Origin of the sequence: Flavobacterium cupreum (genome assembly GCF_003996965.1) — a bacterium.
Classification (GTDB): domain Bacteria; phylum Bacteroidota; class Bacteroidia; order Flavobacteriales; family Flavobacteriaceae; genus Flavobacterium; species Flavobacterium cupreum.
Genome location: NZ_QWDM01000001.1, coordinates 288,358 through 403,700 on the forward strand (window position 1 = coordinate 288,358; position 115,343 = coordinate 403,700).

Sequence of the window (115,343 nt, forward strand, 5' to 3'; positions counted from 1 at the left end):
CCTTTATCGAACGTAACGAAGGAACAATCATCAATATCGGTTCGGTATTGGGGGCTTTTACTTTACCGATAAGCAGCGTATACAGCGGAACAAAAGGTTTTGTGGTACAATACACCAGAGGACTACAGGAAGAGGTAAAAGGAACCAATATCAAAGTGCAACTGGTAAATCCTTCTATTACAGCAACTGAAATCTGGGAAGTGGGCGGAGTGCCATTATCTGCATTGGATCAGGCTGCGATTATGACCACAGAAGATTGTGTGGATGCCGCACTTGCCGGATTAGAGGCCGGTGAATTAGCGACTTTCCCATCCGTTCACAATCAGGAATTAATTGAGGCGTACGAAGAGGCCCGCATCAAATTATTCACAGGTTCACAAACCGGAAAACCTGCTGAACGTTATTTACAAAACTAATTCATTCGTTTATCTATCAAATCTAAACCGGAAGTGGGTCGCTTCCGGTTTTTTGTTTTAGTTATTTTTGAGACCCGGGCGACAATAAACGCAATGCACGCTAGGTTTTTTAATATTGGAACTTTTTAAAAACGCAATGTTCGCAAAGCTGTAATTTATTTAACCGCAACGCACGCAAGGTTTTTTTATCTTAGCAACCTTGTAAAACGCAACGATCGCAAAGCTTTATCTATAATAACTTTGCGGCACGCAAGGTTTTTTTATCTTAGCAACCTTGTAAAACGCAACGATCGCAAAGCTTTATCTATAATAACTTTGCGGCACGATATTGATCGCGATGCATGATTAAAAATCTGTGCAAATCAGTGTAATCTGTGGCATAAAACTTTGCTAACATAGCGTAGATCTTTTTTTAGCCACAGATTAAAGGATTAAAATGATTAAAAATCTGTGGTATAAAAACTTTGCGAACATAGCGTAGACCTTTTGCGTGCGTTGCGGTTAGACTCCTTCAACGTTTTCACATCAAACAAATATTTCACCGATTTAATTTCGACAATCAATTAATTTGTAATTTCGTTTATCCAATTCAAAACAAATGCAAGCCAAAGCCCTTTTAAAAGAACACGTCTTAAAAATTGCGTCACTCACAGACGACGAATTTGATTATTTCTTTTCCCATTTTAAACCGGAAACTTTTAAAAAAGGGCAAAGCATTATTAGTGAAGGAGACGCAGTTGACAAAGAATATTTTGTGATTGACGGCTGCCTGAAGGCTTTCTTTGTCAATGACGAGGTCAAAATGTACATCCTGCAGTTTGCCATGCCCACCTGGTGGGCTTCTGATTATGCGGCACTTTACAATAAAACGAAAGCGACCATAAACGTAGATTGTGTTTCGGATGCTGAAATACTTTCGCTCTCTAACAGTGACCGTGAGAAAATCTGCAGCGAATTGCATCAGGTGGAACATTTTTTCAGATGGAGAACCAACAGAGGGTATGTCGCTGCCCAGAAAAGGTTGCTCTCTTTTATGAATAACGATACCAAAACCCGATACGAAGAACTTCTGGCGCTCTACCCTGCGCTCTACAACACCGTTCCCAAACATTTAATTGCCGCTTATCTGGGTGTTTCCCGCGAAACGTTAAGCCGATTGTATAATGCTTCCAAATAGCCTTTTCACGAATGTGATCTACATCACGTAACCAATTTTGAGAATCGCCATTCCTTTGTACTATAAATTAATAACAATTTAAAAATACAATATTATGGAAACTCAAAATTTTAAAATTGCAACTACACAAAGCAATGTAAACTGGACCGGTAAAAAAGTAACCGGTGCACACAATGGAACAATCGATATTCAGGAAGGAAACTTCACCTTCACCAACGAAGATCTTACCGGAGGAACTGTAGTAATAGACACTACTTCTATCGTAATTCTTGACATAACGGATCCCGCAACTAACCAACAATTTGCCGGACACCTTGCTTCTGATGATTTTTTCTCCACAGACAAATTCCACACCGCTTCTTTAGAAATTACCTCAGCAGCCAGACAATCTGCTACGAACTATTTTGTAGAAGGTAAACTGACCATCAAAGCGATCACACATCCAATCGGATTCAATTTGGAAGTAAAAACCAGCGGTGACGAACTGAAAGCGGCCGGTAAAATTATCGTTGACCGTACCAAATACGATATGAAATTCCGCTCCGGAAATTTCTTCACTAATCTTGGAGACACACTTATCTACAATGAGTTTGAACTGGACGTAGACGTTACAGCAACACTTGCTTAATTTTCAGAAATCATGCCGTACGTAAAAATAGAAGTGACACGCGAAGGTGTTACAAGAGCACAAAAACAACAGCTGATAGCCGGTATTACGACGCTTATTACTGATGTTTTAGATAAAGATCCGAGTCTGACACATGTTGTCATTCAGGAAATAGAATTAGACGACTGGGGTTTTGCAGGGGAACAGGTTTCTGTGCTTCGTGAAAAAGGAATTACCGCACAGAAAAAATAAGCAATTAAAGAACATAACAATGAAAACAATCATAATCACCGGTGCTTCTACCGGAATCGGAAAATCAATCGCTCAGTTATTTCTGGAAAAAGGACATAATCTCGTGATCAACTCAGCGAATTCAGCTAACCTTGAAGCTACTTATCAGGAATTAGGAAATCCGGAGAAAGTAGCCATGGTGGCTGGAGATATTAGTCTTACTGCAACCGGAAAAAAACTGGTTGACACTGCCATAGCCCGTTTTGGCGGTGTAGATGTGCTGATCAATAATGCCGGGATTTTCGAACCAAAATCTTTTCTGGAGGTTGAGGAGAAAGACCTGGATCGTTTTTTAGGTATCAATCTTAAAGGAACTTTTTTTACCAGTCAGTCGGCTGTAAAACAAATGCTGCTGCAAGGTCAGGGTTCGATTATCAATATCGGAACGGTATTAGTAGATCACGCCATTGACGGTTTCCCGGCTACGGCTCCAATTTCGAGCAAAGGCGGAATCCACGCACTGACCCGACAACTTGCCGCTGAATTCGGTAAAAACAATATCCGTGTCAACGCCATAGCGCCCGGCATCATCAGAAGTCCGCTGCAGGCCAAAACCGGAGTAGAAAATGCCGATACCTTGGCCGGTTTGCACCTGCTGAACCGTATCGGAGAAACCAGCGATGTAGCCGAGTTGGCACTCTATCTGGCTGAAAGTAATTTTGTTACCGGAGAAATTATTAATTTAGATGGCGGACACGTTGCCGGTCACAGTATTCTTTAATTTTTTAATCCTTTAAACCTGTTGGGTGTAATTCGAAAACAGAAGTTGTAATGAATTACACCCAGCCGGTTTATTTAAATCCAAAAATTATGGACAATTTTAGCACCAGTGCAGCTTTGATTACTGCGCTAATCATGAATTATTTTAATGGTATTTACAAGGGTGATGCTGCTTTACTGGAAAAGACTTTTCACCCAAAAGCACTAATCGTTGGAGACATTAAGGGAGTGCCTTATTTTAAAACACTGGATCAGTATCTGGAAGGCGTAAAAAGCCGTAAAAGTCCTCAGGAACTCGGAGAAAAATTCAATATGGAAATCATATCTTTAGAAGTCATCAATAATACGGCTGTGGCTAAAGTGAAAGTTCCGATCTTTGACTATAACTATTATGATCAGCTTAGTCTTGCTGTTGTTGATGGCAAATGGGTGATTGTAAACAAATTACTAACTCACGTAAATTAAGCTGTGATGTGGAATTCAACTAAAATAACACAACTACTAGGCATACAGTATCCTATTCTGCAGGGTCCGATGGGAGCTGGTTTTTCAACGCCCGCTTTACTGGCTGCTGTCAGCAATGCCGGAGGACTGGGAAGCTATGGTGCCTATACGCTGACTCCTGAAGAAATTCTGGAAGCCGGTAAAGCCATAAAAGAACGGACCGATAAACCTTTTAACATCAATTTATGGGTCAATGATGTGGATCAAACACTCGTTAATTATCCGCCTGAAAAATTAGAGCACATTAAACTGATGTTCCAACCTTATTTTGATGAATTAGGAATTCCGTTACCGGATCTTTCTGCCGATATTCCGTCGAAATTTGAAAAACAGGTCGAGACTTTATTCGAAATTAAACCTGCTGTTTTCAGTTTTATTTTTGGAATTCCTTCTAAAGAAATCCTGAGCGAAAGCCGAAGATTGGGCATTAAAACGATTGGGGCGGCCACCACTTTGGAAGAAGCCCTTGCTCTGGAAGAAGCTCACGTAGATGCTATTGTGGCCTCAGGATTTGAAGCCGGCGGACACAGGCCTTCGTTTTTGAGACCTGCCCAGGATTCTTTTACGGGACTGTTCACCCTTTTGCAACAGCTAAAAGCGAAAACAAAAACGCCCATTATCGCAGCCGGAGGTATTATTGATGCAAAAGGTATTGCAGCCGCGATGACTCTGGGCGCCGATGCCGTACAATTGGGTACTGCCTTTATGGTCACAGAGGAATCGGGAGCAACACCACTTCATAAACAAGTGTTATTATCCGGTACAGCCAATCCTACTACGGTTTCAAAATCGCTTACGGGAAGAATGGGTCGCATGTTAAGCAACCGGATATCAGATGCTGTTCCGTTTGAAACGGAAGTTTTGCCTTTTCCATTACAGACGCGGTTAATTGCTCCTTTGAAAGCAGCAGCTCTCGCACAGGGAAAAACAGAAATGATCAGTTTCTGGTCGGGGCAAAATACAAGTGGCCTAAAACACCATAGTGCCGAAGAGCTTATGCAGGCTTTGATTATCGAAACCGGGGCATTGATATAATTTTTTTTAACCACAATATTATTTTTACCGCAATGTTCGCAAAGGTTTTTTTTGATATACCTTCAGTATAGTTTAAGTTCGCAAGGCTTATGTACTGCTGAAAAAGTTAGCCTTTCAACTTTGCGAACATACAACACAAGTAGCAGTAAAACTTTGCTCCCGATAGCTATCGGGATTGCGTAAATCTTTTTTTTTTAGCCACAGATTAAAGGATTAAAATGATTAAAAAATCTGTGTAAATCAGCGTAATCCGTGGCAAGAAATCTTTGCAAACTTAAAACGCCCCCTAACTTTAAAACCCCTTTGCTCCGATAGCTATCGGGATGCGTAAATCTTTGCTCCCGATAGCTATCGGGATTGCGGTTAGAAAAAAACTCCACTATAACCATTGTCTGCTTCGAAGTTCATTTTGTCCGGTTGGGCATTATATTACTATTTTATTTAGCACGACAGCCACAATTTGTCCTGTTAAATAACTTAAAATATAAAAATCATGAACTCAAAAACAACAAAAATTATTTACTGGACAGGAATTGTATTAACCTCTTTATGGTTTGGCGCCAGTGGTTTTTTCGAACTGACTACAAACCCAATCGTCTGGGGAATTACACAACAGTTAGGGTATCCCGCACATTTTATTTATTTGCTGGGGGTATTCAAAATAGCCGGAGTGATCACCTTATTGATTCCAAACAAATTGCTTCGATTAAAAGAATGGGTATTTGCCGGTGTCTTTTTCGATATCCTATTTGCCTTTGTCTCCAAAATCTGTGTGTTGGGTTTTCCGGCCACTATTGATGCTATTATTGCTTTTGTAATGGTAAGCGTAACATACTTTATGTTTAGAAAACTATATACCGCTACTTACAGCCCTGCCGCAATTCAGGCAGACTAACTTCAAAGTAGTGCCAAAAAAATTGCCCGGGATTGAGTCGCGGGCAATTTATTTTATTAAAATTTAAATCCTCACAATGAAAAAAATCATCTTAATCGTAAGTTTTATTTTATCAGCTCTTTTCTTTTTGAGCTGTTTTATGTTTCCGGAATTATAAATTCTTTACTCCTGTAATAACCTGTTACTTATTCCTTTCCCGGAAAAATTAACAGGTTATCGGTTTTCGAGCCAGCTTAAAAAAGCGGTTGCTTTTTCTTTTCCGATCAGTAATTTTTCTTCTGTCGGAATTGTCAATTTGATAATCAGTTTGCGTGAAAAATAATGCTCTGCATCCCTGATGGCTGAAAAATTCACCAGATATTGCCTGTTGATTCTGAAGAATTGGGTGGGCGACAATAATTTATGAACCTCGTCTAACGATTGTGTAATCTGATATTCGTTTTTATCCAGCGTCATGATCGTTGGCGTTTCATATTTGATATAAAAAAACGCAATATTTTCAGTTTGTACTGTCTGGTATTTATTATTTTTAAAAACAAGAAAACTGCTCTTCCCTGTATTTTCGCCTGTCCGCGTCAGTAAATAATCGAAATCGGGCATCGCCTTTTTGTTGCGCTGAAAAAAGTTTTTCAATTCTCCAGCTTTTTTAATGGCCTGGGCAATACCTTCTCTCGAAAAAGGTTTCAGTACATAATCAATTCCGTTTGATTTGAATGCCTCAATCGCATAGTCATCAAAAGCGGTGCAAAAGATGACCGGTGACAATACTTCCACATTTTTGAAAATTTCAAAACACTGACCGTCTGCCAGCTGAATATCCATAAAAATAAGATCGGGCTGATCGTTTTCCTGCAGGTAACTGACCGCACCGTCAATACTTTGTATGTACGACAAAATCTGCGCATCAGGCCTGATACTCAGAATAAGCTGACCAAGGGCCCTGGCCGTTTTTACCTCGTCTTCAATTATTATGATAGTCATAGATCATTGGAATTTTTATTTTAAAAGTAGTTTCATTTTTATCAATTTCAATCTCTTTATGGATCAAATGCAGGAAACGCTGATTGATGTTATCCAGACCGACTCCGGTCGATAAAGCCCCTCTTTTCAGCTGAATCTGATTTTCGACAACCAGGAAATCCCCTTCGCTGTACAATTTAATAACCAGTGGTTTATCCAGCGATACAATATTGTGTTTGATACAATTTTCGATCAGCAGCTGCAATGTAAAAGGCGGAACAGCCGAATCGTATTGTTTCGGATCGACTTCATTTACCAAAACAAATCCATCCTCAAATCGGGCCTTCAGCAAATACACATAAGAATCCAAAATCTGAAGTTCTTCGCGAAGCGGAATCAGATCCATTTTTCTGCTTTCGAGTGTAAAGCGGTAAAAATCAGAAAGTTTTAAGATAAAATCAGAGCTCATCGGATCGTTGATATCGACCATTGATTTTAAAGTATTCAGGCTGTTAAACAAAAAATGCGGATTGACCTGTTGTTTCAGTAATTCGTATTGCGCGCCCAGGTTTACCGCTTTGGTAAGCTCCAGTTCCACGCCCAGCTGCTGGGTCTGATAGTTCTGGAAAAGCAGGTGCAGGAACATATACACAATCAGGTTGATCAGAAGCCCTCTCAATTCGAACATGATCGGTGCATCCATTTTCGAAACCTCAAAAAGTTCCTGATGGGCGATTACCAATATCACCATCATGACAATACCCAAAAGAACGCTCAGCAAAAGTTTTCCGTTGAACAGGTTTTTAGAGGTGCGTTGCGATGAAAATTTCGGCAGGCTGTAAATGTTGTAATACCATATAAAAACCGAAAACAACAGTGTGATAGAGGAATTAATGACAATATCTCCGGGTGTCGAAAAGGAATCAAATAATTTAGGTACCGAAGCCAGAACGGCCAGCGATATGGAACTTCCCCATATGACCTTTGCGGATACCTCAAAGCGTTTTTTCTGTTTTTCCATTGTCGTATAAATCATTAAAGCCTACCCAAAGGTAAGCTTATTTTGAAAATTTTATAGTGCTAAATTGTTTTCTCACTTAGTTGTTTTCGGCTCTTGCAGCGCCTAAAATCGCTCCGGAATTCGTATCCTGAACAAAACCAATTACTTCAAAATCCGTGGCGGTAAACTCTTTGGGTTCAGTAATAGCCACAGTTCCGCTTTCGTTGTTTTTTAAAGCAATACTTTGCAGCTGTTTTACAATCTGGTAATGCGACAAAATCCGATGGGCGTTTTCTCCTCTTTTCACATTGCTTTTGGCTGATTTCTGTACCACAGCCAGCAGCAGTCGGCTGTTTTTTGAAATCCCGTTTACGGTATAATGTACATTCAGTTTATTATTGACCGCAGTTGTCTTCAAAGCTACTTCGGCAGCTGCAGGTTTGGAAAGGGCGCTGCTGATTGCATTTCGAATGGTAAATTCATCAGAACCGATATAATCCTTTTTACCGTTTACAATAACCTGAGGCGTATAAACAGGTTCTTTTCCGAGCCATTTGGCATAATCGTATTGTCTCCTGGTATACTCCGGATTACCGAAAATATCTTTCCAGCCCTGTCTGTCCCAATAATCGACATGATACGACAGCACATAGACCTGGCCGTCTTTATTTTCATTTTGAATTTTCCCTAACAGCTCATCTGCGGGCGGACAACTGGAGCAGCCTTCGGAAGTAAATAACTCTAAAACGACAATTCCTTTTGTGGTCTTTTGGTTCGGATTATTTTGTGCACAACTGCTCATTCCGAATAACAATAACAAGGTTACAAAAATGGGTACAAGTTTTATTTTTTTCATGATTTCCAAATTAGGATCATAAAAAGAAACCCCTTCGATGGAAGAGGTTTTCTTTTTACCGAATTAAAGAATAGTAATCTCCACATTAATATTTCCTCTTGTCGCTTTAGAATACGGACAAGTCTTGTGTGCTTCGGCCGCAATTGCTTTTGCCACTTCAGGTTCCAAGCCCGGAAGGCTGATGTTTAAACGCGCCTGTAAGGAATATTCTCCGGCCGTTACCGCCAAATCTACTTCGGTATCTACGGCCGTTTCTGCCGGCAGTTTGATATTCATTTTTCCGGCTGCAATGCCCATGGCGCCAATAAAGCAGGCCGACCATCCGGCAGCAAATAACTGTTCCGGATTGGTTCCCGTTCCTGAAGAACCCGGAGAAGTCAGCTTCACATTCAGTTTATCATCTGAACTTCTGGAAGCCCCTTCGCGCCCTCCTGTTGTATGTGTTTTCCCTGTATAAAGAATTTTTTCCGGTTGTGGGATGTTTGAATTTTCCATGATCGTAATTTTTAAATTGTTTATTGTTTATTGTTTGTTGTTTATTGTTTATCGTCTATTCTATATTCTATATTCTATATTCTTTACTCCTAACTCATAACTCCTAACTCCCAACTCTCCTCATTTCCCAAATCCATCTGCATCAATAATCGCCTGTGCAAAAGCTTTCGGATCTTCCTGAGGCACATTATGTCCGATTCCTTTTAGGATACGGTGTTCGTATTTCCCTTTGAATTTGTTTGCATACGCTTTCCCATCGGCAAAAGCTCCGTCAAAATCACTACCGATAGTTATCGCCGGAACCGTAATATCAGGTCTTGATGCCAGTCGTTTTTCGAGGCTGTCATATTTAGGTTCTCCCGCTTCAAGAGACTGACGCCATCTGTAATTATGGATTACAATAGCCACATGATCCGGATTATCAAAAGATTGTGCCGTCTGATCATAGGTCGCTTTATCGAAATTCCAAAGTGGAGAAGCCAGTTTCCAGATCAGTTTATTGAATTCATAAGTATTTTGGGTGTATCCGGTTTTTCCTCTTTCCGTAGCAAAATAGTACTGATACCACCAGCCGTATTCTGCTGTTGGAGGCAACGGTTTTAAGTTCGCTTCCAGATTAACCACAAGATATCCGCTTACCGAAACCAGTCCGTTTACGCGTTCCGGCCAGAGTGCAGCTGCCGCAACGGCTGTTCTCGCTCCCCAGTCAAAGCCGCCAATTGTTGCTTTTTTAATTTTAAGCGCATCCATCAATGCGATAACATCAGTGGCCAAAGCAGCCTGCTGTCCGTTTCTGAAAGTAGCATCACTTAAAAAACGAGTCGTACCAAAACCTCTTAAATAAGGCGTAATTACCCGGTAGCCTTTCGCCACTAAAATCGGCACCACTTCCTGGTAACTGTGAATGTCATACGGCCAGCCGTGAAGCAAAATGACCGGACTTCCCGTTGCAGGTCCGGCTTCGGTATATCCCACATTCAATAGTCCTGCATTGATTTGTTTTAAGGTCCCCAGCGAACCGCTTACTTCGATTGTATTGATTTGTTTTTCCGATTGTGCATGGGTAAAATTTACACTTAGCAAAAGGACTGCAATAAAGGCGATTTTGTTTCGTATAGTTTTCATATTCTTTTGATTTTTAAAGTATTGATTCGTTAATTTCTTTGTCAAAGATATCGTGACCCTCATCGTTTTACAATCAGAAAAAAGCTGAAACGGACAAAGATCAGGCTGAAATGGACAGTTGGTAATTTAACCGCAATGCACGCAAAGTTTTTTTTTTTTAATAGGAACTGTATAAAACGCAACGATCGCAAAGCTGTACGTAAATAACTTTGCTCCCGATAGCTATCGGAATGAAGGTTTTTTTGATAATAGGAACCGTATAAAACGCAACGATCGCAAAGCTATATCTAAATAACTTTGCTCCCGATAGCTATCAGGAGGAAGGTTTTTATAATAGGAACTATATAAACGCAACGATCGCAAAGCTATACTTAAATAACTTTGCGAACATAGCGTAAACCCTTGCGTGCCTTGCGGTTAAACCTCCATAACCTGAAACCTGAAACAAAAATTTAAGCCAGCACCATTCCGCCATCCATGATAAAATCGGCACCGGTGATGAATGTTGCTGCCTCACTGCTTAGATACGAAACCATTTTGGCTACATCTTCTGAAGTTCCCATTTGTTTTAGCGGAATATGATCGACAATTGTATCCATCAACGTTTTAACTTCCGCTTCATTCAAACCAACCTTTTTCATTATTTCCGTTTCCGTTGGACCCGGGCTAACCGAATTCACCCTGATTTTTCTTGGCGCTAACTCCAAAGCAGCAATTTTCATCACTGCATTAAGGGCCGTTTTACCAGACGAATAAATCGATGTGCCGGCATAACTCATACTTGCCGTATTCGAAGAAAGGAACACCACTGATGCGCCGTCTTTTAAAAGAGGTATAAATTTGCTTAACGTAAAATACGCGCCTTTAAAAATAACATTCATTATACCATCAAATAAAACTTCTGTGGCTTGCTCAATGGTACCTGTACCCGTAATCCCGGCATTGATAAAGAGAATATCCACCGTACCAAAATCTGCTTTTACTTTCGCAACCAGATTTTCAATATCCGCTATATTAGACTGGTCGGCCACAATTGCGGTCACACCCAATTCCAGAGCCGCTGCTTCAATGGCTTCTTTTCTTCTTCCGGTGATGATAACCGTTGCGCCCTGCTCTTTGAATTGTTTTGCTGTTGCGTAACCGATCCCGCTGTTTCCGCCTGTAATGACGGCTACTTTATTTTTTAAATTGTCCATTTTTTTATGTTTTTAAATTAACGGGACAAAGTTAAATCGGAAAAGATATTCGTTTTTTGATGGTATCATGGAGTATACCGTTTTCAGGTTTTCTAAGGGGATTTGGTTGTGTATGAGGAGCTGATTCCTGCTGTCCGCTGTATCTTTTATGGCGAACACCGCCACAAAAGGATGTCGCTTCCATCAGGGCTAGGGCACTCAGTTTCAGAAGAACGATTGGTAAAATAAATTGTAAATAAAATATTACTTTTTATAATAGTAAAAAGAATCTTTTTTTGATATATTTGCAGTCCTAAACACAAAGATTATGAAATCAAAAAAACTTTTGCCCGTGCGGTATGGTGGCGGTATTGGAAACAACTGCAACGCACTTTGTGGCGTAGGACACCTTAGCCGTGCGGGTTCTTTTCCCTAAACACAAAGATTATGAGTACCAACACCCTTTCAAAAGAAGCTGAAACAAAGCTGATTGCTTTTTTCAACGACAGAGTTGATCCAAATGCTATTGCTAAAGCATTGCGGCAGGTAAATTTTACACTCGCATTTGGCGTTATGAGTAAAATCGAACTCCTTCAAAGCGAAACTGCCCAACTAGGTAACAGCTTTTACTGGCTCAATGAATTAGCCGAGATTTTAGATCCGTATCTGGAGGTAGAATAGTTTTCTATTCTCTTTTGAAAAATTAAAACCCTCAATCTTTAAAGATTGAGGGTTTTGTTTTTTTCTGCTATTTGAAATACCGTATAAATACGTATTGCGATTTTTATGTAATTCGTTTACACTTGTTGGAAATAACAGTAACTTTAAAAAGCTTTTTAATTTAAAAAAAATAAACTATAAAAATAAATCACCTAATTTAATGTATGAATGATTCAATAAAAAAATTAATTAAATTATTAAAAGAAGATAGAGTAATTCCAGTTATTGGAGCTGGTGTATCAAGTGCAGCTGCAAATCTTCCAAGTTGGGTGACTTTAATAAAAATGGGATTTGAATACGCAGAAAGTCGTTATTTAAATCCTGATCTCATTTCCAAAGGGCGTAAACATTTAGAAGACAACAACTTCCTACTCGCTTCTAATTATCTTAAAAAGGTTCTTAATGCTCCCTCTTTTCCTTACGTAAATTGGATTAAAGATATATTTGAAGATCCAATTATTGAGTCAGACTCACTTATTAATAGCATATTAGATCTTTCAACATCAATAATTGCAACTACAAATTATGACACTTTATTAAGTTCAATAAACACTTTAAATCTACAAAAGTTTATTTACAGCGATCACCAATTAATATTTAATGCAATTAATAAAAAAGAAAATTTAATAATTCATTTGCATGGAATTATCGAAAAACCAGATAGCATAATTTTGAGCGATCTTGATTACAAAAAATTGAATAAAAATTTAGGTTATAAAACACTATTAAATAAATTACTATCAGATTATCATTTTTTATTTATAGGTTGCAGTAAAGATGGCGTAATGGACAACGATTTTCTACCTGTTTTTAATTTTATTAAGAAATGGTTTCCTCATTCTGCTAATCAACACTTCATACTTTTACATGAAAAAGAAATACTCAGCCGAAATCACATTGAATTATTAACTGAATGTAATATTGAAGCTATAAACTTTGGCAACGATTACAATCATCTACCTACATTTATTCAAAAAATAAATCCAAATTTTGAAAAGAAAAAATATAAGTTACAAACATATCAAGATAAATTAGTAAAAGATTTTAAACGAGTTGAGAATAACACAAATAATTTTACAGATAATAAAGATGAAATTGATTTGTTCTTCATTAATAATTTCAATTCTCAATTTGACTGGGTAAATCCTGAAAAAATTAAAATTCTTGAAAAATTATTAGCAGAGCATAATAGTTCTCTTGTTGGCAAAAAAGAGAAGCTTTTATTTACACAAACCATTATTAAATCAGTTTTTAAATTAACTGAATTAAGAGAAAAAATTGATCTTTGGTTACAATTTAGAGAAACTCCTGAAAAGCTTAATCCCTTAAATTATATAAATACTGCAATTATTGCGTATGAGTGCCTTTTAAGAATTCCACAAGAAATTATTATTGATATTAAACAATCAAATGAATGGGGAGTATTACATAATGGATTTTATAATGGTTACCTAGGTGGATTTATTGATGAAGTAAAAAGAGCTAAAGAAAGAGGACAAAATCTCGAAAAAAAATACAATTCCGACAACTATTTGTTTGAAAATTTAAAAAGAATAATTCAATCACTTAAAAATTTCTTAGAGTTAGATGCTGATAACTTTTATGTAGAACTTGAAAAAGCTACTATATGCAAGGGTTTACCTCTTGATTTTCTTGCAGTAGTTTCTGATAAAGAAGTTATTATTACAGACAAGCATTTTAAAGACACTTTTGCAAGCTTACCTATTGATAAAAAATTTCCCATCTTCAAAATTTCACTATTAACAGTTGATTTGGACATGACAGTTATTGGGTGCAATTCCAATTCTTGTTTTTCTTGGAATCCAAAGGAAGATATTTTTGCAAATATTTTTTATAAATCAAATGAAGAAATATATAATATTGAATATCACAAAAAACAAAATCAAATCTTTATACATGAAGGGAATAAAATATTGGTATTAGATAATAAATTTGAAATAACTAAAATTTTTTCTATAAATGAAACATTTTCAACTTTTGCGATATACTCATCAGGAATTGTTTATTTAAAAGGAGGAGACTCAACATATAAAGGTGACATCATTTTGTTATATGATTTGAACGGAAATCTGCTTCAAAAATTATCTTATAATAATTTCATGACTGAACTCGAAAAAGACACAGAAATTAGTCAAAGGATTTTAAAATTTGAAAAAGAAGATCCTTTTTTAAACTTTTATGCTAAAATAGATGTAAAATCTTTTCAAATTATTAACTTCAATAACAGAGAATTTCTAATATTAAATAGTAGATTCAAACTAGAATTCGACAAAGAAGATTCGTTAATATTTATACTAGAGATTTCTAAAAATTCAATTACAATTTTAAAAAAAATTTATTTAGAGGATTTAAATTGTTCATGTATGGACTATTCAGCAAATGTTCAACTTTTAAATTTGGTTTTCGGATTTTATGATACTTCGAATAATCCAATTATGTGTCAAGAGATCATCTTAGATCTTAATCTTAATATTTTAAGTACAAATAATTATCAAAATTCAAAAGAAAAAAAATATGAGACGAGAGATATTTATAGTTGCAAATTCTTAGATAACAAAACAATAATTTTATCAGAGGAAGGAAAAAAAACACTTCTAATCTCCACAAATACAAAAGAGGTTATCGAATATCAACTACAAGATAAGCAGAGGATTAATTATATTACAGCAACTTAAAAAAAATCTAAATCCTAAAAATTTACTACATGAAAATAGCCCATGTTTCAGATTACCTCTCGATTACTAAATTTAAAGATTTTGAACTTCCAAGTTTCACAACATTAAATTAGACCATTAATTCTTTTCGCTTGATAAATAGGCGTTGCTAAATAATCGTAATTTTGCACTTACCGTTTACAAAATTAAAACCCCAAATGCAAAGAAACCAGAAAGAAGAAGTCCAGGCCCTGCAGGACACCATCTACGTTTTAGGTGGAAAATGGAAACTGCCGATCATCAATTCGATTTGTAATGGCAACCATCGGTTTACGGAGATTCAGCAGAGTATTCCGGGGATTACGTCGCGTATGTTGTCGAAGGAATTAAAGGATATGGAACTTAACAATCTGGTCAAAAGAATAGAAGACCGCGATGCCAAAGTGGCGATCCTTTACGAGTCGACTCCGTACTGCCAATCGTTCGGGCCAATTATAACGGAAATGATCAATTGGGGGAAATCCCACCGTGAATACATCAAAAAGCAGCAGGAAAAAGCCTGACATTTTTACCGAAATTTTAGGGTTTTCAAAACAATTTCGTAACCGTAAAAAAACTGAATTTAGTATCTTTACGTCATGATCGAAATAGGAATAGACAGTTTTGCGTCGGCGATGTACGGCGATAACAACACACTTAGCAGTGTAGAGGCCATGGAGCAACTGCTTCAGCGAATTGAGTTTGCCGATCAGGTCGGACTTGACGTTTTCGGAATTGGCGAACACCACAAAAAAGAATTTTTAGATTCGGCTACGGCTGTAATTCTGAGTGCTGCTGCAGCACGGACGAAACAAATCAGGCTTACGAGTGCCGTGAGCGTCCTGAGTGCCGCAGATCCGGTGCGGGTCTACCAGAGTTTTGCAACGCTGGATCTGATTTCCAAAGGAAGAGCCGAAATTGTCGTAGGCCGTGGGTCTTCGATTGAAGCCTATCCCCTCTTCGGATTTGAACTGAACGATTACGATAAACTTTTCAAGGAAAAACTCGAATTGTTGCTGCAAGTCCGCGATAATGAATTTGTCACCTGGTCCGGAAAATTCCGTGCCCCTCTAAATAATTTACCCGTTTATCCGAGAGCGATACAGGAAAAATTACCCGTTTGGCTGGGTGTTGGCGGAAGCCCGGAATCGTTTGTCAGAGCCGGAACTTTAGGTTTGCCTTTGATGGTGGCCGTGATTGGCGGACAAACGCACCGTTTTCGCCCTTTAATCGATTTGTACCGCGAAGCCGGACAAGCCAACGGTTTCAAACCCGAAGAATTAAAAGTCGGTTTACATTCGCCCGGTTATGTTTCCGCCACAAATGAAAGTGCTGTAGCAGAATACTATCCCGGTTATGCCGAACTCTGGACAAAATTAGGACTGGAACGTGGCTGGCCGCCCGTAACAAAAGAGAAATTCGATTATCTGACCGATGAAAAAGGAGTTCTCGTTCTTGGAAATCCCGAGCAGGTCGCCGAGAAAATTTTACGCCACAGCGATGCACTGGGCGGAATTTCGAGATTTACTTTCCAGATGGATAATGCCGGACTTACGCATTCACAATTGATGAACGCCATCGAACTTATAGGCACAAAAGTAAAACCTCTGATTCAGTAAGACATCAGAGGTTTTGTTGATCATTAGTTTTCATACATTTCCATCCACAGGCGGGTTTCTTCGAGATCAAGTTCCTTTTCGATTTTACGGAAAATTTCCTCATTTACGGAACCTTTTTTGTGCATAACCTCGAGTTTGGAACGCTCTACATTGAGCAGGTCAATTTGTAATTTGGTAAAATCATTGAAGATTTCACCTCCCATCACGTTTCCTTTTCCGAAGAAATTGGCAGGCAATTCGGTTTTCTGCAAACGGTTGAATTTTACCTCGTACTTGCTTTTGATATTGTGCAGCAGATCATCATTCAACAGCGAAAGATTATCTTCGATATGGGTAATCGTTTCCGAAACAATTATATTGCGGATTCCGTATTCTTCTGCCAGTATAGAATAAGGTTCTAATTTTAATTTACGGATCACCCAAGGCAGTGTAAGCCCCTGAATGACTAATGTAGACAAGATGACGCAGAAGACCAGATAAATGACCAGATTCCGTAACGGAAACGCTTCCGTATCATTGATGGTTAACGGCAAAGCCAGAGCAGCTGCCATCGAAACCACCCCGCGCATTCCGGACCAACCGAAAACAATCATGTTGCGGTAATCGAATTCTTCTTTTTCACGGATTTTTTTACTTAAAAACCTCGGAACCAGCGTGGCCGGAACCACCCACAAAAACCGGACGACAATCACCACAATACTGACCGAAGCACCCCAAATGAACAAAGACATTCCCGAGTAATTACCTATTCCTTCTATAATAGCACGCAACTGAAGTCCGATTAAGATAAATATCAAACCGTTTAAAATATTAGTCAGCACGCTCCAGATCGTATTGGTCATAATGCGGCTTTCGTGCGTGAAAATCGTACCCGATCGTGCCGAAAGATACAAACCTGTTGTCACCACAGCCAAAACACCCGAACATTCAAAATGCTCTGCGATTAAATAAGAGGCAAAAGGCGTTAACAAGGTAAGTGTGGCTTCGATAACATCGTCGCACACAAATTTTTTATGAATAATACTCATGGCATAGCCCACGACTAAACCAATCGCAATCCCCAATGTCGACATGATAAAGAAATTCAGTCCGGCCTGCCAAAGCACAAAATTCCCGGCTGTAATTGCGGTAAGCGCATATTTATAGGCTACAAGTCCGCTGGCATCGTTTAGTAAACTTTCACCTTCTAGAATCGCAATAAGTCTTGGGTGTAAACCTAATCCTTTGGTAATGGCCGTTGCTGAAACCGCATCGGGCGGAGAAACAATCGCACCAAGCAAAAAGGCCAGCGGCCATGAAATATCATCGATCAGCCAGTGTGCCGCAACGGCAACGGCAACGGTGGTAAAAAGAACCAAACCAACAGCTGCAAGCGTAATCGGACGCACCGCCTGCTTAAAATCAGACCAGCTCGTATACCAGGCAGCATGATATAAAAGCGGCGGTAAAAATATAATAAAAACCACGTCGGGATTTAAGGCAATTACGGGAAGTCCCGGTATAATACTAATGGTGACTCCGCAAAGTACCAGCACGATTGGAACGGGAAAATTGTATCTTTTGCTCAAAAGGCTAAGGAAGGCAACCCCGAACAACAACATGATTATAACTGTAATATTCTCCATTTCAACTTGTTTTTGGCTTTGTTTTTAAAATTGGCGGTTTGGTTATTATGGGTACTAATATAGTAACTCGCAGGTTTAATTCAAAACGGGTGTCAGGGGGAGCGGAGTCGAAGCCTGAAACAAAAAAAACGCCTCAAAAAATTGAGACGTTTTTTAACCAAAAATTAATTGACGATGGCGATCCGGAAAATTATTTCCATCCGCCACCTAAAGCACGGTACAGGTTAACCAGCGCTTGTAACTTCTGCAGATTGTCATTTACACCGCTTAATTGCGCCGACAACAGATTTTGTTCTGAAGTCAATACATCTGTATAATTCGTTGCAGAACTGTATTCTAAAAGCTGTTGTGTATAATCGACTGCTTTTTCTAATGATTCAATTTGTCTGGCTCTCGATTCCTGTTTTTCAACTGCCATCTGATAGGCATACAGGGAATTTGAAACTTCCTGCCCCGCTGTTAAAAGGCTTTGCTGAAAATTATTCAGTGCCTGTAACTGTCTGGATTGTGCCGTGGTCAGTCGGGCTTTGTTTAAACCCTGATTGAAAAGCGGTTGTGTCAATCCTCCAATAATAGAGTAAAAAACAGAATTACTGAAAAAATCTTTCAATTCTAAATTCGAAAAACCACCGCTTGCCGTAAGCGTCAGGCTCGGGTAAAAATAAGTACGCGCCAGATTGGTAGTTTCGAAAGCCGTTCTGAAATTAAACTCGGCCTGACGGACATCAGGACGATTTTCGAGTAACTGGGACGATACCCCAACCTTAATATTTTCAGGAATCACCTGATCGGCCAAAACCCCTCTTTCGATAGTTCCGGGTCCCTGTCCCATCAAAATATTCAGGGCATTTTCGGTTTCGCGGATGCTTTGCTTTAAATCCGGAATCAGCACTTCTGCTGCATAACGGTTGGCTTCACTCTGCACCACAGCAGCACCGGTAACAATCGCTCCTTCTTTCAGCGATTTGATCGTTTCCACGTTTTTAATACGGCTTTCCAGTGTTTTTTGCGTAATTTCCAATTGTTTGTCCAAAGACAATAACAGGAAATAATTATTGGCAATATCCGAAATCAATTGGGTCTGCACCGCTTGTTTGGCGGCATCTGTAGCCAGATAGGTTGCCAGTGCCGCTCTTTTTGAACTGCTCAGTTTTCCCCAGATATCGGCTTCCCAGGAGGTACTCACACCCAGTTTGTAGGTCGTGGTCAACGTATTGATATTGATTCCGGGTGGGAAGTTAAGACCTGCTTCCGATTGTTTGGTACGTGTAACATTCGCATCCAGGTTTAAGGTCGGATAATACGCCAGTTTGCTCTGACGTAAAGTCGCCTGTGCCTGAATGATATTTTCGATCGCATTTTTCAGGTTCAGGTTCTGATCGAGCCCTTTCTGAATCAAAGCGTTTAGTTTTGCATCTCTAAAAACACTCTGCCACGGCATCGCTGCCAGTGTTGTGGTATCGGCCGAAGTCTCATCACGAAACAGCTTTTCGGTCGAAACACTTGCGGGGCGTTCGTATATTTTGGTCACGGAACACGCACTTAAAAGCGCGGCAGCCAGGACCAGAAGTATATATTTATTGGAACTGTGAGTCATCTTTTTTCTTAATTTAATTATTACTCCTTGTGAGTGTCTAATAGTGGTACTTCCTCGTCATCGTCTTCATCATAGCCTTCTTTGGCCGGACCACTTACTTTTTCCTGTAACGTCTGGAAAACGATAAACAAGACTGGAATAACAAATACTCCCAAAATGGTTCCGATTAACATTCCCCCAACAGCTCCTGTTCCGATGGATTTATTCCCCACGGCACCGGCTCCTGAAGCAAACATCAAAGGCACAAGTCCTAAAATAAAGGCAAAAGACGTCATCAGAATTGGTCGCAGACGCGCTACGGCTCCTTCAACAGCGGCCTGAACGATCGGCAATCCTTTTCTTCTTCGTTCTAAGGCAAACTCCACAATCAAAATTCCGTTCTTGGCCAGCAATCCGATCAGCATGATTAAGGAAATCTGCAGATAAATATTACTGTTCAGTTTGAATATAATCGAGAATAAATAAGCCCCCGCCAATCCAAACGGAATGGAGAATAATACCGCAAACGGTAAAATATAACTTTCGTATTGTGCACTTAACAGGAAATACACAAACACCAGACACAGGATAAAAATGAAAATTGTTTCACTTCCTGAAGCCAATTCTTCACGGGTCAGTCCCGAGAATTCATAGCCGTAACCTGCCGGAAGATTTTCGGCTGCTACTTCCTGAATCGCTTTGATCGCATCTCCCGAACTAAAGCCCGGATTTGGGGCTCCCGTAATGGCAATCGACGTAAATAAATTGAACCTTGAAATGGATTCCGGTCCGAAAACCCTCGTCATTTTTACAAATTCGGTTATTGGTGCCATGGTTCCGGAACTGTTTCTGACAAAGATTTTGTTCAGTCCTTCGGTATTCGTACGGAATTCCGGAGAAGCCTGGATCATTACACGATATTGTTTTCCGAATTTATTAAAGTTCGAAGCATACAATCCACCGTAATACCCCTGCATCGTAGACAGAATCGAATTGACGGTCACTCCCGCATCTTTCGCTTTGGCCAAATTAATTTCCATCATATATTGCGGAAAGCCTGGATTAAAAGGCGTTGTTGCATATTGTATTTCAGGACGTTTGGATAACTTTTCCAGGAATTCCGTATTCACTTTAAAGAATTCTGCTGTCGTATGCCCTCCTTTATCCTGCAATTGAAATTCGAATCCGCCACTTTGTCCAAATCCCTGAATCGTTGGCGGGGAAATGAAGAAGATATTGGCTTCGCGAATACCGCTTGTTTTGGCAAAAAGCTGGCCAATCACATCATTTACGCTCAGATCACGTTTGTCCCAGGTCTCCAGTTTTACAATAACCATACTATAGGCACTACCTGCTCCTGCGGTAAAGTTCTGCCCCACAATTCGAAGGGTATTTTTCACTCCCGGAATGGTTTTCGCAATACTGTCGACTTTCTTGGCGATCACGTCGGAACGTTCCATAGAAGCCGATGGCGGTAAACTGATGTTGGCAAAAACAGTTCCCTGATCTTCCGCGGGAACGAAAGCGGACGGTGTGGTTTTCATCATATAAAATAAGGCTGCACCGGCAATAACAATGGCCGCTAATACAATCCATTTTTTTACGGAAAGGAAACTAACCGAACGTTTGTAGCGTTCCGTTACATTGTCAAAGGCAACGTTAAAAGAAGTATAAAATCTTTGAATAAAACTTTTATGTTTGTGATCGTCAGCGTGTGGTTTTAAAAGTAAAGCACACAAGGCCGGACTTAAAGTCAATGCATTAATAGCCGAAAGGATAATCGCTACCGCTAAGGTAATACCAAACTGTTTGTAGAAAACCCCTGTAGATCCGTTGATAAACGTCACCGGAATAAATACGGCCGCCATAACCAGCGTGATTGAGATAATCGCACCTGAAATTTCGTTCATCGCGTCAATCGTTGCTTTTTTAGACGATTTATAGCCGTGATCGAGCTTGGCATGCACCGCCTCGACGACGACAATGGCATCATCGACCACAATACCAATCGCCAGTACCATCGCAAAAAGCGTTAGTAAATTGATCGTAAACCCAAATAAATTCAGGAAGAAAAACGTACCTACAATCGCCACCGGAACGGCAATTGCCGGAATCAGTGTGGATCTGAAATCCTGAAGGAAAATAAATACCACAATAAAAACCAGGATAAAGGCTTCGATCAGGGTATGGATTACCTTTTCGATAGAAGCATCCAGATTTTCGTTAACGTCAACCAGAATGGTATATTTTACTCCTTTTGGGAAGTTCTTTGCCGCTTCTTCAATCAGTTTTTTGGAATTGTTGATGACGTCACGTGCATTCGATCCCGGCGTCTGGCTAATGGCCATCGCTGCAGATTCAACACCGTTTGTTTTAATTGTTGACGTATAACTAAGCGATCCCAACTCCACTTTCGCGACATCTTTCAGGCGTAACATTTGTCCGTTTCCAACCGATTTGATGATGATATCGCCAAATTCCGTGGCACTGGTCAGACGTCCTTTGTATTTGATTACGTATTGAAAAGCCTGATTTCCGTTCTCCCCGAATTTCCCCGGTGCCGCTTCTATATTCTGTTCTGCCAAAGCAGCCGAAACATCGCTCGGAATCAGTTTGTATTGCTGCATGACATCCGGTTTCAGCCAGATTCTCATGGAGTAATCTTTTGCCCCGAAAACCGTTACGTCTCCCACCCCAACGACACGCTGGATTTGCGGTACCAGGTTGATCTTGGCATAATTCTGAAGGAAGGTCTGATCGTAGGCTTTATCATCGCTGTATAAAGAGAAAATCAACAAGTTACTACTCTGACTCTTTGTTACCGTTACACCCGCCTGAGTTACCTCTACCGGCAGTAAACTGGTGGCTCTGGAAACCCTGTTCTGCACGTTTACCGCTGCCAGATCGGGGTTTGTCCCTACTTTAAAAAAGATTTTTATGGACGCATTTCCGTCGTTGGTCGCTGAAGAAGTCATGTAGGTCATGTTTTCTACACCGTTGATTTGTTCTTCGAGCGGAATTACAATACTTTTAAGTACTACATCTGCATTGGCACCGGTGTAGCTCGCCGAAACGTTTACGGTGGGCGGCGCGATATCCGGATATTGGGAAATAGGGAGCTCAATAAGCCCTAAAACCCCCAGAATGACAATAATAACCGATATTACTGTCGAAAGTACAGGTCTTTGTATGAATATTTTAAACATTTTATTTTCTTATTTTAAGTCAGCGTAAACTGTTTCTGCACTTACATTATGGGTTTTAATCTGAGATCCGTCTTTAAGAGCGGCTACGCCTTCTAAAACAATCTGATCGCCGGGTTTTAATCCGCTTGTTACCACATAATAATTTCCGGCAGCACTGTTGTCTAATACTGTAATATTGGTATTTTTCGTTTTCCCGTCTTTTCCGACCACGACTGCAAAAAGTTTGTCCTGAAGTTCAAAAGTGGCACTCTGCGGAATTAATAATCCCTCGTTTATGGCTTTCGGAATTCGTACGGTTACACTGCTTCCGCTTCTGATAATTCCCTGTGGATTTGGAAAACGGGCCCTGATGTTTACCGAACCTGTTTCTGTATTGATCAATCCGTTTATGGTTTCAATGCTTCCTTTCTTGTCATAGGCTGAACCGTCTGAAAGCAATAGGGAAACGGCCGGTAGTTTTTTGATTTTCTGTGCCAGTGATACGCCCGAATCGGTGTCGGTAAAATTCAAAAGCATTTTTTCATTCATGGCAAAATACGCATATACATTCCCGATACTGGAAACCGTCGTTAGAGGTTCTGCTGTATTGGAACTTACCAGGCTTCCCAAACGAAATGGAATTGACCCTACCACTCCGTTTACCGGACTTGTCACTGTGGTATACCCCAGATTGGTTTTGGCATTGACCAGACTGGCATTGGCCTGGGCTAAGGTAGCCATGGCTGATTCGTAATTGAACTGGGCAGATTCTAATTCGTATTTGCTGATAATTCCTTTTTCTACTAATGGTTTTACTTTTTGTACCGCTAATTTTGCTGTACTCACCGCTGCCTGAGCGCTTTTTATACTGGCTGCTGCCGTACGGACTTCTTGTTCGTATTCGGGAGCACTGATTTTAAATAAGGTTTGTCCGGTTTTTACAACGGCACCTTCGTCAACATATATTTTCTCAATATAGCCTTCTACTCTTGGGCGGATTTCTATATTTTCCTGTCCCTGAATACTTGCCGGATAGTCTGTATTTAATGTTGCTGATTTTGACTCTAAAACGAGTGTTTTATATTCTTTTACTGGCTGTGCATCTCCGGCCTGGGCTGGCTTATCACTTTTATTACCACATGATGCGATAAAAATGGATACTGCGAGAATGCTTAAAAAGGATTGCTTATTCATTGGAAATAATAGGTAATTATCGATTATACAAAACAAAGGAACTAAAATATACCATGTAAAAAATGACCAATAGACGGAGAGCAGTAAACTATCGATAGACACAACATAACACCCGATGGAATTATTAAAAAACTAAACAAGTGTTTAAATTCTGTCTCATCGGCTCTAAAATGGTTTTTAAAGATTCTGATTCTGTATTGAGCGATTGGGTAAAAATAGCATTGATATAAAATGTAATATTGTCTTAAAAATAATCAATTAAAATGAAAACAAACTTCTTTAGACCCTATTTATTTCCCGGAATACATATTCTCAGCTGGTTTTTACTAGGGTTTATCATGCTGTTTTACACGCCTTTAAGCTGGAATATTACCATGCCGACGTTCTTTTGGCTGTGGCAGGCGATCGTACTTTTCTTTATGATTGTAATTTTTTATTCGAATGCGAAAATAGTGGTTCCGAAAACCATTATCAAAGGCAATCTGGCCTCCTATCTCGTCTGGGCTTTTGCAGTGATCTTTGCCATGCAGCTGATCGCTTATTTTTATACGTCGCAAACGGATCTTCATAATAAAATTGCCGCCCTTTTGGGATTCAAGAAATATAGAAGTGACTATTTTGACAATTGGGTCTTCACCTTCACCCTTCTGGTTTTGGGAATCAGTACCAGCTGGGCAATGTTACAGTACTGGCAAAAAGCCGCACAGCACAAACAGAAGCTCGAGCAGGACAAAACGATGGCGGAACTGGCGATGCTGAAAGCACAGATTAATCCGCATTTTTTCTTTAATTCCCTCAATAGTATTTATTCCCTGACGTACAGCAATATTGAGGATTCGCGTAATGCGCTTCATACCCTGAGCCGCATGATGCGTTACCTGCTTTACAGCACCGAAGGAGAAAGAACGACATTGCTGAAAGAAGTCGATTTCATGAAAGATTTTATTGCCTTAATGCGGCTTCGTGCCAATAGCAAATTAACTATCGTAACCCATATGCCGGAACAACTCACGGATTACCCGATTGTTCCGATGCTTTTATTGCCGCTGGTCGAAAATGCATTCAAACATGGGGTACATGCTACGGATAAGAGCGAAATTATCATTACCTTGAAGCAGAAAGAAACCAATATTGAATTTGAAGTAGTGAATACTTTTTTCGAAAAAACAACAAATTCCGATCCGGGAGGAATTGGTTTAACGAATACAAAACGCAGGTTACAGCTTATTTACCCACACAAACACTGGATGGATTGCGGTGTGAACCAGGACGGTAAATACGAAGTAAACCTGAAAATAACTTTAGAAAAATGACCGTATTAAAATGTATAGCAGTAGATGATGAACCTCTGGCGTTACGGCTGGTAGAGACTTTTATCGAACAAACCCCGTTTCTGCAATTAACAAGCAGCTGCGACAATGCCGTGGAAGCCATGAGTGTCATTCGGGAGAAACAGCCTGATTTGGTTTTCTTAGACATCAATATGCCGAATTTAACCGGAATGGAACTTGCCCGGCTTTTACAGGAACAACCGGGAACGACTCCAAAAATTGTATTTACAACCGCTTACAATCATTACGCGATTGAAGGTTACAGAGTAAATGCGGTCGACTATCTTTTAAAACCTTTTAGCTACGAAGAATTTTTAAGGGCCGCCAACAAGGTTTTGGAATTATGCGAAGAAACTTCCCAGCTACCTACGGTTATTGACGATGAATTTATTTTCTTAAAAGTAGAATACCAATGGATTAGGGTCAGCCTGAAGGATGTTTTATATATTGAAAGTCTAAAAGACTATGTAAAAGTACATCTCGTACCGCCCCAAAAAGATTTATTGTCGCTGATTTCCTTGAAAGCATTAGAAGAAAAATTACCTTCCTCCAAATTCATGCGAATACACCGTTCCTACATCGCCTCCCTGGATAAAATAAGCGCCATCAGCAAAAACTCCATCTTTATTGACAAAGCAGAAATAACGGTTGGCGAACAGTATAAGGAAACCTTTAAGGCAATCGTGGATAAGTGGATTAAGTAGTTATGAGTTATGGGTTATGGGTTATGGGTTATGGGTTATGAGTTATGGGTTATGAGTTATGAGTTATGAGTTATGAGTTATGAGTTGTGAGTTGTTAGTCGCAGTGTTCAGTCACAGTTTTTAGTCACAGTCACAGTATTCAGTCACAGTATTGAGTCACAGTGTACAGTTTTCAGTCTGAATTTTCATATCTAACATCTTTATTCTTTACTCCATATTCTTTACTCCTTACTCTATATTCTATATTCTATATTCTTTACTCTTTACTCTTTACTCTTTACTCTTTACTCTCACAACCCACAACCCATAACTCCTAACTCAAAACTCATAACCCACAACCCACAACCCACAACCCATAACTAATAAAAAATCTCATAACAAAATTAAGTTTAGTACGTAAAAAAATGTTAAATTTGACTACCCACATCCCTAAACCTATCAACAATATGAGAAAAAAATTATGTTTTAGCTTAGAAAATGTACGATTAAAGACAATTCTCCTGTATGTTTTCTTTTTATTTATTTCAGGACAGGCCAACTGTCAGTACATCACCGAAACCCTTGCTCCTACAGCAGTTATCAAAGAAGGGCTTTCGTTAGAACAATCTTCGGACGGGCGGATTTTTATTGCCGAAAGAGCTGGTATCGTAAAAGTATTCCAGAATAATGCCGTTTCAACTGTTTTTACCGTAACCACGGTTACCGACAACGAACAGGGCTTACTGGGCCTGACCTTACATCCGGATTTTGCCACAAACGGTTACATTTATGTCTTCTATGCGATCAATGACGGAGCAGTGATCCGACACCGAATCGAACGTGTTCAGATCAATAACGCTAATCAGGTGGTAGCCCGACAGGAAATTCTTTTACTGGAACCTATTGGCGGCGGTTTTCACAATGGCGGGGATTTAAAATTCTTTAAAGGGTTTCTGTATGTAACGGTTGGAGACAGCCAGCAGAACACCAATTCCCAGGATTTGGATACTTACAAAGGAAAAATATTACGCCTTACCGAAAACGGACTGCCTGCTCCCGGAAATCCTTTCTTCGGAAGCGGTTCTGTACAAAGACAAAGTATCTGGGTCTACGGATTCAGAAATCCGTGGAGACTTGTTCCCAACGTAAAAGCCGATAAATTATTTGTGCTGGACGTTGGAACTTCGTGGGAAGAAGTAAACGAAATCAGCAATCCGGCCATCCGTAATTATGCCTGGGGACATCCTCAGGGAGGTGACGGGAAACAAACGGAAACTAATTTATTTACCAACCCTATCTTTACTTATGCAACAGGAAGTATCGGAAATGCCCTGACCAATGGTCTTCTGTATAATCCGACAACGCCGCGTTATCCGAATCTGGAAGGGAAATTTATCATTAAAGATTACGTACGAAATGCGATCCGTTCTTTCGATCCGAATATCGCAGATCCGGTTTCTACAGAATTTTACAGCGCTCCGCAACAAATGGCACTGGGTATGATGTTAGGAAACGACGGCTTTATTTATTATTGTGCGTATGGAAACAACGGTTCTTTAATCCGACTGAATTATATTGAAACCGCAGCTCCGACTATAGTCAATCATCCCGTATCCAAATCGATAATGGAAACTTATCCTGTTACTTTTAATGTGACGGCCAGTGGTGTGGGATTAACCTATCAATGGCAATTTAACAATACAGACATTCCGGGCGCAACGGCGGCGAGTTATACGATTCCCAATGTTACCAATGCCAATGCAGGTGCTTACCGCGTTGTCGTAACCAATACGGCAGGCAATGTAACCAGTAATGCGGCAACGCTGACGGTTACGCCTTTTAGCAATGCACCGACAGTAACACTGGTTTCTCCTTTGCCAACCTTAAAATGGAACGCAGATGATATCGTCAATTATGCAGCCACGGCAACCGACATAGAAGACGGTGTATTGCCGGCAAGCGCTTTCTCGTGGAGTATGGATTTATTTCATGAAGATATTCCCGGAGCAGGGCATTCACATCCGGGGGCAAGTCCGCAAGGCGTAGCATCAGGAAATTTTGTGGCGTCCAATCAGGGTGAAAAAACACCGAACGTGTGGTACAGATTCACTGTTAAAGTAACAGACAGTAACGGCTTAACTGCTTCTACTTATGTTGATATTTATCCGAATCTTGTCGATGTGACGACCACCAGTTCTCCTGCTTTACTGAATTTAGAATTCAATCAAAAACCTATCATGGCACCTGCTACCAAAAAAGTGGTTGCCAATGCCAAATTACAAACGCTGAATGCTCCGACTCCGCAATATGTTGGAAACATACGATACGATTTTGATCACTGGAGCCAGGGCGGAACGGTCAATCAGAATTTTCAGGCACCGGCAACGGGAACGATTACCTATACGGCTTTTTATACGGCAACAACTCTAGGCAATGCCCCTTATCTGGGAACCATTGCCCAGATTCCCGGTACTATTGAAGCAGAAAATTATGATGTTGGCCCAACTGCCTTTCTGGATACCAATGGAGGTGGCGACACCCCTTACAGGTCCGGAGACGGCGTAGGAACCGAGGGATGCAGCGAAGGAGGTTTTAATATTGCTTATGTAGCTAAAAACGAATGGCTTAAATACACGGCAAAAGTAAATACAACCGGAAATTATGATATTAAATTACGAATTGCAACGCCGTATGCCAACAGAAAGGTACATCTTGAAGTAGATGGTGTCAATGCAACCGGAGTAGTTAATATTCCGAATACAACCGGTTTCCAGAACTGGCAGACGGTGACAGTACCCAATATTCCTTTAACACAGGGTGTACATACGATCACTTTGTTTTTTGACGAAGCTGACATTAACATTAACAAACTTGAATTCACCTTATCGGCAAATGCGGCTGCTCCGGTAGCCGATTTTGAAGTAAGCAGTTCAATGGGCTGTTTAAATGCAGCTGTGACTTTTACCTCTGTTTCTATTGGAACGGTAGATACGTACAAATGGAGTTTTGGAGAAGGTTCTACACCTGCAACCGCAACAGGGGTTGGCCCTCATTCGGTAGTGTATGGTACAGAAGGGGACAAAACCGTTTCCTTAACTGTGACCAACACCGCCGGAAATAATAAAAAAGAAATTACCTATATGGTTCACAATTGCAATCTTGGCATTGACATCCCGACTGAGGAATCCAAAAAGATTGTGGTGTATCCAAATCCTTCGAAAGGAATCTTCCACTTGTCGAAAGAATTAGAATGGAGCGTTTATGCTGCCTCAGGAGCTAAAATAAAACAAGGTTCAGGAACTGTGATTAATATTTCTGATCAGGCCACCGGAACCTATTTCATTAAAAACAGTGAAAGCAGTAAAGCAATTATTATTATTAAACAGTAATTAAATACCGTTTAAACCACAAAAAGGAGGCATACTTTATTGTATGCCTCCTTTTTTGTTAAATAGATTCTGTTTTCGTAGAGCATTGATGATTAGCACATGTCATTCAGAGGAACGAAGGAATCGCATCCCGTATTCGCCAACAGTATTCGACAACAGCATGTGTGATTCCTCGTTCCCCGGAATGACAAATACCTGGGGTTAGTGCATTTTATTTCTTGCGTTTTACACATTGCTTTTCCATACTATTGTGTGAAAACGAAAATAAAAGTTCACTTTCACACGCTTTCTGTGTGAAAACCAAAATAAAAATTCATTTTCACACAACTTCTGTGGGAAAGTGAAAAATAAAATCAACTTTCACACACTTTCTGTGGGAAAACTAAAATTAAAATCGATTTTCCCACAACTTTTGTGGGAAAGTGAAAAATAAAATCAACTTTCCCATAGCAATAAAAAAAACCAGTCAGGAAAACTGACTGGTTCACAGAATTTTTATTGTTAACTGTCTGCCCGTTTTAGGAAGACGCAATAAATCAATTGGCGTATAAAGAATATTTTTTTTAGAATTTGTACGTTACTCCAACTCTGAAGTTTCTTGGCTGTTCGGTCTGCCAGTTATAGGTATTCACATTTCTTGAAGCGTAATAAGAACCACTATATAAATATTTATCAAGAATATTAAATACATTGGCGGTGAATTTCATTTTTCCGCTTTCATATGATAAACCTCCGTCCAGTTTGAAATATTCCGGAAGTTTCTCTAATCCTACCGCCCATGAATCCGTCTGTCTTCCTGCCAGATACGTTCCTCCTATAGAAGCTCCGAATCCTTTTAATTTACCGGATACGACCGTATAATTCAACCACGCATTCGCAACATGTTTTGAAAATCCTGTCAGAGCACTTCCTTCAGTAATAGATAATAGATTAGATTCTGTTACAATTGCTTCCGTAAAGGCATAATTGGCGATCAGGTTCAGTCCGTCAAGAAGTTTACCTCTTACGTCAAACTCAACACCCTGTGCTCTTTTTTCACCCAATACTACTTTCCAGATATCGTTTGGTCCGTTAGCAGGATCTCCCGTAAGTTCGTTTTCCTTAATGATTCTGTAAGCCGAAACCGTAGTACTCCACGATCCGTCAAACCAGTCTTTCTTAATACCAAACTCCATATTATTACCCGTAAGCGGCTTGATCGCTTCTCCACTTTTTATAATACCCGATTGCGGTGTAAAAGCCTGGTCGTATAATCCGTAAACAGAGGTCGTTGGTGTGATAGAATAACTAAGTCCTACACGAGGTGTAATATGACTGTCTTCCTGAACATCTCCCCAGCCTGACTGGTTCACCCAGGTGTATCTTGCTGCAAGGGTCAATCTCAGTTTGTTCTCAAAAAAACCAAGTTCATCCTGAATATAACCTGCTGCATATTCTGAAGTTATCCCTCCAAAAGACCTTTGTTTAAGCGGTGTGCTTCGATCAAAATTAGGCAGACCGTTAGACGGAGTTCCATAGTCCGGATTAAAAACATCAAAGGGTTTGTCGTAGGTATCTAAATCATGTGACTGATAAAAGTCAGCCTGATATTCTTTATTCCCCAAATCAACACCACCTAATACTTTGTGCGTCACTGATCCTGTTGTAAATTTTCCGTTCAGAAAAATTTGTCCCATATACATATTACTTTCGGCATCCCAGATCCCAACGTTGCGAATCACCTGGCCGTAACCAAGCTGCTCATCGGTGATATCATCATCATCCAGATAAACAGGTCCCGGGCCAACAGCTGTCGGCCATGAGCTGTATCCTTCCTGAAGGTATTTAAAATAAGATGTTTGTGCGGTAAGTTTCCAGTTGTCATCAAACTTATGTTCAAAAGTGAAGTATCCGCTGTGATCATTCATTTTCGTATCCGGTAATCCCGGTTGTGTCATAGTAAAGTTTCTTGGCAGGGTGGCATATCCGCCGCCGTCAGCACCAAAGACATAAAAAGACCCTACTTCAGACATATTCGCGTGCTGGTAATTGTATTCCAGCGTAATTTTAGTTTTATCATCGATCTGGTACGAAAGCACCGGAGCAATTACGTAACGGTCATTATGTTCAAAAGGCCTGTGAGAACCTTTCTTTTGTACCGCTCCATTGAATCGGTATAAAAATTTACCTTTTTTATCCAGTTTCCCGTCAAGGTCAATGCTTGCTCTGTAGAAATCATAGCTTCCGGCCATAACGGTAGCCTCCCCTTTTGTGATTCCGGTTGGTTTTTTGGTCACGACATTATAAAGTCCGCTTGGATCTCCGTTGGAAAGCATAAATCCTGCCGGGCCTTTTACAAATTCAATATGGTCTACAAAACTCATATCTTCCGTAAGTGGACCCCAAAAAGAAGACACTACATTGAATCCATTGCGGAACGCCTGAATCTGAGAACCACGCATGGTAATGTTGGTATACATATCGCCCCAGTGTTCCAGACGTACAGCTCCGCTCACATTACGAATCACTCCGTCACTCATACTGATAATCTGCTGGTCTTTTAAAGTCTGACCGCTTACAATCTGAATGTTTTGGGGAATTTCAAGTACCGGAGTCTGAAGGCGCAATGACAAAGAAGGTTTGTCCTGCTTGTATTTATTTTTTGTAATGACCACTTCATCCAAATCTTCCTGATTTTCAGCAAGTGCGAAATTTTTAGTAGTCGTTTGTTTTGCTGTTACTACAATATTATCCTCAACGGGACGAATTCCTACTGCATGAATACTAATCGTATACGTAGCAGGTTTAACGTTTTTGATTTCATATTGCCCTTTTTCATTGGTTAAGGCATTATGCTTTGTTCCTTTAAGCGTAACAGAAATATTTTCTGCCGGAGTATTTCCGCTCAAAGTTACTTTTCCGGTTATTTTGCCCGTTTCCTGTCCCATCATATTTAAGGAAATCAGGAACAGCAAACTACACAGCATTTTTGTAATGGTTGCTATTTTCATTTTGGTATGGAGTTAAAATTCATCGCAAAAGTAAACTCAAATAGTATTCAATCCAAATTATTTTTAACCGTTCTAAATAAAAATAGTTATTTTATTTAAATCGCTCCTATTAAATTCGAAATCAAAAAAAAATGCCGCATTAATTATCGTAATCGAAGCAGAACCGATCAAATGGTCACAATTCAAAAATAATGTTAAAAAAATTGGATTCCTTTTTACAAATTATGATGAAAAGAACACAAAAAAATAAAACCAACTTTGCTGAAATTGCCGTTTAGATTTCTATATTTGCAACCAAGTTGCGTTAAATAAGTTCCAGAAACGGACTCAAACAAGCTCAACTCCTTATGAATCAGGAATGAAGAAAAAAGTAGTTTTAATTAATCTTTTGATGTCTTTTACCGTATTGTTCGCGATGCTGTTTCAGACGCTGCATTCTTATGAGCATATTTACAAGCAACTCACCGAGAAACATTGCGATCACCATTATGCTTCACATCAAAAGCAGATTACACACAGCCATACTGTAGAGAACAATTGTCCTGTCTGTCATTTTGCTTTTAGCACCTTTATCCCCAATCATTTTCAGCCTTTATCTTTTCATAAAATAAGCGTTGCTAATCCGGTTACCTTTACTTTTACAAAAGCCGCTTCAACCTTTTTTAAAGGCAGTCTTTTTGCGCTCAGGGCTCCCCCTTCTTTAGTATAGTTTACTACTTCTATTTTTTTCAAGATGAAATATCTTTCGCCAATTTTTCCGGACGAAAGTGTATTTTGCATACCGTTTATGTGAACTTACGTTTCAGATAAAACATAAAACCTGTTTCTGTTTCGAACTGAAACACGTCCTGCATTTTCAAATTCATAGTAAACTATCCCTTAGTTTTTTTTCGAAATAAAACTGACTGTTGTCTGAAGTGACAGCAGGAGTTCACTATTTCTGTTTTGTACAATCCAACAAATCCAAATCCATATCATTATGCTTACAGCTGAAAACCTGACCAAAAAATATGGCGATCATATCGCTTTGAATGCCCTGAACCTCACGATTAAAAAAGGAGAAATCTTCGCCCTTTTGGGACAAAACGGAGCAGGGAAAACGACTACCATCAATCTGTTTTTAGGTTTTATACCACCCAGCAGCGGAACGCTGGAAATCAACCATATATCTGTTACGGAAAATCCGCAGGAAACCAAAAAATACGTGGCTTATATCCCTGAAACAGTCATGTTATACCCGAATCTGACAGGACTGGAAAACCTGAAATTCTTTTCGGCACTCGCAGGATTCCGGTATTCGAATGGGGAACTGACTTATTTTCTAACCAAAGCAGGTTTACAAACCAAAGCACACGATCAGCATCTTGGCGGTTACTCCAAAGGAATGCGCCAGAAAGTCGGGATCGCGATCGCTATTGCAAAACAGGCAAAAGTCTTATTGCTGGACGAGCCTACCAGTGGCCTGGACCCCAAAGCGTCCAACGAATTCTCTCAAATCCTAAAAGAACTTTCGGCAGACGGAACAGCCATTTTAATGGCCACACACGATATTTTCAGGGCCAGGGAAGTCGCCACCCATATCGGCATCATGAAACAGGGAAATCTGGTCACGATTATCGAAGCGGCCAAAATTTCGGCAAATGAACTGGAAAACATGTATTTACAAACCGTCTAAAAGAAAATAAAATGAAACATTTACTAGGCTTTTTATTTTCAATAATTGCCCTTCATCAGGCTTATTCCCAAACGATTTCCGGGAAAATCACAGGTCGCAATACAAAAGAAGCTGTCATCGGAGCCAGCATAAAACTGCTGAATTCGGGCAAAGAAACTACCACCAATGAGGACGGAAATTTTAGTCTTGAAGGCGACGGAATTCTTGAGATCAGTTTTCCGGGCTACAAAACGCAGCAAATAACTGCAACGGATGAATTCCTTACTGTCGCACTGGAAACTGCGCTGAACGAATTGCAAACGGTAGAAATTGTAGGCCGCTCTGTTAAAAAGTACAACAGTGATTATTCATTTGCGGCAACAAAAACAGCATCGCTCAATAAGGATATTCCACAATCTATATCGACCGTAACCAAAGAATTAATCGCCGACAAAGGTGCTTTTTATCTTGCTGATGCGGTAAAAATGGCCAGTGGCGTTATCCCGGCGAGTTATTACAATCAATACACCATTCGCGGCATCAGCCAGAATGAAGAAGGACAGATTATCAACGGAATGCGAACCCGCCAGTATTATTTCCTGCAGCCGCTGACGAGCAATATCGAACGTGTTGAAGTCATAAAAGGCCCTTCGAGTGCTACATTCTCTTCTGTTGATCCGGGCGGAAGCATCAACCTGGTGACCAAAAAACCTTTGGCCACTGACCGAAAAGAAGTGAGCTTAAGCGTTGGAAGTTTCAGTACTTTAAGAGGGACGTTAGATTTTACAGGACCTCTAAACGAATCCAAAACACTTTTATACCGCGTCAACGGAGCGTATCAGGAGGCGAAATCCTTTCGGGATCTGGTGGGCAATAAATCGTTTTTGGTCTCGCCTTCCTTTACTTATATTCCGAATGAAAAGACAGCCATTAATACCGAATTAATACTGAGCAATATGACAGGAGTCCTGGATCGCGGCCAGCCCATTTTTGGCGCGGTTGCGGGTGTGACTAACCTGAATCAGACACCGATTAGTTTAAATTTAGGTGCTTCAGGTGATTTTTTCAAATCAAAAGAAATGATCCTGACGACCAATTTTGCGCATAAGTTTAGCTCTAAAATTGGTTTTAATGCCGCTTACATGAAGCAAACCTGGACAGAAGACCTTCAGGAACACCGAACGACAAATGCTTTTGCGGTAGACATCAACAACAAACCCGTAACCAGCCTCGCCATGATGCAGTTTGTACAGCGTCAGCAATATTGGGATGTGGATAATCTTAGTGCTTATTTCAACTTTGATTTTAAAACGGGAAAACTTCATCATAAATTACTGACCGGATACGATTTAAGCAGCTGGAATAAAAACAAAGGCGGCGCACAAAATGCGGCCAGGGGTTATTTGTTAAAGAACGGAACCGTAGCCAGCTCATTCTTTGCTGCCAATGCTGATCAATATCAGACAGTCACAATCAACGGCGTCGTTTTGCCCAAACCGAATGTCAGTTTTTTTGATTTGAACAATCCGTCGTATGCGATGAGAAGTCCGGAAGACTATATACTCAATGTGAGAACGGCATTGCCGTCGGCGCTGACTACTACCAATGCGGTTTATATACAGGATCAGGTGCGGTGGGAGAAATTCACTTTTTTATTAGGTTTACGAAACGAATGGTTTGAAGACATTACCAATTATGAAACCAACAACGAACTGACTGTTAAAAAAACAGCTTTACTGCCCCGCGTTGGTGTAACGTATGCGGTGAATACTGCCATTAATGTGTATACGACTTATCTTGAAGGGTATCAGCCACAATCGAATACAGTTACTTTAATGCCGCAAACCGGAAGTTTACCTGCCGGAAGTCAGTTTGATCCTTTGGAAAGCAATCTGAAAGAGTTCGGACTGAAAGCCACTTTTCTGGACAACACTATGAGTTTTAATGCTGCGGTTTATGAAATCAACCAGCGTAATATTTTAATGAATGCCAATGATCCTGTAAATCCTGATTTGTTAGTGACCAGAGGAGCGGAACGCAGCCGTGGTTTCGAATGTGATCTGGCCGGTTACCTGACGCCTGACTGGCAGATCAATGCTTCTTACAGTTATATTGATGCGAAAATTACCAATGACCGTGATCTTTCGCTGATTGGTGCGAGAAAACAGAATACGCCAAAAAACAGCGCCAATTTATGGACCCGTTACAACTTTGCTGCCGATTCTGCCCTGAAAGATCTGGGAATCGGTTTTGGAATGCAGTACCAAAGCAGTAAGATTCCGTGGTTTACAAGGGATTTCACACTTCCTGATTTTACCCTTTTTGATGCTGCCTTGTATTATAAACCTATCATCAGTAACCTGCAAATTGCCCTGAATGCCGGCAATTTACTGAATAAAACCTATTGGCTGGGCGCACAGAACTATCTGAGGTTATTTCCGGGTGCACCCCGAAATTTCAGCCTTACCGTAACTTATAAATTTTAAGCTGTATGAAGTTCTTTCACATCGAAATTTTAATAGCCCAACATTTGAAAAAATCTGTTTTTCAGAATAAGGCCGTATTTATCATTACCCTTTTTATTGGTGTTTTATTGCTATACGCGGCTTTTTCAGGCTGGGAAAATTATTCCGGCCAAAATGAAACCAGCGAAAAATACCAGCACGAGTCCAGAAAAGACTGGCTCAATAATCCCGATAAAAATCCGCACCGCATGGCGCATTACGGGAACTTTGCATTTCGAAAAAGTACTTCGCTGAGTGTTTTTGAATTTGGAATGGAACCTTTTTTCGGAAACGCCATCTTCCTCGAAGCCCATAAACAAAACACCGCCAATTTTTCTGAGGCCGGGTTTTCCAATAGTATGCTTCGCTTTGGTGAAATTAGTATTGCCATGGTGCTGCAGGTTTTATTGCCCTTATTGATTTTCTTCTTAGGTTTTAATTCGGTCGCAGCCGAAAGGGAAAACGGAACCTTAAAACTGCTTTTAAGTCAGGGAATCAACTGGAAACAACTGCTTACCGGCAAAATATTGGGAGTCGCTTCCGTCCTGATGCTGCTTTTCGTTCCGACAATTGTGGTTCTGGTTTTCATTTGGCTGCTATTGCAGGGCTTCACGATCTCACCTGATGAGACGCTGAAAATGTTCTTGTTCGTTCTGTTTCATTTTGTTTATTTGTTATTCTTCTGCACGATTGCTGTTTTGGTTTCCGCTGCCAGTGCAACTTCCAAAAAAGCGTTGATTTCCCTGATCGGAATCTGGCTGGTCTGTACCATCATTTTACCAAGAACCACTCAGGCTATGGGTGCTTATTTGTATAAAGCACCTTCGAAAATACAATTCAACAGTGACATTGAAAAAGATATTCTCAAACAGGGAGACAGCCATAATCCGAATGACCTGCATTATAAAGCGATCAAAGATTCTTTGCTTAGCGCACACAAAGTCGATTCTGTGCAGCAGCTTCCGTTCAACTATTCCGGTTTTATCATGACGGAAGGCGAAAAAATCAGTTCGCGTATTTACAATAAACATCTGGAGGAACTTTTAAAAATGTATGAAAAACAAAACCGTTTTTCGAAAGCAGTCTCTTTTATCAATCCGTATATCGCGATGAAAAACCTCTCGATGGGGTTATCAAATACCGATTATGATTCGTATATCGATTTTCAGAAACAAGCCGAAGCTTATCGCTACAACATGGCTCAGAAAATGAACGGCCTGCAAGTCAAATACATCAGCAATAAGAAACCCGGCCCCACAGGCAAACCGCTTACCATCGATAAAGGACACTGGGCAGACATAGCCGAATTCCATTATGAACCCAAAGGCATCCGGGCTGTTCTGAAAAACGAAATCAGTGCTGTTATTTCACTTATTCTCTGGATAATCCTGTTGTTTTTTTTATTGCGAATCGCAGCTAAAAATCTAAAAGCCATCTAATATGTTAGTATTACTTTTTAAAAATTTCATACGTTCGAAAGGAACAAAAATTGGGTTACTATTCCTTATGTTTATCGGATTCGTGAGTCTCCTGATCGGAAAACAGTTTAAGGAAAAACAAAACGATGCGATAAACGAAGCAGCCGTTTATCAGCAGGAACATATTGCACGGAATGCGGCTTTTCATAAAGATGAAATGGGTCTGCTGCTCTACTATATCAAATTCTCGCTCGTCAATAAAACGATTCCGGTGAACAGTCTGGCGATTGGCCAGCGCGATGTAAATCCGTCGGTTCAGAGTGTAACCATTCGCGGTCTGGAAGCACAGCAATACGATGCCGAACTCAATAATCCGAATAATTTACTATCCGGAAATATCGATTTTAGTTTTGTGCTGGTGTATCTTTTTCCCCTTTTAATTATCGCTTTTACGTACAATATCATTTCAGAGGAAAAAGAAAGCGGCACCTGGAAAATCGTGGCCACCCAAAGTCAGAATACTTTTTTATACATTCTGAAATTGTTTTATATCCGGATTTTAAGTGTAATCGCCCTTCTCACCATTGTACTTTTTGCAGCCGTTTTATGCTTGAATATTCCGATCGACAAATCATTTTTGGTGTTTTGTGGCGTGGGAATTTTGTACCTCCTGTTTTGGTTCGCCGTTTGTTTTTACATCGTTTCATTGCAAAAGAATTCTAATTTTAATGCCGTAATGCTCTTGACGATCTGGCTGTTCCTGATTATCGTTTTACCAGCGACGATCAATACATACATCGTCAGCCAATATACGGTTCCCGAAGCTTTGGAACTGACACTGAAACAAAGAAATGCTTACCACGAAAAATGGGACATGGATAAAAAGATAACGATGGACAAATTCTACAGTCATTATCCACAATTTAGGAGCTATCCTTTACCGGAAGCTGAATTTAGCTGGCTTTGGTATTATGCGATGCAACAGGCCGGTGACGATGATTCGGCAGTACAATCAAAAGAGCTGCAGGCAAAACTGGCGCAACGAAATGAAGCCAGTGCTTTTATAGCGCTGTTTATTCCGACGTTGCACACCCAGCTGCAGCTGAATGAAATTGCAAAATCGGATTTAGAAAACCAGCTTTTGTTTCTCAGGGCAACCCGGCAATTTCATGAAAAACTGCGTTTGCATTTTTACCCGAAAATATTCGATAATGAAGCGGTAAACCAGCAAAACTGGAAGCAGTTTAAGGTGGAAACTTTTGAAGATACGTCAGCCATACAACTTTCGAAAGCATTTTTGCCCCTGCTCTTTTTCAACTTACTGTTTATTGTTTTAGGATGGAGTAATTTTAGGAACAATAAACTACAAACCTTTTAATGAAACAAAAAAAGGCTGCCATTTAAGGCAGCCTTTCTTCTATTGTTGAAAAAACTTATTTCTTTATAAAACGTTTCACCGTTCTTTTGCCGTCCTGATCGAGAACAATCAGATAAATTCCGGTTTTCAGACCCGAAACGTTAAGGCTGTTGTCACTGCTTTTTTGTACAGCTACCAAACTTCCTGTCTGGGAATCGACAACACTAATCGTTCCTCCCGTTACAGCGGTTGTAAAAAACAATACATCTGTAGCCGGATTTGGATATACATTCAGGGCAACTGTTTCAGGGGCTTCCGCAACAATTGTCGAAGCCGGAGCGCCCGCACCGATTTTTGTAATTCTGATCCAGTTGATATTCATACCCGTATTCTGAATGTAAATACCAAAATTATACGTTCCTGCATTCACATTTACGTTTTGGGTCACCGTTTGCCAGTTCTGCCAGCCTCCCGTATTTGGCACATCTACATTGCCTAATAAAATTGTTCCGCCATTCAGGTCAGAAGATAATTTACCTCCCGTTACCCCGCTGGCGACTCTGTATTCTATCAAATACGAACCTGAAGTCGGGAAATTGATATTATTGTAGGCAATCCAGTCCCCTGTTTCGGTGTAGCCCACATTAGAGCCTCCTCCGGCATCTGTCGTGGCTTCCACCTGAATGCCGCTCATAGCCGAATAATCCTCGGCCTGAATCAACGCTGATGTTTGTGCCGTTGTCGTTGCAATCAGTTTCCATTGTCCGCAGGTCTGGTTATTATTGTCCCATTGCTGTACGTTGGCGCCATTTGCCGTGCTCGCATTGCTAACCTCAACAATTCTTCCGCTGTGACGGGCTACAATCTTATAAAATCCATCGCCTGTAGCCACCAGAATAAATTGCTGGTTTGTCGTTCCGTTATACGGATACTGCTCTACATTGGCACCATTGGCGGTATTGAAACCATTTACATCTAACGACTGCCCGCTGTGATTGGCGATGATTTTGTACAATCCGTCACCCAGGTGTGTAAACGTAAACTTCTGGTTGTTTCCTGTATTGACAGTTCCCTGCGCTACATTGGCTCCATTCGACAAACTGGCACCCCAGACATCCATGTTTAAACCACTGTTTCTGTTTTGCAGAAAGAAGGTCTGGTTGCCTAAAGAAGTCGTTCCGTTGGCCAGAATTCGAATCGAAGTCACTTTATCATTCCACGTGCCATTCAGACAGGAATTATCCGAATTAATTACGGTTGAAGCTCCTGTAAAGTTATCATCCTGATACAAAATAGCCTGAAATCCCTGTGTAATTCTTAGTGAAGAAATATCATCGTTCAACACGCCCAAAGAATTCAGACGCGCCATATTGTAATCGCCAATGGTTAGTCCGCCTGAAAATCCGGTATAATTACAATCTTTATATACTGTAATCACGCCTGTTGAAGGAGTGATATTTCCTCCCGGAGGAATCGTACCTGTAATCGAATAACTACCAATCGAACCATAAGCCGAATAGCCGCCGTAGCCTGCATTTCCTGCTCCGTTACCATCAACACCAATAAAGTATTTACCAGCCGGAAGGTTTACATTCATAGACGCATTCAAAGCAAAAGGATCCGAATTCCAATAGGTGCCCATCTCTGCTCCGGCTGCATTGTAAAGCCTGATCAAAAGATGCAGGTTTCCGTCTCTTCCTACTGTATTGGCATTAATCGAAACATTTCCGCCACCTGTTGTAAACGTAAAAAAGTCATAATCAGCTTCACTGGAAATTATTCCGTTTTTTTGGTTGATGGCACCGCTTCCGTTGTAATCTAAATTTGCTGCGGAACCCGTCGTATTTCCGTAATCATCACCACGGTATCCGACACCAAACTTGGCACTGGCAATAATTGCGACATCATCCTGAGTGTTGTTGGCATAATTGTATTCTCCTTTGCTCCATTGCACGACAGGTCTGTAATATCCTGCTCCCATAATCGGAGCCCAGGAAGTACCGTCGATTCCAAGGAAGTAGCCTTCTGACGGATTGGTACGGCCGTCATGACCAAGATCGAAAGTATGACCAACTTCATGCGCTGAGGCATCTCCACCAGATTTACCCGAGGTAATAAATACCCAGCACGGTACATCATTGTCCCAGTTAAAGGATCCAATATAAGCAACGCCTCCCGCCCCCGGGGCCGCAGTATTGGTTGGAGTTACCACCACGCGCATTCTTCTGTTTCTTGGGTAGGAATTAAAAACCGCTTCGCTTGTGGTTACATTCACGCTGAAGGGTCTGTAATCTTCTGAAACGACTTCCCAATGCTGCTGTACATCTGCATCGCTCATTCCGGATGGTGCTGCATTGATGGCGTTTCCGTTGTTCCAAAGGTTTCCGGCCGGCATGTTGTAACCGTCAAAATCCAGCATGACACAGCCTGCTGCTCCCGGTAAACTTTGTAAATTCAGTAAAGCCGGCGCAATGGCTGCTGCGGTCGCTTTGCTGGTTTTCTTAGTGGTGTTTTCAGGAACATTTTTATAGTCGATACAAATCAGGGTATTAATGTCAACTTTTTCAACATACGCATTTCCCTGAGCATCCGAATAGTATTTATAGGCTTCTTTAGACTTTTTGAAAATGATATGCCCTTGCAGCGATTTGTCCATCACCTTCAGGTAAAAAGAAGATTCTGCTACATTTTTGATTTCTCCGATCAAAAACTCACTGGAAGATTTTGACTCTTTGAAATTAATCTTTCCATTGAAGCTTTTGGAATTGGAAACCTGAAGTAAAACTGTTTTTTCGGTACTTTTTGAAGTTGAAGCAACTAGTTCTTTCTTTAGATTATTCATAAATGTCTTACTCGAACCTAAAGAGGTTTGTGCAATGGCAAAACTGCTAAATGCCATAAACACGAGAAAACTTAACTGAAATCTGTAATTGTTTTTCATATAATATTTAAGGTTTGGGGTTACTATTTGTATGTTGCCTGATTTTTTAAACACATTGAAATAATATAGGGCTTAAAAAAAAATGCGTTAAATGTTTTTCTCACGCAGATCTGGGAGATGGAGCAGATTTCATGCTTGCTTTTGTCATCGTGGCGGAGGAAGGATCACTGGAAACTCCTCAAAGAAATGGGCAAACTTTGTCGAAATGACAAATTAAACTCAATCACAACAATGAAAAATCTGCTCCATCTGCAAAATCTGCGGGAAATAAAAAATCTTTTACATCCTTTACCCGAATAGCTATCGGGAGTGGCTAATAAAAAGTACTATTCCCTCTTTCTACTAAAAGGAAGAAATAGCACTTTTATAAAAACTTATTTCTTAATAAAACGTCTTACCGTTTTGACTCCGTCCTTTTCTACTAAAATCAGATAGATTCCGCTTTTTAAACGTGTCACATCAATGCTGTTTCCATTGCCTTTTTGTGATAGTACCGTAGCACCATCCTGAGAATTGATAATACTCAGGTTTGCCTCGGAAACATCAGCAGTAAAGAAAAGTTCGTTATCGGTCGGACTTGGATAAACGGTCAGGCTTTCAATCTTATCCTTAGAAGCTGATTTTGCTGCTAAAGTTGATGCCGCCTTAGTGATTCTGATCCAGTTGATATTCACACCCGTGTTCTGAATATAAATTCCGAAATTGTACGTTCCGGCGTTTACACTTACGGTCTGACTTACTGTTTGCCAGTTTTGCCATCCTCCTGTATTGGGAATATTTACAGCACCAAGCTGAATCGTTCCTGCACTTAAATCAGATGAAATAATTGCACCGCTAACACCACTGGCTACTCTGTACTCGATCAGATAAGAACCCGATGTTGGAAAATTAATATTGCTGTACGACATCCAGTCACCCGTATCGGCATAGCCAACGTTTAAGCCTCCGCCGGAGTCTGTGGTAGCTTCCGTCTGAATTCCGCTCATGCTGGTATAACTCTCCGCTTCAATCAATACCGAAGACGAACTTGTTACCGCTCTGACACGGACAGAAGTAGCAACATCATTAAAACTATTTGCTACGAGACACGTATTATCAGAAGCAATTGCAGCAGAAGCGCCAGAAAAATTATCATTGGCATAAAGCACTACTTCATAACCATTTTGCACCTTAAGTGAAGAAATATCATTATCTGAAATTCCTTTAGCCTGAAGGTTCGCTAAAGTGTAGTTGCCAACTGGTAAACTCACCGCATATCCGCCATAATTACAATCTTTATACACCGTTGCAACACCGGTTTGCGGACTATCATAAAATGTTTGTCCGGCCAGATTTCTTCTTTTCAGTCCCTGTGCTTTATAATTCGCAACCAACGTATTAATCTGGGTCAGATCTAATGCTGTATTCTTGTAATACAAAACCCAGTCTGTCATGAAAGTATTCTCTCTGTTACCAGTGCCGGTACCTAATACATTATTCCAGATCCAATTGGCGAATGCCACCTGCATCGTACTTCGGGGATAAACCGGAAGACCTGCCTGCGTTTCATTATCAGTAACAGAATGAGTGGCAATAAGCGTGTTATCCATATAATACCTGATATTTACACCATCTGTGCAGGTAGCAATAAAAGTATGCCACCCGGCCAATGATTTTTGCTGGGTAGAATAAGTTTTCCAGGGCTTCCATGGATTTGCAATATATTTGTGATAGGAAGTCGTATACCCCACCCTGTTGTCCGGAGAAACTCCCCATTTATCAGCAGCCATATACTCTATGATATCCATTTCACTATATTTTGCACCATCCTGCGCAAGACTTGAACTTACAATGGTAAAAAAGGTCTGTATATTGGCATCTTTAGTGGCAAATGATTCATCTGACAAATAGACTCTTGACGCATAGGTTCCTTCAAAATATTCATAGGAACTTTCGATTCGCGAGTGTGTTACAGCTTTTGACTGACCATTAACCGTTGTTTTTAATGTCATCAGCTTATTAGCGGAATCATTCGGGTCTGTAATAAAAGCGACATTATTCCTGCTGTATGTTGCTCCTTCCGGTGGCCCGCTCACTCCATTGATAATTTGCCATTTGTTAAATGATGCCAGCTGCGGGTCAGTATTGCCTGAATAATTAAAATCATCAAACATGATTACCTGCGCATGACCGCTTAAACCAACAAAAATAAAGGCCAATAAGAGTAGCTTTGAATGAATTAAAACTTTTATATTTTTCTTCATTTTACCTTATTTCTTAATAAAACGTCTTACTGTTTTAATTCCGTCTTTTTCCACTAAGATCAGATAGATTCCACTTTTTAAACCCGCAACATCAACACTGTTGTTCGTGGCTTTTTGCTGTGAAATCGTAGCGCCTCCCTGAGAATTTATAATACTCACGTTGGCTCCGGAAACTTCCGCACTAAAGAAAAGCGTTTCTTCTGTTGGGTTCGGATAAATAGTAAGACCTGCAATATCAGTCGATTTTGCATTTTCTGATGAAACTGTTTTCGCTGCTAAAGTCGCACCCGATTTTGTGATTCGGAACCAGTTCAGATTCACACCTGAATTTTGAATGTATATTCCGAAATTATACGTTCCGGCACTTACGTTAACCGTTTGGGTTACCGTTTGCCAGTTTTGCCATCCTCCGGTATTCGGTACATTAACGGCACCAAGCTGAATGGTTCCTGCACTTAAATCAGAAGAAATTCTGGCTCCCGAAACAGCGCTTGCAACTCGGTACTCAATTACATAAGCACCCGATGTTGGAAAATTAACATTGTAATACGCCATCCAGTCGCCGGTATCTGCGTACCCTACATTTAGACCTCCGCCTGTATCTGTAGTCGCTTCTGTCTGAACACCACTCATTGAAGAGTAACTCTCTGCCTGAATTAGAGTCCCGCCTCCTACTGGTGGCTGGCTTCCTGTAATTACCTGATTGACGGCTGTTAATAATGATTTCGAACCCACAGCATCCTGTGACAATTCCCAAATCATGACACCGCCCGCATTTTGAATCGCAAAGGTAGTTTTTGCTTTAATCGTTGGGATTCCGTTGTAATAAATCGTATTGCCTACCTGATCCTGATTTTCTGAACCGGGATACTGGGCTATGATATTGGCATAGGAAATTCCCTGATTGGCTGAAGCCCCAAAACCGTATCCGTAAAAAGGAAGTCCGATGATGGCTTTACTAGCCGGTAAGCCTCTTCCTGTCCAGTAATTAAACTGGTTTACCGCCATACTGTACGGAGAGTGCTGCCCGGGATTTCCGGGTGCCCATGGCCCAGTGGCATCATACGCCATGATATTGATCCAGTCGTACGCAGCAAAAGTAGACGCAGGTACATTGGCACCACCATATCCTTCTGAAAGCGCTGCTGTAATTTGTTTTCCGCCTGCATGCAGTTTGTTTGCCAGGGCAATTACGAAACCTCCGTAATCCCCATTGATCGCCGGACCTTCCAAATCCACATCGACACCGTCAAAGTTATGGGCGACTACATAATCATAAATTTTCTGAATGAAAGCTGTTCTGTTTCCGGGTGTGATCAGATTGAAATAATTGTCACGAATGGCTCCTCCTTCAGAAATTGATCCTCCTCCAAGGGAAACAAAAACTTTTACGTTTTGCGCATGCGCCGCATTGATGATCGTGTTACTTCCGGAATTGAAACTCAGGTAGCCGTTGGCATCGGGATTTTCGAACGCAATATTGATGTGCGTCAATTTACTGTACTGGACACTGCCTGAAAAGGAATTCAGGTCAATCCAGTTTGGGATGTAAGCAATAACTTTTTTTTGGGCCATTGACAGGTTTACAATACCCAGAACGAAAATCAGGATCCATTTCAGCTGGATCGCTTTGTAATTGTTTTTCATAATAATTTTTTAATAGATTAATATTTATAAATTTTGGGGGAGAATTTAAAAAACCTCAAAGGATCGATTTTAGATTTTAGATTTCAGATTTTAGATTGATTTGAAATTTTTAAATTTGAAATTTACCCTTCGAGGCTTTAATCATTTAAAACTATTTTTTAATAAAACGTTTCACCGTTTTCTGGCCGTCTTTTTCTAATACAATCAGATAAACACCGGCTCTTAAATGCGAAACATCTACACTGTTATTGTTTACTTTTTGTCCGGAAACTACTGCTCCGGTCTGAGAGTCTACGATGCTTACATTTCCTGAAACTTCTGCAGTGAAGAAAAGTGTAGTATCTGCCGGACTCGGATAAACGTTTAAGGCCACAGGAGCTGCTTTTTCTTCAACTGTTTTTACCTCAGCTATTTTTGCTGCCGCACCTGTTTTTGTGATTTTAATCCAGTTGATGTTCATTCCTGTATTTTGGATGTAGATCCCAAAATTGTACGTTCCCGCATTTACGTTTACCGTTTGCGAAACCGTCTGCCAGTTTTGCCATCCTCCGGTATTTGGTACATCTACAGTACCCAAAACAATAGTTCCGCCGTTCAGGTCAGAAGATAATTTACCTCCCGTTACGCCGCTGGCTACTCTGTATTCGATCAGGTAAGAACCTGTAGTTGGGAAATTAATGCTGTTGTAAGCCAACCAGTCCCCTGTTTCCGTATAACCCACATTCGAACCACCTCCGGTATCTGTTGTTGCTTCTACCTGAATGCCGCTCATAGCTGAATAATCTTCTGCCTGAATTAAAACGGAAGCCTGAGAAGTCGTTGCCGGAACCAGTTTCCATTGTCCGCAAGTCTGGTTGTTGTTGTCCCATTGCTGTACGTTGGCACCATTTGCCGTGCTGGCATTGGTAACCTCAACAATTCTTCCGCTGTGTCTGGCAACAATTTTGTAAAATCCGTCACCTGTTGACACTAAAACAAATTGTTGGTTAGTCGTTGCATTGTAGGGATACTGCTCTACGTTTGCGCCATTGGCTTTATTGAAATTATTAACGTCTAACGACTGGCCGCTATGATTGGCAATAATTTTATATAATCCGTTACCTAAATGCGTGAAAGTAAATTTCTGGTTGTTTGCTGAATTTGGAGTTCCCTGAGCAACATTGGCTCCGTTTGCTAAACTGGCAGTCCAGACATCCATATTTAAACCGCTGTTTCTGTTTTGTAAAAAGAAAGTCTGATTTCCTAAAGTCGTCGTTCCGTTGGCCAGAATTCTGATAGAAGTTACTTTATCATTCCAGGTGGTATTCAGACAGGCATTATCAGAATTAATTACTGTTGAAGCTCCGCCAAAGTTATCGTCCTGATATAAAATCGCCTGAAAACCCTGCGTAATTTTAAGGGAAGAAATGGCGTCATCATCAATACCTAATGTTTTTAATCGGGCCAGATTATAATCTCCAATTGTTAATCCTCCGGAAAATCCGGTGTAATTACAATCTTTATAAGCCGTAATCACATCTGTAGTAGCGGGAACTGAAGGAACAGTTCCGGCATAGCCTCCAAAAACAGCAATTACTTTTGTTGGCTGTGGCGAATGAAGCGATGGCGACTGATCGGCCACATCATCATAAGCAAATCCGTACGCCAGATTGTCTACGCTAATGCCCGGCAAGTGCCAGAATTTAGAATAATGATTCGTTGGATTCACCTGATAAAATTTTGAAGCATCGTACCAGTTTTGCTGTCCCGGATTTGGAGTTGTCGTGTTGACAACATGTCTGTTGATTGCCGCTGTAAGTTGCGCCTGAATTACCAAATCCAAATCTCCGTCCACCAGTCTTCTGTCCAGAACACCTTTTCCTTCCAGGGCTTCCTGAGTCGAAGGGCGGTTTTGGACTCTTCCGGTACGGCCCACAAATCCTCCGGATTGTCCCACCATTTCCAGTTGTTCTCCGATCACTCTTCCTTTGAAAACTCCGGCATCTCCGGCATAAAATATTAAATCTTCGTTTTTATATTTGTTCCAGATGGCATCGATATACGATTTTAGATAATTGGCCTGTGGTCCTACTGAAGTTCCTCCTGTCCCGTCAGCAAAAGCAGGTGTTTTGGATGGTGCTGTAATCTCTCCGGTTGTATTGTTTACACAACCCTGAAATTCTGAAGGTACATTGGCTTTGAAAGCCGCCACAATATCAGCATGCTTCTTTAATTCGCCCACACGTTTCTGGTATCCGTTTGCACCAAATAATTCCAGTCCCATTGGATATTTATATGAATCGACTCTCGAAGGATTTCCAAAAAAACCGTATTGGTTATTGGTCAATTCGATGATCTCATATAAAATTCCCTGGTTTGGGTCTGTTGCATTTAAAGGGTTTGGCGAAGTATATCCCGACGGCGCACCACTGGCACCAAAGAAGTAAAAATACAACTGCTGTCCTTTCGCAATAAAAACCCTGCAGCCTGCAATCTGCGGCAAAGTGAAAGTTTTGTTCGGAATTTCACTCAGTTTGGTAAAGCAGTTGGCGTATTTGGAGTTTTGTCCCGGTCCGGTGTTTCCGCCAATGGTTGGCCCGGTCACGGTATTGTAAGAGGCACTCATTGGTAAAACCTGGCTTGTTTTGGCGTTTACCCAAACATGATTTCCGGTGTTATAATCAATACCAACGATGGCCACATATAACTCGTTGTCATTAAAGGTTGACGTATTACTGATGGTAAAGGGAATAGGGCCCTGACCATGGATCCAATTTGAAAACACTAAAAATAGTGTCATCAGAAAAAAAACTCTTTTAAGTTTAATTATTCTCATATGTAAAGTTTTATGGGGTTACTAAATAAAAATTTAAATGTGCAATCACTTTACGTACAAAATGATTGTAGTAACCCGCCAGATGTGATGGTATGGTGCTATCCTTAAATTTAAACTGCCGGCATATGGAAACCGGTATATTTACTTTTAATTCATCACACCCAACGGATTTTTAATTATTATTTTAGGACGGTCCGCGACTGTGCAAAGCGAAAAATTAGTCACTGCCCATAGCTAGCGGAATAAAAGATTAGTACCGATTTTTTTATAACTAACGCCGGTAAAAATCTTTTAAATCCGTAGCAAAAAAGGCATGCTGCACTTTGCGGACTGTCCTGCTATTTTTTAATCAGCTTCTTCGTCCAGCTCTTTTCATCCGAACTGAAATTCAGGATGTAGATTCCTTTAGGAAGTCGGCTGATATCAATAATGCTTTGATCTGCGGTCGTATTTATTTTGTTTTTAATTACCAGATTACCGGCCAGATCATGAATCGTAACTTCTTTATTTTTCAGATTCCCAGTTACCGAAAGTTCAATATAATCACTTGCCGGATTAGGGTAAATGGCTAAATCTGTTGTCACGGTTTCCTGAGCGATTTCTTTAGAAGCCGAAGCTTGTTTGGCAGCTGATGCCGTTCCGTAAGCTTCAATTTCAAATAAAGAATATCCGTAAGGGGCCAAAGCTTTGGCCGTACATAAAATTCGAAGGTATCTTCCTGTACCGCTTACCACCAGATCATCTGTTCCTCCGTCGCTGGCCGTTTGTGTGTTTATGGTTTCATTTTCGGTAAAAACATTATCAGTGGAAAGCTGGACTTTGTATTGTGTTGCAAAAGCCGCTTCCCATTTCAACACCACACGGTTAAGGTTATAGCTGCTTTGTAAGTCCACATAAATCCATTCGCTGGCATTGGCAAAAGAACTGGCCCATCTTGATACGGTACCGTCTCCATCTGTTGCTTTGGAAGCCGAAAGTGTGGCATTTTCTTCTGTAGAAGCTACGGCGGTTTTCGCTAAAGCTAAATTGACATTGTTCGTCGGAGGCGTAATATTTCTCACAATCACGTCGCTAAAAACTCCCGTCGCCAATGTTCCGTTGGCATGAGACGTAACGGCCAATCCGGCATAAATGGTACTTGCCATTGCAATAGTTCTTGGCGTACCGATTTGTGTCCATGTCGTTCCGTTATCCGAAGAATAAGAGGTAAATACATTTCCGGATCTTACGATTCGAAGCCATTTTGGCGTAGTGCCTGCAGCTCCCTGACCAATGGTTGGCACGGAAACGGCATCTCTTGATAAAAATTCTACTCCTGCCGCGGCCGTAATATTGCTCATGGCGTGTTTAGAAGTTGGCGTAAGCGTTTCACGGAACATCACGCCCGCTTTTGCGTACGTATTGGTATTCGTAAGCGAATTTACTTTCGCAATAATTTCAGCATCACCCGTAATCGGCTGATTTACATATTGAAACTGATCGCTGGATTCCCAAATATCAGTTCCGGATCCTTTTACGGTAAACGTTCCACCGGAATAAGTAGCCTGTCCGGCCGGAGTAACAGCACCTAAATCGGTACTTACCCACGGAGACGGCAAGGTGTTTGTCGGATTCTCTGTTGAAACTAAATTCAGACTTCTGATATTATCAAAATAGTAGGTGTTTCCGGAGCTTGTTCCCGGTTCAAACAAGAAAACAAAACGATTTACTTCGCTGTTTAAGGTGGAGGCATCCGGTGAACTTGCATAGGTAAAGGTTACGGTGTGCCAGGTATTGGTTTGTTTTACAACACCCTGATATACGCTGTGTCTTCCCACAGGAAAATTCGACGGAATCGAAGCACTGCTTTCGGCCTGCCACGAGATTACAGATCCAACCGGAGCTGAAGTGTACACATCCATGGCAAATTTTTTGGTTCCGCTTTTGAAATCTCCCACATTTGTGATCGTCGAATTGAACGAGAAGTTATCGTATAATTCTGTTGACTTTCTCACGTATTTCCCAACGTTTGAAGAAGTATTGATTCCGCTGGCACTCGGATTTGCAGCATTCGCCGTATACGTTCCGATAGCATCCCTGAACGTGATATTATGAACGGTCTGATAATCTTCGTACACGACTCCCGGTGTAAAAGTATCCGGTAATTTAGTCGCACCAATTCTGATGTTATCGAAATAGTACGTATCGCTGGTGTAAGATCCGGAGTTGAATAACAATACCATTTGGTTGACAGCCAGATTTGAAGTTCCTTCGTCAGGGCTTGAATTATAGTAGAATGTCAGCGTTTCCCATTGGTTTTGTTTGGTCGTTATGGCCACATAATTACTGTTTCTTCCCGTTGGAAAGTTCGCCGGAAGCGAAGTGGCACTATTTTCTAAATTCAGACTCACCACGGTTCCCACCGGAGCCGAAGTATACACATCGATCATGATTTTATTGGTCTGATTTTTCAATAAACCGGCATCTTCAATCGAACTTTGCGTGTTAAAAAACAAGACGTCGTATTGTTCCGTTACGTTTCTCACGTATCGCGCTACATTCGCGGAAGCGTTCACTGAGTTCGAACCCGGATTCGCTACTACGGAATACGTTCCTGTAGTGGTACCTTTTATAATTTTATTGATCCCGTCATAATTCTGCAGCACGTCTGTAGCAATAATCGGTTTTTCGGGAGCCGCTTTCGTCAGTAAATTATCAAAATAATACGTCGCACCCGAATTCGAGTTGGACTCAAAAAGGAATACAACATTATTGATGGACAACGCACTGGTATTCGGATCGATTACTTTTTCGAATTCAAATTCTATGGTTTCCCATTTGTTTTGTACGGTTGTAGTCGCCTTGTAACCGCTATGTCTTCCGGAAGGATAATTGATTGCCGTTGTTACGAGGCTATTCTCCAATTGCATCGATATTTTCGTTCCCACCGGAGCCGATGTATAAATATCGAAAGAGAGTTTTTTTCTACCGTATACATAATCATTCGCGTTTGAAATAGTTACGTTTTTAATGTTTAAAACATCGTATAATTCAGAGGCGTTACGAACATATCGTCCAACCAAAGCAGAGGTATTCACACCCGTAGCTGAAGGATTCGCAACAGCTTCTGTTAAAACACCTGTTTTTAGCGGATACAGCACATTTCTGTTGCTTTGAAAATCCTCGTGGACTTTCTCTACCGGCAACGGTACTTCTGTCGTAACGGCCAGTTTATAAGTAGTAGCCGTACAGCCGGAAACAGTAGCCACAGCCGAAACATCTCCACCTGTAGTTCCCCAGTTAACGGTAATGGTATTGGTTCCCTGTCCTGAAGTAATGGTTGCTCCTGATGGAACAGTCCAATTGTAACTTGCACCCGCTATTGCCCCGAGCGTATAAGTTTTACCGGTTTCGTTGTGATATACTTTTGCATCCCCTATTACGCCATTTGCAAAACTTCCGTCGTAGACACGTACATAATCCACTTGCAATTTCGCCGGAAAATCACCAGGAACTGGTTCCACTCCTGCTCCGTTTACACTGGTGTAAGGCGTTCCTAAACTCCCTACTGCAAGGTTCAGGATGATGTAAAACTGCTGGTCGTTAAAAGGCCATCCACCATTTACAGTCGTAGCGGGAGTTGCGGTATGAAATAAATTTCCGTCAATAAACCATTTGATACTGTTTGGTCCCCATTCTACGGCATACACGTGAAATTCTGTAGACAAATCGGTTGGAGATGTATAACTTCTTCCGGTATAATGGTACCCTCCTCCGTCGTAGTGAATGGTTCCATCGATGGACTTTGGATTTCTGTGTTTGGCTTCCATAATGTCAATTTCACCTGTAAAGGGCCAATTCGACTGGCCTGCAGGCAACATCCAGAATGCCGGCCAGGCACCCATTCCCGAAGATAACTTCATACGGGCTTCTACTCTTCCGTATTTTAGCGCATATTTTCCCTGAGTGGTCAGTTTTGCGGAGGCATACGGCTGTTGCGGGAAGGCTGCATTAGGCTCGTACTTCGCCTGAATGTTCAGGTAACTGTTGGATCCTTCTTTGACAATGGTTGCCTGATTCGGGTCGTAGCGCTGTGCTTCGGCGTTTCCGAAGCCGCAAAGTGAAGGACAGCCGTTTCCGGAAATACTCTGCCATTTGGCTGCATCAACTGTAGTACCGTTAAACTCATCTTGCCAGACCAGTGTATTACACTGTGCCTGTACTTTTAGAAAAGGGGACAATAAGATCATTGTCAGCATAAAAATCCTTTTCAGGTAATTGAAATTGTCTTTCGGTGGTCGGCCGAAAAAAGAGTCTTTTTGATTCATTTTTTTTTGTTTTTTGTTAGTAAAGCGTATTAACCATCAAATAATCAATTTGTAAAAAACGGACTGTTATTTTTGGTAATAATGGACAATATTAACAAATAAACCACGTAGAAAGCCATTTTAGGGATACGGTTTGACTACGGTACTGGCAAAAAAAATGTAGTAAATAGCCGTCAAACCGCGTAAATACACCTAGGATTATACTGAATAATAAAAAATTAAAAATTAAGGATAAACTCCGTAATATTTGCGTCTGAAGGAAGCTGTAATTTTTTTCGAATACGGTATCGGGTATCTTCAACACCTCGGACAGAAATTCCCAAAAGCGGTGCAATTTCTTTTGTATTGAAATTCATGCGCAGATACGCACACAATCGCATATCGCGTGGTGTTAATTCGGGGAAACTCGTTTTGAGGCGCTGCATGAAATTATCATGAAGCTGATTGAAGATTTCCTCAAACTCATTCCAGTGCTGATCCCCTTGCAGCTCGTGATCGATAATACGGTTTATTTTGGTCAGTACATTAAAATTCACCGCCGAATCTTTCTCTTTTTTTATTTCCGTAATAAGTTCTTTTATAGACAGCAGAATTTCGTTTAAATGAATCAGATTCACCGTATTCGAAGCTACTTTGGCATTTTTAAGATTAATCGTTGCTTCCAGGTTTTCTTTTTCCAGCAACAGCTTCTGTTCATTAAATTCTGCCCGTGTAAACAATAATTCTTTTTCCTGATTGATAATCAGCTGGGCACGATTGCGCTCTGCCACATTTTTTTGGTAGGTAATGATTGTATAAATCAAAATCCCAAAAAGTAACAAATACATTATATACGCCCAGCTCGTTCTGTACCAGGGCGGTAAAATTTCAAACCTGAAAACGGCTTCCTCACTCACCACATCATAAATGTTTTTTGCCCTTACGTGAAAAACATATTCATTCTCGGGAAGATTGGTATATTCTTTTTCGGTCTGAAGGTTCCAATCCGACCATTTGGGCTCAAAGCCTTCCAGCCAGTATTCGTATTTGGTTGCATCTGCCTCATCATAACACAATGCCGCAAACGAAAAATGTAAGGAGTTATTGGAATAAGACAAAACCGGACAAAGTGTATTATCGTTAGCTTCCGTATTCGCAGGGAGCACATCGTACCGGCTGGAATACAAGAGACTGTCTTTTGGAAAAATACATTTTACCTCCGAAATAATCGATTTGTATTTGGTTTGGTACGCCTTCCTTTTGGTACTGTTGTAATGAATTAAACCGTCCTGTGTTCCAAAAAACACGTCACCGTTGGCTGTGGTCTGAATGTTTTCGAAACCCGGAATATATAAGTATCTTAATTTTCGAAAAGGCAATTCTTCCAGATGAAGATTTCCCTGCTTCTTCTGATTTATTTTTCCGGTATTTTCACCCGAAACATACCAGATGTTATTTTCACTGTCGGCTTTCAGCAGGCGAATATGACTTTCCATTCCGAGATATTTCCGGAAAACAGGATCCGGAACCATTTTCTTTGAAGCTGCATCTTGTTTGTAAACGCCTTTTGTGGTTCCAAAAAGAACCTGCTTATTGATTTTGAACGTATTTAAAAACAAACTCGACGGAAAACCATCTGCCTGATTGTAGAAGACAAGGTTTGAAACGGCCTCAAAGGTTTTATTGAATCTCAGTTTATAGATGCCTTTATAACCATGGGCAATCCAGATATTTCCGGTGGCATCCGTGACAATAATCCTGCTGCTTTCCTCAAATCCTTTTATTTTATGCTGATATAGCCAGACATTATTTATTTTCTTCAACAGATATAATCCGGTATAACCGCCCACCAGTAATAAATCCGGATGATTGGGAATAATCACGCCCTGCCAGGCCCCGTCTATTTTCGCCAGTAATTTTGCGGATGCGCCATTAATTTCGAAGATTCCGTTTTTCTCAAAAGCCAGCAGCGAATTTCCAAAAACACCAATATTCCATACATTTTCCGACATTCCGGCTATGTGCTGAAAATGTGCGTTTTCTCTTTTCCCTGTTTTATAGGCCTGCCAGTCCAGCCAGAATAAACCATTATCGGTGGCGATATACAATTTGTCCTGATAAATCTGACTGGAGTATATTTTAGTTTCAGAATTAGACGTATCCAGTATTCTCGACAAAGGCGAAGAAATCTGAATCAGCGAAATACCTTCCTTGAGTGTTACCCACAAATTGCCTTCTTTATCGGTTTTCAGGTTCGTTACATATTCATTTTGCAAACCCATTTGTTTGTTAATATGCTGAATCAATTGTCCCTCACTATCCAGGACTACCAACCCCGTCTGACGTGTACCGATTCCCAGATACCCGTCAGAAAGCAAAACAGCGGTTGAAATCTGATTTTGCTTCAGTAAATAATCGGCTCCCGTTACAAAAGGTTTCAGCAGATTGTCCTTATACGTGAAGAGTCCGTTTTTTTGGGTTAGCAGCAGCAAGCCTTTTTTGGTTTCAAAGATTTTCCGAATCTTCATTCCGACAAACTGTTCACTATTCGGAATTGGAACTAAAGCATCCTTTTCCAGTTTCAGCAAACCTTTTGCATTGTCTGAAACATAGATATCTTTGTTGACTTCGAAAAACTCATCAAAATTAACTTCAGACTTCAGTACTTTGATTTTGTTATTCTTATAAATGAATATGCCTTCGATAGCGAAAAAAATCACTTCATCTTTACGAATAACGGTATGCAGCACATCCCCGAAATTTCTGGACGAAGCGGGAAGCAAATTCACCAGGGAAGTGTATTTGTATTGCCCGTTGGATAACTGAACCACATAGCCAAAATCACCCTGGGCTCCGACATACATTTTATCTTTTTTATCGATCGCAAGCGAACGGACCATACTTTTGTTGTCCGGCTGGGTTACTATGCTCCATCGCACGCCATCAAACTGCATGATCCCAAAATGGTTGGCAAAAAACATCATTCCCTTAGAGTCCTGCAAAACATCCCAATTTTCTGAAGCAGCCTTATAACTTTTCGGATTGTAATTGGTGATGAAAGGAACCCCGATTTTTTTAATTTGGGCGGTAACGATACAGGGCAAAAAGAATAGTAATAAAACTAAAAGTCTACGTATATTTTTCGTCATTTTATTTTGGTGTGTAGGTTATTTTCGTGGCTTGTAAAAACCACCATCGTAAAAACAATCCTTTGGGAGAAGTCGCTTTTACATAAAACAAATCGTTTATTTATTAACAGTAATATTGATAATATATTATTTTACGTCACAAAAAAAACGAATATCTAAATTCAAATATATAAAAATTTATTTTATTGTAACAAATTACATTCATATATCAATTGGATAATGAGAGAATTAGGGGAATTTGATAATTAGAAAATGTGATGATTAGATAATTTTAGGAATGTGGGGTGTGAAATGTGGGACGTGATATCTAAGGTTTGAAATGGACTAGCTGACCTAAACCTTTCCACAGCCAAATTATTCTAAAGAAATCACAATGTATTATAATCAATTGTGTGATTTACTTCGTCTATTCGCTATCGCTCGGATCTCCTTGGGTCGAAATGACAAAGATACCGCACAAACTGAAAACTGAAAACCTAAAATTTCCAATAGAAACGCGTTTCGACTCCGCTCAACGTGACATCTGTACCGTAGCCCCCTGAAAACTAAGACTGTAAACTGAGACTGTAAACCTGAAACTTGAAACCTGAAACCTGAAGCCTGAAACTTGAAACTTAAAATCTAAACTCCAACCATCTCCGCTAACTCCTCATAATTCCTAAAAAGTACAGCACCCTCTGTTTCTAAGTCGGTATCGTTATAGCCATTTGCAAAACCGTACACTTTAAAACCGCCTGCTTTTCCTGCCATTACCCCAGCTTTGCTGTCTTCGACGACGATACAGTCTTGTACTTCAAAACCCATTTCTTTGGCGGCGTGCAGAAATATTCCCGGATCCGGTTTCCAGCTTTTAATGTCGTAGGAACTGAATATTTTATTTTCGAATTTATCCAGTAATCCAGCCACTTCAAGATTCAGTCGGATTTTATCAACCGGACCGCTGGAAGCCACACAATACGGAATTTTTAAACTATTCAGAAATGAGACAATACCTTCCATAGGTTTTACCTGCGTCCTGAAGGCTTCAAAGCTTCTCTGGCGGTATTCATTTTCAAAACTTTCCGGTAGTTTTTTGGCAATGGCATCTTCAATATGTAAAAAGCATTCTTTTAAATTTCGCCCGTTAAAATCGCGATAGGCGTCTTCCAATTTCATTTCGAAACCATGTTCCGCTGCCATTTCCAGCAAAATTCCGTTACCAATTTTTTCTGTATCTACCAGAACACCGTCACAATCGAAAATTATACATTTAACATTCATACTTTTTATTTGCATTGTTAATTAATAGGATTGCTTTCACCAGAAAACAAGAATGTAATTTACAAAAAATATGCTCTGCTTCAGGTATATTTTAAAGGGAGGAAGAAATTTTTGAAACGATCTGTATGATAAAATCAGCCTGTGCGGGATTTATCTTCTTCAATGCTTCGTCGGTTTGAAACCATTCTGCCCTGTCAATTTCGGGGAAGTTTTTAATACTTCCTGATTTGGGAGGCCATTCCATTTCAAAATCATTGCTTTTGACCAAAGTTACATCAATGTCAAATTCTAAAGCCCAGGCAAAAACCGTTTTGCCTGATTTGAGTTTTACCGGTTCAAGAACAATAAAATTATCTTCTGATTCACTTTCAAGTTCAAAACCGGTTTCTTCCTTAAACTCACGTTTCGCCGCAAGTAAAGGTTCTTCATCGGCTGTGAATTCTCCTTTTGGAATGGACCAGCTTTCCAGATCCTTATTTTGCCAAAAGGGACCTCCCGGATGAACCAGTAAAAAATAAATGGTTTTATCTATGAATTTGTAGAGTAATATGCCGGCGCTTTGTTTCATGGAAATTATATTGAATATTTAGTTACATAAAGATAAATACTTTACCTTACGTAAATTACAATTATAAACTTTTTAATCCTAATACTTTTATTTCGGGTTTTCTGTACATTTTTACCCCAATTTTGTATTCCTTTCTAATAATTGATTTGTAAATTTATAATACGTAACATTTTCATTTAAATAAATTAAAACAAATACTATCTTGAAAAAACACCTTTTATTAACCGCTATACTGGCCTGTAATTTTGCCGCTTATGCCCAGAACAAAATTGTAACCGTTACTAATTTGCTTCCGGTAGACCGAGAATTTGAAACGGTCGAATTGACCAAAAAATCGCTGGGACTCCCTTCTTCCGCTAAACTTGAAAATTATGCCGTAAAAGAAACAAAGTCCGGTTTATCTTTAGAAAGTCAGTCTGTAGATAATGACGGCGACGGCAAAGCTGATGTTTTATTGTTCCAGCCCAAAATAAGTGCTTCTTCTGAAAAAGAGTATGAAATTGTGCCATCAGATGCTGCGGACTCCAAAAACATCAATTGCTATTCGAGATTTGTTCCGGAACGTACCGATGATTATGCCTGGGAAAACAATAAAGTGGCTTTCAGGACATATGGTCCCGTGGCGCAAAAAATGGTGGAAGACAAAATTCCGGGCGGAACGCTGACCAGCGGAATTGATGGCTGGCTGAAAAGGGTCGACTATCCGATCATTAATAAATGGTACGAAAAAGCCACTTTAGGAACCGGAACGTACCATAAAGATACGGGTGAAGGTTTAGATAACTTTCATGTGGGAGACAGTCGCGGAATTGGCGGAATTGCCGTGAATGAGAAAGGAAAATATTATTTTTCCAAGAATTTCATCAGCTGGAAAACCATTACCACCGGCCCGATCAGAACCAGTTTTATACTAAACTACGCCAAGTGGGATGCCAATGGTCATAAAATAACCGAATCGAAACTGATCAGCCTGGATTACGGAAGTTACCTTTCGCGTTTTGAAATCGCTATTAAAGGTACCAAAAACATCGCTGCCGGAATCACGCTTCACGATAAAAAAGGTACCATCGGAACAAATGTAGAAGAAGGCTGGCTAAGCCACTGGTAACCTATCGACGACTCTGAAATCGGAACCGGTCTTGTGGCTCCAAAAGGTACTTTGACCGCTTTTGACAATCACCTTACAGAAGAAGCAGATCTGAGTAATCTGTACGGGAATTTAAACGTCAAAAAACACAAAGTGGTCTACTACGCAGGTTTTGGATGGAAAAAAGGAAGCCCTTTTAAAACCCAAAAAGAATGGGAAACGTATTTAAGTTCCTTTGCGAAGAAAATAAATAATCCTTTGGTTGTTAAGGTGAAGAAATAATTCTAAACCCGACAGGTTTCAAAAACCTGTCGGGTTTTATACATTCAAAGTGTTTTCGTAACAGGAAAATAGTTCTCCTTCAAAATGATTTCCAGCGGAATATAATGGGTACTTTCTACCGTTTCCTGTAAAACTAATTTTTTATACAAATGATTGATGCCCATATAGCCCTGTTCTTCGGGTCTTTGGTTGATCAGAAAATCAATGATGCCTTTATTTAAGTATTCGATATTTTCTTTCAGTAAATCGTAACCAATAATACGAATGCCCCTGATGTCGTTTTTTTCTAAAAAGCGGGCCACAATATAGGCTCTGGAATTAGGGACAAAAATACTGTTAATGCCTGAAAACAAATCCATATTCAACTGGTCTATCCCGGAATCTTTAATCGTCACTTCCGAGAACCTGAAATTAGTCAGTTCCCCGTGGTCCTTAAAAAAGGAATAAAATCCGTCGATACGCTGCAAATAAACCGAAGTGCTTTCTATTTCCCTCGTAATTTTAAAAATCAGTACCTGCCTTTCGTTTTTCACCGCAAAACTAATCAGTCTTCCGGCCAGATATCCACTCTGAAAAGCATCCTGTCCAACATAAGCATGTTCCTGGTTGCTTTTAATATGAGAATCAATCATCACCACCGGAATTTTCTTCTTTTCATATTCATTTAAAAAACGAATGGATTCTTCGTAAAATATCGGCGCAAACAACAGTCCGTCGCATTCAAAATCCAGTACTTTTTTGACCGATTCCTTAAAAGAAGCCATATCAAAATCGTAGAAAAAATAATCCAGTACCACTCCGAATTTTCGGAATTCAATAGCTGCTTTATCGATTCCGGCAATCTGGCTTTTCCAGTATTCGAGATTTTCATACTTAGGCAGGAAAACTGCAAAATGAAATTTTTTATTCAGGGCCAGGTTACTTGCCAGAATATTTCTTTTGTAGCCGTATTTTTCAATGATAGCATTTACTTTATCCACATTATCCTGCGTCACCTGTCCGCGATTGTGAATAATCCTGTCGACAGTTCCGGGAGAAACACTGGCTAATTCTGCTATTTTTTTAATCGTTATGATATTGTAAGTATTTAAGTTAAAATGATTCCGTAAGCGCGTAAATTTAATTTTTTTTATCAAAGATAAATGGTTTGAGTTAACTTTTTACATACATTTGTAAAAACCGTGTGCGTACACGAAAAAAAAACAAGCGCTATATTTTAAGGAACAAAAACGACTTTAATCACAACATACACAACCTACTATAAAAACAGACTAAACGATAATTGATTCATTACATAATGCCACAAAATATTACAGCCTGCATCCGAATTTTAAAAAAGCCTTTGATTACGTAAACCAAAATGACCTGTCCCAACTGGAAGAAGGCGCTTTTGATATTACCGAAGGCCTGAAAATAATTGTCATTGCCGGCGAAGGAACTACCAGAGAAGAAAGCATAAAAGGTTTTGAATGCCATGATAAAAATATTGACATTCAGATTTCCGTTAAAGGGCCAGAGACTTATGCCTGGAAACCGAGAGAGAAATGTACCCATCCAAACGGGGAATACAGCGACGAAAAAGATGTTCGCTTTTTTCATGATGCTCCCGATATGTTTTTCCAATTGCAGGAAAAACAGTTTGCCATTTTGTTCCCGGAAGATGTACATGCCGCCATGATTGGCGAAGGAGTATTAAAAAAAATCGTTTTTAAAGTAAAAATATAAGCTATGAACGCTATTCAGAATACCATAGATGTTATTGTACGACAAGGTATACTCCCTTTGTACTTCAATACCGATGAAAATAAAAGTATCGAAGTGCTCCGCGTGCTTTATAAATCGGGAATCAAAGCGGTCGAATACACCAACAGAGGCCCGGAAGCAGTCTCTAATTTCCGTAAAATGGTCGAAATACGAAATGCCGAAATGCCCGGAATGCTTTTAGGAATCGGTACCATAAAAAATATCGAACAGGCAGAAGAATTTTACAAGATCGGAGCTGACTTTTTTATAAGTCCCGGATTTGTAGCCGAAGTATCTGATTTCCTGCGAAGCAAAGAAGTTTTATATGCCCCGGGCTGTATGACGCCCACTGAAATTATAACAGCCGAAAATGCCGGAATTAAATTCATCAAACTTTTTCCCGGAAACATTCTGGGCCCGGATTTCCTGAGCGGTATAAAAGATATTTTCCCCAACCTGATTTTTATGCCTACCGGCGGTGTGGAAACCACCCTTCAAAGCATTCAAAGCTGGTTTACAGCCGGAGTTTCGGCAGTTGGAATGGGAAGCAGACTGATCAGTAAAAAAGTAATGGAACACGAAGCGTACGATACGATCGAAAAGGAAACAGTAAGGGTTTTGTCTTTGATTGAAACCATCAGAAAAAAATAAATTATAGTAACTCAAATATGGATTCAATCTTTAACCTTAAAGGAAAAATTGCACTTATTACAGGCGGTGCCGGCGTACTCGGAAGCAATATGGCAAATGTACTGGCCAAACAGGGCGTGATCACCGGAATCGTATCGCAATCTCTCGAAAAAGCCAATGCTGCCGTAGCGGAAATTGAAAAGAACGGAGGAAAAGCATTTGCCATTCAGGCGAATGTGCTGAACAAAGAAGACTTAGAACAAGCAAAGGATTTAATAGTAGAAAAATACGGCCGTCTGGACATTCTCATCAACGCTGCCGGCGGAAATATGCCCGGAGCGACGATCAGTCCGGATCAGGCGATTTATGATTTAAAAACCGAAGATTTACAAAAGGTGGTGGATTTAAACATAATTGGAACCATGCTTCCGTCTCAGGTATTCTCGGAACTTTTTGCGAAACAGAAAGAGGGAATTATTATCAATATTTCGTCAGCCTCTGCACAAAGACCTTTAACCAGAGTCGTAGGATATTCGGCTTCAAAAGCAGCAATCGACAATTTCACGCAATGGATGTCGGTCGAACTGGCAACCAAATATGGCGAAGGAATTCGCGTCAATGCCATTTCACCGGGCTTTTTTATCGGCGAACAAAACCGTGCGTTACTACTGACCCCGGACGGAAAACTGACGCCAAGAGGTGAAAAAATCATCGAACATACTCCCATGGGCCGCTTTGGAACCCCTCAGGATATAGACGGCGCATTGCTGTTTTTATGCAGTGATATGTCAAAATTTGTAACAGGAACCATTCTGAAAGTAGATGGAGGATTTGCTGCAACAAGTATTTAAAATAACTACCAAATAATAAAATGGAATGGAACAAACGTTAAGATGGTTCGGCCCAAACGATCCGGTTTCTTTACAAGATATTTTACAAACCGGAGCAACCGGAATTGTGACGGCACTACACCATATCCCAAATGGGGAAGTATGGCAGATAGAAGAAATAATAAAACGAAAAGTCGAAATTGAACATAAAAACGGAGATCCGAAAGAAGGCGCCTCAGGTTTGTTATGGTCGGTTGTCGAAAGCATTCCGGTGCATGAGGACATTAAAAAACAAACCGGCAAATACCTGCAGTACATTGAAAATTATAAAGAAAGCATTAGAAATCTGGCTTTGTGTGGTATCCAATGCATCTGTTATAATTTCATGCCTGTTTTAGACTGGTCCAGAACCGACTTGTCTTATGAAATGCCGGACGGATCAAAAGCATTGCGTTTTGACAGTAATGCCTTTGCTGCTTTTGAATTGTTTATTTTGAAAAGACCGGGAGCCTCAGCAATATACTCATCCGCACAGATTGAAAAAGCGACGAAATACTTCGAAGCCATGACTGATGCTGATAAGGTAAAGTTACAGCAGAACATTCTGGCCGGACTTCCGGGTGCGGAAGAAGCATATACGGTCGAAGATTTTCTGGTAACCTTAAGCGGTTATAACCATATCGACAGGCAAAAACTGAAGGATAATCTTTTCTTTTTTTTAAGAGAAATCATTCCCGTGGCAGAAAAAGCAAGTGTTTTAATGGCCATTCATCCCGACGATCCGCCCTACCCGATTTTAGGATTACCCAGAGTTGTGAGTACTGAAGAAGACCTGACCGAACTGATGGCCGCCATAGATTCTAAGTCAAACGGGTTTACCATGTGTACGGGTTCCTATGGCGTAAGAGCCGATAACGATTTACCGGGAATCGTAAGACGTCATGGTGATAAAATGAATTTTATTCACCTAAGAAGTACCGAAAGAGATGAAGAAGGCAGTTTTTACGAAGCCAATCACCTGGAAGGCAATGTCGATATGTATGAAGTGGTCAAAGCTATTTTAGAAGTTGAAAAAAGAAACGGCAGCACTTTACCGATGCGTCCGGATCACGGTCATCAGATGCTGGACGATTTACATAAAAAAACAAATCCGGGATATTCAGGAATTGGCCGTTTAAGAGGGCTTGCCGAATTGAGAGGCCTTGAAATGGGGATTAAAAGAAGCGTTTAAGTTTTTTTTTAGCCACAGATTAAAAGGATTGTTTTTCTGGATGAAAGTTTCACGCAAAGCCGCAAAGTTCGGTAACATTTTGTCATCCTGAGGAACGAAGGATCACACTCGAAACTCTGCAAAGATTGGCTACTTTCTGTGCAGAATGGCTAGTGTGATTTCTCCTTACGTCGAAATGACAAAATGCTTGGGCCTAGTGAATGTTTTGCCACAGATGGCACAGATTAAACGGATTATGTTTCTGAATGAAAATTTCACGCAAAGGCGCAAAGTTCATCTACATTTTTGTCATCCTGAGGAACGAAGGATCACACTCGAAACTCTGCAAAGATTGGCGACTTTCTGTGTAGATTCTCTAATGTGATTTCTCCTTACGTCGAAATGACAAAATGTGCGGCTTTTAGGAATGTATTGCCACAGATTTCACGGATTAAACGGATTTTTTTAGAAACCACCTAAATAGGTTGACACAAACAACATAAAAACTTTGCGCCTTTGCGTGAAATACATTTAAGCCAATAAAAAACTTTACGACTTTGCGTAAAAATAAATTTAACCTATAAAAAAAAACTTTGCGCCTGTGACCCAAATATAACTCCCCAAGAATACCAGCTTTACTAACCACCACAAAAAACCACAAAACATGACCCGCCAAATCCTCTTCATTGGTTGCAGTCTTTTTATTTATAGCATTGCAACAGCTCAGCAAATCCCTAAAATACTTGCGGATCCCAAAACGAATTATCTACCTGATTTCAGCTACGCAGGCTATCATTTTGGAGAAACCAGTCTTCCTGAATCTGAAGGCAAAATTATTAATGCTACAGATTTTGGCGTAAAAGCAAATGATGATTTAGACGACTCGAAAGCAATACTAAAAGCAATACAGGCAGCGAATGCTGTTGAAGGAAATGTAATCCTGCAATTACCAGCCGGAAGGATCATACTGAGCGCAGTTTTATATTTGGAAAGAAGCAATTTCGTGCTTCGCGGCACAGGTTCAGGTACCAACGGAACAGAGATTTACTGCCCAAGACCCATGATGTACTTAAAAGATCCTGAATCACTGGCGGAATTGCGTGAATACCTCACCACTTTCGATAAAAGACAACGTGAAAATGAAAACAATATCGATTTGCCTTTTTCACAATACGCCTGGTCAGGAGGTTTTATCTGGACCCAGATTCCGGGTGAGCGCGTCAAATCATATCTGGATAAATATGAGCCTGCTCCCCAAAGTTTAGCAAAAGTCAGCAGCGGTACTATGGGTGAACACTTTATAACGGTTTCAGATGTAAACGGATTGAAAGTGGGTGATGTTGTCGAATTGCAATTATTCAATAAAGACGGTGAAAATGGCGAAATTATCAAAGATTTATACAAGGGCGCTCGTGTAAAACCGGGTTCACATCACTGGAAATTCCCAAAATTGCCCATTGTAAGACAGCAGGTTGAAATTACCAAAATTTCAGGCTCCAAAATTACCTTAAAAACGCCTCTGACCATCTCTATCAAACCTGGTTATCAGGCTCAATTAACAGAATGGAAACATTTAAGCGAAGTCGGCATCGAACAGCTGCGTTTTACCTTTCCGGACATTACGAGAGTAGCGCATCATGTCGAACCCGGAAATAACGCTATTTTCCTAACCCGTGTTTTTAACAGCTGGGTCAGAGATGTGACCATCACCAATGCCGACAGCGGAATTCTGGCCGAAGAAATTGCCAATGTAACGATTCAGGATATTGTGACTGACGGAAACCATCTGGCACATTATACCGTAACGTTAGGCGGCGTCCATAATGTTTTGGTTAAAAATTTAAAAATCTATAACAAAGCGATTCACCCGCTGAGCTTCAATACTTTTGCGACTAAAAATGTCTACCATAATTGTGAAGTTTTTGCCGATCCGGTTTTGGATCAGCATTCCGGTGCGAATCACCAGAATTTATTCGATCGCATTACGGTTCATATACATCCTGACACCAATATGGCTTATGCCCTGTTTGGAGGCGGCGGAGCCGATTACTGGAAACCTTCGCACGGACCTTACAGTACTTTTTGGAACCTGAACGTACAAGTGATAAATCCGGAAGAAATTCAAAAACCGGTTTTGCTTTACGGCATGAAAGACGGGCCGTTTGCGAGAATCATTGGTGTAAATGGAAACGCTAAATTCGAAGTAAAATACGAACCGGATCCGTATATCGAGTTTTTAAATGAGTCAATGGAAAAAGTTCCTTCCCTATATGACTATCAATTAAAAAAACGATTAAAATAAAATCAGGGACAAAGGTGCAAAGTTGCAAAGGGACAAAGGCACAGAGTAAGAAAGTTTCAGAGATGCAGCGATTATTACAAAAAATCGATTACATAAACTTCAACAATTTGTTCCTCTAAACCTTAGAACCTAAGAACCTTTGCACCTATGAACCTTTGCACCTTAAAAAAAAAGCTATGAAATACAAGATAGTCTTTCTGTTTTTTGTTTTTATCACTGGGAATTTGTTTTCCCAGAATAAATACCGCCTTAAAAATATCTCCACGACCGACGGGCTTTCGCAAAGTTCCGTTATTGCTATACATCAGGATAAACTGGGGCAAATGTGGTTCGGAACGCGGGACGGACTCAATAAATATGACGGCAGTAAATTTACCGTTTTCAGAAATGATGTTACTGATAAAGCGACGATCAGCAACAACGACATTCTGGCTATCGAGGAAGATACTTCCGGAAAAATATGGGTGGGAACGTATAACGGACTGAATTGTTATGATCCGGTTTCGAATACGTTTAAAAGATACCTGCACAACAAAACGAACCATACCATCAGCAGTAATGCCGTATGGTGCATCAGGGAAATTGGAGAAGAGCTTTGGTTTGGTACTTCAAAAGGACTGAGTATTTTCAACAAAAAAACAAAACTTTTTACCTCTGTTTTTCATTCTGATACAGACGCTTCCACTTTGGCGAGCAACAATATTCTGAGCATATTAAAAACTAAAAAAGGAGCCATCTGGGTGGGAACCACAAAAGGTCTATGCAAGATGATCAGCCGGAAAAACGGAAAATTATCTTTTCAAAACTATCCGTTAAACCAAACCGATCTGCTGAATGTACAAGCTATTGCAGAAGACGCACAAGGAAATTTATGGATTGGCACCAAAAACAAAGGGCTTTTAAAAATGGATACAAAAAGCCATTTTATTTCTTTTTTACCAGATGAAAAATACCGAGAAATCCATACCGATATCCGTTCTCTCGCTATTGACAACGAAGGTGCTTTGTGGATTGGCGCTTATGACGGAATTTACATTTACGGCAAAGACAAAAGTCTGGAGAAAATCAATAACACGAACAATAACAACGGAATTGACAAGGTAAAATCGGTTTTTGTAGATAAAAAAGGTTCCGTATGGATTGGCTGTTATTACAAAGGTGTGAATATCTGGGATGTTTCGAATGTCAATTTTTCGAATTACAACCAGAACTCCAAAAAGATTCCGATGAGTTTTGACGTAGTCAGTTCGATCATTACGGACAAAAATAAAAACATCTATTTTGGTACGGAAGGCGGCGGAATTACCATTTACAATCCCAATACCGCAGCGATCAGTTATATCAACAGCAAAACCGGGCAGAACAATAAAAACGATATCAAATCGATGTCCCTTTCTGCCGATAACATATTGTGGATTGGTACTTTTTCTAAAGGATTATCGACTTACAATACGCTTTCGAAAAGAATTGAAGACCAACGTATTAGTCTGGAATTACAGGAATTTCTAAAAGAAACCGGCGTTTATTCCATCAAAACACAAGCCAATGGAATCGTCTGGATCGGGACTTTTGGAAAAGGCCTGATTCGATACAATTCGACTGACAAAACCTTTACCGTCATCGGAAACGATACCGCAAAAGCCAGCTTCCTGACCAACAATATCATTCGAACCCTGCTGGTCGACAAAAAAAATATGCTTTGGGTTGGCACTCAAAATGGCCTGAATTGTATTCCTCTCAATACTTTCAAACCCGGGCAATATGCCGTAAAACATTACTTTTTTGACAACGCGTCGTTATCGGGAGACGACATTCTTACGTTGTTTCAGGACAGCCAGAACAAAATCTGGGTCGGCACAAAAGCAAAAGGGCTGCATTATTTTGATGGAAAAAAATTCAACAGAATCAATTTAAGAGCCGGAAACACGATTATCACTTCTATACATTCCATTTTGGAAGATGACGATAAAAACTTATGGATCAGCACCAATCAGGGCATTATAAAATACAGCATCACTCAGAAAAAAGTGGTATTGTACGACCAGAAAGACGGTCTGGCGAGTAATGAATTCAATGACAATTCTTCCTTAAAACTGGATTCCAATACATTCTACTTCGGCAGCCCGTCCGGCGCGACCTACTTTGATGCGAAGAAAATATCGATCAACAGCTATGCTCCTCAGGTCTTAATCACCAATCTGAAAATTAAAAACCAGACGATTCATCCAAATGATCCGGCAGCAATTTTAGCCAAAAGTATTGGGTATACCAAAGACATCACGCTGGACTACGACAAAGCCAATTTTTCGATCAGTTTTGCCATTCCAAATTACATCCGGTCAAAGAACAATCAGTACAGTTATCGTTTAATTGGCCTGGAAAACAACTGGACAACCACCAAAAACAGCGAGGCAATTTTTGCAATTCAGAATCCAGGAACCTATGTTTTTGAGGTAAAAGGCGCCAACAACGACGGGGTCTGGAACGCCACTCCTACTACACTGACGGTGACGGTAAATCCTGCTCCGTGGCGCAGTGCCTGGGCCTTTTTGTTGTATGGCCTATTGATTGGTGTGGCCTTATACGGTTTAATCTGGATTATCAAATCGAAAGCCAGACTGAAACAAAAATTAGAACTCGAATACCTCGAAACCAAACGAATCGAAGAAAACAATCGGGCAAAACTGGATTTCTTTACCAATATTTCACATGAGTTCCGGACACCCTTAACGCTGATTCTCGGCCCGTTACAACAAATACTGGCCGATTATAACGGAACAAACGAAATGTATAAAAAACTGCTGGTCATCGAAGGAAGTGCCAACCATCTTTTAAGCCTCATCAACCGATTGATGGATTTCAGGAAACTCGAAAACCATCAGGTCACACTCGAATCGGCCAACGGAAATATTGTCAAATTTACAAAGGAAATCTTTTTGTCTTTTATCGAATATGCCAAAGACGGAGGCTACGACTATACTTTTGAAGCCGAAGAAGAGGAAATTCTGGTGTATTTTGACCGTTATAAATTAGAACGAGTTTTCTATAATCTGATTTCAAACGCCTTCCGGTACACACCTAAAGGCGGCAGCATTCATATTAAGATCAAGCACGATCACGAGAACCTGTATATTGCTGTAGAAGATTCAGGAGTTGGAATTGCCGAACAGCATATCGATAAAATTTTCGATTTGTTTTTTGAAATTCCGATGCACAACAACGTGCAGAAGAATTACAATAAAGGAACCGGAATTGGTTTGTCGATCGTGAAAAACATTGTAAAACTGCATAAGGGAACCATCGATGTGGTCAATAAAAAAACAGAAGGTGTCATTTTTACCGTGACTCTTCCGATGGGCAGGGCACATCTGCAGGAAGAAGAAATTATTCAGGATTTCAGAATAAGTGATGATATCGAACAATACACCGCCCAGCTGGAAACCGGTGAAGCTGTGGAACCCGAAGACATTGATGATTTTGTTGTGAATTCCGAAAAACCAACCATCCTTATCGTTGAAGATCATAAGGTGCTGCGGAACTTCATGAAAAATCTCCTCAAAAAAGATTATAATATTATTGTGGCCGACAACGGCAAAACAGCTCTGGAGAAAGCCTTGCACCATGTTCCAAATCTAATTATCAGCGATGTCATTATGCCCGAAATGGTGGGAACAGAGCTTTGTTCCAAAATAAAAGAAAATTTAAAAACCAGTCATATTCCGGTCATTTTACTGACTTCGAGATCATCATTGGTGTATAAATTTGAAGGTCTCGAAAGCGGTGCTGACGATTATATCAGTAAACCTTTCAATCTCATTGAATTTAAGCTTCGCGTCAAAAACCTGCTGAACTCCACAGAAAGATTAAAAGCAAGGTTTTCGAGTGAAGACAGTTTTGTGCCGTCCGAAATAACGGTTTCTTCACTGGATGAGGAATTACTAAAAAAGGCCTTCAGAATTGTAGAAGACAATATCTCGAACGAGCAGTTTGACATTCCGTTTTTCTGTTCCGAATTGGGGGTGAGCCGCACGATGTTATTTTTAAAAGTAAAAGCCTGGACGAATTTTACGCCAAACGAATTCATTCATGAAATACGATTAAAACGTGCTGCCCAATTGTTAGAACAAAATAAATTAAACGTTTCCGAAGTAAGTTATAAAGTCGGCTTCAACAATCCGAAATACTTCAGTAAATGTTTCCAGAAAAGATACGGGGAAACTCCGTCACAATTTGCTGACAAATTTTCAAAACCGCTCTCCGTACTATAAAAAATCCACTGTTTTCAAGGCTTAAAAAAGGGTATCTGTATTTTTAGATACCCTTTTTTGTACTTCTATATCGTTTGCGCCTTATACATTTGTCGTATGAAATTCAAAAAAACAAAATTCATATTACTGCAGATTCTGTTTACGATTCTGATAATCGGAATGAGTTTATTGCTTTTTTATTTGATCTAACATTAACCTTAAACCAAAAAATGAATGTTTACAAACCAAAAAATTAAGTCGCTTAAATGGTGTTTTCTGGTAGTCTTTTTACTGGGAAACATTATTGTGAATGCACAGGAGAGAAAAGTCACCGGGAAAATTACGTCCAGTGAAGACTTGCTCGGACTTCCCGGTGCCAATGTGTACGTCAAAGGATCGTCTGTGGGAGGCACTTCAGATATGGACGGAAACTACTCTGTTTTTGTTTCCGAAAAAAATGCGGTCCTTGTTTTCAACTTTGTGGGATACCAGACTGTTGAAATTCCGGTCGGAAATAAAACGGTTGTCAATATCAGCCTGAAACCGGATACCAAAAACCTTGAAGAAGTAATTGTAGTGGGTTACGGTACCCGTAAAAAGAGTGATATCACGGGCTCTGTGTCTTCTGTCACGGCAAAAGAACTTACTGCTTATCCGCTATTGAATGCAGAGCAGGCTTTACAGGGACGTGCTGCGGGTGTAGCCGTTCAGTCGAACAATGGTGGTGAGCCGGGAGCTCCTGTTAAAATAAGGGTTCGTGGAGGAACGTCTATCAATGCCAGTGGAGATGCCCTTATTGTAGTCGACGGTTTTGCGGGTGTTTCGATGCCGGCACCTCAGGATATCGCTTCTATTGAAGTTTTAAAAGATGCTTCGGCAACGGCGATTTACGGATCAAGAGGGTCTAACGGAGTTATTATGGTGACCACCAAAAAAGGAAAACCCGGAAAACCGGTTATTGAGTTCAGCAATTCAACTTCGACCCAATCGGTGAACAATAAATTGCATTTGCTGAATGCAGATCAGTTTGCTGCGTACCGAAAAAGTTTTACGACACACACACAAGGACCGGCAGATACCGACTGGCAGGATGTCATTTACCGTGACGGACTGGTTTCGAATACGGCATTGTCTTTTTCAGGCGGATCCGATAAAATCAAATATTATGTATCCGGGAATTATTTCAACCAAAACGGAGTGGTCATCAATTCCGGGATAGACAAATATTCCATAGTAAGCAATCTGGAAGCGGACTTAACCGACAGGCTGAAAGTTGGACTGAATACTTTTCAGAGCAAACAAAACAAAGAAGGAATCATTTCCCAGACCGGTGCCGGTGGTACGGGAGCGGCCGGTGTTATCGCGGCAGCCTACCGTTTTATGCCTGATTTAGGAATTTATAAAGCAGACGGCAGTTACACGTCTACGGCTCCGATCGGGGACGATATCGATAATCCGTATGCCACAGCCATGGATAATATACTGGAAACAGTTTCGGTAGTCAGCAGGAACAACTTTTTTGCCAACTATAAAATCACAAAAGATCTTGAATTCAAAACTACTTTAGGCTTATCCGATTCTAATTCACAGACAGGGAGATTCCTTCCGTCGACTTTAATCGCCGGAAAAAATATCAAGGGAGAAGCTTCTGTCAACAACAACAGAAATTCCTCTTTCCTGACAGAAAATTACCTGACGTATAAAAAAGAAATCATCTCAAAAGGAATCCTGACGGTTCTTGGAGGGTATTCGTACCAAAAGAACAAAAACGAAAGCTCTTATGCGGCGTCAAGAGGATTTTTAACCAATACCAATTCGTATCATAATTTAGGGGCCGGAACGGTTTTCCTGAAACCGGATTCCTCTTTATCAGAAACAGAACTGATTTCTGCTTTCGGAAGGTTAAACTTTGATTACGATGACAAATATTTGCTAACGTTTACAGCCAGACGCGATGGTTCTTCGAGCTTTAGTGAAAACTACAAATACGGAACTTTCCCTTCGGGAGCGATTGGCTGGAATATCAGCAAAGAGCAGTTTTTAAAAGACAGTAAAATCATTTCAAACCTGAAACTGAGAGCGAGTTATGGTGCCACCGGAAATCCTTCCATCGGGGCCTATTCTACCCTGTCGAGATTCTCTGAAATTTACGATGTGAGCGGTGACGTAATCGTTAATGCGGTGCAGTTAACTTCATTAGACAATCCAAATCTGAAATGGGAAACTTCCTATCAGCAGGATTACGGAATTGATTTAGGTTTGTTTGATAACAGGATAAGCCTGACAGCCGATTATTATAAAACGATTACCAAAGATTTGCTGTTCAACAGACCTTTACCCGGAGTTTCAGGAATTGGATCTCAGCTTCAGAACGTTGGAGAATTAGAAAACAAAGGCTGGGAATTGGGGATTAATTCGAAAAACTTTATCGGGGCCGATTTCACCTGGTCCACCAGTTTTAATATTTCTTCGAACAAAAATAAAGTATTGAAATTAGCCGATAACAAAGACCTTCTGATCAATTCTACGCCGGGGCATTTCCTGGCAACAGAATCCCAGATTCTTAGAGTGGGACAACCGGTGGGTTCTTTCTTCGGATTTATTTATGACGGTGTGCTACAACAAGGAGAAACAGCACTTCCGGGTAACTTCGAAACTACTGCGGGCGGTGAAAAATTCAAAGATGTAAACGGTGACGGAAAATTAGATTCCAACGATAAAACGATTATTGGCAATCCGAATCCTGATTTCATCTTTGGTCTGAACAATGATTTTACTTATAAAAATTTAGATTTAAATATCTTCTTCCAGGGTTCAGAAGGCAATCAGGTCTTAAATTATACTTTAATGGAACTGGCTTCCGGAAATAACAATGCTACCACAGAAGTTTTAGACGCCTGGACCCCAACCAACACCGATACCAACGTTCCTGCCAACGCGGCAAGAACCAAAAGGGTTACCTCAAGATTTGTGTATGATGCGAGTTATATCCGTCTGAAAAATATCTCTGTCGGATACAGTTTAAGTGAAAAAATTGTTTCTAAAATGGGACTGAGCAAAGTTCGTTTTTACATCAGTGCACAAAACATCTGGACGATTACCGATTATCCGGGATCAGATCCGGAGACCAGTTACCTGAATGACAGTAATGCCAGAAGTAATACGAATCTGGGTCTGGAATATGGAAGTTATCCAAATGTGAAAACTTTTACGTTCGGATTTAATATTAAATTTTAGTCTAATACAACACATCATGAAAAAATATATAGCTTTTATTTTCTTGGGAATATTCGCCTTTGGATGCTCTGATTTAGAAGAACATCCGGTTGGAATCATTCGTCCCGCTAACTTTTTTAACAATACAGACGACTTACAGGCAGCTGTAAACGGAAGTTTTGCCAACATTGCCCACAATAATTACTGGGGAAGGGAATTTACAATTGCACTGATGCTACGGGACGACATGTCTGATATTGGTGACCGAACGACTCAGGCGGCAAGGATAGATGTAAACGATTTTAAAATGAATGATACCAATGCGCTTGTGGCGAACTTCTGGCCACAATCCTATATCATTATTGCAGCGGCCAATCAGGCGATTGAAGGCGCGAAAAAAACGCCCGGTGATCCTGCAAAAGTAAACGCCATCGTGGCACAGGCGTACTTTGCAAGAGCTTTTACGTACTATCACCTTGTTCGCATCTTTGGGGACGTTCCGTATATTGATTTTGCCGTAAATGAAGTTTCACAGGTCGATAAATTAAGCCGGACCAAAGAGGCTATAGTCTATGCCAAAATAATTGAAGATTTAGAATTTGCCAAAAAATGGCTGGACGACAAACCAAAAGTGAAAGCCGTTCCGGGAAAAGGGACAGCGGCGGGTTATCTTGCTTCTGTATACCTGACCTTAGGACAATATCAAAAAGCCTACGATGAAGCGAAATACGTTATTACCAACGAAGCAAAATTCGGTTTGGGACTGGATGCCGATTTTCAGGATTTGTTTAATGCCAATAAAGCAGCTGCATTAAAAGAACCATTGTTTACCATTGATTTCAACAATTTAGTATCCGGAAACTACGGCCAGGACTATACGGCGTTTTTTACGGGTTCTTTAAAAGACGATAGTTACAGCTATGGTCAGGGGTTTTCTGTAGCTGTACCGTCTTTGAAAGTTTTTAACGACTGGGACCAGCGAGATTACCGAAGAGCGGTAAGTTTTGATACGATTATCAGAAAGAAAACAGGTCCGGGCGGTTCTTTGCAGGTTTATCCGTCAAGCGATAACGAAAAAGCACCTCGTCCGCATATTGCCAAATACTTTCGTTTTCCGGGGAAAGCCGGTGCCAACGGAAGAACTTCGCAGCACAATTACATCACCATGCGTTACGCCGAAGTATTGCTGACGGCTGCCGAAGCCTTAAACGAAATTACGCCGGGAACCTCTGAAGCGGACGGTTATGTAAACAGGGTTCTGGCAAGAGCCCGAAACAAAGCCGGAAAACAAGTTTCTTTTCCTGCAAATGTAACTCCGGGATTATCACAGGTGGATTTCAGAAAAATGGTGATTAATGAAAGAAGGCTCGAATTTGCCTTTGAATACATCAGATGGTATGACATTAAAAGACTGAAAAACGGTCCTGAAGTATTTGGCCCGGCTGGTTTTGAGCCTCATGCCAATTTTGATCCGAACAGGGATTACCTGTTTGCCTTACCGGGAACGGAGCTGGCCATCAATCCTAATTTAAAACCAAACAATCCGGGTTACTAAACATTAGATTAATTAGTATGAATAAAGTTAGTTTTTTTACTTTAATTCTTGGGTTTGCATTGCTGGCAACAGCATGCAAATCCGGAATTAATTCCCAAACAAAAAATACCTCTGCAACCGCCAGCACTCTTCTTGAAACCCGTTACAAAATGCTGTTGGAATATCCTGTTGATTCTATGTCTATGCCCCGAAGCATGAACCTGAAATCCAGTCTCATAAAGAAAGTACCTTCGCGAGATTGGACCAGTGGTTTTTTTGCCGGAAACTTATGGCAGCTCTATCGGTTGACAGGCAACTCCGAATACAAAAAACAGGCCGAAAAGTGGACGCCTTTCAGTAAAAAAGAAAGCGTGAACAGCGGTTCTCATGATGTCGGATTTAAAGTATACTGTGCTTTTGGTGAAGGCTTAAAAGTCGAAGACAACGCGGACTATAAAAAAACTATCATCAAAGGAGCCGAAACGTTGTGCACCCGATTTAACGAAAAAACCGGAGCGATTCGTTCCTGGGATTTCAACAAAGACATTTGGGAATATCCGGTCATTATTGATAATATGATGAACCTTGAACTACTGTTTGAGGCGACCAAATTATCCGGCAATAAAAAATTTCACGACATCGCGGTAAAGCATGCCAATACCACACTGAAAAATCAATTTAGGACAGACAACAGTTGTTATCACGTCATCGATTATAATCCTGATACCGGAGCTGTGAGAAAAAAAACCACCCTTCAGGGATATAATGACGATTCGGTTTGGGCACGCGGACAAGCCTGGGCGGTTTACGGTTTTACCATGTCGTACCGATATACTAAAGATCCGGCCTATCTGAAGCAGGCCGAGGCGACAGCACAATTCTTCATGACAAACAAAGACCTGCCGGAAGACGGAATTCCGTATTGGGATTTTAAAGATCCCTCGATTCCAAATGCCGCACGCGATGTTTCTGCCGCAACCGTTATGGCTTCTGCATTATACGAATTGTATGGCTACACCCAAAACAAAAGTTACCTGACTTATGCCGACAAGGTGATCACGACTTTACAGTCAGACAACTATATTGTAAACCCTAAAATCAATGCGCCTTTTATTTTAGATCACAGCACAGGAAACTGGCCTAAAAAAGACGAAATTGATGAACCAATAATTTATGCGGATTATTATTTCCTGGAAGCATTATTAAGAAAAAAAGAATTATAACTTATGAGAAAACAATCGTACCACTATAGCTCTTTTTTTACTTTCATTTTTGTTTTTCAGTTTTGCCTGGGCAGCCTTTTTGCTCAGGCAACTACTGATTTGCGTACTAAAACAAATATCAATGACCACTGGCTTTATTTAGAAAACAATACTCCAAACCTGAACGATGTCCAAAAAGCAGCGAACTGGACCGGAATAAATCTGCCGCACAGCTGGAACAGCGAAGACGCCACCGACTTAAATCCCGGTTACAGGCGTGATGCAAGCTGGTATCAGAAACAGCTCAACATTGCACAAATCGATCCAAACCAACGCTATTTTTTATATTTTGAAGGTGCTAATGTCACAACCAAAGTATATGTCAACGGCAAAGAAGCCGGAGGTCATATTGGCGGATATATTGGCTTTCCCATCGATATTACGAATTATATTAAAGAAGGAAACAATGCTGTTTTTGTTCGGGTAGACAATAGTTATGACATCGAAATTATCCCGTCCCAGAAAAGTGATTTCTTTATCTACGGCGGCATTACGCGCGATGTCTGGCTGGTTTCCAAATACAAAAACAATATCGATAACCTGAAAATTACCACTCCGGAAGTCTCGGCGAAAAAAGCCTCTTTGCAAATCATCGCATCGACTGTACATCCGGACAATGCAAAAGATCTTTCCCTGACAGTCACGCTTAAGGATCCAAAAGGAAAAAAAGTAGCCGGGAAAACCGTTTCGGTGACCGGAAAAATAGCAACCATCACATTCGAAAACATCAAAAATCCGGAATTGTGGGATACACAAAAACCGAATTTATATACGGTAACAGCTGTTTTATCAGAAAAAAATAAAGCTAAAGACAGTGTTACCGAAAAAGTAGGTTTTCGATGGTTTGAGTTTAAAGACCATGGCCCGTTTTACCTGAACGGAAAAAGGCTTTTGCTTCGCGGTACACACCGACACGAAGAACAAGCCGGTGTTGGCGCTGCCATGAGCAATGCACAACATCGTGCCGATATGGAATCCATAAAAAAGATGGGAGCCAATTTTGTCCGTCTGGCACATTACCCGCAAGATCCTGAAGTTTATAAAGCCTGTGATGAACTTGGTCTTTTGGTGTGGGATGAATTACCCTGGTGTCGTGGCGGAATTGGCGACGAACTCTGGAAAACCAATACCAGAAACATGCTGGCGGAAATCATCAATCAGAACTACAACCATCCGAGTATCATTATTTGGTCCTTGGGAAATGAAATGAACTGGCTTCCCGACTTTCCTGACGGAGACAATACCGAAAAGACCAATGCTTTTCTGACGGAGCTAAACGATATCGCCCATAAATTGGATCCGAACCGAAAAACAGCCATCCGGAAATATTATGAAGGTTCGCAGATTGTAGACGTTTTCTCTCCTTCTATCTGGTCGGGCTGGTATTCCGGAAGCTATAAAAGCTATCAAAAAGCAATTGATGTTTACAAAAAAGAATACAGACATTTTATCCATGCCGAATATGGCGGCGACAGTCACGTGGGTCGTCACAGCGAAAATCCCGTCACTGGCGAAAACATCATAAAAGCAGAAGGCTGGGAAGAAGCCATTGTACAGACCAAAGTGGCCAATATTGCCCAAATTGGGGACTGGAGCGAAAATTATATTGTCGACTTATTCGACTGGCATTTGCATATATCCGAGAATGATCCAACATTTGTGGGTAATGTTCAATGGGCATTCAAGGATTTTGCAACGCCGCTGCGTCCCGAAGATGATATTCCGTACATGAACCAAAAAGGACTGGTGGATCGAAACGGAGTTCCCAAAGATGCGTATTATGTTTTTAAAAGTTACTGGAGCGACGAACCTTTTACCTACATAGAATCGCATACGTGGACAGAACGCCAGGGCCCTGAAAATACACCCAGAATCCTAAGCGTTTTCAGCAATTGCGAAAAAGTGACTTTATACCACGACGGAAAATCCCTTGGAGAAAAACAACGAAATACCGCCAGTTATCCGGCCTGTGGTCTGACCTGGGACGTTAACTTCAAAAAAGGGGAAAACATTTTAATCGCCATTGGAAAAAGCAAAGACGGCAAAACGGTTTCGGATACCTTAAAGGTAAATTATCGTTTTATTAAAAATGAATCGGCAGTTTCGTTACAATTGTCTTCCCAAAAATTAAAGAATGGAAATTATCTTGTAACGGCTATTGCGATAGATAACAACAATTTACGTTGTTTAGATTATGAAGAAAGCGTATATTTCCAATGCCTTAAAGGGGGCAAAACAATGAAAAGCCAGGGAACACCAACCGGAAGCGAATCCATCCGGATGGCAAACGGAAAAGCTTCGATTGAAGTAGTTCCTGATGGTTTAAATATTCCAATCGAAATGACGGTGCTGAACCAGAATTTTAAAGGGGAATATTTGAGGATCCCGGTAAATTAGGGTTTAACCGCAAAGGACGCAATGTTTTACGCAAGGTTCGCTATGTTTTTTTTAAGCTTTGCGCACATAGCGAACTTTCCTTGCGAACTTTGCGGTTAAATCATCAATCTTTATTAATACTATACTAAATGAAAAAACTACTAATCACATTGCTCCTGACCTTTTCCATTCTCGGACAAGCGCAAAATCAAAACCTGATTTCAAACGTTCCGAACCGACATACCACTTCGTTAAACGGCGTATGGAATTACATTGTCGATCCTTACGAAACAGGGTATTACAGTTTTCACCATGATGTTTACGACAAGCAGGAAAAGCCTTCCAAAGCGGCTTATTTTAGTAATTACCATGCTGTGAACAAACAGGAACTGGTAGAATACGATTTTGACAAATCACCCAAAATAAACATTCCGGGAGACTGGAATTCACAGGTTCCGGAGCTTAAATATTACGAAGGAAATGTATGGTTCAAAAAATCCTTTGATTATGACCTGAAAACCCAAAAACGCCTTTTTGTATACATTGGCGCCATCAATTACAAAGCTGATGTCTATTTGAACGGAAAGAAACTGGGAACGCACGAAGGTGGTTTTACGCCCTTTAATTATGAAGTCACTTCGATTGTAAAACCAAAAGATAATTATCTGGTCATCAAAGTGGACAACACCCGTCATAAAGAAGATGTTCCGACCCTTAATACCGACTGGTGGAATTACGGCGGGATCACGCGCGATGTCACCTTAATCGAAGAATCAGCTTCTTTTGTGGAAGACTATACCATTCAACTGGACAAAAAAGATAAAAATAAAATATCCGGTTTTGTCAAAATCAACAACTTCAATCCGGCACAAAATGCAGTAGCAATTGCCATTCCGGAATTAAAAATCAATTACAAAGGAAAAGTGGGCGCCGATGGTATTGTGAAATTTGAAATTCCATCCAAAAACGTTTCGTACTGGTCTCCTGAAAATCCAAAACTATATGAGGTGACGATCGATTTCAACGGCGAAAAATTAAAAGATAACATAGGTTTCAGAACCATTGAAACGCAGGAGGATAAAATTTTACTGAACGGAAAACAAATCTTCTTACGCGGAATTTCAATTCATGAAGAAAATGCCAAAGGCGGGCGCGCCAATTCTGAAGAAGATGCCTTACGCCTGCTCAACTGGGCAAAGGAATTAGGCTGTAACTATGTACGTCTGGCCCATTATCCGCACAACGAAAACATTATCCGACTGGCTGACAAATTAGGCTTGATGGTCTGGGAAGAAATTCCGGTGTACTGGACGGTTGAATTCACCCGAAAAGAAACCTACAACAATGCCCAGAACCAGTTAACTGCTGCGATTACGAGAGATAAAAACAGGGCCTGTATTATCATTTGGTCCATGGCCAATGAAACCCCTGTGTCTGATGCGAGAAATAATTTCATCAAAAACCTGGCAGAACACACCAAATCATTAGACAACACCCGATTAATCAGCGCTGCCTTATTAACACAAAGCGGAGATGGCTTTGGAACCATCAATGATGAAATCGGACAATATTTAGACATCATTGCATTCAATCAGTATTTGGGCTGGTACGGCGGAAATCTGGAAGATGCCGAAAAGATCCTCTGGAAAACGAAATACAACAAACCGGTGATTGTTTCTGAATTTGGAGGTGATGCCAAAGCCGGTCTGCACGGAGAAAAAAACGAACGCTGGACAGAAGAATACCAGGAATACCTGTACATTCAGAACCTGAAAATGATCGAAAAAATACCCCACCTCAGCGGATTAAGCCCTTGGATTCTGGTAGATTTCAGATCCCCAAGAAGATTACTGCCGGGAATTCAGGACGAATACAACAGAAAAGGACTGATCTCCAACGACGGTCAGAAAAAGAAAGCTTTTTACATCATGCAGGACTGGTATAAAAAAAAGATAAAGGACTAAAAATTTAATCTTTTCTTATTCTTTAATCTCTTATTTTTGTATGAATCATATTAAAAATACTACGTTATGAAAAATTTTAGTTTACTGACCCTTCTTTTATTATTTGTCTTTTCTGTAAATGCCCAGGAAGTTAAATTCGCGCCTTTGGACGCCAGCCCGGCCGATATTGCTTATTTCCCGAATAAATCCGTAAAATTTAAGAAAACAGATACTCCTTCACCTGTAATCAAAGTTATTTATTCAAGACCTTCTGCAAAAGGAAGAACGATTTTTGGAGAATTAATTCCGTTCGGTGAAGTATGGCGCGTAGGTGCTAACGAAAATACGGAAATCAAATTTTACAAACCGGTAACGATCAATGGTGTTGCGGTTCCTGCAGGGACATATAGCCTTTTTGCTATTCCTGAAAAAGACAAATGGACCGTTATCATCAATAAGGAAATTGATTTATGGGGCGGATATGCTTATGATTCAGGCAAAGACCTGGTAAAAATTGTTGTTCCGGTTAAAGCAACCCCAGCTCCGGTAGAAGCTTTATCGATCGCTTTTACTACTCAGGGGGCTGTTACTAATTTAGTGATCGGATGGGACAAAACAATGGTTGAAGTGCCGATCAGCATTAAATAAGCGTATTTAAAAATACACGACAATACAAAAAGAGACACTAATTATTTATTAGGTGTCTCTTTTTTTTATAACTTCCCCTAATTAACTAACCAACAATCTCTTAAAACCAAAAAAGAATGAAAAAAAACCATTTGCTTCTGTTATTTTTAGTGGCGGTTTATTCCGGTTATGCACAACAAAAGTTCAAAATTACCTACGAACAACTGAAAGAATATGAAGGTATTTATGAATATGTAAATAAGGGCACGCTTAAAATTGCTGCTTCACCAAAAGATACCGTTTTATACGCCATTATCAACGAAAGCAAATACAAATTAAACGCCATTGACAAAGATATTTTTGAGAATATGTCAAAGGAAAAAGTAACCTTCAACAGAACTGCAGGAGCTATTACGGGCTACTCTTCTGAAGGAAGTACTTTCAGGCTGCAATCCAAAAAAGTAGTTTTTCCCAAAGAAATGTGGTACGCGAGACTCAACCCGAAGGATTTTAAGTACGTCTATCAGCAACCCAAACAAGATCCTGACGGAATTCCAACTGGAAATCTCGATAAAACCGGATTAGACAAAGCATTACTGAGTGAAATGATGCAAAAAATCGTAGACGGTACCTTGCCTAACGTTCATAGTGTTCTGATTATTAAAGACGGAAAACTGGTGTTTGAAGAATATTTTTATGAATACAATAAAACCAAATTACACGAACTGCGATCTGCTACAAAGAGCTTTGTTTCGGCACTGACCGGAATTGCCATTGATAAAGGGTTTATAAAAAGCAAAGACGAAACCGTGCTTTCCTTTTTCCCCGACTATACTTTTAAAAATCTAACGGAAGACAAGAGGCTCATTTCGATCAAAAACCTTTTAACCAACCAAAGCGGCCTGGATTGTGACGTGAGCAATCCAAGATCGGAAGGCAACGAAACCACCATGAATAATTCGGCCGACTGGATACAATTTACCCTGGACTTACCGATGATTGACGTACCCGGAGGAAAAGGAATGTATTGCTCAGGAAACCCGATCACACTGGGCCGGATTATTGAAAAAGCCACAAAAATACCCCTGCCCGACTTTGCCAGGCAAACTCTTTTCAAAGACATTGGCATTAAAAATTTTATATGGAATTTTAAACCGGATGCTTCAAGTTCAGAAACCTTCTGCCAGGTTTATTTGAGTCCAAGGGATATGGGGAAATTTGGTTTGCTTTATCTGAACAAAGGCATGTGGAATGGCAAACAGGTAATTTCTAAAGACTGGGTACAGGAATCCCTAACCAGACAATCTGTGGTGCAGGGTGTTAATTACGGTTACTTGTGGTGGCTCAAGTACCTGGATATCAATGGAGTTCGCTATAATGGAAAAGCCGCGCAGGGAAATGGCGGACAGAAGATTTACATTTGGGAAGAACAAAATATGGTTACGATTATTACCGGCGGAAATTACAATTCACAATCTCCAAGTGACGAAATCAATCAGAAATATATCTTAGCTGCTTTCAATAAAAAACAGTAAAAATTTGCTACTGAAAAGATTAATTATTTTTTATCCCGGCATGATTTGTACTACTAAGTTTTGTACTTTTATAACTATCAAAATAGTTAATACCTAACTTAAAAAACCAAAAAACGTATGGGAAAATTTGTAATTACTACAAGATCAAACGGTGAATTTCAATTTAATCTAAAAGCCGGAAACGGTCAGACTATCCTGAGCAGCGAAGGGTATTCGACAAAATCTGCCTGCACAAACGGAATTGAATCTGTAAAAACAAATTCACAGGACGACAGCAGATATGATAAAAAAGAATCCAGCAGCGGAAAACCCTATTTCAATCTTAAAGCGGGAAATGGCCAGATCATCGGAGCAAGTGAAATGTACGAAAGTGCTTCAGCGCGGGATAACGGAATAGCCTCAGTAAAATCAAACGCGCCCGATGCGACTACAGACGATCAGACAGCATAAATTATAAGAAGATAAATAAAAAAAACGAGGTTGTACACCTCGTTTTTTTATGGCTACAACTGACCGAATTTCTTCTTATAGCGGTTTAATTCCTCTTCTGTTTTGCTGAGTAATTTTTCTAAAAGCATTATTTTATCTTCATAAAGCTCTTTTAAAGCTGTCGTGTTATCCGGATTAATCTGAATGCTGCCATTATTATTTCCTTTGACTTTATTAAAACTATTGAAATACCGCTGGCTGTCAAAACTAAGTATATCTTCTACACTGACTTCCAAAATACGGGCTATTTCTACTAATTTCACAAACGAAAGAACGGTTTTTCCTTTTTCTATTTTACTATAACCCGCCTGGGTAACGCCTAGTTGATCTGCCATATATTCCTGAGTATAATTTTTTAACTCTCTGATGCTTTTAATTTTATTTTTTATTGAAGTGGTCATAAGCTCTTTATAGGGGATCTTGTACAGCTAAACAGTTCACTATTAAAACGTAGGGTACCGTAACTATACCTTTAATACGTAATCTGATGCAACTCCAATCGTAGGTTAGTGAAGCTGTATTCTTATTTTCTTTTGGTAGTAATAATAAAACCATACACTATAGCGACGACAATAAAGGCAAGGTCGTAGCCAAAAGTTTCGTTTGATAACATCGACTTATTTTAAAGTGTTGGATTTTTGTTTTTGTACCATCCGATCGAACTCGAGGTTTAAGTACTGATCAATTTGTTTCCCTATGACAGGCCGGTCTAAATTCTTTATCTTAACCCTGATTTCCTTACTGTAAACATCTTTTACGATTACATAATATTCGGCATCGATGTCAGCGTGAAATCTTAAAATGATAATGAGAGTATAGCATAATAAAGTAGGTACTATATAATACATCTCGGTAAGATCTGAAAAAACCATGCAATAAAAAGCTATTGCTGTAATGGCAATAAAAGCACTATTTTCAAGAAGGTAAGACTTCTTTTTTTTGAGTAATCCCAGCTCTACGATTTCGTTAAAACTGTATTGCCAGCGTTTTGATCCATAGCAAAATGTTACCTGGTCATGTGTAAGAGTAAAGAACATAATTTATTAATAGTTATTTTAGGTATTGGGGGAAATAGTACAAAAGTGTTGTCATCGCAATATTACGCATAATCCTATTTTTTTTCTTACAAATGGTCTTATAGAATATAACCATGAGTTGTAATTAAATCCAAAACATAAATTTTTACCTGTTATTTATTTTCAGATCTAACGATTTTACCTATATATTTTTTTACACGAAAAAATATGATTTTACACTTAAAATTGTACGAAAGCTAATCAAAAAAATAATACGTAATCCGGTTTATGAAAAACTTAACGTACGCTAAAAAAAACGGCTGATCCTGTAACAGAATCAGCCGCTTTTGAACCCCTAATAGGAATGTAAAATTACCTCATTGTAATTATTATGTAATGAAATTAGTCTTCCAGTATTTCGCAGGCAAAACCCAGATTTATAATTTCATTTTGGATGGTCCTGATTTGTATTCTTTCGATATGATCGACCCGCAATATCCTGTCGCAATCTTCCAGATCAAAAATAAAAGAAGCGTTTGGGAATATCCCTTTAAGTATTTTTAGAATTCTTCCGGATTGCCTTTTTGAATTTACATTTGTTTTGAAAATCTCAATCATGATTTTTATAATTTTTATGTTTTCTAGATCTATTACGCCCTTCGCTATTGCTCTTCAGTTTTGATGTTACGCAAAATTTTATGATCAATATAAAATGTCCCAAACGGAATGATACACGCCAGAAGCACTTTTGATGTTGTTGTTTTAAATTTCCAGTTTTGTTCTACGCCTACACTCAGGGCATTGAATATAAAAAGCAGAAATAAGGCCCCGTGCACAGGTCCCATCATTTTGGTCAGCGACGGATTGTCGAAAATATATTTAAGGGGAACCGCGATAAAAATTAAAATCAATAAAGATACGCCTTCGAGAAATCCAAGAATACGTAATCGTCCGGTGTTTGTTTTGAAAAGATGTGTCATAATGATCTAAAATAAGGTCTGTTAGCAAGAGGAGAAAAAGGCCACGGAATGGCGATGAAAATAATGATTAAGGCAATAGAAAACCAGATCAGCATTGTTTTGAATTTATCGGAATCAGCTGTTTTACGCTTGGCTGCTGCCGAACCAATCGTGATGACTACAATCGCCAGCAACATTAAAACAAGATGGATTAAACCGAAGAAAAGGGTATTCAAATCTTTGGATGCTTCGGCGAAATGATTCCAGAAATACTTTATTAAGGCACTTTGGGAATATAACACAATACCGAGCATCAGCTGGATATGGGCAATGGTTGCTGTCCAGTGGCGGACCAGATGATCCGTTTTAGTGAAAGAAGATTGGCTATGGTATCCGCGGTACGACCTGATAACAGCATAGAATAAACTTAGAAGCACCAGCCATCTCACGGCTGAATGCACAAATAGTAGTGTTAGATACATTGTTATTTATTTTAAAATAATAATGCAAATATAAATAAAACATACTAAGTGGTATGTTTTTAAAATTCCTTTTTTTCCAAATTATTCAGATACGATTTAAGTTCCTTTAAATAAACAACATAGTAATTATTATCCTCCGAAAGCTTCCCGAAATTCCGGATCCCCCAATAACCCGATAAGACAAAAAGTGCCACTTGCTCCTCGTTTATGTCCGGTCTGATACGTCCGGAGTCCTTACCTTTTTTTAAGGCAATCTGCATGGCTTCTTTTAGTTCTGTCGTCAGTTTAGAAAGTGCCTCGCTAAACTGTTGGTTTACCGGAGACATTTCCTGGGTTAAATTTCCGGCCGGACAACCGTATTTTTTGAGCAGAAATTCATTTTCCAAAAGTAAATAATGCATCATTTTAAAGATATCATTCGCAGGATCATCAGAATTCAAAAGGGGCTTTACAAAATCAGCATACATCAGCGGATACATGATTTCATTAATAACGGCAAGGCCCATTTCATCCTTATTTTTAAAATGATAAAAAAAAGCCCCCTTGGTGACGTTGGTTGTCGCAATTATAGTATCTATGCTGGTGGCCTGATAACCATGTGTGTAAATTAACTCAAATGATTTCTGAAGAATGGAAAGACGTGTGGAAACTGCTTTTTTCATAAAAGATACCGATTAGTATTCTTTACAAAGAAATACAAATTACCCCACCTATACAAATGCCGGCCGTTTATACAAAAGCAGATGGCGTAGGATTTCTCGCTGCGCCGTCGGTTATAAACGCCTTTGAGCTCTATCTCGTAGTGATGTGTTTTTTATTCCTGGAATTCCATATAACATACAGCAGGAACAAAATGAGCCAAACTACCAGAATGACTGTAAAGAAAATGAGTGCTATGGATGGGTGCAGATAGTTCGGTTCATAAAAAAGCTTTTCTACCGTATTAAACTTATCTTTCAGTGCAGGTCTGTCGTAGGTATTTCTAATTCCGTTTAGTGGTTCCCTATTATTATCCCTGTAATAAAAGGCATCCTTCGTCAGCAATTTTGGATTAATCTGTGTTTCGATATTGTATTTGTTCAATACTGTATCCAGCTTTTGAAAAGCATATAACAAAGAATCAGGTTTGTATTTGTAAAGAAGCTTATATCTTTTGACAGCATTCTGATATTGTTGCTTTTCAACAGGAAGATCCTGTATTGGTGCATACAACTTTTTATTTTGCAGAAAAATGCAAATATCTTCGTCATAATCCGGATTGACTTCTCTCCCTTTGAAAATGATTTCCGTACTGTCTTTTATTGCTTTTTTCGAAATAATTCTTTTCTTGAGCTGTTCCTTGTCAAAACCTAAAATATCAAAAATCGAATCCGCTTTATTGTTTACTCTTTCATATGTGGAAGTCAGCATTTTTAGCGTGTCAATACTAAAATAAGTATATTCATTAACCGAATATTCATTGCCCTCTGATCCGTAATCAATAGATTCTGTTGCCTTTATAACCGGATAGGGTTTGGGATATAAAATGTTTTCCGGATTGAATAATTTCTCCGAACTGTAGGACGTATAATTGTATAAAAAAGGATTTAAAACATTCAGTAACGTCTTGTCGGCATTGAAATCCGCTTCCGGTAATTCACTTTTCAGCTTCGCATTCAGACCAAAACTGTAACTGATAAAAAAAGAGAAAGACAGGAATGAAATCAACAAAATTACGCCTCCAATTTTAAGCAGATTTAAAAAAGAATAACCCTGTCTGGTATGGTTTCGCAGCAAAAAGATTAAAAAGAAAAACAAGAATAAACCGCTTACAAAGAAATGCGAAATGGAAACATCATCATAAAATTTGAATCGGTAGAATTCTGTATAAATATTGATATGCTTCAGGCCTGCAAACTTAAAAAATCCGTAGATAAAATACGCTAAATGAATCAGCAGTAATACGACAATCGATTTAACGAGGAATTGTTTTAATTTTTTGTCCATTTAAATTATTTTTGAAACGATTCCATGAAAGTAAGCAATTTCTTTACTTTATGAAAGCCGGAATAGCATTAAACCGAAAAATAATAATCTGATCTTACTCCTCTAATCCATCAAAAAAACAATCAGCCCTCTGGCACCATGTGCTCCCAGAACAAGCGACTGTTCGATATCGGCAGTCTTGGAAGGGCCGGCAATAAAAGTTCCGAAACCATATTCCTGATTTCCGATTCTGTCGTAGGCGTGATGCATGGTGGCAACAATATCTTTTTTAGAAACAATAATGGCGAGGTATTGTGCGATAAAAGGTGCTACGCGCTGTCCTAAAAGAGCATCGGTCACCCAAAGGGCACTATTCTCCGCCACGCCAAAATGCGCTTTTACAATCGTTAATTCAACATCTTCAAGCGAATGCGGATCATCATTTTGCCAATCTAAGCGGGCAATTTCAGAAAGTTCCGGAATAGTGGTAATGATTCGTTTTTCTAAAGCATAACTGTTTTTTAGAAAATCTATGATTTGAGTATAATCTGCGACTTCAGCGAAATCGCCTCCAATACTTTTTAGTACTTTTTTATAGGTTTTCAGGACATCAAAAGATTCTGAACCCAAAACATTTAAATCCGGTAACTCAGTCACCTCACCGGGTTGATTTTGCTTTATTTTTTGTAAAATCTGTTCTTTACTGCTCATCTTTATCCGTTTTAGATTCCCTCGAATTTTTCTTGTACCATTCCCTGAAAGATTCCTCAGGAACATCCGGCATTTCGCGTTGGTCGTACCACTTGTTCATTTTATTATTGACAAGTGCAGGGACGTTTTTCATTACAAATCGGCCTGATTTTCCTGCCATGTTAAAAATAACAGGATTTGCCAAAACAGTCGCCATGGTTTTCATTGCGATGGTCTTTGTCGCCGGTGTGTGGCCTTCTTTTACCAAAACCTGACGCCATTTGTACAACTGATCGTGAATATCAATTTTAACCGGACAAACATTCGTACAAGAACCACAAAGCGTACTTGCAAAAGGCAGATCGGCATTTTTGCTCATGTCTAGATTCGGTGCCAAAATCGCTCCAATCGGTCCGGCAACGGCATTGTGGTAACTGTGTCCGCCACTGCGTCTGTAAACGGGACAGGTATTCATACAGGCACCGCATCGAATGCATTTCAGGGAATTCCTAAAATCTTCCCTGCCCAGTTGTGTGCTTCTGCCATTGTCTACAATCACAATATGGATTTCTTTTCCGTCTCTTGGTTTTTTAAAATGGCTCGAAAAAGTAGTGATAGGCTGTCCTGTCGCGCTTCTGGCCAGCAATCGGAGGAAAACCCCCAGGTGTTTTCGCTGTGGAATCAGTTTTTCGAAACCCATGCAGGCAATATGAACGTCTGCCAAATGCGCGCCCATGTCTGCATTTCCTTCGTTGGTACAAACTACAAATTCGCCCGTTTCCGCAATCGCAAAATTAACGCCGGTCAAAGCGGCTCTTCGGGTCAGGAAAGTATCCCGTAAATGCAGACGGGCTGCTTCGGTTAAATATTGCGGGTCATTGTTTCCTTTTTCTGTTCCGAGATGCTTATGGAAAGTTTCGCTTACATCTTCTTTTTTAAGGTGAATGGCAGGCAGGACAATATGACTTGGCGGTTCTTTTCGCAGCTGAACAATTCGTTCGCCAAGATCAGAATCGATTACGTCAATTCCCCTTTGGCTCAGGTATTCGTTGAGATGACACTCTTCGGTCAGCATTGATTTTGACTTAACAATTTGCTTGACCTCATGTTTTACCATGATCGCATGCACGATTTCATTATGTTCTTTCGCATCGGCTGCCCAATGTACAATTATTCCGTTTTGCTGGGCATTCGCTTCAAATTCAACTAAATAATCATGTATATTGGAAAGTACATTATTTTTAATTTTCGAAGCGGTTTCTCTGAGGAGTTCCCAATCCTGTATCTGGTGAGCCGATTTATCGCGTTTCTCACGCACAAACCACAGCGTTTCGTCATGCCAGTTTACGCGTTCCGTATCTTGGTTAAAACGTGTCGCTGCTTCACTGTGTGTTATTGTTTTTTCTGAAGACATCTTTTTAATTTTCTAAGGAATTTAAGATTTCCGCAATATGAATCGTTTTGATAGTGCTCTTCTGCCTTTTCAAAATCCCTTCAAGATGCATTAAGCAGGACATATCTCCTCCGGTGATATAATCCACCTGATGATTTTGATGGTCCCTGATTCGGTCCTGACCCATTTTTACCGAAACAGCTTCTTCGGTGACGCAAAATGTACCTCCAAAGCCACAACATTCATCTTTTCGGTTCAAAGAAACCAAATCAATTCCTTTGATATGACTTAGTAATCTTTCCGGTTTGGAAAAAGCCGGTGCGTTTAATTCTGTCATTTGCGAAAGTTTCAAGCCGCGTTGTCCATGGCAGCTTTGATGCATTCCGACCCTGTAGGGAAAATTTCCTTCGATATGGTCAATTTTCAGAACGTCTGTAATAAACTCCGTCAGTTCAAAAACTTTTTTACGCAATTCATTTGCCAGTTCCTGTTGTTTGTCATCGTGCAAATGTTCTTTTACATGCAAGACGCAACTTCCCGAGGGACAGACGATATAGTCAAATCCGGCAAAATTACTGATAAAATTGGCATCACACCCTTTGGTTAAATGTTCATAACCACTGTTTGCCATGGGCTGTCCGCAACAGGTCTGCCCCATCGGAAAATGAACTTCACAGCCTAATTTCTCTAAAAGTTCATAGGTAGCAATACCTACTTTAGGATAAAACTGGTCGACGTAACAGGGTATAAAAAGGCCGATTTTCATATTCTTGTAATTATTTTTTAAACACCTGGGAAAATTGACCGGGTGTTTGTATTTTTTCACGCAGATTTTGCAGATTTTGCAGATTTTTTTAAATCTTTTCGTATTATTTTCTTCGCATTGATTTTTAAACAGGTTAAACAGAACCACTCCGCTGCTCCTTCAAAATTAAATCCGCTAAATCTGCGAGAGAAAAAAAATCTTTTTAATCCTTTATCTACAGTACTACTCTCTAATGTTTGTAAAATTTCAAATCAATTAAATCGTTCTGAATCGGCTTTGGATTCCAGTTATCATGAATCGCCAACGCAGCGCCCAATGCACTCGCCTGCGCCATAGAAGCGGCATACACTTCTATATCCGGAAAAGCCTCTGCCAATAGATTCATAAAAATTGAATTTTTACTGAAACCTCCATCCACAAAAATCTTTTTTACGGGACTATTGTGAATCACTAAATTAGTTGAAAAAAACTGCTGTTCCACAATATCCATTATTAATTGATGGTAGGCAGTTTCATAATTTTTAAAAGTAGACAGGTCCCTTTTCTGAAACGGGCATTCCTTAAGAATATCAAACTCGTATTTCTTCGGATAAATAAATGAAAAAGTAAGTGCCCTCAGATTGGAAACAATCTTTTTATCAAAGTAAATATCCTTATAAGCATCATTGGCAACCTTAAAATGTTCCGCTAATCTTTTCGTCTGAATTTCATGTTCGTTTCCTGAAAACAAACGGGCTGCTTTTACGGGTTTTTCCGTGTATTGCAAATAACACAGACAATCGTGCTGCAGTTCCTCAAAGGTTAATGGTTTTGTATTGAAAGGATTCAACGAAATACTCCAGGTCCCTGTCGACAACAAAACAAAAGGCTCCGTAAAGTTAATCGTATAGGGAATTATAGCAGATGAACTGTCGTGCAGTCCTGTTCCAATGGCCAGACCGCCTTCTTTTTTTATAACGTCTTTGCCATAATGCAGCGGCGGAAGCTTGTCTATTATCCCCTCGTTTTTAACCCACTTGTGATACTTCATCTTTTTAAAATTCCAAAGATTCGTATGACATCCTATGCTTGTAATATCCGAATAGGCTTCGTTCGTCAAGAGAAAACTCAGGTATTGCGGCAAATGCAGGCAATATTTTACTTTTGCAAACAAGGCCGGATTTTCTTCTTTCAGCCTGTAAAGCTGCATTCCGGAATTCAGACTTCCTAAAACCGGAGAAGCCGTTTTGACCGCAAACACTTCTTTTCCTTTATATTTCTGATAAAACGCCTCTTCTAAATGTTCCGGATATTCTTTCAGGTAATTGTATAGTGGCGTTAATATATTTCCGTTTTTGTCAATGTATACAAAACTGGCCCCGTACGTACTGAAATTAATTGCTTTCAGCACATAATCGTTCAGGCTATTTATTTCTGCTAATCGTTCGAGTATCCAGTTTCTGAGCAGCCCGATATCTTCACAGGGAAAGCCATCTTCATCGATTGTTTCATCAAGATTTACGGCTTTCTCCCAAACAATTTTATAATTTTCATCAAATAAAAATACCTTTTTGTTTGTCTTACCAATATCAAAAATTGCAACTACATTCATTGTGGTAATTGTGAGTTAGGGGTTATGAGTTATGGGTTATGGGTTGTGGGTTGTGAGTTTTGGGTTTTGCGTTATGCATTATGCGTTATGGGTTTTGCGTTATGGATTGTGATTTTGCCAAAAGCATTCCATGTTATTAAGCTAAAGTCCTTTTGTTTTTATTTTAACTGATCCATAAGGACAATAATAGTTTATTAACCTCTAACTCATACTTCTAACGTATAACTCATAACTCATAACTAATAACTCATAACTAATAACTCACAAACCTGTAGCCATTGTTTTTAACCCTCTTTCCCCGATCAGGTTTTTTCTGACGGTAAGACTGCGGTATAACTCCACCGGATTCAAAGCGGCTCCTGAACGCAGACGGGCTTCGGCAACCAGTGCGCGAACATCTGTACGGAAGGCATTTTGCAAAATCTCCTGTGCTTTTACGACATCATTTTCGTCCTGAGCTATTTCTAATGCTTTTCGGTCTACCAAAAGTGCCTGAGCATAAGCGATCATAATGGCTTCCACAGATTGCAACAGATCTTCCAGCGGGTCTTTTATATTGTGGGACGCATCAATCATCCAGCCTAAATCTTTGGCATGGTTCATTCCTCTGGCATCCATTCCCTCCACTAATTCATTAAATATCAGGAATAACTGGTACGGTTTTAATGCTCCGGCTGTTAAATCATCGTCTCCGTATTTCGAATCATTAAAATGGAAACCACCCAGTTTATTTTCCATAAGCAACAACGAAACGATTTGTTCGATATTCGCGTTTGGCAAGTGGTGTCCCAAATCAACCAGCGTCTGTGCTTTATCCCCTAACTTTTTAACGTAGGAATAAGATTGTCCCCAATCGGCAACAGTGGTGGAATAAAAGTTTGGTTCGGCACATTTATATTCTAAAAACAGCTTCCAGTTGGAAGGCAATGCTTCATAAATTTCTTCTAAACTTTCCAAGGTATTCTGGTATGCTTTCCTGAAATTTAATTGCCCCGGAAAATTGGAACCATCCGCCAGCCAGATTGTCAATGACTCTGACCCTAAGGCAATTCCCTGCTGAATCACTTCAATATTATGGGCAATTGCCTGTTTACGAACGGCTTTGTTTACATTTTGCAAAGAACCATATCGGTAAGAGTGTTCTGCATTTACCTGATCCTGAAACGTATTCGAGTTAACGGCATCAAATTTTAAATGGTGTTGTGCCGCCAAAGCTTTTATAGCATTATGATCTGTAGGGATGTCCCATGGAATGTGCAGTGAAATTGCCCCGGAAGCATTATTTAAAGCATGAAGCAAACCAACATCTTCTATTTTTTCTTCTAAAGAACGGGGTTCGCCACCTCCTGCAAAGCGTCCGAATCTGGTTCCTCCGGTTCCCAGGGCCCAGGATGGAATGGCAATTTGAAAATCAATTAATTTCTGAATAATGGATTCCGCATCCCCCACTTCTGATGCTGTAAAAGCAAATTTGCTGGTATGTTTTTTTAATAATTCCTCGTTATGAGAGGCTATATGGTTTGCTCCGATTAACATGATATTTTATTTTAATAGAATTTTCAATTTATAAAATATAAACCGAACTCCCTGTTTTACTTTATTCTTTTTTTCTTTTTGTGATTCTCGTTCGTTTAAAAATCTAACGTCCGAATGTGCATCGAACGTTAGAATATTGCAAAAAACCACTTTTGCTTAAACAAACTTAAAAAAACTAATATTTTACTTAAATTGTCCCGTTTGACATGGGATTTTTTATAATGAATTCCCTATTCCAACCAAAACTATGGAAAGCATAATCAGCCCGATTCCCCATAAAAAGGTATTGAATGTTTTTTTGGAAACCCCGGCCCATTCTTTCAGGTAAAATCCCCAGAAATTAGCTGTCAGAATGATAGTAGCCATGTGCAGAATCCAGGAACTGGCTCCGTTTCCTAATTTGCTTTCGCCCATTCCGTAGAAGAAAAACTGTAAAAACCACATCGTTCCGGCAAGAGCAGAAAACAATGTATTTTTGGCGATTGGTGCTTTTGAATTGGTGTAATCACTAAATGTTTTATTCTTGAAATTAAGGTACATACACCAGATAAAATTGGTCGTTAATCCACCCCAAAGCAGTACAATGTAAGTGACATTATTCTGAAAAAGCGGATTACAGCCATCAATAACGGCCTGCTCTGCCATTGGTTTTCCGGCTTCAATTCCGTAATTGAAAAATGAACTCAGAATTCCCGAAATAACAGCGATAATAAGTCCTTTTACAAGGTTGAAATCCTTGTCTTTATTTTCATGCCCTACTGCAAAATCTTTTTCTTTCATAATTCCCGCTTTACCTGAAATCGCAATTCCGATCAGGCAAACCAAAACACCCAACAAGACCAGCTGTCCACCTGTATGCGAAAGCATGTGGCTAAAAGAAACCTTCCCGGCTGTTGGGTACAGATCGTAATACACGGAAGGCACCAGAGCTCCAAAAGCGGAACAGAATCCGAGAATAATCGAATTCCCTAATGACATTCCGAGATAGCGCACTCCCAATCCGTAGGTCAGCCCTCCAATTCCCCAGATCAGTCCCATTGCGTAGGTAAAGGCTTTTATGGTTGGTGATGCTGCTGCGATAATTTCCACAAAATTTGGAATCGTTAAATAAGCGGCAATGGGCGGCACGATCAGCCAGGAGAAAAACCCGCCTACGATCCAATAGCTTTCCCATGCCCAATTTTTAACTTTTTTGAAAGGCATATAAAAACTCCCTGAAGAAAATCCTCCAATGGAGTGAAAAATAATTCCTAATAATGATTCCATTTAGTATTTTAGTTTGTGGTTATTCTGATAGTTAATCTGGTTTTGTAAAATAAGAGAATGTAAAAAAGAAAACTGTCCTGTACTATCCTTTACCTTTTTTTGATTTATGTTAAAACTAAGGATAATTAGAAAGAACAACCAAAATTTAGTAGAAAAATAAATTTAAAATAGCTATTTTAGCAATCGATTTCGTAATTATCATATCCTCATTTCTGTGAAAATTAAGAAATTATAACAAACATAAAATAAGCCTTACTTTCTATTCTTTTTATTGTACGAAAATTATCAGTCGTAAATATTCAGATGGCTTTAGATTAAAATATAATTTCAAATGAGGCCGGATTACAATCAAGCCTGATTTACAAGACCTGCAAAATGATTAAACTTATTAAAATTGATGAAGATTCCAGGGTTCCCAAATACAAACAAATTGTAGACTCTATATTGCAGAATATTGCTAACGGAAATCTGAAAATAAATCAAAAAATCCCTTCCATCAACAGTTTTAGCGAGGAATTTTACATGTCCAGGGATACCGTTGAAAAAGCATATAATATTTTAAAAGAACGAAAAATAATTTCTTCCATCAGGGGGAAAGGCTATTATATTACCCGTACCAAACTTGAATCTAAAGTAAATATTCTTTTTTTATTCAATAAACTGAGTGCGTACAAAATGAAAACGTACAACTCGTTTATTAACACTGTCGGAGCAAATGCGCATACTGATCTGCATATTTATCACTGCGATGAAACCTTATTCCTGAACTTACTGGATAAATTTGAAGGTGCCTACGATTATTATGTCATTACAACCCATTTCAAAACTGATGAATTAAAGCATTTGAGTTTTACCGATGATGTGGTAAAGGCCATTGAGAGAATCCCAAAAGAAAAACTGGTGATAATGGATAACATTAAAATCGGAATGGAAGGTGAAATTATTAAAATTTACCAGGATTTTGAGAATGACATCTACAATGCTTTAAAAGAAGGACTTTCTAAAATAACAAAATACCAAAAACTGATTTTAGTGTACCCGGACAAAGCCGTTTACCCTTATCCGAGAAGAATTCTGCACGGATTCCGAAAATTTTGTGTCGAGCATGAAATAAATTTTGAGATTCTGAGTGAAGTGTATGATGACATGATCCTCAAAAAAGGCGATTTATTTATCACTATCGAAGAATCTGATCTGGTGAATCTCATGAAACAAATCAGGGACAAAAAACTGGTTTTAGGAGAAGACATCGGAGTGATTTCTTATAACGATACGCCGCTAAAAGAACTTTTGGGAATTACGGTAATGTCTACCGACTTTAATGTAATGGGAGAAACTGCTGCCAGAATGATCCTTAATAAGGAAAAAGGACAGGTAAAAGTTCCGTTTAATTTTATTGATCGAAATTCTATTTGATTAGAGGTGCAAAGTGGCAAAGGTTCAGAGGCGCAAAGGTTTAGTTTCTTATCTTAATAACTTATGTTTTAACTTTTATAATTGAAATTTCTGCCTATTAACACCTTCTTTGTTTGTTCCATCCTTCAAATCTATGCACCTCTGAACCTTTGCCACTTTGAACCTTGAATAAAATCCATAAAAAAACCTCGTCTAATTTACTTAAACGAGGTTTTTGTTTCTGAATACAAATATTATTTTTTTGATTCTTCGATAGAAACTTTTCTAAACTCTTTTAAAAGTTTTTCAATTTCCAAAGTTGATTTACGTGCTCTAGCTCCAGCAGCTTTAACACCTTTTTCAGTAAGTGATTCAGCTTCTGCTTTGAATGTGTCGATTTCGGCGTTGATTTTTACTAATAGATCTTTCATGCTTATACTTGTTAAATTAAGGCGCAAAAATAAAAGTTTGCTTGATAGATAACGCATCTTTAATGTTAAAATTGTATCTGTTTTTGTCTGAGTGCTTAATATTAAATTAACTGATTCGCTTCAGAACTTATTATCAATCAATTACAGATATATTTACGCGGGTTTTTATTAATTATTTTTTTATTTAAACTTACCGTAATGGTTCATTTTAGTTAAATTTCCTAACATTGCCTGCCACTTTAAGGGAGGTACAAAGCATTTAAAAAGAGATAAACCTTTGCTCCTTTAGATCTTGAAGCTTTCAAATTGGACAGTTGCAGCTTTTCTATATTGTGAGGATCTGCAATGAACCATAACGATCTTCTTACATTTTCATAATTTGCGTTACATGACAATCTACAAATGTTATTAAATCACTCATATTCCTGTTGCCGTGACATTTATTTGAAATAGAGATAATGTGCTGATCTTTATCCTTAACATATAAAAAGAAGAAGTCTTTAGTTAAAACGGCTTTATCAATCTGGCTCCACTTATGAACAAAAGCACCTAAGGGAGAATTTACATGAATATCAGAACTGGTAAAGTTGAGCTTATATTTCCTGATAAGACTGCTATACCCCATGAGCCTTCTCACCAATTTAAAAAGAATTCTGCATGTTGCATTTACAAATGAATAATGAAACATAAAAAACGACACAATAAGGACTAAACTCCTTAACTGAAACCTGAAAAAATCTTCCTGGCTTTCTAAATTAAGAAAATCAAAAAGGAGAAAAGACACCATGATAATTACAAAAAAGAAAGTTACTCTTCCTTTATACAAGCGCTTAAAATACATTTTATTGAGCTTTTGTATTTCATTAATATTCAATTCAAACTCTGCAGAAAATTTAGAAGTATTCATCCTGATCGTATTAGTAATTAGCCATTCAAATTTGTTTTTTTTCATTCTTGTCATGAAAAAACGAAATTAAGCGGAATAAAAATTACAGGAAGCACACTTCAGACATAAAAATATCAGAATAAGGTTTTTTACAAATTTTTCAAATCAAAAAAATCTTTTTGTAAGGCATTTTATAAGCTTAAAATGCGTCAAAAATTACAGTTATCAAATGAAACCCTACAGTTATAAATCGGATTAAGTAAGCTCGGATTTTTTATAGTACATTACCTCCGAAAAGCAAATCTAATTTAAATTCTTACAAAAACAGAATTAAAGAAACAGAAAGAAATAAGTGTATTTAATTCTTTTTATGCCCTTAAATCTAAAGCAGTAAAACTATTGTATACCATAATAAATGCCACATGAAAATAATAGAACATTCTTATTGTGCTGACTTAAGCTGGGTAAAACCGCTTGCAAGAAAACTCAAAGGAAAGATAAAGGACAATTTTATAATTGTTCCCGAAGATATACAATCCGGGACCCGGTATTTTCTCGAATGTGAGGACGGGATTGTAGCCTATTATATCAATGTAAAATATTATAAAAACCTCCATTTTGTTCAGAAAAACTCAAAGAATGATTTTATAGGTTTCTATTACGACCTTACCGACGGTGAAGTTCGTTTGGCCGCCAACAATACTATCTGCGATTTAGGCCGCTGGAAGTATAATTTAGCAGTCATTGACGGTACCTTAAAAACCAATTACCAGATAAAATCAGGAAGTCATACGTATGCGCTTTGCATATTTGTGCATAAGAGTAAGCTTGCCGCTTTTATTAAAGATGATACGGTGCTTTTTTCAGATTTGCAGAAAATTACCGATCCTAAAAAAAATACGATCATCAGATACGACAGGATCAGTAACGAGAGCTTTCATATTCTCAATGATCTTCGCAAACTGAAAGTGGGCGGTCCGGTATTCGATTTACATCTCAAGGCTACAGTACATATGCTGATGTCCAATTATTTAAAAAAGATAGCCCGTAACAGGATTATCATTCAAACCGTTAAGGAATCAGACATTCAAAATATAATTGCAATGCAAATGTTTTTGATTGAAAATATTGAAGGACCTTTTCCCAGCATTTCATTAATGGCAAAAAAGGTGGAAATGTCTGAATCAAAATTTAAAAATTTGTTTAAAAAGATAACCGGATTAACACCCAATTCTTTTTTTATGAACAATAAACTGGCCCTTGCAAAGGAACTTCTTGAAGACAAACAATTAACCATATCCCAAATTTCCAGCAGGCTTCATTATAGTAATAATTCTCATTTTACTTTAAACTTTAAGGAACATTTCGGGTTATCACCAAGGAGTTTTATAAAACAATTATAATTCAAATATCCACAGTTATGAAAAAAATTAATCATTTGTATAGTTTAACGCCCGAATGGCAACAACAATTAGTTCAGGAGATAAAAGGGAAACTTATTGATGATAAAATAATTGTTATACCCGAAACTCTTGGTAAGGGGCACTCCTACTTTACACCCGTAGCTGAGGGGATTTCTGTACTGTTTGTCGATTTTGTTTTGACTGAACCAGTTGAAATAAACCGTTTAAAATCAGACGAGGAATCTTATATATTTCATTTTGATTTAAGTGATTCCGTGAATTCTATAAAAATTGATAGGGCAGATTATAAAATTGGTTCACATAAAAATCCCGGCCTTGCGATTATCGACAATCAGACGGAAAGCTCTTTTAAACCTTCTGTGAACGAACGAACGCTGGCCTTACGCCTGCTGGTTGATAAAAAATTACTGAATGAACTTTTAGAGACAACCGCTGTCGGAGAGTTTCAGAAACAAGAAAACAAGTTGGAGCAAAAATCTCTTTATTATTATGACAATATTGACAGCAATAGTGTTTTACTGATCAGATCCCTTATGGATAAATCTGTTTTTGAACTTTCATTCGATTCGTACTTAAAAGGAATTTCGCTAAAACTTCTGGGTAATTTTTTAAACCGATATGAAAATTTATCGGCCAAAAAAAATGATATTACGGATACAGAGCTTGAGGCTGTTATCAAAACGCAGGATTATTTTTTAAAGGATTTGTGCAATCCCTTCCCTACCATAAATTTCTTATCGGAAATGGCGGGCATGTCTTCTACGAAATATAAGATGTTATTTAAAAAGCATTTTAATGATAGTCCGAAAAAACTTTTTTTAAAAGAAAAAATGATTTTAGCCAATAAATTACTTCAAAGCGGTAATTACAGTACGCTAATCGAAATTGTATATGAATTAAGTTATACTAGAATGAATCATTTCCACTCGAAATATTATGCTGTTTTTCAACGAAAACCATCAGAAGACTTTGTCAAAAAAACCTATCGGAAAATGTCCCGACGTGCTCCTCAAGTTGTAACCTGAAAAGGAATTTCAAATCTTTATTTGATGCTATTTTTGAGTTTACCAAGAGAAGGATCTTCCAAAAGTTTGATTTGATTAATCACGATTCCGGCAATTTCCACAGCACCTTTTAGAGAAAGATGGGTATCATCATTTTTCTCTTCTTTATAATAAGGAACTTCCCCCGCCTTAAAATGTAAATGAAGTGACTTTGATTTTTCGGGACCATAGGATTGCTCCAGCAATTCGGTGTGATATTCTAAATCAATAAAAGGTACTTTGTATTCCTGAGCCACTAATCTTGTTTCCAAAGGATAGTCGCCATGAGTAGGCACCAAAACCCCTTGCTCGTTGAAATTTCGCCTTGCAATAGAAGTTAATAAAATCGGAACAGCCCCTTTTTCCCTGCTTTCCTTCACAAACCGGATTAGGTTATAACGATAACTTGTGTGCGGATTGGTGTATCGGGTCGAATCTGCTATTTTTTCGTCATTATGGCCAAACTCTATAAAAAGATAATCCCCTTTTTTGAGTTTTTTACAGATGGAATCCCAGCGTTTTTCGTTGATAAAACTTTTGGTACTGCGTCCGTTTACCGCTTTGTTTTCTACAATAATATTTTCATTAAAAAACGGCTGCAAGACCTGCGCCCACCCATGTTCCGGATTTTTATCGGGATCTTTTTTATTGGCCATTGTGGAATCGCCAATACAATACAGTGTTGTTTTTTGTGCCAGGCAACTCGCGGAAATTAAAAATAAAATGGAAAGGAAGTATTTCATTTTTTGTTTTTTTTGGATTTCTGGATTATTAGATTTTTGGATTATTAGATTTTTCGATTATTGGATTTTTCGATTATTGGATTTGAAAGTAAATGCTAACCACAAGGTTCGCTAAGGTTTACGCAAAGCTTTGCTCCTTTGTTCCTCTGAACCTTTGTTCCTTTGAACCTTAAAAAAAAACCTACTTAGCAGCCGAAGGAACAGTGGCCCGCTGACCAATAAAAACATCAGTCATAAGGACATTCTCGGCGTTTTCATTTGACAGGGCGTTTTTTGCCGATTTTATTTCGATGTTGTTTAAAGAGATATTCCTGATTTTTTTCTCCGGAAATCCCTGTATTACAATTCCGGATTCTGTGGCTTTATTGCAGGAAATATTCGAAAAATAAACATTCGATATGTCCGATTGAAAACCGCTTCCTTCCCCGTGATAATTGGCTGTGATATACAGGCAGTCTTCTACTTCATCAAGCTGCAGGTTATTCACAAAGATATTTTTTATAAAACCGCCGCGATCTGCATTGGTTTTTATATAAATCCCTCTTTTCAGATAGCCAATGGTTTTACAATTTTCTACATACACATTCTGAATTCCGGCAGACATTTCGCTGCCTAAAACGACTCCGTGTAGTCCTTTGAAATTACAATTTCTAATCACAATGTTTTCACTTGGAGTTGCCGAATTGGCTCTTCCTTCGTGATCACGGCCTGCTTTAATGGCTACATTATCGTCGCCGTTATCGAAATTTACATTTTCAATTAAAACATCTTTCGCGTATTCCGGATCAATTCCGTCATTATTGTAATTCAGTGATTTATAGCTTATTCCACGAATGGTGATACTTTCTGATTTCAACAAATGCAGACACCAGAACGGGGAATTTTCAATACGGATATTTTCAACCAGGATATTTTTACAATTAAAAAACTGAATCAGCTGCGGGCGTAAAAAATAACCTTCTCCAAACTTTCTGTCGTTCAGTGGCACGCTGTTATGATTCATTTCACGACTGCGCATTTTGCCGTCGTTTTCTTTGGCCTTAAAACTTTTCCAGGCAGTACCTCCTTCGCCGTCAATTGTTCCCTCACCGGTTATGGCAATATTCGAGCATTCGTACGCGTAAATTAGCGGACTGTAATTGTACAGCATGGTTCCTTCCCAGCTGGTCAGCACCAGTGGCAAATAATCTTTGGGATTATCACTAAACTTAATTTTAGCACCTTTCTCTATTTTAAGATTAACATTGCTCACAAAATGAATCGGGCCGTTTACTTTATAAATGCCTTTGGGCACAATTATGGTTCCGCCTTTGTTCTTTTTGCACAAGGCCATTGCTTTGTCGAAAAAGGCTTTATTATTGGTTACAGAATCTCCTTTTGCTCCCAGTTTCACAACATTTACCTGATACGAAGGAAAAACAGGCAGCTGGATCCTATTGGCAATCGCAGCTGCTTCTGCAGTTGGAAAATCCGTTTTCTGTGCAAAGGAAGTAAATGAAATTACTAGAAAAAGAAGGTATCTGAAATTCATATGTTTTGTTTTTGTGAAAACTATTTTTGTCTGGAAAACCAGTTCGGTACACTGTCCTTAAGGATATTTTCTATGGTATATTTTTCAGCTTCTTTTTTTGAAAGCTGATGCGACCATGAAACTCTTTTTGTCGGCTGATATCCTTCGCCTTTGCAATTGTATTCAGCATAAAAAGTGTTCTTTTCCGCTTCGGGTTTGGACCAGTTTTGCCAGCCTTCCGGTTTGATCTGTTTGCCCATCTCACAATTCAGAAACACTGTTTTGGCATAAATTCGCCACGGTCTTCCGAGATAAACGGCTGTCGCAGAAGGATCGGCTGTGAGTTTGCAATTTTTAAAAACAAAACCAAAATCATTTCCCTGCGGAGTTGAAGCAGCGGTAATATAGGAGCTTTTTATGCTGTGAATCACACAATTTTCAAATAAAGCCGTAGCACTTCCAAAAATAAAATCGGTTGTCCCTTCGATATAACAATCCTTAAAATACTGTTTTGTTTCCCGTCCGGACAGGTACAAAGTATCCTGATTTCCCAGTAGCCTGCAATTTGAAACCTGCACGCGATTGGCCACCAATGACAATGCAATGGCCTGACCATTATCGCCTGAACTATTTTTTATGGTTAAGTTGGATACTGAAGAATCATCTCCTTCCACCAAAACCGTATAGGTATGAAAAGTACTGTTTCTTCCTAAATTTATTTTCGAAAAATTATCATCAAAAGTAATAATGGTGTTTTCTTTGCTTTCTCCAATCAGTTCCACGTGCGTATTCCATTCCGGGATTCTGACTTTTTCGGCATAGGTTCCGTTTTTGATACGGATGGTTACTTTTTCATACGGGAATGACGGAGCCGCATTTATGGCATCCTGAATTTTTGTAAAATCTCCCGAACCGTCCTGAGCTACAATGGTTACCTTATTCGTAGCGGTTTTAGTGGCGTTCTGGGCGATTGCTCCAAATCCTGTCACTACTAAAAAAAGCAGCGCTGTTTTTTTTAATGAAATCATCTTCTTTTATTTCGTTATTCTGAACCAGTCCACGGCTACATTACCGGAATCATTCGTCACCTTTTGGCTTAAGGCAAAAAGCCCTAATTTGGCGCCAATCCATTTTCCTTCTTTCGACACAAAGTCAGTACCAATGGGCAGATATTTTAGATCATCTGAGCTATATGAAAAACTGCAGATTCCTCCTTTTTTAACTTGAACCCTTAGGTATATCGTATTGTTTTCCACCAAAACAGCTTTAGTTTCTGTTTCTGAAACTGTTTTGTCAAAAGTTCCTGTTTTCTGATTTAAGTATAATTTACCGTTATTATTTTTCAGGCACAAATAACTGTAATCCAAACCCATTACTAAAAGTCCGGTAGTTTCTCCGTCTAGTCTGGCATTAAAAGTCAGTTTGGTGGTAGCCGTAAATTCTTCGGCGGGAAATTTTTGCAGCAACAGATTGGGAGCCTCAAAAATTTTCTTTTCATCCTTACTACTGTTTATACAAAACAAGTTTAAATAACCTGAACTGGTTGGAAAACCCCAATAAATCTTGGAATTGGCCTGCCATTGCCACTGCAGTCCTAATTTAGGCAAATTAAATTCGTCTGATGTGGCCGGGTTTTCGATTGGGTATTTTTTACCAACATTTGGTTTTTTGAAAGTGGTGACCGGTTCCCCGATCCTGTTTTTATCCAAATCCTGTCCCATTACAGGCCAGTCGTTTTCCCATTTCATGGGCTGCAGGTGCACAATTCTGCCGTAAGCGCCTTTATCCTGAAAATGAATGAACCAGTCCTCGCCTGTTTGGGTTTGTACCCAGGCGCCCTGATGAGGGCCGTTTATACTGGTTTTTCCCTGTTCTAAAACCTTTTTCTTCTCATAAGGTCCCCAGACATTTTTTGACCTTAAAACGGTTTGCCAGCCGGTTGAAACGCCTCCTGCCGGAGCAAAAACATAATAGTAATTATTTCGTTTGTAAAACTTGGGACCTTCAATGGTGCCTTCGCTTTCGTGTCCGTCAATTATCATGACCTCGTCATTGTTCGCCACAGTTCCTTCTGCATTCATGGTACAAATTACCAACAAACTTTTAATCTGGGCGCGGCTTCCCGCAAAGGCATGAACCAGATATACTTTTCCGTCATCATCCCATAAAGGACTTGGATCAATAAGTCCAAGACCTGCTTTCACCAAAAGCGGTTCCGACCAGGGGCCTTCGGCTTTTTTAGATTTTATCATATAAATTCCAAAATCAGGATCAGGATAATAAATATAAAATTCCTTGTTGTGAAAGGTAATGCCCGGTGCCCAAACGCCATTCCCATGCTGCACTTTATCATAGGTTTCGAATGGAGGCTGTTTTGCCAGTGCGTAGCTGATAATTTTCCAGTTGACCAAATCTTTGGAATGCAGAATAGGTAATCCCGGTATGCAGTTAAAAGAAGAAGCCGTCATATAAAAATCATCCCCTACCCGAACCGCATCCGGATCTGAATAATCGGCATGAATAATCGGGTTGGTGTATGTTCCGTCCCCGTTATCCGGAATCCACGCTTGTGCGAAATTCGTTTGTATCGAAAATACGGATAACAGAAAAAAAAGGGCTTTAAAATTTTTCATTCTTTTTATTAACTTTCTATAGACGGGACAGGTTTTAAAAACCCGTCAGGTTTGTGCAACCAAAAAAGGTTGGATTTTTTATTATCTGTTCAATTCCAGTGCTGCCAGAATAAAAGGGCCTGTTGCTTTGGGATCGTTGTCTTTTTTTCTTTCGTTTACGTAATATTCATAGGATCCGTCACGATATGGATTTCCGCCTAAACCCGCTACCTGACAGGCCTGCGTTAAGGTAATTCCGCCGTCCTCATCTACTTTTTTGATCAGCTGTGTGGTTAGGCCGTCGAAGGCTTTGTTGGCCAGTTTTTTATATTTTGCAGGAAGATATCCTTTGTTGGCTCCTTTTGCAAAAGCATAAGCAAACATTGACGATCCTGACGCTTCCAGATAATTTCCTTCTCTTGCGCCCTGATCGGTTACCTGATACCATAAACCGGATTTGTCCTGATATTTGGCTAAACTGGCTGAAACGTTATTTAAATATTTAACCAGTTCTTTTTGTTTTGGATGGTCTTTTGGAAAATAATCCAGCACATCGACCAAAGCCATGGCATACCATCCTAAAGCTCTGGACCAGAAATTAGGAGAGTTTCCGGTTTCCTTGTTTGCCCATGGCATTTCTTTGCTTTCGTCCCAACCGTGGTATAATAATCCTGTCTTTGGATCGGTCGCATGCAATTTGATCAGCTCAAACTGTTTTGCGATATCATCCAGGCTTTTCCCGTTCTCAAAGGTTACGGTATATTGTGCATAAAACGGCTCTCCCATATACAAACCGTCCAGCCACATTTGGTTCGGATAAATTTGCTTGTGCCAGAATCCCCCACTTTTTGTACGTGGCTGTTCGGCAAGCTGCTTGCGGATGGATTGTAAGGCTGTAAGGTATTTTTGTTCTTTCGAAGTAGCATAAATATCAAAAAGAAGACGTCCCGGCACGACTAAATCAATATTGTACTTGTCCAGTTCATAGGTTTTGATACCGCCGTCATTCTGCACCAGCGTGTCTACATAACCCCTTATGTAGGATTTGTATCTCGGATCCGGATTTTTTTTATATAATTCTTCGATGGAATGCAGAACCAAGGCGTGAACATAATCCCATTTGGCTGTTTTTGAATCGTCGATCATATAAGCCTGGGGGTGACGTTTCATCAGGGTCAAAGCCATTTTATCGGACCATTTTAAATCTTTAGAAATAACGATATCCTTATTTGCCTGTACCTGAGAGGTTACTTTACAGCTTGTCAAAACCATAAGTCCAAGTATTACAACCGATACAAATCCTTTTTTTCTGTTATTTTTCATTTTCAAAATATATTTAAATTCTATTATTTTTTTAATTCCAGTGCGGCCAGAATAAACGGCCCCAATCCATGGGAATTGTCTGTTTTTATTTTCTCTCTTATGTAATATTCGTACGAACCGTCGCGATACGGATTGCCTCCTAATCCGGCACTGGCGCATACCTGTGTGATGTGAATTTCGCCATCGGCATCAACAGTAATTAATTTTTTTATTATGCCGTCGAAACCTTTATTGGCCAGTTTTTTATAACGGGCAGGCAAATAGCCTTTGTTTGCTCCTTTCGCAAAAGCGTACACAAACATTTCAGATCCGGATGCTTCGAGATAGTTGCCTTCTTTTTTTCCTGCATCGGTCACCTGGTACCAAAGTCCGGTCTCGTCCTGATAATTTGCGACCGCTTTGGCAATTTCATTTAAGTACTGAATCAATTCTTTACGCTTTGAATGGTCTTTGGGCATATAGTCCAAAACATCCACCAAAGCCATCATGTACCAGCCGATAGAACGGGACCAGAAATTGGGTGAAGTTCCCGTTTGCTTACTTGCCCAGTCCATTTGTTTACTTTCATCCCAGGCATGGAAAAGAAGTCCTGTTTTGGGATCCAGTGTATGCAGCTGAATTTGCTCGAACTGTTTTGCAATGTCATCAAAATCCTTTCCTCCTTCAAACGCTGCCGTATAGCGCGCATAAAAAGGAGTTCCCATATAAAGACCGTCGAGCCACATTTGGTTGGGATAGATTTTTTTATGCCAAAAACCACCCGAATTTGTTCTCGGATGCGTTTCCAGCTGTTTCCGGAGCGTTTTCAGGGCTGTGAGATACCGATCGTCTTTTGTTCTGGCGTACAGATCAAAAAGCATTTTCCCGGCATTGATATTGTCGATATTATAATCTTCCAGTTTGTAGTTCAGAATTCCCCCTGAGCTGTTGATAACCGTTTCAGCGTAGTCTTTGATATAATTGGCATACAACGGATTATGGGTCGCTTCGTAAAGTTTCTCAAAAGAAGTCATCACCAATCCCAGCTTATAGTCCCATTTGGTTTTCTCGTTATTATCGATTTGCCAGGCTTTCGGATCCCTTTTTCGTATAGAAAGTGCCATTCTTTCGGACCATTTTAAATCTTTGGAAATGACAACTGCCGGACTTGAAGTTTGCTGGGCTGTTAATCTGCTGCATGAAAACAGTAAAAACCCTGTTATCAGGACAGCAATACAATAATTTTTCTTTCTATAATGCATCATTCCGGAGAGGTATTACGGTTATTTATTCAACTCAATTGCGCTTAACAAAAATGCTCCAATACCTATTGCACCATTTTCTTTTGTCTTTGCAGTCAGGTAATAATCATTGGTGCCATCGCGAAACGGTTTCCCTCCCAGCCCGACATTGGAAGAAACATTCAGAATAGTTATTTCTCCTTTTTTATCCACTTTTACAAATTCTTTTACAAAACTCTCAAAAGATTTTTGGGCTGTTTTTTTATAGGATGATGGCAAATATCCTTTGTCTGCCCCTTTTGCAAAGGCATAAATAATCATTCCTGAAGCGGAGGGTTCAACATAATTCCCAAATAACTGAGGTTTATCTGCCACCTGATACCACAAGCCTTCGGGACTCTTGTATTCGTTTACATTTTTGGCAACCTGATTCAGGTATCCGACCAATACTTTGTATTTTGGATGTGACTTCGGAAAATAATCCAAAGTTTCTACTAAAGCCATCATGTACCAGCCAATTCCGCGTCCCCAGATCGTTGGCGAGGTTCCGGTTTGTTTATTGGCCCAGGCAATTGCTTTGCTTTCATCCCAGGCCTGATATTGTAAACCGGTATTTTTATCTGTAATATTATTTTGTGCCAGTTCAAATTGTCTGGCAATATCGTTTAAGCTTCTTCCTTTCTCATACTTTACGGTAAATTGCGCGTAGAAAGGCTCGCCCATATACAAACCGTCAATCCACATTTGGTCCGGATAAATCTGTTTGTGCCAAAATCCTCCGCTTGGTGTTCTTGGCTGGGTTTCGAGCTGATTTCTCAATTGACCCGTAATCTTCAGATAGCGTTGATCTTTTGTAAGATCGTATAAATTAAACAAGAGTCTTCCCGGGCTTAAGTAATCGATATTGTATTCTTTGATATCGTATTTTTTAAGGTTCCCGGTGCTGTCGATCATTTCATCAACGTAGTCTTTTATGTACTTGAGGTATTTTTTGTTGTTTGTTTTCTGATATAATTTTTCAAAACCGGACAATACAAAACCCATTTTATAATCCCACTTGGGTTTGTCATTACCATCCAGCTGCCAGGCATTCGGGTATTGATTTAAAATCGAAAGTGCTGTTCTTTCCGACCATTTTAATTGATAGGAAATCCCCCCTTTTTCTGAATCATCCTGCTGCTGCGCCGTTGTTTTACCACTAAAAATCAGCAGTAAAACAACTAGGCATTTTATAAAATTGATTTTTATACAGACCGATTTAAACATACGCTTACATTTTACCTTTTTTGTTTAGTATTTCTAATTTTTCGTTCAGGTATTTTACAAATTCTTCCTGTGTTTTAATGCCGTTTACTTCCTGTTCCCAGGCGCCCAAAAGGTAAAATGAAGTCGATTTGGTTGTGGGTTTGAATACTAGCAAATAATCTAAATCTGTATCTTGAATAGTTTCAATCGTACTTACCTGGTAGAAAATCGCCATTCCAAGTTTATCCGGAACTAATGATTGCTGGCCGTACGTGGCCAGATACGCCCATTTTTTATTTTTGCTTTCTTTTTTAAGCAATTCGGTATTTTTCTGTTTTACGATTCCGGTACAAATTCCCTGAATGGCTTTGGATGCTTTTATGGTATGCTGTGTATAAAGCTGATCCGGTTTAATGGTCAGTTCTGAGGTGAAATTGATTTTATCAGCCGCTGTTTTCCATCCGTAATAATCAATTTTTACCACCGATTCGTTGGTTTTATTGCTCACATAAGCGATTGTTGAATCGACTTCACGGAAGTGTAATTTCTCCTTGTTCAGGTAACGATCGATGGATCCGATTCCGATTCCTTTTCCGGCTTTCAGGATATCTGCTCCCCAATCGCTCATTTCGTGGTACGAATCGAAATTATCCTGTCCTACTTTGGGTAAGATATTCTCCGAAGTTTTCTTTCCGAAAATGTCAATTGCATTTCTCCAGTCTAAATACAAACGGTAACCAATTCTGTTATTTTCCCATCCCGGGCCTTCATAACGAATATCAAAGGAGTGATCGGTATGTTCCGGAGATAGTTTTAGTTTATCTGTATTTTTAAAAACTGTACCGCCAATATATTTGCGGCCTTCCCACTTTCCGTCCGTTTTTGCTGAAATTTCAGCATAGGTTTTAGCTGTTTTTATATCGTATTTTTGGGCATTTGCGGCAGTAAAACCTAATAAAAATAATGTTGCTATTTTAATTTTTGCTTTCATTATAGGGTAAATTATTTAAAAATTGTATTTAAAAACTGTGTTGTACAAACCACTGTTTCACCAAACCAGGGTTGAAAAAACCAAAAGGAATGTGGTGAATTCTCCAGTGTTTTAACCTCATTATAAATCTTATTCTGATTTAAAATGGCAATCATATCGTTTCTTCCGGCATGAAATCTTTCGAAACTGCTGTTTATAAAAAGCACCGGTGCCGTATTTTTGTTTGTATGGCTTAAAGCCGAGGCCTTTTTCCAGTTTTCCGGATTTTCTTCATACGTGCCATTCAGCCAGAAAGCGGCCATTTCCCCTTCTTTTGATTCGGGATGCTTAAAAGCCAGAACACCGTCTATGTCGATAATTGCATTTACTGCTGAAGAGGATTTGCTTGTGTTCGCTGCATCCTCAAAAGCCGGATTTCCATTTGTTGTACCGATCAAAGCTGCCATTTGTCCGCCCGAAGAGCATCCCAAAACCGCAATTTTGCCCGGATCTACACGGAATCTTTTTGCATTATCTTTTATAAACCGGATCGCATTTTTTACATCATAAATCCCTTCCGGATATTTTGCTTCTGTTGATAATCTGTATTCGATGGAAAAACAAGAATATCCTTTTGAAGCTATTCCCTGTGCCAGCTCGTGCATTTGGTTTTTATTTCCGGATCTCCAGCCTCCTCCATGAATCAGGATTACAGCGGGATTTAATTTTTTGTTTATATTTAAAAAGGCATCAAAATGTAAGTGCCTGCTTTTGTTGCGGTCATAAACCACCTCATTCAGCTGATTGACATTTAGATTTTTTTCTGCCCTGGCAATTGTGATAAAGGGATACGAACTTATTAATTTGGTATAGGTACTTTTTACGGTGTAGGAAGTATCTGCAAGGTGTTGACTTCGAGCATCGATGGCTGTTAAAAACAAGACTACAAGTACTACTATTTTTTTCATCTTCAATTTCTTATTTTAGTTAAGAAAGGAGCCTGACCATGTTCAGACTCCTTTTTAACTGCTTCAAAAAAACTAATAATTCAAAATTACAAATTACTAATATCCGGGATTTTGTGGAAAATCTTTATTTTGATTTAAGTCCAGTGCCGTTTGAGGGATTGGTCTTAAAATTTTCAACTGTCCGCCTACGCCAACAAAGTTTGCGGCCTTAATTTTATAATTATACGCTGAAGCTCTGGCCACTAATGTTCCGGTACGTTTTAAATCGAACCAGCGTTTGTATTCTCCCACCAGTTCTCTTCCTCTTTCATCTAAAATATAATCGATGTTGAATTGTCCGATTGTTGCATTGGCTACTCCGGCTCTTCTTCTCACCTCGTTTAAACGGTCTAAACCTGTTGTTGGTACCCCTGCTTTTAAATAGGCTTCTGCAGCAATTAAATATGTTTCGCCCAATCTGGCCAAAATAATATCTCTTGTACTCACAGGACCTGTACTGGATGGTGTTGTTGGATCCGGGTCATCGAATTTCTTTACCGGGATGGTATAACAGTCACGGTTATCGATCAAAGTATGTGCTGCATCGTATTCTCCCCATGGATGATATACAAAAGTGGCTGCTTTTCTGGATGCGTTAGCTGTTTCCCATGCTAATCTGTCTGCAGGTGTAAACCATTTCGGCTCGTAAAAATGTCTCACTTTTAAGGCAGCTGGATTTGCACTTCTGTAATACGGGAAATAAAGAATTGTTTTCGTTTGTCCGTTGTTGGTCTCAGGACCTTCCAGAATTTCAGTCATAAAAGTAGCATCCCATCTTTTATCACCCTTTTCATATAAACTCAAAGCATAAGCTGTCGGGCATAAGTTGTAGCTTCTTAATGGTGCACCCGTTTCTGCTCCCCCCAAATAAGGGCCAAAATAGTAAAACTGGTTATTTCCTAATTTTGTCGGATCTGTACTTGTTGACGCTTTGTCGTATTGAACAGAAAAGATCGTTTCTGCATTTAAATCGTTTCCGGGTTTAAATAACTGATCGAAAGCAAGACCTAAGGTTTGTCCGGCAATAGCTGCGTCAGCATAAGCTGCTGCTTTTGAGAAATCATCAGGCTTGCCAAATGTTTCGTATCCTCTGGTTAAATAAACTTTAGCCAGTAAATCATTTACGGCTCTTTTGTTTACTTTTCCGGAAGTGCTGTAGGCAGAAGTCCCGACACTAGCTAAGGCAGCGTCTAAATCTCCGATAATTTTTGTGTACACTTCTTCTGCGGTATTTCTTTTAAAAGATAAAACAGGACTCGTGATATGCTCGTCTACGATGGCAACGCCTCCATAGGTCTGTACCAGTAAAAAATAGGCCTGTGCTCTTAAAAATCTGGCTTCTCCTACTAAAGTATTTAAGTTGGGAGTCTGTTCGGTTATACCCGAATAGTAAATTGTTTTATTTACCGATTGGATTAACTGATAACAAGGACGGTACAAATCAGCTACGTTATCTGCTGTCGGGATTAAAAGCGTGTATTGGCTTAAACCTGCCGGTTCCGGTGTTCTTCCTTCAGCATACATGTCTGTTCCTGATTCAAACAACCACGGATTTCCTCCGTAGATACTTTTTAACCAGGCGTAATTTGAGTTGACCAATAACTGAAATCCTGATGCGGTTTTATAGGTTTGGTCTGCCGGTACGTTCGAAAGGCTTTCTTCTTCAATATAATCGCTGCAAGAGCTTAAAGCAGCTAGCATAATTCCTACTAATATAATTATTTTTTTCATTTGATGTCTTAATTAAAATTTAACACTTATTCCCAACTGCGTAGTCACTGATGCCGGACGGTTTACTCCGAAAGTAGATGCAGCCCATTCCGGATCATATCCATCAAAATCTGTGAATACAAATGGATCTAAAACATTTACATAAATTCTCAGGTTGCTCATTTTAAGTCTTTTTAATAACTCTGTATTGAATGTGTATCCCAAAGATATATTTTTAATTTTCACATAAGAAACATCTCTGTAATACCCGAATAAAGAAGTCCAGTACGCTCCTGCACCAGTGGCAACCGGTCCCGGTCTTGGGTTTGTATTATTCGCATTCGACTCAATACCTGCTCCGTTTGTTGGAATAAAGTAATCCATTGCTAATTTCTGGCGTCCTCTGTCGCTGACATCGGCAAAATTTTGGTGAAAAGTACTCAAAACGGTTTGTCCCTGACTTGCCAATACCGAAAAGTTGAAATCAAAATTCCCTACTGTTAATTTAGAGTATAAACTTCCCTGCCAGTCCGGATTTACGTTTCCGATTATAGTTCTGTCATCACTATTAAATTTACCATCATTATTCAGGTCCTTTGGTTTTGCCTGACCAGGCAGCATGTTATAAGTTGCCGCTTCTGCCTTCTGGCTTTCCTGCCATACCCCATCATATACATAATTGTAATTAGGGTTTAACTCTGATCCTAAAAATAATTTATTTCCAACATCACTAACCTTATCCTGGTTGTAGATGGATTCCAGTTTATTTACGTTTTTAGTAAAAGTAAAAGTAGTTTCCCAGCTTACGAAGTCACTCTTAATAATTTTAGTTGTTAATAAAGCTTCGATACCTTTATTGCTTACAGAACCCACGTTGGCAAAAGTATTTTTATATCCTGCTTCAAGAGGTAATTCCTGCTTGTAAATTAACTTATCTGATAATCTGTCATACACATCAACACTACCCGAAATTCTGTTTTTTAAGAACCCAAAATCAAGTCCGAAGTTAAGTTCTCTCGTTTTTTCCCAGGTTAATTCCTGATTCGCCAGGTTTTCTGTCTGCCAGCCTGAAACTACATTCGCTCCGTTGGCATAAAAAGTCTGCTGGTTCAATAAAGCCTGAGAAGTGTAAGGCGCTACGTTATCATTTCCTGTATATCCTAAACTCGCACGTAGTTTTAAGTCTGAAATGACAGTACTGTTTTCTAAGAACGACTCTTTGTTGATTTTCCATCCTAAGGCTACAGAAGGGAAACTCTGCCATTTATTGCCTTCCGACAAAACAGATGATCCGTCCCATCTGGAAGAAGCCGTTAATAAATATTTATCTCTGAATGTATAATTTAAACGAACGGCATACGAACTCAATGTATTTTTTTGATAGCCGGAATTTATGTTGTAACTCGTCTGAACTCCGGATCCCATATTATTTGATCCTGTATTAAAAGGTTGATTGTTAGAATACAAATAAGAAGTTTCATCTGTGTTAGAATATAAACTTTGTAATAATAATACGCTAAAATCATGTACTTCAGCAAAAGTCTTTTTCAAATCAATCTGGTTATCCCAGGTGTAATTGAAATTGTTGAAGTTTTTAATCGATGCTGAGTTTTTTCCGTTTAAGGTAACCCCTGCATTCGTTTGTGCACCATATCCGGTGCTTGTCACTGTATTTTCTATTCCTGCAGCAAATGTGGTTTTAAAAGAAAGCCATTTTAAGGGCTGGTACTGAAAGAATACGTTACCTACGGATTGCCATGTTTTTTCGGTTTGGGAAGAATTGGCAATCTCCATTAACGGGTTTACGGCACTCGTTTTATTAATTGCCCACGAACCATCAGGATACGTTAGTTTTCCAGGAAGAAAAAACAAATTTCCTACTTGTTCATTTCCGGCAGCATCGACAGCCCATGGAGACATTAGCGGACTAAGTCTGAAAGCGTCCTGCATCGCTAAATCACTTCCCAGTTGTGTTGAAACTCTGGCAATAGTGATGTTGGCACCTGTTGTGAATTTGTCGTTTATCTTGTGATTTAATCCTAATTTAAAAGAATATTTATCGGTTGAATCGTTGTCAATAAGTCCTTCATCACTTTGTATTCCAAAACCTAAATTATAACTTAAACCTGAATCAGAACGTCCTGAAACATTCAGATAGTTATTTTGGGTCATACCCGTTTTAAGAACCGCATCTGCCCAGTCAAAATTGTAACCGCTGTTGGCTCTTGATACTAATAGCGGACTTTGATTTCCTGATAATGTTGCCAGCTGTGCCGGAGTCTGAGTTGCAGGTGTTGCACTCATGTAAGCAACCTGGTGAAATTTCCACCACTCTTCCCCATTCATCATTTTCGGAAGTCTTGCCGCTTCTCTTGTACCATAAGATGAGTCAAAAGTTACATTGATTCCGGATTTTACGTTTGCACCGCTTTTTGTAGTTACAATGATAACACCACTAGCCCCTCTTGAACCGTAAATCGCGGCAGAAGAGGCATCTTTTAAAACATCCATTCTTGAGATATCCTGTGGATTAAGGAAATCGATGTTATCAACCGGAACACCGTCTACAACATATAAAGGAGAAGATCCTACCAAAGAGTTATTTCCTCTGATTACCACTTTAAACCCATCACCGGCGCGTCCTGAAGAAGATGTAATGCTAACCCCCGGTGTGCTTCCCTGAATGGCTTCCAGGGCACTGGTTGTATTTCTTTCGCTAATCG

Annotated in this window: 83 protein-coding genes and 1 pseudogene (2 of these 84 only partly in view); 38 read left to right on the forward strand and 46 right to left on the reverse strand. The window is 39.5% G+C overall.

Going from position 1 to position 115,343, the window contains the following annotated elements:
- The 8 genes from D0817_RS01235 to D0817_RS01270 form a co-directional block, all read left to right on the forward strand.
- A protein-coding gene (locus D0817_RS01235; protein ID WP_127336570.1) for an SDR family NAD(P)-dependent oxidoreductase crosses the window boundary here: on the forward strand, positions 1-416 show its 3' portion. The gene continues 385 nt to the left of window position 1, outside the view; 416 of the gene's 801 nt are visible here — the last part of the coding sequence; the start codon falls outside the window, past its left edge; the stop codon is at positions 414-416.
- A gap of 598 nt (positions 417-1,014) precedes the next feature.
- Positions 1,015-1,593 (forward strand): Crp/Fnr family transcriptional regulator, encoded by a 579-nt coding sequence (locus D0817_RS01240; RefSeq protein ID WP_127336571.1) that lies wholly within the window; start codon positions 1,015-1,017, stop codon positions 1,591-1,593.
- 94 nt (positions 1,594-1,687) lie between these two features.
- Complete coding sequence (locus D0817_RS01245; protein ID WP_127336572.1) at positions 1,688-2,221, forward strand: YceI family protein; 534 nt, start codon at positions 1,688-1,690, stop codon at positions 2,219-2,221.
- Positions 2,222-2,233: 12 nt separating this feature from the next.
- The gene (locus tag D0817_RS01250) at positions 2,234-2,452 is read left to right on the forward strand and encodes a tautomerase family protein (protein WP_127336573.1); all 219 of its coding nucleotides are present in this window, start codon (positions 2,234-2,236) and stop codon (positions 2,450-2,452) included.
- A 19-nt stretch (positions 2,453-2,471) separates the two neighbouring features.
- Entirely contained in the window at positions 2,472-3,212 is a 741-nt protein-coding gene (locus D0817_RS01255; RefSeq protein WP_127336574.1) for an SDR family NAD(P)-dependent oxidoreductase, read from the forward strand.
- An 89-nt stretch (positions 3,213-3,301) separates the two neighbouring features.
- Positions 3,302-3,676 carry a nuclear transport factor 2 family protein gene (locus D0817_RS01260; RefSeq protein WP_127336575.1) on the forward strand — a complete coding sequence of 125 codons (375 nt, stop codon included), beginning with the start codon at positions 3,302-3,304 and terminating at the stop codon, positions 3,674-3,676.
- A gap of 6 nt (positions 3,677-3,682) precedes the next feature.
- Complete coding sequence (locus D0817_RS01265; protein ID WP_127336576.1) at positions 3,683-4,750, forward strand: NAD(P)H-dependent flavin oxidoreductase; 1,068 nt, start codon at positions 3,683-3,685, stop codon at positions 4,748-4,750.
- 493 nt (positions 4,751-5,243) lie between these two features.
- On the forward strand, positions 5,244-5,645 hold the full coding sequence (locus D0817_RS01270; RefSeq protein WP_127336577.1) for a DoxX family protein: 402 nt from the start codon (positions 5,244-5,246) through the stop codon (positions 5,643-5,645).
- A 213-nt stretch (positions 5,646-5,858) separates the two neighbouring features.
- On the opposite strand, the gene D0817_RS01275 is transcribed toward D0817_RS01270, so the two are convergent.
- From D0817_RS01275 to D0817_RS01300, 6 genes are all read right to left on the reverse strand, one after another.
- Entirely contained in the window at positions 5,859-6,626 is a 768-nt protein-coding gene (locus D0817_RS01275; protein WP_127336578.1) for a LytR/AlgR family response regulator transcription factor, read from the reverse strand.
- A complete protein-coding gene (locus tag D0817_RS01280) occupies positions 6,607-7,626 on the reverse strand; it encodes a sensor histidine kinase (protein ID WP_127336579.1) in 1,020 nt (339 codons plus the stop codon). Before D0817_RS01280 ends, D0817_RS01275 begins: the two co-directional genes overlap by 20 nt.
- 76 nt (positions 7,627-7,702) lie before the next feature.
- Entirely contained in the window at positions 7,703-8,461 is a 759-nt protein-coding gene (locus tag D0817_RS01285) for a DUF1223 domain-containing protein (protein ID WP_167470917.1), read from the reverse strand.
- Between the two features lie 63 nt (positions 8,462-8,524).
- Positions 8,525-8,956, reverse strand: a complete 432-nt coding sequence (locus tag D0817_RS01290; protein WP_193555346.1) for an organic hydroperoxide resistance protein — start codon at positions 8,954-8,956, stop codon at positions 8,525-8,527.
- 120 nt (positions 8,957-9,076) lie between these two features.
- On the reverse strand, positions 9,077-10,081 hold the full coding sequence (locus D0817_RS01295) for an alpha/beta fold hydrolase (protein WP_127336580.1): 1,005 nt from the start codon (positions 10,079-10,081) through the stop codon (positions 9,077-9,079).
- 452 nt (positions 10,082-10,533) lie between these two features.
- Positions 10,534-11,277 (reverse strand): SDR family oxidoreductase, encoded by a 744-nt coding sequence (locus D0817_RS01300; RefSeq protein WP_127336581.1) that lies wholly within the window; start codon positions 11,275-11,277, stop codon positions 10,534-10,536.
- Positions 11,278-11,703: 426 nt separating this feature from the next.
- On the opposite strand from D0817_RS01300, the gene D0817_RS01305 reads away from it, so the two are divergent.
- From D0817_RS01305 to D0817_RS01320, 4 genes are all read left to right on the forward strand, one after another.
- Positions 11,704-11,937 (forward strand): hypothetical protein, encoded by a 234-nt coding sequence (locus D0817_RS01305; RefSeq protein WP_127336582.1) that lies wholly within the window; start codon positions 11,704-11,706, stop codon positions 11,935-11,937.
- 203 nt (positions 11,938-12,140) lie between these two features.
- Positions 12,141-14,672: an SIR2 family protein gene (locus tag D0817_RS01310; protein ID WP_127336583.1), complete on the forward strand. Its 2,532-nt coding sequence runs from the start codon at positions 12,141-12,143 to the stop codon at positions 14,670-14,672.
- Between the two features lie 197 nt (positions 14,673-14,869).
- Positions 14,870-15,214: a winged helix-turn-helix transcriptional regulator gene (locus tag D0817_RS01315; RefSeq protein ID WP_127336584.1), complete on the forward strand. Its 345-nt coding sequence runs from the start codon at positions 14,870-14,872 to the stop codon at positions 15,212-15,214.
- A gap of 78 nt (positions 15,215-15,292) precedes the next feature.
- Positions 15,293-16,309, forward strand: a complete 1,017-nt coding sequence (locus D0817_RS01320; protein WP_127336828.1) for an LLM class flavin-dependent oxidoreductase — start codon at positions 15,293-15,295, stop codon at positions 16,307-16,309.
- 23 nt (positions 16,310-16,332) lie between these two features.
- Here the strand turns inward: D0817_RS01320 and D0817_RS01325 are convergent, their stop codons facing one another.
- The 4 genes from D0817_RS01325 to D0817_RS01340 form a co-directional block, all read right to left on the reverse strand.
- Complete coding sequence (locus tag D0817_RS01325) at positions 16,333-17,934, reverse strand: Na+/H+ antiporter (RefSeq protein ID WP_127336585.1); 1,602 nt, start codon at positions 17,932-17,934, stop codon at positions 16,333-16,335.
- A 190-nt stretch (positions 17,935-18,124) separates the two neighbouring features.
- Positions 18,125-19,531 (reverse strand): efflux transporter outer membrane subunit, encoded by a 1,407-nt coding sequence (locus D0817_RS01330; RefSeq protein WP_127336586.1) that lies wholly within the window; start codon positions 19,529-19,531, stop codon positions 18,125-18,127.
- A 20-nt stretch (positions 19,532-19,551) separates the two neighbouring features.
- Positions 19,552-22,716, reverse strand: coding sequence for an efflux RND transporter permease subunit (locus D0817_RS01335; RefSeq protein ID WP_127336587.1), 3,165 nt, complete (start codon positions 22,714-22,716; stop codon positions 19,552-19,554).
- Between the two features lie 9 nt (positions 22,717-22,725).
- Entirely contained in the window at positions 22,726-23,889 is a 1,164-nt protein-coding gene (locus D0817_RS01340; protein ID WP_127336588.1) for an efflux RND transporter periplasmic adaptor subunit, read from the reverse strand.
- Between the two features lie 263 nt (positions 23,890-24,152).
- On the opposite strand from D0817_RS01340, the gene D0817_RS01345 reads away from it, so the two are divergent.
- From D0817_RS01345 to D0817_RS01355, 3 genes are all read left to right on the forward strand, one after another.
- Positions 24,153-25,202 (forward strand): sensor histidine kinase, encoded by a 1,050-nt coding sequence (locus D0817_RS01345; protein WP_127336589.1) that lies wholly within the window; start codon positions 24,153-24,155, stop codon positions 25,200-25,202.
- Positions 25,199-25,924: a LytR/AlgR family response regulator transcription factor gene (locus D0817_RS01350; protein WP_127336590.1), complete on the forward strand. Its 726-nt coding sequence runs from the start codon at positions 25,199-25,201 to the stop codon at positions 25,922-25,924. Before D0817_RS01345 ends, D0817_RS01350 begins: the two co-directional genes overlap by 4 nt.
- A gap of 446 nt (positions 25,925-26,370) precedes the next feature.
- Positions 26,371-29,292 carry a PQQ-dependent sugar dehydrogenase gene (locus tag D0817_RS01355; protein WP_127336591.1) on the forward strand — a complete coding sequence of 974 codons (2,922 nt, stop codon included), beginning with the start codon at positions 26,371-26,373 and terminating at the stop codon, positions 29,290-29,292.
- A gap of 563 nt (positions 29,293-29,855) precedes the next feature.
- On the opposite strand, the gene D0817_RS01360 is transcribed toward D0817_RS01355, so the two are convergent.
- Positions 29,856-32,282, reverse strand: coding sequence for a TonB-dependent receptor (locus tag D0817_RS01360; protein ID WP_127336592.1), 2,427 nt, complete (start codon positions 32,280-32,282; stop codon positions 29,856-29,858).
- A gap of 358 nt (positions 32,283-32,640) precedes the next feature.
- Between D0817_RS01360 and D0817_RS01365 the strand changes: the two genes are divergently transcribed.
- The 5 genes from D0817_RS01365 (at position 32,641) to D0817_RS01385 (ending at position 39,236) form a co-directional block, all read left to right on the forward strand.
- A complete protein-coding gene (locus D0817_RS01365) occupies positions 32,641-32,991 on the forward strand; it encodes a hypothetical protein (protein ID WP_167470918.1) in 351 nt (116 codons plus the stop codon).
- Positions 32,992-33,261: 270 nt separating this feature from the next.
- Complete coding sequence (locus D0817_RS01370) at positions 33,262-33,957, forward strand: ABC transporter ATP-binding protein (protein WP_127336593.1); 696 nt, start codon at positions 33,262-33,264, stop codon at positions 33,955-33,957.
- Between the two features lie 11 nt (positions 33,958-33,968).
- The gene (locus D0817_RS01375) at positions 33,969-36,422 is read left to right on the forward strand and encodes a TonB-dependent siderophore receptor (protein WP_127336594.1); all 2,454 of its coding nucleotides are present in this window, start codon (positions 33,969-33,971) and stop codon (positions 36,420-36,422) included.
- 5 nt (positions 36,423-36,427) lie between these two features.
- Complete coding sequence (locus tag D0817_RS01380) at positions 36,428-37,879, forward strand: ABC transporter permease (protein ID WP_127336595.1); 1,452 nt, start codon at positions 36,428-36,430, stop codon at positions 37,877-37,879.
- Position 37,880: 1 nt separating this feature from the next.
- Positions 37,881-39,236: a DUF3526 domain-containing protein gene (locus D0817_RS01385; RefSeq protein ID WP_127336596.1), complete on the forward strand. Its 1,356-nt coding sequence runs from the start codon at positions 37,881-37,883 to the stop codon at positions 39,234-39,236.
- A 55-nt stretch (positions 39,237-39,291) separates the two neighbouring features.
- Here D0817_RS01385 and D0817_RS26175 read toward each other — a convergent pair whose 3' ends face one another.
- The 8 genes from D0817_RS26175 to D0817_RS01425 form a co-directional block, all read right to left on the reverse strand.
- Positions 39,292-42,156: an RICIN domain-containing protein gene (locus tag D0817_RS26175; protein ID WP_238160795.1), complete on the reverse strand. Its 2,865-nt coding sequence runs from the start codon at positions 42,154-42,156 to the stop codon at positions 39,292-39,294.
- Between the two features lie 374 nt (positions 42,157-42,530).
- On the reverse strand, positions 42,531-44,399 hold the full coding sequence (locus D0817_RS01395) for a carbohydrate-binding protein (RefSeq protein WP_238160796.1): 1,869 nt from the start codon (positions 44,397-44,399) through the stop codon (positions 42,531-42,533).
- 6 nt (positions 44,400-44,405) lie between these two features.
- Complete coding sequence (locus D0817_RS01400; protein ID WP_127336597.1) at positions 44,406-46,046, reverse strand: glycosyl hydrolase family 18 protein; 1,641 nt, start codon at positions 46,044-46,046, stop codon at positions 44,406-44,408.
- 151 nt (positions 46,047-46,197) lie between these two features.
- Positions 46,198-48,825 carry a beta-1,3-glucanase family protein gene (locus D0817_RS01405; protein WP_238160797.1) on the reverse strand — a complete coding sequence of 876 codons (2,628 nt, stop codon included), beginning with the start codon at positions 48,823-48,825 and terminating at the stop codon, positions 46,198-46,200.
- 374 nt (positions 48,826-49,199) lie between these two features.
- Entirely contained in the window at positions 49,200-53,168 is a 3,969-nt protein-coding gene (locus D0817_RS01410; RefSeq protein WP_127336599.1) for a family 16 glycosylhydrolase, read from the reverse strand.
- Positions 53,169-53,386: 218 nt separating this feature from the next.
- The gene (locus D0817_RS01415; protein ID WP_127336600.1) at positions 53,387-56,296 is read right to left on the reverse strand and encodes a triple tyrosine motif-containing protein; all 2,910 of its coding nucleotides are present in this window, start codon (positions 56,294-56,296) and stop codon (positions 53,387-53,389) included.
- A 621-nt stretch (positions 56,297-56,917) separates the two neighbouring features.
- Positions 56,918-57,556 carry an HAD family hydrolase gene (locus tag D0817_RS01420; RefSeq protein ID WP_127336601.1) on the reverse strand — a complete coding sequence of 213 codons (639 nt, stop codon included), beginning with the start codon at positions 57,554-57,556 and terminating at the stop codon, positions 56,918-56,920.
- 91 nt (positions 57,557-57,647) lie between these two features.
- Positions 57,648-58,124 carry an NUDIX hydrolase gene (locus tag D0817_RS01425; RefSeq protein ID WP_127336602.1) on the reverse strand — a complete coding sequence of 159 codons (477 nt, stop codon included), beginning with the start codon at positions 58,122-58,124 and terminating at the stop codon, positions 57,648-57,650.
- A gap of 286 nt (positions 58,125-58,410) precedes the next feature.
- Between D0817_RS01425 and D0817_RS01430 the strand changes: the two are divergent.
- Positions 58,411-59,493 (forward strand): annotated as a pseudogene (locus D0817_RS01430) (BT3233 family polysaccharide utilization protein).
- Positions 59,494-59,537: 44 nt separating this feature from the next.
- Here D0817_RS01430 and D0817_RS01435 read toward each other — a convergent pair.
- The gene (locus tag D0817_RS01435; RefSeq protein WP_238160798.1) at positions 59,538-60,629 is read right to left on the reverse strand and encodes a LacI family DNA-binding transcriptional regulator; all 1,092 of its coding nucleotides are present in this window, start codon (positions 60,627-60,629) and stop codon (positions 59,538-59,540) included.
- A gap of 181 nt (positions 60,630-60,810) precedes the next feature.
- Between D0817_RS01435 and D0817_RS01440 the strand changes: the two genes are divergently transcribed.
- The 14 genes from D0817_RS01440 (at position 60,811) to D0817_RS01505 (ending at position 83,398) form a co-directional block, all read left to right on the forward strand.
- Positions 60,811-61,218, forward strand: coding sequence for a NanQ anomerase/TabA/YiaL family protein (locus D0817_RS01440; protein WP_238160808.1), 408 nt, complete (start codon positions 60,811-60,813; stop codon positions 61,216-61,218).
- A gap of 3 nt (positions 61,219-61,221) precedes the next feature.
- Positions 61,222-61,887 carry a bifunctional 4-hydroxy-2-oxoglutarate aldolase/2-dehydro-3-deoxy-phosphogluconate aldolase gene (locus D0817_RS01445; protein WP_127336603.1) on the forward strand — a complete coding sequence of 222 codons (666 nt, stop codon included), beginning with the start codon at positions 61,222-61,224 and terminating at the stop codon, positions 61,885-61,887.
- A gap of 17 nt (positions 61,888-61,904) precedes the next feature.
- Positions 61,905-62,717, forward strand: a complete 813-nt coding sequence (locus D0817_RS01450) for an SDR family oxidoreductase (RefSeq protein WP_127336604.1) — start codon at positions 61,905-61,907, stop codon at positions 62,715-62,717.
- 25 nt (positions 62,718-62,742) lie between these two features.
- The gene (gene uxuA, locus D0817_RS01455) at positions 62,743-63,927 is read left to right on the forward strand and encodes a mannonate dehydratase (RefSeq protein ID WP_127336605.1); all 1,185 of its coding nucleotides are present in this window, start codon (positions 62,743-62,745) and stop codon (positions 63,925-63,927) included.
- Between the two features lie 643 nt (positions 63,928-64,570).
- Positions 64,571-66,208, forward strand: a complete 1,638-nt coding sequence (locus D0817_RS01460; RefSeq protein WP_127336606.1) for a glycoside hydrolase family protein — start codon at positions 64,571-64,573, stop codon at positions 66,206-66,208.
- A gap of 176 nt (positions 66,209-66,384) precedes the next feature.
- On the forward strand, positions 66,385-70,476 hold the full coding sequence (locus D0817_RS01465; protein WP_127336607.1) for a two-component regulator propeller domain-containing protein: 4,092 nt from the start codon (positions 66,385-66,387) through the stop codon (positions 70,474-70,476).
- Between the two features lie 213 nt (positions 70,477-70,689).
- Positions 70,690-73,692, forward strand: a complete 3,003-nt coding sequence (locus tag D0817_RS01470; protein ID WP_127336608.1) for a SusC/RagA family TonB-linked outer membrane protein — start codon at positions 70,690-70,692, stop codon at positions 73,690-73,692.
- 16 nt (positions 73,693-73,708) lie between these two features.
- Complete coding sequence (locus D0817_RS01475) at positions 73,709-75,226, forward strand: RagB/SusD family nutrient uptake outer membrane protein (protein WP_127336609.1); 1,518 nt, start codon at positions 73,709-73,711, stop codon at positions 75,224-75,226.
- A gap of 17 nt (positions 75,227-75,243) precedes the next feature.
- Positions 75,244-76,428, forward strand: a complete 1,185-nt coding sequence (locus D0817_RS01480; RefSeq protein ID WP_127336610.1) for a glycoside hydrolase family 88 protein — start codon at positions 75,244-75,246, stop codon at positions 76,426-76,428.
- Positions 76,429-76,431: 3 nt separating this feature from the next.
- Positions 76,432-78,864 carry a glycoside hydrolase family 2 protein gene (locus D0817_RS01485; protein ID WP_127336611.1) on the forward strand — a complete coding sequence of 811 codons (2,433 nt, stop codon included), beginning with the start codon at positions 76,432-76,434 and terminating at the stop codon, positions 78,862-78,864.
- Positions 78,865-78,992: 128 nt separating this feature from the next.
- Positions 78,993-80,807: a glycoside hydrolase family 2 protein gene (locus D0817_RS01490; RefSeq protein WP_127336612.1), complete on the forward strand. Its 1,815-nt coding sequence runs from the start codon at positions 78,993-78,995 to the stop codon at positions 80,805-80,807.
- Positions 80,808-80,873: 66 nt separating this feature from the next.
- The gene (locus D0817_RS01495; protein WP_127336613.1) at positions 80,874-81,434 is read left to right on the forward strand and encodes a DUF2911 domain-containing protein; all 561 of its coding nucleotides are present in this window, start codon (positions 80,874-80,876) and stop codon (positions 81,432-81,434) included.
- Between the two features lie 116 nt (positions 81,435-81,550).
- Positions 81,551-82,948, forward strand: a complete 1,398-nt coding sequence (locus D0817_RS01500) for a serine hydrolase domain-containing protein (RefSeq protein ID WP_127336614.1) — start codon at positions 81,551-81,553, stop codon at positions 82,946-82,948.
- Between the two features lie 117 nt (positions 82,949-83,065).
- Positions 83,066-83,398, forward strand: a complete 333-nt coding sequence (locus D0817_RS01505) for a YegP family protein (protein ID WP_127336615.1) — start codon at positions 83,066-83,068, stop codon at positions 83,396-83,398.
- 53 nt (positions 83,399-83,451) lie between these two features.
- Here D0817_RS01505 and D0817_RS01510 read toward each other — a convergent pair whose 3' ends face one another.
- From D0817_RS01510 to rhaT, 13 genes are all read right to left on the reverse strand, one after another.
- Positions 83,452-83,838, reverse strand: coding sequence for a helix-turn-helix transcriptional regulator (locus tag D0817_RS01510; protein WP_127336616.1), 387 nt, complete (start codon positions 83,836-83,838; stop codon positions 83,452-83,454).
- A gap of 216 nt (positions 83,839-84,054) precedes the next feature.
- Positions 84,055-84,474, reverse strand: coding sequence for a hypothetical protein (locus D0817_RS01515; RefSeq protein WP_127336617.1), 420 nt, complete (start codon positions 84,472-84,474; stop codon positions 84,055-84,057).
- Between the two features lie 381 nt (positions 84,475-84,855).
- On the reverse strand, positions 84,856-85,071 hold the full coding sequence (locus D0817_RS01520) for a hypothetical protein (protein WP_127336618.1): 216 nt from the start codon (positions 85,069-85,071) through the stop codon (positions 84,856-84,858).
- Positions 85,072-85,115: 44 nt separating this feature from the next.
- The gene (locus D0817_RS01525; RefSeq protein ID WP_127336619.1) at positions 85,116-85,433 is read right to left on the reverse strand and encodes a DUF3817 domain-containing protein; all 318 of its coding nucleotides are present in this window, start codon (positions 85,431-85,433) and stop codon (positions 85,116-85,118) included.
- A complete protein-coding gene (locus D0817_RS01530) occupies positions 85,430-85,894 on the reverse strand; it encodes a hypothetical protein (protein WP_127336620.1) in 465 nt (154 codons plus the stop codon). The genes D0817_RS01525 and D0817_RS01530 overlap by 4 nt, the downstream gene beginning before the upstream one ends.
- 59 nt (positions 85,895-85,953) lie before the next feature.
- On the reverse strand, positions 85,954-86,556 hold the full coding sequence (locus D0817_RS01535; RefSeq protein WP_127336621.1) for a TetR/AcrR family transcriptional regulator: 603 nt from the start codon (positions 86,554-86,556) through the stop codon (positions 85,954-85,956).
- A gap of 130 nt (positions 86,557-86,686) precedes the next feature.
- Entirely contained in the window at positions 86,687-87,880 is a 1,194-nt protein-coding gene (locus D0817_RS01540; RefSeq protein ID WP_127336622.1) for a hypothetical protein, read from the reverse strand.
- Positions 87,881-87,982: 102 nt separating this feature from the next.
- The gene (locus tag D0817_RS01545; protein WP_127336623.1) at positions 87,983-88,570 is read right to left on the reverse strand and encodes a LutC/YkgG family protein; all 588 of its coding nucleotides are present in this window, start codon (positions 88,568-88,570) and stop codon (positions 87,983-87,985) included.
- Positions 88,560-89,963 (reverse strand): lactate utilization protein B, encoded by a 1,404-nt coding sequence (locus D0817_RS01550; RefSeq protein WP_127336624.1) that lies wholly within the window; start codon positions 89,961-89,963, stop codon positions 88,560-88,562. The genes D0817_RS01545 and D0817_RS01550 overlap by 11 nt, the downstream gene beginning before the upstream one ends.
- A 4-nt stretch (positions 89,964-89,967) precedes the next feature.
- On the reverse strand, positions 89,968-90,708 hold the full coding sequence (locus tag D0817_RS01555) for a (Fe-S)-binding protein (RefSeq protein ID WP_127336625.1): 741 nt from the start codon (positions 90,706-90,708) through the stop codon (positions 89,968-89,970).
- 229 nt (positions 90,709-90,937) lie between these two features.
- Positions 90,938-92,299, reverse strand: coding sequence for an FGGY-family carbohydrate kinase (locus D0817_RS01560; RefSeq protein WP_127336626.1), 1,362 nt, complete (start codon positions 92,297-92,299; stop codon positions 90,938-90,940).
- 261 nt (positions 92,300-92,560) lie between these two features.
- The gene (locus D0817_RS01565) at positions 92,561-93,835 is read right to left on the reverse strand and encodes a sugar isomerase (RefSeq protein ID WP_127336627.1); all 1,275 of its coding nucleotides are present in this window, start codon (positions 93,833-93,835) and stop codon (positions 92,561-92,563) included.
- A gap of 216 nt (positions 93,836-94,051) precedes the next feature.
- Positions 94,052-95,101 carry an L-rhamnose/proton symporter RhaT gene (gene rhaT, locus D0817_RS01570; protein WP_127336628.1) on the reverse strand — a complete coding sequence of 350 codons (1,050 nt, stop codon included), beginning with the start codon at positions 95,099-95,101 and terminating at the stop codon, positions 94,052-94,054.
- A 375-nt stretch (positions 95,102-95,476) separates the two neighbouring features.
- On the opposite strand from rhaT, the gene D0817_RS01575 reads away from it, so the two are divergent.
- Positions 95,477-96,517 (forward strand): GntR family transcriptional regulator, encoded by a 1,041-nt coding sequence (locus D0817_RS01575; RefSeq protein WP_127336629.1) that lies wholly within the window; start codon positions 95,477-95,479, stop codon positions 96,515-96,517.
- Positions 96,518-96,750: 233 nt separating this feature from the next.
- Here D0817_RS01575 and D0817_RS01580 read toward each other — a convergent pair whose 3' ends face one another.
- Positions 96,751-96,927, reverse strand: coding sequence for a BF3379 family histone-like protein (locus D0817_RS01580; RefSeq protein ID WP_127336630.1), 177 nt, complete (start codon positions 96,925-96,927; stop codon positions 96,751-96,753).
- Between the two features lie 364 nt (positions 96,928-97,291).
- On the reverse strand, positions 97,292-97,888 hold the full coding sequence (locus D0817_RS01585; RefSeq protein WP_193555347.1) for a hypothetical protein: 597 nt from the start codon (positions 97,886-97,888) through the stop codon (positions 97,292-97,294).
- 347 nt (positions 97,889-98,235) lie between these two features.
- Here D0817_RS01585 and D0817_RS01590 point away from each other — a divergent pair, with 347 nt between their 5' ends.
- Entirely contained in the window at positions 98,236-99,216 is a 981-nt protein-coding gene (locus D0817_RS01590) for a helix-turn-helix domain-containing protein (RefSeq protein ID WP_127336632.1), read from the forward strand.
- A 17-nt stretch (positions 99,217-99,233) separates the two neighbouring features.
- Positions 99,234-100,262: a helix-turn-helix domain-containing protein gene (locus D0817_RS01595; RefSeq protein ID WP_127336633.1), complete on the forward strand. Its 1,029-nt coding sequence runs from the start codon at positions 99,234-99,236 to the stop codon at positions 100,260-100,262.
- 17 nt (positions 100,263-100,279) lie between these two features.
- Here the strand turns inward: D0817_RS01595 and D0817_RS01600 are convergent, their stop codons facing one another.
- From D0817_RS01600 to D0817_RS01650, 11 genes are all read right to left on the reverse strand, one after another.
- Positions 100,280-101,023, reverse strand: coding sequence for a rhamnogalacturonan acetylesterase (locus D0817_RS01600; RefSeq protein ID WP_127336634.1), 744 nt, complete (start codon positions 101,021-101,023; stop codon positions 100,280-100,282).
- A gap of 181 nt (positions 101,024-101,204) precedes the next feature.
- Positions 101,205-102,554, reverse strand: coding sequence for a glycoside hydrolase family 28 protein (locus tag D0817_RS01605; protein ID WP_127336635.1), 1,350 nt, complete (start codon positions 102,552-102,554; stop codon positions 101,205-101,207).
- A 20-nt stretch (positions 102,555-102,574) separates the two neighbouring features.
- A complete protein-coding gene (locus D0817_RS01610) occupies positions 102,575-103,561 on the reverse strand; it encodes a pectinesterase family protein (RefSeq protein WP_127336636.1) in 987 nt (328 codons plus the stop codon).
- A 6-nt stretch (positions 103,562-103,567) separates the two neighbouring features.
- Positions 103,568-105,166: a glycoside hydrolase family 43 protein gene (locus D0817_RS01615; protein WP_127336637.1), complete on the reverse strand. Its 1,599-nt coding sequence runs from the start codon at positions 105,164-105,166 to the stop codon at positions 103,568-103,570.
- Positions 105,167-105,247: 81 nt separating this feature from the next.
- Complete coding sequence (locus tag D0817_RS01620) at positions 105,248-106,468, reverse strand: glycoside hydrolase family 88/105 protein (RefSeq protein ID WP_127336638.1); 1,221 nt, start codon at positions 106,466-106,468, stop codon at positions 105,248-105,250.
- A 23-nt stretch (positions 106,469-106,491) separates the two neighbouring features.
- Positions 106,492-107,712, reverse strand: a complete 1,221-nt coding sequence (locus D0817_RS01625) for a glycoside hydrolase family 88/105 protein (protein ID WP_127336639.1) — start codon at positions 107,710-107,712, stop codon at positions 106,492-106,494.
- An 18-nt stretch (positions 107,713-107,730) separates the two neighbouring features.
- Complete coding sequence (locus D0817_RS01630) at positions 107,731-108,954, reverse strand: glycoside hydrolase family 88/105 protein (RefSeq protein WP_127336640.1); 1,224 nt, start codon at positions 108,952-108,954, stop codon at positions 107,731-107,733.
- Between the two features lie 4 nt (positions 108,955-108,958).
- Positions 108,959-109,924, reverse strand: coding sequence for a DUF4861 family protein (locus tag D0817_RS01635; protein ID WP_127336641.1), 966 nt, complete (start codon positions 109,922-109,924; stop codon positions 108,959-108,961).
- A gap of 11 nt (positions 109,925-109,935) precedes the next feature.
- Entirely contained in the window at positions 109,936-110,871 is a 936-nt protein-coding gene (locus D0817_RS01640; RefSeq protein ID WP_127336642.1) for an alpha/beta hydrolase, read from the reverse strand.
- Between the two features lie 96 nt (positions 110,872-110,967).
- Positions 110,968-112,641, reverse strand: a complete 1,674-nt coding sequence (locus D0817_RS01645) for a RagB/SusD family nutrient uptake outer membrane protein (RefSeq protein WP_127336643.1) — start codon at positions 112,639-112,641, stop codon at positions 110,968-110,970.
- A gap of 12 nt (positions 112,642-112,653) precedes the next feature.
- Positions 112,654-115,343, reverse strand: the 3' portion of a protein-coding gene (locus D0817_RS01650) for a SusC/RagA family TonB-linked outer membrane protein (protein ID WP_127336644.1). 415 nt of this gene lie beyond the right edge of the window; the window shows 2,690 of its 3,105 coding nt (coding positions 416-3,105); its start codon lies off the right edge, out of view — the gene reads right to left on this strand; its stop codon occupies positions 112,654-112,656.

Bases quoted from the DNA above. Each gene is read 5' to 3' on its own strand.
- D0817_RS01240 (WP_127336571.1), top strand. From the start codon at position 1,015: ATGCAAGCCAAAGCCCTTTTAAAAGAACACGTCTTAAAAATTGCGTCA.
- D0817_RS01245 (WP_127336572.1), top strand. From the start codon at position 1,688: ATGGAAACTCAAAATTTTAAAATTGCAACTACACAAAGCAATGTAAAC.
- D0817_RS01250 (WP_127336573.1), top strand. From the start codon at position 2,234: ATGCCGTACGTAAAAATAGAAGTGACACGCGAAGGTGTTACAAGAGCA.
- D0817_RS01255 (WP_127336574.1), top strand. From the start codon at position 2,472: ATGAAAACAATCATAATCACCGGTGCTTCTACCGGAATCGGAAAATCA.
- D0817_RS01260 (WP_127336575.1), top strand. From the start codon at position 3,302: ATGGACAATTTTAGCACCAGTGCAGCTTTGATTACTGCGCTAATCATG.
- D0817_RS01265 (WP_127336576.1), top strand. From the start codon at position 3,683: ATGTGGAATTCAACTAAAATAACACAACTACTAGGCATACAGTATCCT.
- D0817_RS01270 (WP_127336577.1), top strand. From the start codon at position 5,244: ATGAACTCAAAAACAACAAAAATTATTTACTGGACAGGAATTGTATTA.
- D0817_RS01275 (WP_127336578.1), bottom strand. From the start codon at position 6,626: ATGACTATCATAATAATTGAAGACGAGGTAAAAACGGCCAGGGCCCTT.
- D0817_RS01280 (WP_127336579.1), bottom strand. From the start codon at position 7,626: ATGGAAAAACAGAAAAAACGCTTTGAGGTATCCGCAAAGGTCATATGG.
- D0817_RS01285 (WP_167470917.1), bottom strand. From the start codon at position 8,461: ATGAAAAAAATAAAACTTGTACCCATTTTTGTAACCTTGTTATTGTTA.
- D0817_RS01290 (WP_193555346.1), bottom strand. From the start codon at position 8,956: ATGGAAAATTCAAACATCCCACAACCGGAAAAAATTCTTTATACAGGG.
- D0817_RS01295 (WP_127336580.1), bottom strand. From the start codon at position 10,081: ATGAAAACTATACGAAACAAAATCGCCTTTATTGCAGTCCTTTTGCTA.
- D0817_RS01300 (WP_127336581.1), bottom strand. From the start codon at position 11,277: ATGGACAATTTAAAAAATAAAGTAGCCGTCATTACAGGCGGAAACAGC.
- D0817_RS01305 (WP_127336582.1), top strand. From the start codon at position 11,704: ATGAGTACCAACACCCTTTCAAAAGAAGCTGAAACAAAGCTGATTGCT.
- D0817_RS01310 (WP_127336583.1), top strand. From the start codon at position 12,141: ATGAATGATTCAATAAAAAAATTAATTAAATTATTAAAAGAAGATAGA.
- D0817_RS01315 (WP_127336584.1), top strand. From the start codon at position 14,870: ATGCAAAGAAACCAGAAAGAAGAAGTCCAGGCCCTGCAGGACACCATC.
- D0817_RS01325 (WP_127336585.1), bottom strand. From the start codon at position 17,934: ATGGAGAATATTACAGTTATAATCATGTTGTTGTTCGGGGTTGCCTTC.
- D0817_RS01330 (WP_127336586.1), bottom strand. From the start codon at position 19,531: ATGACTCACAGTTCCAATAAATATATACTTCTGGTCCTGGCTGCCGCG.
- D0817_RS01335 (WP_127336587.1), bottom strand. From the start codon at position 22,716: ATGTTTAAAATATTCATACAAAGACCTGTACTTTCGACAGTAATATCG.
- D0817_RS01340 (WP_127336588.1), bottom strand. From the start codon at position 23,889: ATGAATAAGCAATCCTTTTTAAGCATTCTCGCAGTATCCATTTTTATC.
- D0817_RS01345 (WP_127336589.1), top strand. From the start codon at position 24,153: ATGAAAACAAACTTCTTTAGACCCTATTTATTTCCCGGAATACATATT.
- D0817_RS01350 (WP_127336590.1), top strand. From the start codon at position 25,199: ATGACCGTATTAAAATGTATAGCAGTAGATGATGAACCTCTGGCGTTA.
- D0817_RS01355 (WP_127336591.1), top strand. From the start codon at position 26,371: ATGAGAAAAAAATTATGTTTTAGCTTAGAAAATGTACGATTAAAGACA.
- D0817_RS01360 (WP_127336592.1), bottom strand. From the start codon at position 32,282: ATGAAAATAGCAACCATTACAAAAATGCTGTGTAGTTTGCTGTTCCTG.
- D0817_RS01365 (WP_167470918.1), top strand. From the start codon at position 32,641: ATGAAGAAAAAAGTAGTTTTAATTAATCTTTTGATGTCTTTTACCGTA.
- D0817_RS01370 (WP_127336593.1), top strand. From the start codon at position 33,262: ATGCTTACAGCTGAAAACCTGACCAAAAAATATGGCGATCATATCGCT.
- D0817_RS01375 (WP_127336594.1), top strand. From the start codon at position 33,969: ATGAAACATTTACTAGGCTTTTTATTTTCAATAATTGCCCTTCATCAG.
- D0817_RS01380 (WP_127336595.1), top strand. From the start codon at position 36,428: ATGAAGTTCTTTCACATCGAAATTTTAATAGCCCAACATTTGAAAAAA.
- D0817_RS01385 (WP_127336596.1), top strand. From the start codon at position 37,881: ATGTTAGTATTACTTTTTAAAAATTTCATACGTTCGAAAGGAACAAAA.
- D0817_RS26175 (WP_238160795.1), bottom strand. From the start codon at position 42,156: ATGAAAAACAATTACAGATTTCAGTTAAGTTTTCTCGTGTTTATGGCA.
- D0817_RS01395 (WP_238160796.1), bottom strand. From the start codon at position 44,399: ATGAAGAAAAATATAAAAGTTTTAATTCATTCAAAGCTACTCTTATTG.
- D0817_RS01400 (WP_127336597.1), bottom strand. From the start codon at position 46,046: ATGAAAAACAATTACAAAGCGATCCAGCTGAAATGGATCCTGATTTTC.
- D0817_RS01405 (WP_238160797.1), bottom strand. From the start codon at position 48,825: ATGACACTATTTTTAGTGTTTTCAAATTGGATCCATGGTCAGGGCCCT.
- D0817_RS01410 (WP_127336599.1), bottom strand. From the start codon at position 53,168: ATGAATCAAAAAGACTCTTTTTTCGGCCGACCACCGAAAGACAATTTC.
- D0817_RS01415 (WP_127336600.1), bottom strand. From the start codon at position 56,296: ATGACGAAAAATATACGTAGACTTTTAGTTTTATTACTATTCTTTTTG.
- D0817_RS01420 (WP_127336601.1), bottom strand. From the start codon at position 57,556: ATGAATGTTAAATGTATAATTTTCGATTGTGACGGTGTTCTGGTAGAT.
- D0817_RS01425 (WP_127336602.1), bottom strand. From the start codon at position 58,124: ATGAAACAAAGCGCCGGCATATTACTCTACAAATTCATAGATAAAACC.
- D0817_RS01445 (WP_127336603.1), top strand. From the start codon at position 61,222: ATGAACGCTATTCAGAATACCATAGATGTTATTGTACGACAAGGTATA.
- D0817_RS01450 (WP_127336604.1), top strand. From the start codon at position 61,905: ATGGATTCAATCTTTAACCTTAAAGGAAAAATTGCACTTATTACAGGC.
- uxuA (WP_127336605.1), top strand. From the start codon at position 62,743: ATGGAACAAACGTTAAGATGGTTCGGCCCAAACGATCCGGTTTCTTTA.
- D0817_RS01460 (WP_127336606.1), top strand. From the start codon at position 64,571: ATGACCCGCCAAATCCTCTTCATTGGTTGCAGTCTTTTTATTTATAGC.
- D0817_RS01465 (WP_127336607.1), top strand. From the start codon at position 66,385: ATGAAATACAAGATAGTCTTTCTGTTTTTTGTTTTTATCACTGGGAAT.
- D0817_RS01470 (WP_127336608.1), top strand. From the start codon at position 70,690: ATGTTTACAAACCAAAAAATTAAGTCGCTTAAATGGTGTTTTCTGGTA.
- D0817_RS01475 (WP_127336609.1), top strand. From the start codon at position 73,709: ATGAAAAAATATATAGCTTTTATTTTCTTGGGAATATTCGCCTTTGGA.
- D0817_RS01480 (WP_127336610.1), top strand. From the start codon at position 75,244: ATGAATAAAGTTAGTTTTTTTACTTTAATTCTTGGGTTTGCATTGCTG.
- D0817_RS01485 (WP_127336611.1), top strand. From the start codon at position 76,432: ATGAGAAAACAATCGTACCACTATAGCTCTTTTTTTACTTTCATTTTT.
- D0817_RS01490 (WP_127336612.1), top strand. From the start codon at position 78,993: ATGAAAAAACTACTAATCACATTGCTCCTGACCTTTTCCATTCTCGGA.
- D0817_RS01495 (WP_127336613.1), top strand. From the start codon at position 80,874: ATGAAAAATTTTAGTTTACTGACCCTTCTTTTATTATTTGTCTTTTCT.
- D0817_RS01500 (WP_127336614.1), top strand. From the start codon at position 81,551: ATGAAAAAAAACCATTTGCTTCTGTTATTTTTAGTGGCGGTTTATTCC.
- D0817_RS01505 (WP_127336615.1), top strand. From the start codon at position 83,066: ATGGGAAAATTTGTAATTACTACAAGATCAAACGGTGAATTTCAATTT.
- D0817_RS01510 (WP_127336616.1), bottom strand. From the start codon at position 83,838: ATGACCACTTCAATAAAAAATAAAATTAAAAGCATCAGAGAGTTAAAA.
- D0817_RS01515 (WP_127336617.1), bottom strand. From the start codon at position 84,474: ATGTTCTTTACTCTTACACATGACCAGGTAACATTTTGCTATGGATCA.
- D0817_RS01520 (WP_127336618.1), bottom strand. From the start codon at position 85,071: ATGATTGAGATTTTCAAAACAAATGTAAATTCAAAAAGGCAATCCGGA.
- D0817_RS01525 (WP_127336619.1), bottom strand. From the start codon at position 85,433: ATGACACATCTTTTCAAAACAAACACCGGACGATTACGTATTCTTGGA.
- D0817_RS01530 (WP_127336620.1), bottom strand. From the start codon at position 85,894: ATGTATCTAACACTACTATTTGTGCATTCAGCCGTGAGATGGCTGGTG.
- D0817_RS01535 (WP_127336621.1), bottom strand. From the start codon at position 86,556: ATGAAAAAAGCAGTTTCCACACGTCTTTCCATTCTTCAGAAATCATTT.
- D0817_RS01540 (WP_127336622.1), bottom strand. From the start codon at position 87,880: ATGGACAAAAAATTAAAACAATTCCTCGTTAAATCGATTGTCGTATTA.
- D0817_RS01545 (WP_127336623.1), bottom strand. From the start codon at position 88,570: ATGAGCAGTAAAGAACAGATTTTACAAAAAATAAAGCAAAATCAACCC.
- D0817_RS01550 (WP_127336624.1), bottom strand. From the start codon at position 89,963: ATGTCTTCAGAAAAAACAATAACACACAGTGAAGCAGCGACACGTTTT.
- D0817_RS01555 (WP_127336625.1), bottom strand. From the start codon at position 90,708: ATGAAAATCGGCCTTTTTATACCCTGTTACGTCGACCAGTTTTATCCT.
- D0817_RS01560 (WP_127336626.1), bottom strand. From the start codon at position 92,299: ATGAATGTAGTTGCAATTTTTGATATTGGTAAGACAAACAAAAAGGTA.
- D0817_RS01565 (WP_127336627.1), bottom strand. From the start codon at position 93,835: ATGTTAATCGGAGCAAACCATATAGCCTCTCATAACGAGGAATTATTA.
- rhaT (WP_127336628.1), bottom strand. From the start codon at position 95,101: ATGGAATCATTATTAGGAATTATTTTTCACTCCATTGGAGGATTTTCT.
- D0817_RS01575 (WP_127336629.1), top strand. From the start codon at position 95,477: ATGATTAAACTTATTAAAATTGATGAAGATTCCAGGGTTCCCAAATAC.
- D0817_RS01580 (WP_127336630.1), bottom strand. From the start codon at position 96,927: ATGAAAGATCTATTAGTAAAAATCAACGCCGAAATCGACACATTCAAA.
- D0817_RS01585 (WP_193555347.1), bottom strand. From the start codon at position 97,888: ATGACAAGAATGAAAAAAAACAAATTTGAATGGCTAATTACTAATACG.
- D0817_RS01590 (WP_127336632.1), top strand. From the start codon at position 98,236: ATGAAAATAATAGAACATTCTTATTGTGCTGACTTAAGCTGGGTAAAA.
- D0817_RS01595 (WP_127336633.1), top strand. From the start codon at position 99,234: ATGAAAAAAATTAATCATTTGTATAGTTTAACGCCCGAATGGCAACAA.
- D0817_RS01600 (WP_127336634.1), bottom strand. From the start codon at position 101,023: ATGAAATACTTCCTTTCCATTTTATTTTTAATTTCCGCGAGTTGCCTG.
- D0817_RS01605 (WP_127336635.1), bottom strand. From the start codon at position 102,554: ATGAATTTCAGATACCTTCTTTTTCTAGTAATTTCATTTACTTCCTTT.
- D0817_RS01610 (WP_127336636.1), bottom strand. From the start codon at position 103,561: ATGATTTCATTAAAAAAAACAGCGCTGCTTTTTTTAGTAGTGACAGGA.
- D0817_RS01615 (WP_127336637.1), bottom strand. From the start codon at position 105,166: ATGAAAAATTTTAAAGCCCTTTTTTTTCTGTTATCCGTATTTTCGATA.
- D0817_RS01620 (WP_127336638.1), bottom strand. From the start codon at position 106,468: ATGAAAAATAACAGAAAAAAAGGATTTGTATCGGTTGTAATACTTGGA.
- D0817_RS01625 (WP_127336639.1), bottom strand. From the start codon at position 107,712: ATGATGCATTATAGAAAGAAAAATTATTGTATTGCTGTCCTGATAACA.
- D0817_RS01630 (WP_127336640.1), bottom strand. From the start codon at position 108,954: ATGTTTAAATCGGTCTGTATAAAAATCAATTTTATAAAATGCCTAGTT.
- D0817_RS01635 (WP_127336641.1), bottom strand. From the start codon at position 109,924: ATGAAAGCAAAAATTAAAATAGCAACATTATTTTTATTAGGTTTTACT.
- D0817_RS01640 (WP_127336642.1), bottom strand. From the start codon at position 110,871: ATGAAAAAAATAGTAGTACTTGTAGTCTTGTTTTTAACAGCCATCGAT.
- D0817_RS01645 (WP_127336643.1), bottom strand. From the start codon at position 112,641: ATGAAAAAAATAATTATATTAGTAGGAATTATGCTAGCTGCTTTAAGC.